The following is an 85,739-nucleotide window of genomic DNA, read 5'->3' on the forward strand; positions in this document are numbered from 1 at the left end:
ACCGCAGCGTGCCGGGTGGGCCGGCGTCGAGACGCAGACCGGTGTCTCCGGTGCGGCGCCACTGGGTGAGTGTGCGCCAGCCGAACGCGAGCAGCAGTCCGAGCAGGTAGAGCAGCAGTGCGAGCCAGGCCATGTCGTCATGCCTCCGGACCGGTACCGCAGCGGTCGGCGCAGCCCGAGGTCCGGGCGGCGGTGGTGTCGGTGACCGGCGCGGGTGCGCAGTCGGCGCAGTGCTCGCCACGCCAGGCCTGCACGCCTTCCCTGACCGCGACCCCGGCGATGACGAGCGCGGCGATCGGGTCCGCCCAGGACCAGCCCCACAGTGCGTTGAGGAGCAGGCCGACGAGCAGCACCGCGGACAGGTACGTGCACAGCAGCGTCTGGGTGGAGTCGGCCATGACCGTGGCGGAGCCGAGTTCGCGGCCGGTGCGTCGCTTGGCGGCGACGAGCAGCGGCATGACGATCAGCGAGGCGACGGCCAGGCCGATCCCGACCGGGCTGGGGTCCGCTTCACCGCCCCCCAGCAGCGCGCGGAGGGCGTCGACGCTCACCCAGGCGGCCAGGGCGAAGAAGGAGAGGCCGATCAGCCGTAGGGCGAGTCGTTCCCGATCCTCGGGCACCCGGGAGCGGAACTGCCAGATCAGCACCGCCGCGCTGGAGACCTCGACGAACGAGTCCAGGCCGAAGCCGATCAGCGCGGTGGAGGAGGCCGCCGCTCCGGCGGCGATGGCGACCAGACCCTCCAGGAGGTTGTAACCGGCGGTGGCGTAGGCGAGCCACAGGCTGCGTCGGGACAACACCGCCCGCCGCTGAGGGGCAAGTGCCGACATGCTCACGCCCGCGCCTCGGCCGGCGGTCGCTTCGGCGCACGGCCGGGCGCCGGGGTGCCGTACACCGGGCAGAGAGCGACCGCCTCGCCCGTGGCGGCCAGCAGCAGCTCCGCCGAGCGCAACAGGTCCAGCAGTTCCGGCCGGGTCAGCGCGTAGAACGACTGGCGGCCCTCGACCCGGTAGTCGACGAGGCCGCAGTCGCGCAGGCAGGCGAGATGCTTCGAGACGGTCGACTGGGCCATGCCCAACTCGCCGGTCAGGTCCACCACGCGAGCCTCGCTGACCGTGAGTCGGCGCAGGATGGCCAGCCGGGTCGGGTCGCCGAGGGAGCGGAACAGCGCCACCGCCGGGGTGAGCCCCGGCGTGCAATCAATCGTCACAGCGTGATGATAACCGAGCAGCGTGATGAATGGTGGTGTGCCCGCGCCGCCGAGTGACCCGGATCGACGATGGGTCAGTGTTCCGTGTGCTCGTTGCTCCCGGCGAGGTCGGCGAAGGGCAGGGGGCAGCAGGAGCTGCCGGCGCAGGCGACCAGGTCGTCGCAGCCGGCGGAGATGGCGGCCCGCAGGGTGTCGCGGATGACGGTCAGGTCCGCCAACTTCCGCTCGACCTCGGCGAGCTTGTTTCTGGCCCGGGCCTGCAGGCCGCTGTCCGGTCGACGGCCGTGCCGGTGGCGGCCGGCGTCGAGCAACTCGGTGACCTCGTCGAGAGTGAAGCCGAGACGCTGCGCCGTCTTGATGACCCGTAGCAGGGTGACCGTCTCGGCCGGGTAGATCCGATGCCCACCCGGTGACCGCTGCGGGGAGGCGAGCAGACCCCGGCGCTCGTAGTAGCGCAGGGTCTGTCGATTGACCCCGGCCGCATCGGCCACCTCCCCACTACGCAGCCCGTACGGAGGCGTCACCCCGGCCGCCGTACGGAGGCGACCCGGTCGGCCAGGGCGTCCAGCACGTCGACGTGCCGGGCGGGGACGCGCACGTCGAGGGTCAGGGTCGCCGGATCGGGTCGGGACAGGTCGAAGGCGAAGAACGAGCAGCACGACGACTCGCGGGCCGTCAGGTCGCGGGCCGTCTCCTCCACCTGCGGCGCGCTGTCGAGCCGCAGCCGCAGCTGCCGGGCCGACACCCGCTCCACCCCTCGCACGGCCGCGCCGAAGAACCGGTCGAACTCGGCCAGCCGCAGCGGCCGTTCCGCCGTCGGCAGGGTGCACGCGTCCGGCACCCACGCCGCTCCGGCCTCTCCGGTGGTGATGTCCTGGTCACTCATGCCTCGACGGTAAGCCTGTACCCGGGTACCGGATGCAAGCTGCGGAGTCGCGCATTGACCGCGCTTGAATGATTGGTCACATGAACGTGGATGACCCGGACCCGGTATTGGCCGCCCTGCGTGCCGTCAGCGTGGTCCTCAGCCTGGTCGTGGTCGTACTCGGCGTACGGGTCGCGGTGACCCGACGGTTTCCCGCAGTCTGGGTGCGGGCCGCCCGGCTGACCGAGAGCCAGCGGTCCCAGCCCCTCCGTCGCGGTGGCTTCCTCGCACTGCTCGGAACGAGCCTGCTCGTCCAGCAGGTGCCGCTGCTCGTCCCCGTACCCGTCATTGTCGGACTGGCCCTGTTCGCACTGGCCCTGCTGCTGCTCATGGGCGCGCTGGGATGGTTCGTCCTGCTCCGCCGCTGAGATCAACCAGCGCCGCAGCAGGCAAGATCTGCCCTCGATGGGGACCGCCCTCGATTGGTCGCCGTGGAATCCTCGTTGTCGTGACGGATCTGAGCAACCAGTTGGGGTACTGGAACTCCACGGGGACGTCGAAGACCTTTGGCCATCCAGTTGAGCCTTCATGGCTGGAAGGCATCGATCGTCGGGCACGCATCCTCGACTACGGATGCGGTTACGGCCGGCTGGCCGGGCTGCTCGTCAAGTGGGGTTTCGAGGACGTTGAGGGCGTGGATGTCGCCCCCGGTCTCATCGCCCGCGCGCGTGAGCAGCAGCCGGGCGCGCGGTTCACGGTTCTTGACAGTCCTCCTCGGCTGAACCACCACGACGGCAGTGTCGACGTGGTGCTGCTGTTCGCGGTGTTGACGTGCATGCCCGGTGACGCCGGCCAGCGGGAACTGGTGACGGAGCTGCATCGGGTTCTGCGGCACGGTGGACTTCTCTACGTAAGTGACCTGTGTCTGCAGGAAGATCAACGCAACCGTGCCCGGTATCAGCGGTTCGCTGCGAAGTACGGCACCTACGGGGTCTTCGAGACCGGTGACGGGGCGGTGTGCCGACACCACACCGTGGACTGGCTCAACGACCTGTTGGCGGATTTCGCCCTGATCGCCACCCGCGAGGTCTCCGTGGAGACCATGAACGGCCGTCCGGCCCGGGCCACCCAGCTGCTGGTGGCCAAGCCGTAGGGGGACACAAAGCAAAACGCCGACCCGCGTTTCCGCTGATCGGCGTTGCAATAGCCCGGCGAAAGGCTATGTGGCCAGGGGCGGGGTCGAACCGCCGACCTTCCGATTTTCAGTCGGACGCTCGTACCAACTGAGCTACCTGGCCGTGGTGCTCGGCTCATGCTACCCAACCCGCGGGATCGCCGCTGGGACGGGTCACATGCCCCGATACGCAGAACGCCGCGCGAGGCGCGGCGTCAGCGCTTGCGGTCCTGACGGGACTTGAACCCGCGACCTCCGCCTTGACAGGGCGGCGAGCACTCCAACTGCTCCACAGGACCTTGCTGGTGTTGCCTCCGGCCTGAGCCGGACCGTGCCCCCAACGGGATTCGAACCCGTGCTACCGCCTTGAAAGGGCGGCGTCCTGGGCCGCTAGACGATGAGGGCGGCCCCGCCATCATTGCACACTCGCAACGTTGAGCGGACTTGCTCCCATCCGGCCCCGCCGGAGGCTTCGAAAGCATACGTGATGGCGTACCGGTCGGCCAAACCGGTATGGCGGCAACCACAACGCACCGGAAAACGCCAGCTCCGGGCCGGTCTAGGCCAGCTTGGCGACGCCGTGGTCACGCTTCAGGCTGGTGATCAACTTGGGGCAGGCTGCCAGGGTCGCCGCCCGGTTCCCGCCCCCGTCATGCAGCAGGACCACCGCACCGGGACGGGCGGCCCGCTGCACCCGCTTCTCGATGGTGGCCGCGGTCGGCCGGGCCCAGTCCTTCGGGTCGACCGTCCAGTGCAACGAGCGCATGTCGAGCTGCTTGGCGACCTTCACCACCTCGGCGGTCCACCGACCACCGGGCTGCCGGTAGAAGGGCACCTCCGCGTCGGGGACCGCCCGCCGGATCTCCCGGTTCGTGCGTACCAGGTCGGCGCGGATCTCGGCGGCCGGTCGCCGGGCCAGGTCGAGATCGTGGTTCCAGCTGTGGTTGCAGAGCTGGTGCCCCTCCCGGACGATCCGCCGCAGCAGGCCCGGATGCTTGCGGACCTGGGTGCCCACCACGCAGAAGGTGGCCTTCACCTTGGCCGCCTTGAGCTGGTCGAGCACCTTCGGAGTCCAGGCCGGGTCCGGGCCGTCGTCGAAGGTGAGCGCCACCTTCTCGGTACCCGTGGTGCGGATCAGTCCGGCCGGCAGCTTCGCCGGCAGCGGCCGCAGCGGTGGCTTCGGTGGCACGGTGCGGGTCGGCGACGGGGTCGGCTCCGGCGGTAGGGCGGCCGAGGGTGGCGGGCTGGACGGTGCGGCGGCCTCCGGAGGGTTGCTGCCGCCGCAACCGGCGCCGAGCAGGAGGACCAGCCCGGTGAGGGATGCCAGCAGGGCACGGTGACGCATCGTTCGCTCCCGAGAAGGGTTCGGGGTACGCGGACCCACCGACCGTAGTTCACCCGATTTGGGTGAACCGACGGCGGGTCAGAGTGCAAGCGCTCTCCGTACGGGCACGATGACCAGCGTCGATGACTCGTCTCACGGGGCGGTGGACGCTGGTTCGCCAACGAGCGGAGGCCTCAGGAGGCGGCCGGGCGGTTCAGCGAGTCGTGCACGGTGACGGTCAGCGAGACCGCCTCGGACAGGTCGGTCGGGTGGACCACCCCGGCGGGAAGCGTCGCGGCCGGCCAGCCCGGCCCGGCCGCGAGCACCAGCAGCGGCCGGCTCGGTGCGCTGAGCAGGGCGGTGAGCTGAGCCGGGTCGGCGGTGGACCGGGTGTGCGACCAGAGCACCACGGCGGCCGGGCCGACCCGGTCGACCGCGGCGAGCAGAGCGGTCACCGGCACCCGGGCACCCAGCATCCGGTATCCGACGCCGGCCTCGGCCAGCGCTGCGGCCAGCGCCTCCAACGGCAGGCTGTGCTGTTCCTCGTCGGCGCAGGCGAGCAGGACCCGGGGTGGACCGGAAGCGGGACCGGCGGTGGCTACCGCACCCAACGCCGCCGAGACGCAGCGGGACACCAGGTGCTCGACCTCGATCAGCATGCCGGTGGCGGCGTGCCGCTCGCCGATACCGGCGAGCAGCGGGCGCAGCAGCCGGTCCCAGGTGGTGACCACACCGTCGGCGGCGATGGCGCGGGAGATCGTCTCGCTGACGGCCGCCGCGTCCAGTCGCATCGCGGCGCGGGCCAGCCCTCGGGCCGCCGGCCCGGCCCGGCCGACCGGGATGGTCGTACCGCCGCCGTCCCGTCTCTTGCGTCCGCTGCCGGAAGCGCCGACGGCGGCCAGGGTGTCAGGCGCCTGACGGGCCCAGCGGGCCGCCTCGGCGGGGCTGACCCCCTCGGCCGTGAGCCGCCGCATCACCTCCAGCCGGGCCAGGTCCGCCGGGGTGTAGCGCCGGTGGTGGCCCGGAATGTGCTGACTGGGCCCGAGGCCGTACCGCTGGTGCCAGGTGCGGAGCGTGGTCACCGCGACCCCCAGGCGCTGGGCGACCGCGCCCGCGCTCAGCGCCTCATCGGCCACCCGACCGCTCCGGCGCGTCGTCGGCCGGCTGCCCCGGCGGGTGCAGCAGCCGGTCCAGTACCCCACCCAGCCACGGCGCGTAGGCGTCGGGGTCGCGGTGGAGTGCGTCGGCAAGCTGGGCCGGCTCGACCCAGCGCAGCTCCGCGACCTCGGCCGGCTCCGGGTGCAGTGACCCATCGGTGGGGAACTCGCCGAGCAGGACGTGGTCGTACTCGACCTCGACCCGCCCGGTGACCGGGTCCTCGGCACGGTAGACGTAGACGCCGATCTCGCTCAGCGGCACCGGGCCGGCGCCCAACTCCTCCGACAGCCGCCGGTTGGCGGCCTCGGTCAGGGCCTCACCCGGTTGGGGATGGCCGCAGCAGGCGTTCGCCCAGCGCAGCGGGAATCGGGTCTTGGCCGCGGCGCGACGTTGCAGCAGCACCCGCCCGTCGGGCGCCACCAGCATCACGGAGAACGCCCGGTGCAGCTGACCGGGCGGTTGGTGGGCGGCGGCCACCGTGGCCTCCCCGACGGGCCGGCCGGTGTCGTCGACGAGTTCGACCAGGTGGCTCTCCCGGGACTGCGGCATCAGCGCCATCCTCCGTTCGTGAGCGCTGCCGCGCTCCGCACGCTCACCGGCCCTCCCCGGTGATCCGGCCGGCGGCGAGCTTCCCGGAGATCAGCACCATCGGCACCCCGACACCCGGCTGGGTGCCCGAGCCGACGAACACCACGTTGGGCAGTGCAGGGTGCAGATTCGAGGGGCGGAACGGTCCCGTCTGGAACAGGGTGTGCGCGGAGGCGAACGGCGTGCCGGCGGCCATGCCCTGGTCGGCCCACTCCGCCGGGGTGATCGCCCGCAGGACCTCCACACCCGCGCCGAAGCCCACATAGCCGCGTTCCTCGAGGGTGGCGACGAGCTGGTCGGTGTAGCGGGCGGTGAGGTCACCGCGCCAGTCGAACGGTGCCCGTTCGAGGTTGGGCACCGGAGCCAGCACGTAGTAGGTGTGCCGGCCGGCGGGCGCCACCGCGGGATCCGTCCGGCTCGGGTTGGTGACCAGCAGGGACGGGTCGGACATCAGGTGTCCGCGCCGGATGACCTCGTCGAAGGTGCCCCGCCAGGCCCGCCCGAAGTGGATGTTGTGATGGGCGATGCGGCGATATCCCTGGGTCGAGCCGACGTGCAGCACGACACAGGAGGGCGAGTAGGTGAGCCGCCGCTGCCGGGCCGGCGGCAACAGGTCGCGGTAGGCCACCGGCAGGTCGGGATTGAGCACCACGGCGTCGGCCGGGACGAACTCCCCGTCGGCGGTCACCACTCCGGTGGCCCGGCCGTTCGCGGTCTCCACCCGGGTGACCGTGGCCCCGTAGCGGATCCGTACGCCGTGCTTCTCGGCGGCGCCGGCCAGTCCTCGGGAGACCGCGTGGATGCCGCCACGCGGGAAGTAGACCCCGGCCACCGAGTCGAGGTACGCGATCACCGCGTAGATGGCCAGCGCATCGTGCGGGGCGAGGCCGGCGTACATCGCCTGGAAGGAGAAGATCCGCCGGGTGCGCGGGTCGCGGAAGAACTGGTCGATCTTGGTTTGCAGTCGCCGGAAGGCCCCAGCCGCGACGAGCTTGAGCAGGTTGCCGGTGAGCAGGTCGGTCGGCGCGTCGAGATTGCGCTCGATGAAGTCGGCCCGTTCCAGCCGCCACAGGTGCCGGGCGAAGTCGACGAACCGCAGGTAGCCGTCGGCCTCCCGGGGGCCGCAGACGCGGGAGATCTCCGCCGCCATCGCGGCGGTGTCGGTGATCACATCGAGCGTGGACCCGTCCGGGTAGTAGGCACGGTAGGCCGGGTCGAGCGGCATCAGGTCGAGCCAGTCGGTCAGCTCCTCACCGACCGCGGCGAACGCCTCGGCAATGAGATCGGGCATGGTGAGCACCGTGGGGCCGGTGTCGAACTCGTAGCCGTCGACGCTGAGCCGACCGGCCCGCCCGCCCGGCACCGCCTCTCGCTCCAGCACGGTCACCTGGCGTCCGCTGCCCGCCAGGTGCAGCGCGCAAGCCAGCCCGCCGAGGCCGGCCCCGACGACCACCACCCGATCCGTACGTCCGTCAACGGTCCGCACCGGTGACCACCTCTCTGGAAGCCTGTCGGGTGCCTCGCCCCGGGGTGCCCCGACAGGCTCTGTGTCGGGAGCCCATCATGCCCTCCGGTGGGTCGCGGCGGTCGCGAGGCCGACCAGTGCGGTACGGGCGGTCTCGTCGACGGTGACCGGGTCGAGGGCGGCGAGTGCGTCCTCGACCCGCTCGTCGATCATCCGCTCGATCCGCCCGACCGCGCCGGTGTCGACCACGATCTCGGCGAGCCGGGCGATGTCCGGTCCGTCGGCACGCCGGTCGGCGCCGTTCAGCGCCCGCAGCTGGGTAGGGGTGGCCAGCTCCCGGGCGAGCATGAGCAGTGCTGTCGGCTTGCCGGTGCGCAGGTCGTCGCCGGCCGGTTTGCCGGTGGTGGTCGGGTCGCCGAAGACACCGAGCAGGTCGTCGCAGAGCTGGAACGCCTCGCCGACGGCGAGACCGTAGCGGGTGTACGCGGCGCTCAGCCGGCTGTCCCCGCCGACGCCGGCCAGGCTGGCACCGAAGAGCAGGGGGCGCTGCACCGTGTAGCTGGCGGTCTTGTAGCGGGCCACCCGCAGTGCCCGGTCCACCGACCAGCTCTCCGGGTCGGTCTCGCCCAGGACGTCGAGATACTGCCCGGCGACCGTCTCCACCCGCATCCGGTCGTAGCCGTGCCGTACCTCGAACAAACGGTCCGCCGGCAGGTCGGTGCGGGCCAGCAGTTGGTCGGCCCAGACCATGCAGAGGTCGCCGATGAGCACCGCGACCGCCTCACCGAAGCGCTCGGAGTCGCCGTTGCGGCCGGCCGCGGCGTGCTGGGCGGCCACCGCCACGTGCGCGGTCGGTCGGCCCCGCCGGGTGGCGGAGGCGTCCATCACGTCGTCGTGCACCAGCGCGAACGTGTGCAACAGCTCCAAGGTGGCCAGTGCGGGCAGCACCGGGGTGACCGGCTCGTCGCCGCCGACCGCACCGCGCCATCCCCAGTACGCGAACGTGGGTCGGACCCGCTTTCCACCGGACAGGACACAGCCGCGGGCGGTGGCGGCGAAGCCACCCATGGCCGGGTCGATCGCGGTGAGCGCGTCGACCTCGGCGGTCAGGAACTCGGCCAGGGTCTCATCGACGGCGGTGACGATGTCCCGGGTGTAGGCGGCCAGCACGGCAGCGATCGGGTCCTCTCCACCGACCGGCTGCTCAGGCACCACGCGGAGGAGGTTACCCGTTGGTCCGTCGCTGGCCATGCCGCCGAGCGTACCCTAAGGTCTCAAGTTGCGTCGATTGGTGCGTCGAATCAGAGGAGGGGCCGGTGGACCTGGATCTCGCCGCTGCCTACGACAGATGCCGCGAGCTGCACAGACGTCATGGCCGCACCTACTATCTCGCCACCCGGTTACTACCCGCATGGAAACGGCGACATGTGTACGCCCTGTATGGATTCACCCGCTACGCGGACGAGATCGTCGATCAGACGGACGCCCTGCCTCCGGCCGAGCGCGCGGCGCGACTCGACGACTGGGGCGGACGGTTCGTCGCCGGGCTGCACGGCGAGCGGGTGATCGACCCGTTGCTTCCGGCGGTGCTGCACACCATCGCCGTCTTCGACCTCGACCGCGAGGACTTCGCCTCGTTCCTCAAGAGCATGGCGATGGACCTGACCGTCACGTCCTACCGCACCTACGAGCACCTGCTGGACTACATGGAGGGGTCGGCCGCGGTCATCGGCACGATGATGCTGCCCATCCTCGGCAGCTCCGACCCGGTGGCGGCGCGCGAGCCGGCCCGACAGCTCGGCTTCGCGTTCCAGCTGACCAACTTCATCCGGGACGTCGCCGAGGACCTGACCCGGGGGCGGACGTACCTGCCCGACGAGGACCTGGCCGCCTTCGGCGTGACGCGGGAGGACCTGTCGGCCTGCCACGCCGCCGGGCGGGCCAGCGCGCCGGTACGCGAACTGATCCGGTACGAGGTGACCCGCGCCCAGGCGCACTACGTCGCCGCCGCGCCAGGGGTGGTCCTGCTCGACGGTGCCTCGCAGGCCTGCATCCGCACGGCATACCTGCTCTACGGGGGAATCCTCGACGAGGTGGCCGCCCAGGACTACGACGTGTTCGCCCGCCGGGCGACGGTGCCACGCCGGCGCCGGCTCGGGGTGGCCGCCCGTGCTCTGCTCACTGCGGCCGGCAGCCCGATCGCCGTGCCCGGACCGCCGCTGCGGTGAGCGGACGTACCGCGGTCGTGCTGTTCACCCGCGACCTGCGGGTGCACGACCACCCGGCGCTGGCCGGCAGTTGCGCCGCCTTCGACCGGGTGGTGCCGCTGTACGTGCTGGACCCGGCACTGGCGCGGCTGTCGCCGAACCGCACCCGCTTCCTGTACCAGAGCCTCACCGCCCTTCGCGTCGCGCTGCGCGGGCTCGGCGGCGACCTGGTGCTCCGGCACGGCGACCCGGTGGCGGAGGCGATCCGGCTGGCCGGCGAGGTGGGCGCCGAAGGCGTCGCGCTCTCCGCCGACGTCTCCCGGTACGCGGCCCGTCGGGCGCAACGGCTGCGCGCCGAGTGCGACCGGCACCGGCTGCACCTGCGGTTCTTTCCCGGCCTGACCGTGGTCGAGCCGGGTGCGCTGACCCCGGGCAGTGGTGATCATTATCGGGTGTTCAGCCCGTACCACCGGGCCTGGAGCGGGCAGCGGTGGCGGGAGGAACTCGCGGCACCGACGGCCGTGGTGCTGCCGGCGGGTGTGTCGGTCGGGCGTCTCCCGGCACCGCCGGAGGGCGAATCGCCGGATGTGGTGACCGGCGGGGAGGACGAGGCGCGGCATCGGTTGGCCCGGTGGCTGCCCGAGGTCGCGCGCTACGGCGACCGTCACGACGACATGGCCGGCGACGCCACCTCACGGCTCAGCCCGTATCTGCGCTTCGGCTGCCTGTCGCCGCTGACGGCGGCCAACCGGGTCGACGATCGGGCGTCCCCGTTCGTCCGGCAACTCTGCTGGCGGGACTTCTACCACCAGGTGACCGACGCCTTTCCCGACCTGCCCCGCAAGGCGTACCGGCGTCGCGCGACCGAACACTGGCGCTATGACGAGCAGGCCCTCACCGCCTGGTCCGAGGGGCGCACGGGCGTGCCCGTCGTGGACGCCGGGATGCGCCAGCTGCGGGCTCAGGGGTGGCTGCACAACCGGGCCCGGCTGATCACCGCCGGCTACCTGACCAAGACGCTCGGGCTGGACTGGCGGGACGGGCAGGCGATCTACTTCCGGTGGTTGCTCGACGGCGACATCGCCGACAACTCGGGCAACTGGCAGTGGGTGGCCGGCACCGGCAACGACACCAGGCCGTACCGGAGTTTCAATCCGATCCGCCAGGCCGAGCGGTACGACCCGGACGGCGCGTACGTGCGGCGGTGGGTGCCCGAGCTGGCGTCGGTGGCCGGCGGCGCGGTGCACCAGCCGTGGCGGCTGCCGGACGGGCTGCGCCGCACCCTCGACTACCCGCCGCCGCTGGAGCCGCCCGGACCGCCGCCCGTCTGGCTACGCTAGTCGACCCAGACGGTGACCTTCAGCAGCAGACCGCCGTCGCCGACGACGTTGACCGCCTGCACCCAACCGGGGCGGCCGTCCGAGGTGGTGAAGCACTTCTGCTGATTGCCGCCGCCGATGTAGGCGCTCGTGGAGCCTTCCCGGGCAGCGTCCCGGTAGGTGCGGCAGCGGTTGCGGGCACCCTGCTCCGGCCCGGCGTTGTTGTCGTCGTGCAGCCGACTGTGCCGGGCACTGCCGTAGAGGATGTACCCCCAGTCCAGATAGAGGTCGACGGCGGCGTCCTGGACGTACCTGAGCTCGGCTCGGCCGCCGTCCAGGTCGACCCCGGTCTGCTTGTCCAACTGCACCACGTCGCTGAAGACGACACTTCCCTCCTCGTCGGCGGCGGTACCGCCGGGCAGCGGGCCAGACGACGGGCCGCCCACGTCCGGCGTGGTGGCGGTGGTCGGAGGTGCCTCGGTGGTCGCGGGCGTGCGGTCCCCCGCTGCTCCGGCGGTCGCGGCGTCACCGGGTAGCGCGGCGCCCGCCGGTGGCGGTTCCTCGTCGCCGCCCAGGGCCAGCAGCCCGCCGCCTCCGCCGAGGAGCAGCAGCACGGTGAGGCTCACCGCCGCTGCTCGCCAGCGTCGCCGCCGCAGCCGGTACGCCAGCAGGCCGGCGAGCGCGAGGGCACCGACCAGCACCCACAGTGGCCAGAACGGGTCGGCACGGAGTGCCTGGACCACGCCGACGAGCCCGGCCGCCGCGGTGAGGATGTCGGCGGCCAGACCGGTACGGTCCCGGAAACGGCCCGGTGCACCGGGTTCGCGGTGAGGTGCCGTCTGGTTCTCGGACGCTTCGTGCTCCACAAGGCAGGCATCTTACTGTCGGTCACCGACCGATCGCGGTGTCCAGCGCGCGGGTGGCCGGTCCGGTTTCCGTCAACGGATGGCGTGGCCGGGTGGCCGACGGGTCCGCCGTGCGCGATGCTGGCGGCATGACGGAGCCGGAACTCGTGGATGTGGTGGTGCTCGGTCTCGGCGTCGGTGGCGAGGAGGTGGCCGGGCGGCTCGCGGAGGCCGGACTGACCGTCGTCGGCATCGAGCGCAACCTGGTCGGCGGGGAGTGCCCGTACTGGGGGTGCGTGCCGAGCAAGATGATGATCCGGGCCGCGAACGCGGTCGCCGAGGCCCGCCGGGTCGACGGTCTCGGCGGCACCGCGCAGGTCACGCCGGACTGGGCGCCGGTGGCGAAGCGGATCCGCGCGGAAGCCACCGACGACTGGGACGACCGCGTCGCGGCGCAGCGCTTCACCGACAAGGGCGGACGCCTCGTGCGCGGCAGCGGCCGGCTCGACGGTCCCGGCCGGGTGAGGGTGGGCGACCAGGTCTTCCAGGCCCGCCACGGCGTCGTGCTGGGCACCGGCACCCGCCCGTCGATACCGCCGGTCGACGGGCTGGCCGACACCCCGTACTGGACCAACCGGGAAGCCGTCGAGGTCGAGGAGCTGCCCGGATCGCTGCTGGTGCTCGGCGGTGGGGCGATCGGGCTGGAGCTCTCCCAGGTGTTCGCCCGGTTCGGCGTACGGGTCACCGTGGTCGAGGCGCTCGACCGGGTACTCGCCGTCGAGGAGCCGGAGGCGTCCGAGGCGGCCGCGGCCGCATTGCGGGCCGACGGGGTGGAGATCCACACCGGGGTCAAGGCCGCCCGGGTCGAGCACGGTGCCGAGGGCTTCACCCTGCACGGCACCGACGGTGAGCAGTTCACCGCCGAGCGACTGCTGGTGGTGACCGGTCGCCGTGCCCACCTCGACGAGCTGGGGCTGGACACGGTCGGCGTCCAGGCGGGTGGGCGGTACCTGCCGGTGGACGACCGGCTGCACGTCACCGACGGGATCTGGGCGGTCGGTGACGTGACCGGCGAGGGTGCCTTCACCCATGTCGCCATGTACCAGGCGTCCATCGTGGTCGCCGACGTCCTCGACCACGTGCGGCGGGCCGAGGGTGGCGCGGACCCGAGCGGCACCGCCAGCGTGGTCGGCGGCGCGGTCGGCGCGGCCAGTTCGCTGGCCGCCACCGGGTCGAGCGGCTCGGCCGGGTCGGTGCCCCGCGCCGACTACCGGGCGCTGCCCCGGGTCACCTTCACTGATCCGGAGATCGGCGCGGTCGGCCTCACCGAGCAGCAGGCCCGCGAGCGCGGGATCAACGTGCAGGTCGGCTTCACCCGGCTGTCGTCGTCGGCGAGAGGGTGGATCCACCGGACCGACGAGTTGGGCTTCATCAAGCTGGTCGCCGACGCCGACCAGGGGGTGCTGATCGGGGCCACGTCGGCCGGCCCGGCCGGAGGCGAGGTGCTGGCAGGTCTGGTCGTCGCCGTGCACGCGGCGGTTCCGCTGGCCCAGCTCCGGCACATGATCTACGCGTACCCGACCTTCCACCGGGCGATCTCCGACGCGCTGCGCAACCTCGGCCACTGACACGTGACAGCAATTGGCGTCAGACAGCTGTTCAAATTTTGCAGCGTTCAGACGTAAGATTGCGCGGTGACGAAACGACTGACCGAGGTCGCTCGCAAAGCGGGCGTCAGCGAAGCCACCGTGAGCCGGGTGCTCAACGGCCGCGGTGGCGTGGCCGAGGCGACCCGGACGGCGGTGCTCACCGCCTTGGACGTGCTCGGCTACGAGCGGCCGAGCAAGCTGCGTGGGGAACGCGCCCGGCTGGTGGGACTGGTGCTGCCCGAACTCCAGAACCCGATCTTCCCGGCGCTCGCCGAGGTGGTCACCGGCTCGCTGGCCCAGCGTGGCTTCACCCCGGCGCTGTGTGCCCGCACCATCGGCGGCGTCTCCGAGGCCGCGTACGTCGAGATGCTGCTGGACCACCAGGTCTCCGGCGTCATCTTCGCCGGCGGGTCGTACGCGCTGGCCGACGCGTCGCACGAGCACTACCGTCGGTTGACCGACCGCGGCCTGCCGGTGGTGCTGGTCAACGCCGGTGTGGACGAGCTCGGCTTCCCCCGGGTCTCCACCGACGACGCGGTCGCGGTGGAGCAGGCGTACGGGCACCTGCGCTCGCTGGGCCACGAGCGGATCGGCCTGGTGCTCGGGCCTGAGGATCATGTGCCGTCGCGACGGAAGTTGAGTGCGATGGGTCGGGTCGCGGGTTGGGCCGAGGGGACCGAGTGGGTGGCGCGCTCCAGCTTCTCGATGGAGGGTGCCCGGGTCGCGGCGGCCAAGTTGGTCGACCGGGGGGTCACCGGGATCATCTGCGCCAGCGACGTGCTCGCCCTCGGCGCGATCCGTGCGGTACGGCGACTCGGCCGCTCCGTGCCCGACGACGTCTCGGTGGTCGGCTACGACGACTCCGCGTTCATGACCTGCACCGACCCGCCGCTGACCACCGTACGGCAGCCGATCGAGACGATGGGGCAGGCGGCGGTGGACCTGCTGGTGACCCAGATCGAGGGCGGCGGGGTGCTCGCCGACGAGCTGCTCTTCGAGCCGGAGCTGGTGGTGCGCGGCTCGACCGCGCCGACGCCGCGTACCTGAACTTCGAGGGCTTCGGCCGCCGACCGCTGCATGCGGTCGGCGGCCGTTTCGTCGTTGTCGGGGTCGAGGTGAGGACCGGTCTCGGGACCGACGGGCCCCTCGATGCACCTTCACCGCGATCTACCGCTTGAATGTCGCTTCTTTTCAAAGATTCATCCAGACCTTGCTGGGAAAGGTCGCGGCCGTTACAGTGACTCCACTCACACCTGGCCTCCGGGGGATCACGGAGGGTCAGGGCGCACTGCGGACACCGATCAATAGCAGGGCAGCGGGGCGGTGACGCCCGCCGCCGATCACCGACTTCACCCAGACACCCCGTTCCCGAAGGGATGGACAGATGTCCGTACCGCAGTACCGGAAGGCTGCGGCGTTGGCGCTCGCGGCCGGTATGGGGCTCGCCCTCACGGCCTGCTCCACCAAGAGCGACGACACCGGCGGCGACGCGAGCGGCAAGGTCACCATCACCGTCGACTGCCAGCCGGTCGGGGCCCAGAAAGAGCTGCTGCAGAACTGGAACGAGGATGTCGCCGAGTTCCAGCGGCAGAACCCCGACATCGTCATCAAGAGCGTCAGCGTCGGCGAACAGTGCAACAACCCGCCCGACTTCACCGCCCGCCTCGCCGGGGGCACCGTGACCGACGTGTTCTACGGGTACATGACCGATCTCCAGCAGGTTCTCGACTCCGGCCAGGCGATGGACATCACCGACTACGCCACCACGGAGACGATCCCCACCTGGGACAGCGTCGACCCCGCGCTCAAGGAGGTCTTCACCGACGCCGGCAGGCTGTACGCCGTTCCGGTGAAGAACTACTCGATGGGCCTGGTGTACAACAAGGTGCTGTTCCAGCAGGCCGGGCTCGACGTGAACAACCCACCCAGGACGTGGCCCGAGGTCCGGGAAGCCGCCAAGAAGATCTCCGCGCTCGGCAACGGCGTCGCCGGCTACGCCGAGTACAGCGCCGGCAACACCGGCGGATGGCACTTCACCGCCCTGCTCTACTCCCAGGGTGGCCAGGTGCTGACGGCCGACGGCAGGAAGGCCGACTTCAACAACGCCCTGGGTCGGCAGGTACTGCAGAACCTCAAGGACATGCGCTACGGCGACAACAGCATGGGCGACCGCCAGTTGCTCCAGTGGGGCGACCTGTTGACCAACGCCGGTGCCGGCAAGGTCGGCATGTTCATCGGCGCGCCGGACACCACCCAGGCGATCGTCAGCCAGTTCCAGGGCAGATTCGAGGACTGGGCGATGGGTCCGCTGCCCGGTCAGGACGGCCCCGCCAAGGGGACGCTCGGTGGTGGTGAGGGCTACTTCCTCAAGAAGGACCTCAACCCGGAGCAGGTCAGGGCCGGTCTCAAGTGGATCGCGTACCAGAAGCTGACTCCTGGCAAGGGTCAGCTCGACCATGCTCGCGCCAAGCCGCAGAACTACCCGGTCGGTCTGCCGCAGCCGCTGCTGTTCGTCAACGGCAGCGAGGCGCAGAAGCAGGAACTGGAGCTGCGCAAGGCGAACGCGAACGTCGACACGACGAACTTCGCGGTGTTCGAGGCGAACCCGGTTCCGATCAAGGGCGAGCCGCGCAACGCGCAGGCGATCTACGCGGTGCTCGACGCGGTGATGTCCGGGGTGCTGACGAACCCGAACGCCAACATCGACGCGCTGCTCAAGACCGCCGAGGAGAAGGTCAACAAGCTCCTCGCCGCCGAGAGCTGAGCGAACCGGCGGGGGCCGGCGCGCCGGCCCCCGCCACCAACCGCGCCCGTCGTCCGGTCACCCACTGACACAGGAGTTGCCTTGACGCTCACCACCGCCCCCGGTGCTGTCAGAGCAGCGCACCGCCCCGCACCGTCACCCCCGGCCGGGTCGCGGCGGGCCAGCCTCGGCCGCAAGGTCCGGGACAACCTCACCGGACACGCGTTCCTGATCGGCGCGGTGTTCTGCTTCGTGGTTTTCTCCTGGTACCCGATGGTCCGCGGCATCGTGATGAGCTTCCAGCGGACTCGACGAGGCGAGACCATCTGGGTCGGTTGGGACAACTACCTGCGGATCCTCGACGACCCCAGCTTCTGGACCGCCTGGAAGAACACCTTCTACTTCACGGTTCTCGCCCTCGTGCTCGGGTACGCCGTGCCGTTCTTCGTGGCGATTCTGCTCAACGAGTTCCGGCACGCCAGGGGGTACCTGCGGGTCCTGGTCTACCTGCCGGTGATGCTGCCGCCGGCCTCGGCACTGTTCCTCTTCAAGTTCTACGCGTACGACCCCAGTGACGCCGGGCTCTTCAACGCGATCCTCAAGGCCCTGGGCCTGCCCACGTCGCAGTGGATGCAGTCACCGGAGATGACCATGCCGGCCATGGTGATCGCATCGACCTGGATGAACATGGGCGGCGCGGTGCTGATCTACCTGGCGGCGCTGCAGAACATTCCCGGTGAGCTGTACGAGGCGGCCGAACTCGACGGTGCCGGCATCTGGCGGCGGATCCGGCACGTGACCGTTCCGCAGACCCGGCTGATCCTTCTGCTGCTGGCGATGCTTCAGATCGTCGCCACCATGCAGCTCTTCATCGAGCCGCTGATCCTCGCCAACGGTGCCGGCGCCGAAGACTCGGCGACCTCGGTCGCGTACCTCATCTACCAGCACGGCTTCTTCCAGAACGATCTCAACGGCGCTGCCGCGCTCGGCGTGATCATGCTCGTGGTGCTGGCCGGATTCTCCGCCGTCTACCTGCGGTTGACCGCGAAACAGGACTAGGAAACCGACGACATGGCACAGGACTCCGGCACCCGTACGCTCATCTCCCAGGCCCAGCTCCGGCGGGGCCCCGGCCGGACGATCTACTGGACACTGCTCGCCGTCGTGGTCGTCGGGTTCACGCTGGTCTTCCTCGGACCGCTCTACTGGATGGTCACCGGCGCCCTCAAGTCCGGCCAGGAGATCGCGCAGACCCCGCCGTCGCTGTTCCCGCAGGACCCGCAGTGGCAGAACTACGCCGACGCCTGGCACAACCTGGCGCTGGCGAAGCTGCTCTTCAACACGTTCTACTACGCGACCGGCGCGGTGCTGTTCCAGCTCGTCTTCGACACCGCCGCGGCGTACTCCCTGTCGAAGCTCCGACCGGTCTTCGGCAACGCGATTCTCGGCCTGATGCTGGCCACGCTGATGATCCCGGCGATGGTCCTCATCGTCCCGCAGTACGTGACCGTGATCGACCTGCCGATCGTGCACATCAGCCTGCTCGACTCCCCGTTCGCGATCTGGCTGCCGCTGGTCGCCAACGCGTTCAACATCTTCCTGCTGAAGCGGTTCTTCGACTCAATTCCGGAGGATCTGATGGCGGCGGCCCTGATGGACGGGGCGTCGCCGCTGCGCACCCTCTGGTCGATCATCCTCCCGATGTCGCGCCCGATCCTCGGCGTGGTCTCGATCTTCGCCGTGACCGCGGTGTGGAAGGACTTCCTCTGGCCGAAGCTGGTCATGCCGTCGCCGGAGACCCGGACGGTCAGCGTCGGCATCTACGCCTTTGCCGGCGGTACCCCGATGAACGTGGTGATCGCCGCCTCGGTGATCGCCGCGATACCGACCGTCATCATCTTCCTGATCTTCCAACGGAACATCATGGCCGGTCTGACCACCGGCGGTCTCAAGGGATGACCCGACCCAGAAAGCAGGTGCCCGTGTCCTCAGCAGACAGCGGTCCGTGGTGGCGTGGAGCGGTGATCTACCAGGTGTACCCGCGCAGTTTCGCCGACGGCGACGGTGACGGCATCGGCGACGTCGCCGGCATCCGCTCGCGGTTGGGCTACCTGGCCGCCCTCGGCATCGACGCGATCTGGTTCAGCCCCTGGTACCCGTCCCCGATGGCCGACGCCGGCTACGACGTGGCCGATCACCGCGACATCGACCCGGTCTTCGGCAGCCTCGCCGAGGTGGAAGAGTTGATCACGGAGGCGCACGCGCTCGGCATCCGCACGATCGTTGACGTAGTGCCGAACCACTGCTCCGACGCGCACCCCTGGTTCCAGGCGGCCCTGGCCGGCGGCCCGGAGGCTCCGGAGCGGGATCTGTTCTGGTTCCGTCCCGGCCGCGGCCCGACCGGTGACCAGCGTCCCACCGACTGGGTCGGTGAGTTCGGCGGACCGACCTGGACCCGGACCACCAACCCGGACGGCACCCCCGGTGACTGGTACCTGCACCTCTTCGCCCCGGAACAGCCGGACCTCAACTGGGACCATCCCCGGGTACGCGCCGAGTTCGAGGACATCCTGCGGTTCTGGTTCGACCGTGGGGTGGACGGCATCCGGATCGACTCGGCCGGCCTGCTGGTCAAGGACTCGACGCTGCCCGAGGTCCTGGACGAGCGGCCGCACCCGTTCCACGACCTCGACGGGGTGCACGAGATCTACCGGGCCTGGCGGCGGATCGCCGACGGGTACCCCGGCGACCGGGCGCTGATCGGTGAGGTGTGGCTACCCGACCGGCAGCGGTTCGCCAACTACCTGCGCCCGGACGAGCTGCACGCCGCGTTCAACTTCGACTTCCTCGGCTGCGCCTGGGACGCGGAAGCGCTGCGCGAGAGCGTCGACGGCACCCTGCGCGCGCACGCCCCGGTCGGGGCACCCGCCACCTGGGTGCTCTCCAACCACGACGTCACCCGCCACGTCACCCGGTACGGACGGACGGACACCACGTTCAGCTTCGCGGCCAAACGCGAGGGCATCCCCACCGACCTGGAACTGGGCACCCGGCGGGCTCGGGCGGCCGCGCTGCTGTCGCTGTCCCTGCCCGGCGCCACCTACGTCTACCAGGGCGAGGAGCTGGGCCTCTGGGAGGTCGAGGACATCCCGTACGAGCTGCGCCAGGACCCGATGTTCTTCCGGTCCGGCGGGGTCGACCCGGGCCGCGACGGTTGCCGGGTCCCGCTGCCGTGGTCGGGCGACACGCCACCGTTCGGTTTCAGTCCGGACGACGCGACCGGCCTGCCGTGGCTGCCCCAACCCGCCGACTGGAAGGACCGTACGGCCCGGGTCCAGGCCGGTGACCCGCATTCGATGCTGGAGCTGTACCGGGCCGCGATCGCCATCCGACGGGCCGAACCGGGCCTCGGCGACGGTGGGATGACCTGGCTGCCCAGCCCGGACGGGGTGCTGGCGTTCCAGCGTGACCCCGGGTTCACCTGCGTGGTCAACCTCTCCGGCACGGCGGTACCGCTGCCGCCGCACACCGATCGCCTGCTCGCCAGCGGGCCACTCGACGACGACCTGCTGCCGCCGGACACCGCCGTCTGGCTGCGTACCGCAGCCGCGCCCGAGTAGTCCCGCACCCGGTGCCGACGGCTCCCGTCCCGCCGCCGCACCGCCATCCGACGACTGGATGAGGGAGGTGACCGCAACACCCGGCACCGCATCCACGGGGGACCTGGCCACCTGAGGAAAGGGAGAGCACCGCTCATGGCCGACCACACCGCCCCGCACCACCGCCACCCGCCCGGAGACCGGATCCGTACGGCGCTCGCCGTACTCACCTGCGCCGCGCTCACCGCCGCCTCGATCTCGGTCCTCACCCTCGCCGGCACCGCGACCCCGGCCCGTGCCGCCGGGCTCTCCCCGTTCGACATCGCCGGCCGGGGGGCCACCGTCCCGTTCATCGAGCACGAGGCGGAGAACGCCGCGCACAACGGCACCCGGATCGGCCCGGACCGGCGCTACGGCACGCTGCCGTCGGAGGCGAGCGGCCGGGAGGCGGTCACCCTCGACGCGGTCGGGGAGTACGTCGAGTTCACCCTCACCGCACCGGCGAACGCGGTCACCTTCCGCTACAGCATCCCGGACAACGCCGCCGGCACCGGCCGGGACGCCACCATCGACCTGCGGGCCAACGGCACCCTGGTCAAGGCGGTGCCGGTGACCTCGAAGTACGGCTGGTACTACGGCGGATACCCGTTCAACAACAACCCGGGCGACATCAACCCGCACCATTTCTACGACGAGACGCGGACGCTCTTCGGCACCACCTATCCGGCGGGCACCAAGATCCGACTCCAGGTCTCCTCGACCGCCCAGTCGCCGACCTTCACCATCGACCTGGCCGACTTCGAGCTGGTCGCCGCACCGATCACCAAGCCGGCCAACGTCCTCGACGTGGTCGGCGACTTCGGCGCCGATCCGACCGGCGCCACCGACTCCACCGCCCGCTTCCAGGCCGCCGTCGACGCCGGCCGGGCCCAGGGACGTACGGTCTGGATCCCGCAGGGCACCTTCACCCTCTGGGATCACGTGGTGGTGGACGGGGTCACCCTGCGCGGTGCCGGGCCCTGGTACTCGGTGCTCGGCGGACGGCACCCCACCGACCGCAAACGGGCCGCCGGCATCTACGGGAAGTACGTCAACGGTGGCGGCTACCACGGCGAGATCCGCCCCCACGAGGCCGGCGGACCGAGCCGTAACGTGCTGCTGCGCGACTTCGCCATCATCGGCGACATCCGGGAGCGGGTCGACTCCGACCAGGTCAACGCCATCGGCGGGGCGATGTCCGACTCGGTGGTGGACAACGTCTGGATGCAGCACACCAAGGTCGGTGCCTGGATGGACGGCCCGATGAACAACTTCACCATCCGCAACAGCCGGATCCTCGACCAGACCGCCGACGGGGTGAACTTTCACTGGGGAGTCACCAACTCCACGGTGACCAACACCTTCCTCCGCAACACCGGCGACGACGCCCTCGCCATGTGGGCGGACACGGTGCCGAACGTGGGCAACTCGTTCACCCGCAACACGATCGGCGTGACCATCCTCGCCAACCACCTGGTCACCTACGGCGGGCGGGACATCCGGATCACCGACAACGTGACCGCCGACTCGGTCACCAACGGCGGCGGCATCCACGTGGCCAACCGGTACACCGGAGTGCAGGGCCCGACCGCCGTCGCCGGCACCATCACCGTCGCCCGCAACACGTTGATCCGCAACGGCAACTCCGACTACAACTGGCGGTTCGGCGTCGGCGCGATCTGGTTCTCCGCGTTGAACGAGCCGATCCGGAACGCCACGATCGTGGTCAGCGACACCGACATCCTGGACAGCTCCTACGCCGCGCTGCACTGGATCGAGGGCGCGACCAGCGGGATCAGCTTCAGCAACGTACGCATCGACGGCGCCGGCACCTACGCCCTCCAGGTGCAGGCACCCAGCCAGGTCTCCTTCACCAACGTGCGGGCCACCGGCATCGCCCAGGCCAACCCGATCCACAACTGCGTCGGTGGCGGTTTCCAGATCACCCAGGGGGCCGGCAACTCGGGCTGGTACACCTCGACGCCGTACTGCGGTCCGTGGCCGGAGCCGCGGTGGGACGGCGGACCGACCACCCCGCCGCCCACCTCACCCCCGCCCAGCACCCCGCCGCCGACCACCCCGCCCCCCACCACTCCGCCGCCGACCAGCCCGCCACCGGGCGGGAACCTGGCCCAGGGCCGGCCGGTCGTCGCCACCAGCCACAACCAGAGCTATGTCGCGGGCAACGCGGTGGACGGCAACCCGGGCAGCTACTGGGAGAGCGCCAACAACGTCTTCCCGCAGACCCTCACCGTCGACCTGGGCAGCGCGCGACCGGTCGACCGGGTGGTGCTCAAGCTGCCGGCCGGGTGGGAGCGGCGCACGCAGACGCTGTCGGTGCTCGGCTCGACCGACGGCAGCTCGTGGAGCACGCTCGCCGGGGCCGCGGGACGCGTCTTCGACCCGGCCGCCGGCAACAGCGTGTCGATCGACCTGCCGGCCGGTGAGCGCCGGTTCGTCCGGCTCAGCGTCGCCGGCAACACCGGTTGGCCAGCGGCCCAGGTCGCCGAGTTCGAGGTATACGGCGGCGGCAGCACCCCGCCGCCGACCACCCCGCCGGCCGGGAACCTGGCGCTCGGCCGGCCGGTGGTGGCGACCAGCCACGCCGACGTGTACGTGGCCGGCAACGCGGTCGACGGCAACCCGAACACCTACTGGGAGAGCGCCAGCAACGCCTTCCCCCAGACCCTCACCGTCGACTTGGGCACCGCCCGGCAGGTGGGTCGGGTCGTGTTGAAGCTGCCACCGTCGTCGGCCTGGCAGACCCGTACCCAGACGCTGTCGGTGCTCGGTTCCGCCGACGGCAACTCCTGGAGCACCCTCGCCGGACCGGCCGGACGCACCTTCGACCCGGGCACCGGCAACAGCGTGTCGATCAGCCTGCCCGTCGGTGAGCGCCGCTTCCTGCGGCTCAACGTCACCGGCAACACCGGCTGGCCGGCGGCTCAGCTCGCCGAGTTCGAGGTGCACGCCTCCTGACCCGTGGGTGGGTCCCGGACGTCGACCGGGGCCCACCCGCGTCGCAAGAGCACCACCCCCGCAACGCCTCTCCACGTCCCGGAAGAAGGTGTCGATCCTCCATGTCCAGAATGCGTACCCGGTTGACCGCCGTGCTCGCCGCGGTCGGCCTCGCCCTCACCGCGGCACCCGCACCGCCGGCCGCCGCGGCCGGCGGCCCTAACCTCGCGGCCGGTCGTACCGCCACCGCCAGCAGCGTCAACGGTCCCTACGCCGCGACCAACGTCACCGACGGCAACGCCGGCAGCTACTGGGAGAGCAGCGGTGCCCTCCCGCAGTGGGTCCAGGTCGACCTGGGCACCAGCCACTCCATCGACCAGATCAAGCTCAGGTTGCCGGCCGGCTGGGAGGCCCGCACCCAGACGCTCTCGGTGCAGGGCAGCACGAACGGCAGCGCCTTCAGCACCATCGTCGGCTCGGCGGGTCGCACGTTCAGCCCGGCCGGGGGCAACACCGTCACCCTCGACTTTCCGGCCACCACGACCCGGTACGTCCGGATCTCGATCAGCGCCAACACCGGCTGGCCCGCCGCTCAACTAGCCGAGTTGGAGGCGTACGGCGTGGCGAGTTCGTCGACCAATCTGGCGGCCGGTCGGAGCATGTCCGCCAGCGGCCACGCCGACGTCCACGTCGCCGCCAACGCCAACGACGGCAACCAGGGCAGTTACTGGGAAAGCCCGAACAACACCTTCCCGCAGTGGATCCAGGTGGACCTCGGTGCCACGGTCACCGTTGACCGGCTGGTGCTCAAGCTGCCCGGCGGGTGGGGCGCGCGCACCCAGACGCTCACCGTGCAGGGCAGCACCAACGGATCGACCTTCAGCACCCTGGTCGCCTCCGCCGGGTACGCCTTCAACCCGACCGCCAACAACACGGTGACCATCGCCGTCGGCTCGGTGTCCACCCGCCACGTCCGGCTGCTGATCACCGCGAACACCGCCTGGCCCGCCGGGCAGCTCTCCGAACTGGAGGTGTACGGCGGCCCGGCCACCGGCGACACCCAGGCACCGAGCGCCCCGACGAACTTGGCGTTCACCGAGCCGGGTAGCGGGCAGATCCGGTTGACCTGGTCGGCGTCGACGGACAACGTCGGGGTGGCCGGTTACGACGTGTACGCCAACGGTTCGTTGCGGGCGAGCGTTTCGGGTACGACGCTGACGTACACGGACACGCAACCGGCGAGCGCCACCGTGTCGTACCACGTGCGGGCGCGCGACGCGGCCGGGAACGTCTCGGCGAACAGCAACACCGTCACCCGTACCGGCAGCACCCCGAGCGGGACCAACCTCGCCGCCGGCAAGCCGGCCACCGCCTCCTCGACGGTGCACGTCTTCACCGCGGCGAACGCCGTCGACGACGACGTCACCACCTACTGGGAGGGCGCGCCGGGCGCGTACCCGAGCACGCTGACCGTGGCGCTGGGTGCCAACGCGAGCGTCAGCGCGGTCGTGGTGAAGCTGAACCCGGACCCGGCCTGGGGTCCGCGTACCCAGACCTTCTCGATCCTCGGGCGGGCGCAGTCCGCCTCCGGGTTCAGCACGCTGGTCGGCTCGACGAACCACTCGTTCAGCCCGGCGAGCAGCAACACGGTGACCATTCCGGTCTCGGCGACCGTCGCCGACGTGCGGCTCCAGTTCACCGCCAACACCGGGTCGCCCAACGGGCAGGTCGCCGAGTTCCAGGTGATCGGCACCCCGGCGCCGAACCCGGACCTCACCGTCACCAACCTGGCCTTCGCCCCCGCCGCACCGGTGGAGACCGACCAGCTCACCCTCACCGCCACCGTGCGTAACGCCGGCACCCTGGGCTCCGGCGCGACCACCGTCGACTTCGCCCTCGACGGTACGAAGGTGGGCCAGGCTCCGGTGGGTGCCCTCGCCGCCGGCGCCTCGACCACCGTGTCGACGACCATCGCCGCCCGCAACGCCGGCAGCTATCAGCTCAGCGCCACGGTCGACCCGGCGAACGCGGTCATCGAACAGGACGAGTCCAACAACGGCCGGACCAACCCCGCCCCGCTGGTGGTCAGCCCGGTGGCCAGTTCCGACCTGGTCGCCTCGGCGATCACCTGGTCACCGGGCACACCGACCGCGGGTGCCACCGTCGGGTTCTCGGTGACCCTGCGCAACCAGGGCACGATCGCCTCGGCGAGCGGGGCGCACGGCGTCACGCTCACCGTGCTCAACGACTCCGGCACCACCGTGCGTACGCTCACCGGCTCGTACACCGGCACCATCGGGGCCGGCGCCACGGCGGGCCCGGTCAGCCTGGGCACCTGGACGGCGGCCAACGGTCGGTACACCGTCCGGGTCGTCATCGCCGCCGACGCCAACGAACTGCCGGTGAAGCGGGCCAACAACACCAGCGAGCGGCCGCTGTTCGTGGGTCGCGGCGCCAACCTGCCGTACGACATGTACGAGGCCGAGGAGGGCTCGATCGGCGGCGGGGCGCAGGTCGTCGGGCCGAACCGGACCATCGGCGACCTCGCCGGCGAGGCGTCCGGCCGGCGAGCGGTGACCCTGAACACCACCGGCGCGTACGTCGAGTGGACCACCAGGGCACCCGCCAACGCCCTGGTCACCCGCTTCTCCATTCCCGACGCCCCGAACGGCGGCGGAATCAACTCGACGTTGAACATCTACGTAAACGGCGCACTGCACAAGCCCGTCAGCCTCACCTCGAAGCACATCTGGCTGTACGGCGCGGAGGCCAGCCCGAGCGACTCACCGAGCGCCGGGCCGCCCCGGCACATCTACGACGAGGCGAACGTGCTGCTCAACTCGACCATCCCGGCGGGTAGCCGAATCCGGTTGCAGAAGGACCCGGCCAACTCCACCACGTACGCCATCGACTTCATCAACCTGGAGCAGGTGACGCCCCGGGCCAACCCGGACCCGGCGCGGTACCGGGTCCCCAACGGGTTCAGTCACGCCGACGTGCAGAGCGCGCTCGACGCGGTGCGGATGGACACCACCGGAAACCTGGTCGGCGTGTACCTGCCCGCCGGCAGCTACGAGACCGCCCAGAAGTTCCAGGTGTACGGCAAGCCGGTGAAGGTGGTCGGCGCCGGAATGTGGTTCACCCGGTTCCAGACGCCACCGTCGCAGCAGAACACCGACGCCGGGTTCCGGGTCGAGCCCAGCGCCAGCGGTTCGTCCTTCGAACACCTCGCCTTCTTCGGCAACTACACCGTCCGTCAGGACGGGCCGGGCAAGGTCTGGGGTGAGCTGAAGGACGTCGACAACCTGACCCTCGACAACGTCTGGGTCGAGCACACCGTCTGCGCGTACTGGGGGGTGAGCGTCAGTGGACTGAAGATCACCAACAGCCGGTTCCGGAACACCTTCGCCGACGCGGTGAACCTGACCAACGGCAGCACCAACAACCTGGTCAGCAACTCGGAGGGCCGGTCCAACGGCGACGACGCGTTCGCCCTCTTCTCCGCCACCGACCAGGGCGCGTCCACCGGCAACCACGGCAACGTCTTCGAGAACCTGACCGCCACGCTGACCTGGCGGGCGGCCGGGGTCGCGGTGTACGGCGGCTACGACAACGTGTTCCGCAACCTCTACATCGCGGACCAGTTGACGTACTCCGGCATCACGATCAGTTCGCTCGACTTCGGTTACCCGTTCGTCGGGTTCGGAGCCAGCCCACCGACCCGGTTCGAGAACATCTCGCTGATCCGGTCCGGCGGCCACTTCTGGGGCGCGCAGACCTTCCCGGCGATCTGGGTGTTCTCCGCGTCCAAGGAGTTCCGCGGCATCCGCGTCAGTGACGTGGACATCGTGGACCCGACGTACTCGGGCATCATGTTCCAGACCAAGTACACCGGCGGTCAGCCGGAGAACCCGATCACCGACACGGTCTTCACCAACGTGTCCATCTCCGGGGCGCAGCGGAGCGGCGACGCCTTCGACGCCAAGTCCGGCTTCGCCATCTGGGCCAACGAGATGCCCGAGCCAGGCCAGGGCCCCGCCGTGGGCTCCGTCACCTTCACCAACCTCCGCCTGACCAACAACCACCAGGACATCCGCAACACGACCCCCACCTTCACCATCACCCGCAACTAACCCACCCACCGCCCTTCACCCCCGCGCTCTTGCACTTTCCGTCCCCCCATTACGGGACATAAGCCGCATCTCGGCGACCAAAAGTGCAAGATCGCGGGGAGGGTGGGGTCAGGGGGCGGGGGTGCCGTGACGGCCGGCGCCGGCGGTGAAGCGGGCGGCGCCAGCGGTCGCGTCGGTGGCGAGGGAGTGCAGGCCGTAGGTGAGTTCGGTGGCCAGGGCCTCAGGTTCCGGTTGGGTGGCGGTGGCCAGCACCGAGGCGCGGTCGTTGCGCAGGCAGGTCTGCGGAAGTCTGGCGATCTCGGCGGCCAGTTGCTCGGCCGCCGCCCGGGACTCGCCCGGGTCGACCAGCCGGTTGACCAACCCCATCGCGTACGCCTCCTCGGCCGGCACCGCACGCCCGGTGAGGATCAGGTCCATCGCCCGGCTCTCGCCGATCAGCCGGGGCAGTCGAACGGTCCCACCGTCGATCAGCGGCACCCCCCACCGCCGGCAGAAGACCCCGAGCACCGCGTCCGACTCGGCGACCCGCAGATCGCACCAGAGCGCCAGTTCCAGCCCGCCGGCCACCGCGTACCCGGAGATCGCGGCGATCACCGGTTTGCCGAGGATCATCCGGGTGGAACCCATCGGACCGTCGCCGTCCGCCTCGACCCGGTTGCCGCTCGGCGTACCGATGGCCTTCAGGTCGGCACCCGCGCAGAACGTGCCCCCGGCACCCCAGAGCACCGCCACCGCCGCCGTCGGGTCCGCCTCGAAGGCCCGGAACGCGTCGGCGAGCGCCCGGGCGGTCGGCCCGTCGACCGCGTTGCGGACCGCCGGCCGGTCCAGGATCACGGTCGTCACCGGTCCGGCCCGCTCCACCCGTACCGTCATTCCGTCAGCATGCCCTGCCGTCGCCCGGCTGGCTATTCGTCCCCGACGACCGGTTTGCGGCGACGTACGGCGGGAAGTCGTTACCCGTGCGAGCGTTGTTGACGAAGATCGAGCAAGCCTCCGGTCTCGACCGGTTCGGTGACCGGTTGCAGCAGGTGGTGCAGGGTGTACTGCGCCCGCAGCGGGTCCGTGACCTGCTGCACGGGGTGTGGCTGGGCCACCCGCTGCACCCGGCGATGGTGCAGGTGCCGGTCGGCGCGTGGATCAGCGCGGCCGTGCTGGACGTGATGCCCGGCCAGCGGAGAGCGGCCACCACCCTGACGGCGATCGGCACGCTGAGTGCCCTGCCGGCGGCGGTCGCCGGGCTCAACGACTGGGCCGGGCTCTCCCGTGACCAGCGTCGGATCGGCCTGGTGCACGCCGCGTCGAACTCCGTCGGGCTGGCGCTGTACGGCGCCTCGCTCGCCGCGCGGCTGTCCGGCCGGCACGGGCTCGGGCGTACCCTCGGCTGGCTCGGGCTGAGCGCCGCCGGTGCCGGTGCCTACCTCGGCGGGCACCTGGCGTACAAGCAGGGTGCTCAGGTCAACGTGAGCGTCTCCGACCTGCACCTGATCAGCGAGGGCTGGCACCCGGTGGCGGAGATGACCAGCCTGCCGCAGCGGGAACTGGTCACCCGGAAGGTCGACGACGTGTCGGTGATCCTCTACCGGCACGGCGACGACGTGACCGTCATGCTGGAGCGCTGCCCGCACCAGAGCGGCCCGCTCGGCGAGGGCGAGGTACGCGAGATCGACGGGCACGCGTGCGTGGTGTGCCCGTGGCACGGCAGCACCTTCCGACTCAACGGCGGCGAGGTGGTGCACGGCCCGTCCCCGAACGACCAGCAGGTGCTACCGACCCGGATCGTCGACGGCCGCCTCGAGGCCCGGTTGCCCTGATCACGGATCCAGGGCGGACGTCTCTCGGCATTGCGGCGTTCCCGGCTTCGTGCCGTCGCACGTCCGGGCCGGTCGGCAGGCCGGGGTGCGCTGAGCTTGCTGTCGAGCTCAACCGTTTGTGCTCTCACTCGACAGCCTGATTCGTTTGTGCCGGGTCAGTCCTTGCGGTGCCGGCCCACGGGCAGCTCGCGAGGAATGCTGACGGGCGGGTGGTGGCGGGTGCCGGCGCGGGAGGTTGCCGGCCGGCGGCGCAGACCCAGCACCGCACCGATCTGCGCGCCGATGATGCTGGCCACGGCCAGTACGGCGGAGACAGCGAGCGGACGGTTCACCCGGTCGGGCTCGCCGGCCCGGGCCGCACCCACAGTCACCACCGGTGGGTGGGTGTCCGGCGCCTCGCCGCGCGGCGGATCCGGTTGCCGTTCATCGGTCGCGGCCGGAGCGGGCGTGGCCGAACCCGGCCGCTCCGCTCCGCCACCAGGGAACTCCACCGCTTCGCCGGGCCGTTCCGTCGAGCCCCCTGGCTTGGCTGGTGCCGGACGCGTGTCCTCGGTGCGCTCCGGCGCGGCCGGCTCGGGGGCGGGGCGGGGCTTCGCGGCCACCAACCGCCCGGTGGCGTGCGGTCGGGAGCCCTGGTCGCGTGCCTCCGCGGGCAGCTTGATCAGCTGGCCGGGACGGATCCGGTCGGGGTCCCGCAGCTTGTTCAGTGCCGCCAACCGGCGGTAGTCGTCGAAGTCGTCGAGGTAGCGATCGGCGACCCCGCCCAGGTAATCGCCCTTGGCGACCCGGTACACCGGTGCGTCGGCGGAGGGGGCCGCCCCGTCCGCCCGCGCGGCTGCCGCCGAAGACGCCGCTGGAGCCGCCGCCATCGTCGCTGGTCCGGCCGTCGTGGTGGCGGCCGTGGCGGCGGGGCTGGCGGCGAGGATCAGCGCGACCGACCCGACCAGCGCGGCGGCGGCCCGCTGCTGCCGGCCCATGCCGGGCAGCCGGGGTGCCGGCCGGTCCAGCGTCTGCGCGCCCAGCTCCACGAGCACCGACAGGGCGAAGGTGGCCCAGCCGAACCAGCCGACGATCGCCAACGCCCGCAGGAAGAGTTGCCCGTCGTCGCGGCTGGTCAGCGTGGTGCCGATCTCCGAGAGTGTGGGCACGTGGTCGGGGAGTGGGTTGCCGGCGAAGGCCAGCAGCGCGATCGGTCCGCCGACCAGCAGGCCGACCAGCACGACCAGCGCACCGAACCCGGTCAGCATCCGACCGACCCGCCGTACGGCGGTGCCACCCGATGCGGCCATGGCTACCTTCCTTCCCTAGGGAGCCCCGGTCAGCGCCCGCGCGGTCGCCTCACCGGAGACGGTGACGGTGTTGGAGAAGCCGAACAGGCCGAGCATCGCCCGGTCGTAGGTCACCTGGACGCGTACCCGGATCAGGGTCTCGCCGTTGACCACGGGGAAGGTCACGGTGTGACCGCTGGCCCCGGCGGCGGCCAGATAGTCCCGGACGGCGCGGCGGGCCTGCGGTTGGTTGATCCGCTTGGGTCCGCCCTCGATGGCGGTCGCCCGGTCGATGGCCTGGCCACCGGCGCGGGCCGCCTCGGCGGCCAGGTTCTCGGCGCGTTGCAGCGTGCGTAGCTGACCGGCGCCGTCGAAGGCCATGCCGATGATGGCGAGTACCCCGATCAGGGCCACGGCGAGGAAGATGCTCACCCGCCCGGCGTCGCCCCGCCCGGCCGTCATCCCCGGCTCCGGTAGCGGTCCAATGGCGAGGTGAACGAGGCGGTGAGCCGTTGCCCGTTCGGCATCGTCATCGCCGGCAGCCTGATGTCGGAGTAGGAGACGGTGCAGGCGATCTCGACGGTGACCGTCGCCTCCTGCCCGACGGCGCTGTTGAACGCCTGGTTGAAGGTGGTGGAGCGCCCCCCGACCGAGCCGCGGAAGGTCACCTGGGGGGCAGCGGTGCAGGCCACACCCCGCCAGTCGAGCTGCTGGCGGACCGCCTCCCGGGCCTCGGCGCGGGCGGTGGAGGCGTTGCGGGAGATCGAGGCGGCCCGGGCCGCGTCGTGCGCGGCGGCCTCCAGCGCCGCGCTGGCCACCGCGGTACGCCCGGCGACCCCGCCGAGCACCATCATCGCCACGAAGGCCGGCGCCAGCACCGCCACCTCGATCGACACGGAGCCCCGGCTCATCACGGCTCGGTCCATCGTTCGACCGTCCCGTGTGCCGTCTGCCGGACGGAGAAGCTGACCCCCGGCACCACCGACAGCGCCTTTCCGCTCACCGTGCAGGTCACATCGGTGGCGGTGACGGCGCAGCTCGGCCCGGGTTCGTCCCAGTCGACCAGCCAGTCCCCGGCGGCCCGGAGGAACCTGGCGGCGCGGTCCTCACCGGCACCCGCCGGGGCGTCGAGGAGCCGCGCCGCGTTGACCCCGCTCTGCGCCGCGTTCAACGCGGTCGAGCGGGCCACGAAGACGGCGGCGACCTGGATCGAGGCGAACAACATCAGCAGGACGGCCGGCATCGCCACCGCCAACTCGACCGGGTTACCACCCCGTTCGCCGTCACCTGGCGGCCGGTGGTGCCCAGAGGTCAGGGACCTCCGGCACCACCGGTCGGACAGGAACCGGCGCATGGTCACGGCGCCGACGGTCCAGGGATGGCGCTCATCCAGTTGTTGGCTGCGGCGAGGGCGGCGGCGGTCACGGCCAGGGCCACCGCCACCAGGCCAAAGATGATCACTGCGGTGGGCACCGGGCTGTCGCCACGGTCGCCGGACAGCTCGGCCAACCGCGCACGTAGCGCGACGTGCAGGTAGGTGAACACGGACATCGGGGGCTCCTTCACTCGGGGTCGGCCTAGAGGCGGGCCAGAAACGGGTAGATGGCGAAGCCGAGCAGGACGAAGACCAGCAGCGCACCGGGGATGTCGAGGCGGCTGGTCACCCCCTCGGCGCGGGCCAGGTTGTCGGTGCGGATCTGGTCGCGTAGCGAGTCGGCCCGGCTGCGCAGGGTCTCGTGCACCTGCGCGCCCTCGCTGCCGGAGGACCGCATGATGGCCCCGACGTCGCCCAGCTCCGGAATGCCGATCCGCTCGGCAAGATCCCGCAGCTCGTCCCAGGGCGAGTGCATCTGCATCTGGGCCATCCGCAGGGCCTCGGAGATCCGCTCGAAGACCCAGCCCTCGCAGATGGCGGCGGCCCGCTCCAGCGACTGCACCGGCCCGTGCGCCGCGGAGAGCTGCAACGCGACCAGGTCGAGGTAGGTGCAGACGGCCTGACGGAACTCGTCCCGCGCGGCGTCCGCCTTGGCCAGCACCGAGCGGTGCGCCACCAGGGCGCAGAGCAACGCCAGGCCGAGGCTGCCCAGGACCGGCACGGCCAGCGGCAACGAGACGCCGACGGTGAACAGCGTGACGCTGAGCAGGGCCGGCGCGGACAACCCGATCAGCGCCGACAGCAGCAGCGAGAGCGCGTACTGCTCGGGTGTGCGGTCGAGCAGGGCCAGTTGCCGGTGCGGTGGGCGCAGCCAGCGGGCCAACCCGGTGAGCCAGTCCAGGCGTCGGTCGGCGGGACCGGTGCGGGCGGTCCCCGGCGGCTGGTGCAGCCGGCGCAGCGCCGGGCCGAGCGCGGGCGTCGCCGGCACAAGTTCGCGGACGACCAGGAACACGCCCAGTCCGACACTGGCACCGGCGGCCACCGCGAGCGTGAGCTGCAGGTTCACGCCACCACCTCGCTCGGATCCGGTGCCGGCAGGAAACGGGCCGGTCGGGGTGGTTGGCTCATCGATCGCACCCAGGCCAGCAGGGCCACGAAGGCGGCACCGAGCACCGCCATCACGACCTGCCCGAACGGCGTGTCGTACGGCTGGACGTACTCGCGGTTGAGCAACCCGTACGCGATGGTGGCCAACGTCATCCCGGTGAGGAAGCGGACCGCGAACCGGGGCTGGGTGCGCTTGGCCTCGATCTCGCGCCGGGTCGCGACCTCCGCCGCGGCGGCCGAGGCGATGGAGCCGAGCACGTCGCCGAGGCGCTCGCCCCGGTCGGTCAGGTGCAGGATGAGCGCCGCGACCACCTGGTCGCAGACCGGGTCGCCGATCTCGTCGGCGAAGGCCAGCAGGGCGGAGCGGGCCAGCCAACCGGCCTGGAGCCGGGCGGCGAGCAGGCGTACCTCCTCCTGGATCTCCTCCGGCGCGGTGGTGACCGTACCGATGATCGCCTGCTGGAGCCCCTGCCCGGTGGCGGAGACGTCCTTGAGTCGGCGGGTCCACTCGCCGACCGCCTCGATCCGGGCGATGGCCCGCTGCTCGGCCCGACCGACCGAGAAGAGCCACGGGGTGCCGGGCACCGCCACCGCGACCAGCAGGCCCACCACGGGCAGGCCGGTGAGCAGGAAGGCCAGCGCCCCGGCGACCACCGCGCCGACCAGCAGCGTCTGGTGGGCGCGTCGTTCGCGTGCCGTGGTGCCGGAGCCGTGCCAGAGCCGCCCGAGCCCCGGACCCGCCCCGGGTGCCGGGCCGGGCGGGCGGCGGGTGCCGACGAGCGCGACGACCGCCAGTACCAGGCCGGCCACGCAGGCCGCCCCGGAGACCAGGGCGATCAGCTCGATGTTCGTACGCACCGGGTCACCGCCGGCCGAGTCGGGTCTGCCGGGGTCGACGCCAGGCGCCCTGGCCCGCCTCGATCCAGCGACTCAGCAGCCGGGCGTCGTAGCCCACCCGCAACAGCTGGTCCCGGACCCGCTCCGGCAGATGCCGGGGCACCGCCCGACCGTCCGGGCCGGGACCGAACACCTGCGTGGTGGTGATCCGGCTGCCCTCACCGACGCCGAGCACCTCCTCGACGTGCGAGACGAAACGGTGCTTGCGCCCGCCGATGCCGGTCTCGTCGTCGACGGTGACGTAGACGATCAGATCGAGCGCGTTGCCGGCCATCCGGCGGGCCTGGTCGACGGTCATCTCGCGGCCGTGCGCCAGCGCCAACTCGATGATCCGCTCGCTCACCCCCGCCGGGGTACGCGCGTGGATCGTGCACATCGACCCCCGGCTCGTGGTCATCGCCTGGAGCATCGGCACGATCTCCCGGGACCGCACCTCGCCGACGATGATCCGCAGCACGCCCATCCGCAGCGAGACCGGGATCAGGTCGGCGATGCTCACCTCGCCGGCGGGGCGGCCGTCCGGCCCGCGCTCGCCGTGCCCCTCCCGGGCCTCGAAGCTCATCACCGCCCGGTGCCGTTCGCCCCGTCGGGCGGGGAGCAGCTCGCGGCTCTCCTCCAGCAGCACGTACGGCTCGTCGGGCGGGATCTCGCTCATCAGCGCCCGGATCACGGTGGTCTTGCCGGCGCCGGCCAGCCCGGCGACCATGATGTTCAGCCCGGCCCGCATCGACGCCCGGAGGAAATCCCGCAGCAGCGGGTCGATCATCTCGTCCAGGTCGCCCCGGCTGCCGGCCAGGTCGTCCAGGGTGACGTCGAGGGTGTTGTGCTTGCGGATCACCGCGTACGGGCGGTGGCTGACCAGGAACACCGCCGCCAACCGGCTGCCGTCGGGCAGTTGCAGGTCGAGGGTGGGCTTCGAGGTGGACAGGGAGCGTTCCGTCGCGCCGGCCCGCCGGGCCGCCGCCTGGAGGATCTCCACCAGCTCGTCGTCGCTGTCGGCGATCGGGTCGGCCCAGTCGACCCCGCCACCGTGCCGGGTGATGCGCACCTGGTCGCAGCCGAGGATGTGCACCTCCTCGATGGTCTCGTCGACCAGCAGCGTCTGGAGTCGACCAAGGCCGGCCAGCTCGGCGGTCACCTGGTCGAGCAGCAGCCGTTCCTCACCGGCGGCCATCGGCGTGCCGGCGCGGCGTACCGCGTCGGCGTACTCGGCGACCAGTTCGACCGCGAGCCGGGCCCGCTCGGTGTCCTCCTCGGCGACGGTGAACTCCCGGCCACGCTGCCACCTGGTGAGCCGCTCGCTCAGCTGTCGGCGCAACTCGCGTACCACCTGGAAGTCCACCCGGGGCCGGGGCGGCGCGGGCGGCGGCGCGGAGACCGGGACCGGCACCGGTGGCGGCTGGTGGTGCCAACCGTTGACGGGGGACAGGGGCGGTGCGGTGGAGGTGGCGCCCGGTGGTTGCCGGCGCGGGTCGGACGAGACCGGCTCAAATCGCATCCGGCACCCCCTGGGAGACGGGCCACGCCAACCGGGCCCGCCGCCGTTCCAGCAGCCCGCCGATCGGTACCTCCAGCCCACGGGCCGCGCGCAGCAGCGGCCGGGTGGCCCGCACGGTCCCGCCGAGGGTCAACACCTCGGCGGTACGCGGGTCGTGCGGCAGCCGGGCGATCACCGGCAACTGGAGGGCCTTGCTGACCTCGCTCCGGCTGTGACCGCCGCCGACCAGCAGCAGGCGCAGGGTGCCCGGCGGCACCCGGTGCTCGGCGAAGTCCCGCTCGATGGCCTGGAGCATGGCCCGGGTACCGGAGAGGTCGGGCAGTTGCGCCCGGGTCACCACCAGCACCACCGACGCGGCGCGCAGCAGCGGCCAGGGCGGGCCGAGGACGTGCAGGCGGCCACAGTCGACGATCACGTCGTACGGCGGGTCGCCGCGCTCCAGGCCGGTGAAGAAGTCGGCGAAGCGCTGCCAGAGCGGGGTGACGCTGCCCGCCTGGGCGGGGTCGACCACTCCCGGCAGCAGCAGCCGCTCGCGGCGGGGCGCGTCGAGGTCGACCAGTTGCGACCAGAACGCGGTCTCCAGGTTGCCGTCCCGCAGCTCCCCGACGGCCAGTTCGCCGAGGCCGCGTGGCCCGTCGAGCGTGCCACCGAGGTAGCCGGCGAGGATGGAGCCGCCGGCCGGGTCGCACTCGGCGAGGATCAGTCGCCGGTGCCAGCTCAACGCGCAGGCCAGTGCCGTGGTGGTGACCCCCGGCGAGCCCTTGGCCGAGACCAGCGCGATGATCGCCATGCTCAGGCCGCCTTGGTCAGCACGACCGCGATCCGGTCCTGGGCGGCCAGCGCCACCACGGCCGGCACGTCCCGGACGGCGAGCGCCAGGTAGACGACGACCTCGTCCCGCCCGTCGGTGGAGACGGCGTCGGTGACGGTCGCGGTGAACCGGGTGGCACCGGAGGACGAACCGCCACCGCTGTCGTTGCTCGGGGTGCTGACCAGCAGCACCTGGTCGCCGGGGCGCAGCTTCGGCGCGGGCACCTGGGCCGCGCGCAGCCCGAGGGCGAGTTGCTGCTGCCCGGGGCCGAGCAGCGGGTCGTCGGTGAGCTGGGCCATGGTCAGCAGCGTGCCCGGGGCGAGGGAGACGGCGGCGCGCATTCCGATCACGTCGGCGAGCCGGGAGGCGGGCACCGGTTCGAGCCCCTGACCGCCGGCCACCTGCACCGACACCAGGTCGTCGGCGCTCACCACGCCGCCCACCTCGACCGCCCGGGCCACCGCCAGGTAGCTGCCGGTCGCCCGGACCGAGGTGACCGCGAACGCCGAGCCGAGTCCGCCGAGCGCGATCAGCAGGACGGCGAGGCCGAGCAGGCCGGGCCGGACCCGGCGTTGGCGGACCACCCGGGGAGGGGCGACCGGCGCGTCCACCGGGGAGGTTCCGTTGCGGGTCGCCACGCTCATCGGGTCCAACCTTCCGTTCGCGACTGCGTGGCTCGCGGGACCGGCTCACTCACCGCGCCACCACCTGTAGCTCGTTGATCTGGATGACGACCGGGCCGGTGGTGCGGGTGACACCGCCGATGCTCCCGCTGTCGCTGCGGTTGCTGGTCCACGTCACCGACCAGTGCGTGGTCGCCTGGACCGTGTACGTCCGGGCCTCGGCGTAGCCGTCGTGGTAGCCGCAGTCGGGGGAGCGCCGCCCGGCGTGCGGGCCCCGACGCTCGTACGCGGTGCCGGGGCCGGTGCAGGTGACGGTGTCGCCGTTGCCCATGTCCCAGACCACCCGGTTCACCTCGGCCTGGATCGTCACCCTCAGGCCCCGGTCCTCGGCGGAGGCGCTCAGCGGGCCGAACTGGTTGGGACCCGATTCGGCCCACATCCAGACCGGCAGACCGACCAGCCCGGGCCCGACGGACTTGCGCGGCGCGACCGACGCCCGGGGCGCGAGCAGGGTGATCGAGGCGAACGCCCGGCGGGCCAGTTCCTCCGGGTCCGGCGGCGCGCCGAAGCCCGGCGGCGGCGAGTCCAGCGGTACGAGGCTCTGGTCGCCGAGTGCGCCGCCGTAGCAGGTGCGCAGATACCACTGCCGGCCCGGCGGGGGCTCCGTGGGCGGCGACTCGGCGAGCTTGTAGTAGCAGCCGTCGCCGCTGTTGAACCAGCCCAGCACGTCGTCGTAGCAGGGAATGGTGCGGCCCTGCCACTGGCAGACGCCGCCACCGCCGCCACCGTTGTTGCCGCCGCTGCCGTTGTCGCCGCCGTTGCCGCCGCCACCGGGGGTGCCCGGGTCGTCGTCCCAGACGTTGCAGTTCGGCTGCGCCGGTGGGCATGAGGCTCCGGGGTCGGCCGCGGTCGCCGGAACCGCTCCGCCGGTCGCCAGCAGCACCGCCAGCGCTGCGCCGAGCAGCGCCCGCCGGACGACGGCGGCCGGCCTGCCGCGACCGTCGTGCCGCCCGGTCAGCACGGCTGGTCCTGGTGGGCCGCACCAGCGCTGATCCGCCAGCGGCCGTCGGGATAACGGGTGGCGGTGGCGGTGGCCAGGTGGCGGGAGCCGCGAGTACCGGGGACGACCTTGTCGTCGGCGAGGTAGATCAGCCGGTAGTTGCTGGCGTCGACGCAGTCCTGGATCTCGACCGTGGGCGGTTTGGCGTCGAGATCCATCGAGATGACGGTGGGGCCTTCGGAACGCAACGTGCCGGCGCTGACCGCGCCGTTGTCGCGGGCCTGGCGCAGGCTGAACCGGACCCGGGTCAGCAGCGGATCGGCGAGGTACCGGCTCAGCTCCGGCTCCTGGGGATCGCTGCGCCGGCTCGCCGTACGGGACGCGGTGAGATATCCGGAGTAGGCCGCCAGGGCCGCCTTCTCCGCTGCCGCCTCCTCGGCCGCCCGCTCGGTGCCGGCGGGTCGCTGCCGTTCGGATGCGGTGGTGGTGGACCCGTCCTGGGGGCCGCCGCAGGCGGTGGTCGTGCCGACCGTGGCCACCGCGACCAGGCCGGCCGTCCAGCGGCCCAACTGCCGTGCTCGCACCCTCGTGCCCTCCTCGGTGCCGACCCGACGAGCGCCCTCGCCGGCGTCTCCGGGCGTGCGGCGGCGCGACCGGAAGGGTTGCCTCCGGCCCTGCTCCAAACGCAGCCGCATTTACCGCTGTGGATACCTACAAATGCACTGCCCTGGCTGGTCGTGGGTTGTGGACGTGGGTTGCGTCACATCCAAGGGGCGAGCATAGGCTGACGCTAGCCAATGCAACAGAGGCAATTCATTCGAACACTCTGAGTCATGAAGGGTGGTGGCGTGGCATGGTTACCGGAAGGTTGCGAACGTCGGTCCGCCGGGTGTGGGGGTCGGTCGGGCGCGGACGGCCGGGCGGGCGATTGCGTCGTCCGGTGGGTCGACAACCAGGCGGTCGCAATGGGACGGGAAATGGCAATCGGTCCGATCCGTCCCCGGCAAATCGGCCGCTAATTGGCCGTCAATTGCCTTCGGTGGGAATTCCATCTGATCGTTCCGGGCATTCCGACCGACGCCCGGGCCGCGACCCGGCCGCACCGGCCGGACGTTCGTATCGCCACCCGAACCGACCGGGCACACTACCGTCCGTGACGGGGTGGTCGGCGTGAACCGGCCAGCCGTCCCGCAGGCGCCAGCGGACCGGACCCCCGCGCCGGGCGAACCACCGTCGGCAAGCGTGCGCCGCGCGCCTCGGGCGTGGCCGAGGGCATCGGCGGTGCTCGCGGTCACCCCGTTGCTGAGGTACGCCGTCGCCCGGCACGCCGTACCCCCGGGAACCGACCGCCGGACCGGCTGCGATGCCTGCGGCGCGCCGGTCGGCCCGCACCACCCGTGGCCGGCGCTCGGCCCGACCGCCCGCTGCGGCGGCTGCGGTACGCGGGTCGGTGCCCCGCCGGCCACCGTCGAACTGGCCGCCGTGGCCGCCGTGGTCGCGGTGCTGCTGACCCGCCCGCCCGTGATCGAACTGCTCGCCGCCGGATGGTGGCTGGCCTTCGCGCTGCCGCTGCTCTTCATCGACGTCGCCGTGCACCGGTTGCCCGACCGGCTGACCTGGCCGGCTGCCGCGGGCACCTGGCTGCTGCTCGGGCTGGCCGCACTGACCGGTGCCGGCGTGACACCGTGGCTGCGCGCCACCGCCGCCGGGCTCGGGCTGGCGTGCTTCTTCGCCGCCACCACCCTGCTGCTGGGTGCGCGGGGCTTCGGTATCGGCGACGCCAAGCTGGCGCTGAGCGCGGGGGCACTGCTGGGTTGGTACGGCTGGAGCATGCCCGTACTCGGGCTGCTGCTCGCGCTGACGCTCTCCGGCCTGGTCGCCCTGGGCCTGCTGGTAAGCGGCCGGGCACGCTGGTCGAGTCACCTGCCGTTCGGTCCCTATCTGGTGCTCGGCACCCTCGGTGCCCTGCTGCTGGTGTGGTGAACCGACCCACGGGGAATTGTCAGCCGGCAGGGATCGTCTGACCGCCTGGAGGCGCTGTGCACCCCGACCCCGATCGGTCGTTCCCGGAGACCGACGAGCCGCAGCCCGACGAGTGTTGGCGTATTCGGCGAACCCAGGACGACCTGGACCGGCTCGGCGAGACCGAGTCGGTCTTCGCGTTGAGCAACGGCTGGCTGGGCTGGCGCGGCACGCTCGACGAGGGCGAGCCGGTCGACATGCCCGGCAGCTACCTCAACGGGTTGCACGAACGCCGAGCGCTGACCTACCCCGAGGACGGCTACGCCTTCCCGCAGCTCAGCGACACGGTCATCAGCCCGCCGAACGCCACGCTCGTGCGGCTATGGGTCGGCGACGAGCCGCTCGACCTGCGGACCGGCACGGTGCTCACTCACGAGCAGGTGCTCGACCTGCGGACCGGCGTGGTCGAACGACGCACCGAGTGGATCTCGCCGGCCGGGCACGGGGTGCGGGTACGCAGCACCCGGCTGGTGTCGCTGTCCCGCCGCCGGGTCGCCGCCGTCGACTGGACCGTGGAGCCGTTGGACGGGTCGGTGGAGGTGCGGGTCTGCGCGGACCTGCTGGCCAACGAGCGGGTACCGGAACGCGCCGACGACCCCCGCGCCGCCTCGCTGATCCACGAGCCGCTGAACGCCGAACTGCACCGCGTCGACGGTGTCGACGCGCTGCTGGTGCACCGCACCGAGCACAGCGGGCAGCGGGTCGCGGTCGCCGTGGCGCACCGGCCGGCGGTACCGGAGCACGTCGCGATCGACGCCGACGCCGACGCCGCCCCGGACCGGATCCGGCTCAGCCTCGTCGGAGCGCTACGCCCCGGCGAGCGGGTCCGGCTGACCAAGTTCGCGGCGTACGAGTGGGCGTCCGTCGCCGACGCCGCCGTCGAGGAACTGGCCGCACGGGTGACGGCCGATGCCGACGCCGCACGTACCGAAGGCTTCGACGCTCTGCTCGCCGAGCAGCGGACCACCTTCGACAACGCCTGGCGCACCGCCGACGTGCTGCTCGACGGCGACGAGGAGTTGCAGCTGGCGATCCGGTTCGCGATGTTCCACCTCATCCAGGCGGGGCGGCCGGACGGCGACCGGGCCATCCCCGCCAAGGGGTTGACCGGCAACGGTTACGACGGGCACGTGCTCTGGGACACCGAGGGGTATGTGCTGCCGGTGCTCACCTACATCGCGCCGGAGGTGGCCCGGTCGGCGCTGCGCTGGCGGCACGCGCACCTGCCGGAGGCGTTCGACCGCGCGAAGGAGCTGCGGCTCACCGGCGCGACCTTCCCGTGGCGGACCATCAGCGGCCGCGAGTGCTCCGGCTACTGGCCGGCCGGCACCGCCGGCCTGCACGTCAACGCCGACATCGCCGACGCGGTCCTGCGCTACGTCGCGGCCACCGGCGACGAGGACTTCCGGTCCGGCCCAGGGCTGGACCTGCTGGTGGCCACCGCCCGCTTGTGGCACGGCTTCGGGCACTTCACCGACGACGGCAGCTTCCACATCGTCGGTGTCACGGGCCCGGACGAGTACGCCGCGCTGGTCGACGACAACCTCTTCACCAACCTGATGGCACGGCGGAATCTGCGTGGTGCGGCCGACGCCGCCGAGGCGTACCCGGAGGCGGCCGGCCGGCTGGGCGTGGACCCGACCGAGGTGGCCGGCTGGCGGGCCGCCGCCGAGGCGATGACCGTGCCGTACGACCCCAAGCGCGGGGTGCACCAGCAGGCCGCCGGGTTCACCGACCGGCCGGAGTGGGACTTCGCCAACACCGGTGACGACGACTATCCGCTGTTGCTGCACTTCCCCTACCTGGAGCTGTACCGGCACCAGGTGGTCAAGCAGGCCGACCTGGTGCTGGCCATGCTGCGCTGTCCCGGCGAGTTCACCGCCGAGGAGAAGACCGCCAATTTCGCCTACTACGAGGCGCGGACCGTCCGCGACTCGTCGCTCTCCGCCGCCCCGCAGGGGGTGCTTGCCGCCGAGCTCGGACACCTCGATCTGGCGTACGACCTCTTCGCCGAGTCGGTGCTCCAGGACCTGGAGGATCTCGGCGACAAGACCGGCGACGGGCTGCACCTGGCCTCGTTGGGCGGGGCGTGGCTGGCGCTGGTGCAGGGCTTCGGCGGCCTGCGTGACGACCGGGAGCTGCTGTCGTTCGACCCACGGCTGCCCGACCGGGTCGACCGGCTCGCGTTCAGCCTGCTCTGGCACGGGCACCGGCTGCACGTCACGCTGACCGCCGACGAGGCCCGCTACGAGCTGCCGGACGCCGACGCCGACATCACCATCGAGCTGTGGCACCACGGTGAGCGGCTACGGGTGACCGCCGGCCGGCCGACGGTCCGTCCGATGCCTGCGCTACCCGACCCCGGCCCCGAGCCGCCCTCCCCGCCCGGCCGCCGCCCCGCCCGCCGCTGAGGTCTGCGGACGGGCCGGTCGTCGGGGCCGGGACCGCCGCAGTCCGACGATGATCGACAGGACACGGCGTAGGCTGCGCGGATGCCCGAACTGGAACGGCTCGCCGCCGAGCACGCCGACGCGCTGCTGGCGTTCGAGCGGCAGAACCGTGAGTGGTTCGCGCGCTCAGTGCCGGACCGGGGCGACGACTACTTCGCCGCGTTCGCCGAGCGGCACGCCGCGCTCCTCGCCGAGCAGGCCGTCGGCCGGTGTCACTTCCATCTGCTGGTCGACGACGGGGAGGTGCTGGGCCGGTTCAATCTGGTCGACGTCGCGGGCGGCGAGGCCGAGCTGGGCTACCGGGTGGCGCGGCGGGCCGCCGGGCGCGGGCTCGCCACCGACGGCGTACGGCGGGTGGTCACGCTCGCCCGTGAGGCGTACGGTCTGCGCCGGCTGACCGCCGCCACCACCCTGGACAACGCCGCCTCGCTGGCGGTACTGCGGCGCGTCGGGTTCACGCCCGTCGGCGAGGTGTCACTGGACGGCCGCCCCGGGCTGCGGCACGTGCTCACCCTGGTCGCCGAGGACTGAGCCGCCGGACATCCGCTGCCGCACCGCCTCCAGCTCCTCGAACGCGTACGCCCAGTTGTGGCACTTGAAGCTGCGTAGCCCGTCGATCGGCGACCGGCAGTCGGCGCAGCGTACGCCGGGGATGGCGGCCGGCAGGCCGGTGTTGACGTAGCGGCGGTCGCCCAGGATCACGGTCGCGATCGTCATCGGGTTGTGCACGCCCTTGAGCGCCGAGGAGACGATGTCGTACCAGCTGATCCGGCGCCCACACTTCGGACAGTCCGGCTGGTCACCGCTGACCCACAGGGGCGCGCCGATGGTGCGTGGCGGCATGTTGAGCAGCTTCTCGATCCGCCGCACGTCGGCCTCCGGGGTGGTCCAGCGGTGCCGGCCCGGCAGCGAGGCGGGCGAGTCGTAGACGGCTTGGAACAGAGCGGGTTCGACCTCGACGGTCTCGCGTTCGCTGGTCATCGGCGTCCTTCCCGGACTTCTCGGCGTCCCAACCGTGGTCACCGGCGGGTGACGGGTGCAACCGGATCAACGACACGAGGCGGCGACCGGCCCCGGTCCGGGCGTACCCTCCGGGTGGGAGGGCGACCCGATCCGGGGCCGGCGCGGTCGTCAAGCGGGTGACCCGGCGGTGAGCGGCGGGGTGGGCGTCGCGGGCGGGGTCTCGGTGAGCGCCCGCCTCCGGACGCCGAAGATGATCAGGTAGCCGAGGATCCAGAACTCACCCACGGTGGCGGGGACCACCAGCAGGTCACCGACGACCCCGGCGCCGGGTGCGAGGTATCCGACGAACGTCATGAGTACGTAGCCGACACCACCGGCGACGAGGATCCAGCCGAGGGCCTGGGGCAGCCAACCCGAACGCAGCACGCACCACCCCATCGGGACCAGCCAGAGGCCGAAGAAGATGCCGCCCACCGACCACAGGTTCTCGCTGATCAGGTAGAGCAGCTGGACGGTGTCGCCGGCTCCGCCGGTCCCGCCGGTGGCCACCGCGACGGCCGTACCGAGCATGGCGGCACTGCCGAGGATCACGACGGCGTTGACCAGGCCGAAGGCGGCGATGCTGCCCGCCGCGGTGCTGTCGACGGCGCGGAACAGGCGGTGGAACCAGACGGCGGCGAGCGTCTGGGTGAGGGCGATGAGCAGTTCGAGAGCCACCCCGAGTCGGGCCAGCGACTCGTGGGCCACCAGGTTGGCGAGGGTCGCGTCGGCGTCACCGGCGTCGAAGAGCATCGGGCGGATGGTGAGGAATCCCAGTACGCCGGCGATGCCGAGCCCGAGATAGAACAGTCCGGTCGTACGGGCGGTGCGGATCAGCGGATGCATGGTGACTCCTTCGGTCGCGGCGGTTCGGTGTCGGGCCAGCCTTACGTCGTAAGGCAACCATACGTTGTAAGGTCAAGGAAGATGGAGAGCCGAATGGGAGCGAAGAAACCTCGGGAGCCGCTGAGCCGTGAGCGGGCACTGACCACCGCCATCGCGCTGGTGGACACCGAGGGCATGGCGGCGCTGACGATGCGCCGACTCGCCGCCGAACTCGGTGTCGAGGCGATGTCGCTCTACCATCACCTGCCCGGCAAGGAGGGACTGCTGGCCGGCCTCGTCGACGCCGTCATCGCCGAGATCGCCGCGGCCGCCGACCGGGCCGAGGCCGACGCGGCGGGTGGTGACTGGCGCACCCGGCTGCGTCTGCGTTTCCTCGCCGCCCGCGCGGTCATGCTGCGGCACCCCTGGGCACCCGCGCTGCTCAGCTCCCGACAAACCATCCCGGCCGGCGTGTACGGCTACTACGAGGGCACCCTCGCGATCCTGATCGACGGCGGTTTCTCGTACCGGATCGCCCACCGGGCGTTGCACGCCTTCGGCAGCCTGGCGCTCGGATTCGCCCAGGAGGTCTTCCGGCCCGCCCCGGACGAGGAGATCGACGCCGACGCCGCAGCGGCGGAGCTGGCCGCGCTGGCCGAGCAACTGCCCCACCTGGGGGCGATGGTCGCGGCCGAGATGCACGACGCCGCCGATCCCACTCTCGGCTGGTGCGACAGCCAGACCGAGTTCGAGTTCACCCTCGACCTGCTCTTCGACGGCCTGGAAAAGGCACGGGCCTGACGCGTCCCGGCGTCGCGTGTCCAGGCGTCGCAGGCATGTGACGAAAGGGCAGCTCAAGGCGCTGAGACCGGTATGAGACTACTGCGCCGCACCCTCGCCGCGATCGTCGTGTCGACGTTCGCGTTGATCGCCACGGCCACACCCGCGGCCGCCATCACCGGCGGCGAACCCGACGGTGACCGCCACCCCAACGTCGGCCTGATCCTTTTCTACGACGAGACCGGCCGCTACCGCTGCTCGGCGACGCTGATCTCGCCGACCATTCTCCTCACGGCCGCGCACTGCACCCTCGGCACGCTCGGCAAGACCCTGGTCACCTTCGACTCGGTCATCGCCGAAGCGCCGCCGAACCCGCTTCCGGTGGCCGCCGACCCGAGCGTCGGCTACACGGCCGAGGAGCTGGCGGCGGCCGGTCACCTCGCCGGCACGGCGCTCACCCACCCGCAGTACTCGGACTTCACCGACCTGGACAACTGGAACGACGTCGGCGTCGTGGTGCTGGACGAGCCGGTCACCGGGATCGCCCCGGCGACGGTGGCGCCCGCCAACTACCTCGACCAGTTCGCCCAGCCCAGGCTCAACAAGACCGTCTTCGACCTGGTCGGGTACGGCACCGAGGTCCGTAAGCCGGAGTCGGGTGCGCAGAAGCCGCAGCCGATGAGCTACCCCCTGCTGCGTCGCTACACGACCTCCCCCGGACAGAAGCTCACCCCGCAGGTACTGCAATTGAACGGCAACCCGAACGACGTCCGTGCCGGTGGCGGCACCTGCTTCGGTGACTCGGGCGGCCCGACCTTCCTGAACGGGCACCTGGTGGCGGTCACCAGCTACGGCTACACCAGCAACTGCCGCTACCTGGGCGGCTACCAGCGGGTCGACATCCCCGTGGTGCAGGACTGGCTCGCCACCATCGGGTGACGCGCCGGCCCCGCTGGCGGGTGCCACTCGGCCGGCACCCGCCAGCGGGGCGTTTCCCACGGCGCGACCGGCACCGATCCGCCGCGCCTCCTGGCCGGCGACGCCATCGAGATCGGTCCCGAGGTCGCGCCGCCGTCGCCGCCTTCGGAGCGGAGGGCCCGGCTGCTACCCGCACATCGGTCAACCCGACTGGCCGTAACCTGGGGCCATGACCCTTACAGCCAAGCTCATCGCTGCGGCGGCGGGTGCCCTCGCGGGCGCGGCGGTCGTCAAGGAGCTGAAGAAGCCGTCGGAGCGGCGCACGTGGCACGGCGACGTGACCGGCGTGCCCTACGACTTCCGCCCGCCCACCGTCCAAAAGCTGCGTAGGACGGCCTGGGATCCGGACGACCCCCGGGTTCTTGTGCCGCACGCCTTCGGAGTCGGCTGGAGCCTCAACTTCGCCCGGCTCGCCGAACTGGTCCAACAGGTGGGTCGCCGGGAGGACGGATGGTCGAGCGGGAGACGCTGACGGGCGGGGGGCGTCAACGAGGTCGTCCGGATCGGTGACACGGTCCGCCGCCCCACCGGCCCTGGTCGATCCGCGTCCACGAACTGCTGCGGCACCTGGCCACGCAGGGCTTCGCGGCAGCCCCTCGGGTACGCGACACCAGTGAGCCCGGGTTCGAGATCCTCGACTTCCTGCCCGGCGAGGTGTCGAATTATCCGCCCACCGCCCCGGCGCGCTCGGCCGAGGCGCTGGAGAGCGCGGCTTCGCTGCTCGGGCGGTAGCTGTGTGCACCGTCTCCTGCGCCGGCACTCGTCCGGCCGGGAGGGCGCTCCTACCGTCAGATGATGCGTGACATCGACGACGTGGCGGACGCGTTCCGCACCGCGCGCGGATTCGACAGCTCGCCGCTGTACCGCCGGCTGCTCACCGTCGTCGCGGAAGACGAGGCGTTGCTCGGCCTGGCCGCGTTCACCCGTCACGGGCAGCAACCCACGTTCGCGCTCTTCGGCGCCGTCCACCACCTGCTGCTGGCCGGCGTACCCGACCCGCTGGCGGAGTACTACCCCTCGGTCGTCGGCGACCGCGCCCGCCCGGTCGACGCCGGGACCGGTGCCGCCTTCACCCGCTTCTGTCTGGCGCACGCCCGTGAGATCACGTCGATCCTCGGTTCGCGCCTGGTACAGACCAATCACGTGCAGCGAGCGGTGGTGCTCCGACTCGGCCTGGCGCTACTGCGCCGCGCGACATCGGCACCGGTCTGCGTCGTCGAGGTGGGTTGCAGCGCGGGGCTGAACCTCCGTGCCGACCGCTACGCCTACAGCGCTGGTGGTACGACCTTCGGCGACCGCAGCTCGAAGGTCCACATCGACGTCCAGGTGCCGGACGCTGGCCTGCTGCCCGACCTAAATCACCTGCCGGAGATCGCCGAAGCGGTCGGGATCGACCTGGCGCCACCCGACCTCACCGACCCCGACGACCGGGCATGGTTGCGCGCGCTCGTGTGGCCGGAGAATTCGCACCAGGCCGAACAGTTGCGGGCGGCCATCGCCGTGGTGGCCGCCGATCCGCCGCGCATCCTGGCCGGCGACGTCATCGAGGTAGGCCCCGAGGTCGCGGCCGTGCTTCCGCCGGGGCTGCCCCGACTCGTCGTGCACACCGCGACCCGGATCCACGTACCCGCCGACCGACGTCCCGCCTTCGACGCCGCCGTCGCCGCCTTCGGAGCGGACGGCCCGCTGCTGCACCTCGCCCTGGAGGACGAGCAGCTCGTCGCGCCCTCGGGCCGGCCCGGCTGTGGCCTCACCGCCACCGACGCGACCGGCAGCCGGACCATCGCCGTCGCCGACGGCCACCTTGGCTGGCTGGAGCTACTTCCCGCACTGGACGACCTGCACCTGACCGCCGGCTAGCGGCGCCAAGCCGGATTCCTGGGCGGCGCATCGCGCCGGGGCCGGGCGGGAACCAGTGCGGCTCCGCCCGCCTCGGCGTCCGACGTGAACTTGATGGTGAAGGTGCCGGTCGTCTGTCGGCAGCGGAAGCGGTCCACGGACAGGCCCTGCTCACCGACCGGCTGTGCGTTGCGGTGCGGTGTCCGGACTTCTGTCGTAGCCGCCTGAGAGGGTCCATACATGGAGATGGCATGGCAGCTGGTGATCGACTGCGCCGATCCTCGCCGACTGGTCCCCTTCTGGGCGGAAGCGTTGGGATACGTGCCTGAGGCGCCACCGGGCGGCCACGAGACGTGGCGCGACTACTGGTTCGACATGGGCGTGCCCGAGGACGAGTTGCCACCGGGTGCCGGGGACGTGCCGGAGTCTATCGTCGATCCCGCTGGACGCGGTCCGCGGATCTGGTTCCAGCAGGTGCCGGAGCCGAAGGCCGGCAAGAACCGCCTGCATCTCGACTTGAAGGTCGGCGGCGGGCGCGACGTGCCGCTGGCGCTTCGCACCCAGCGGGTCAACGCGACAGTCGAGCGGTTGACGAGGGCCGGGGCCGACGTGCTTCGCGTCAAGGATGAGCCGGACATGGCGTTCTACGCGGTGGTGTTGCAGGATCCGGAGGGCAACGAGTTCTGCGTCGTATAGTGCCTGGCCCACCGAAAGCGTGCGTCGTACGGTCATGGTCCGGTCCCGGCCAGTGGTCGGACGTGGATGCGGCGGGGGTGGGTGGATGGTCGAGCGGGAGACGCTGACGGGCGGGGGCGTCAACGAGGTCGTCCGGATCGGTGACACGGTCCGCCGCCCCACCGGTCCCTGGTCGATCCGCGTCCACGAACTGCTGCGGCACCTGGCCGCGCAGGGCTTCGCGGCGACGCCACGGGTACGCGACACCAGTGAGCCGGGCTTCGAGATCCTCGACTTCCTGCCCGGCGAGGTGTCGAACTATCCGCCCACCGCAGCGGCGCGCTCGGCCGAGGCGCTGGAGAGCGCGGCTGCGCTGCTCAGGGCGTACCACGACGCGACGGTCGAGTACGCCCGGCGGGCGCCACGCGCCGGTTGGCAGGTCGCGCCGACCGAGCCCGTCGAGGTCATCTGCCACGGCGACTACGCACCGCACAACTGCGTGCTCGACGGTGACCGGGTCGTCGGCATCATCGACTTCGACCACGCCCAACCCGGCCCCCGGATCTGGGATGTCGCCTACGCGGCGTACCGGTGGGTGCCGATGACCGCGCCGGGAAACGCCGACGGTTTCGGCAGCACCGAGGAGCAGGCCGCGCGGTTGCGGACGTTCTGCGACCGCTACGGGCTGGACGACCGGGCACGGGCGGCGTTGGTCGACGTCACCGTCGCGCGGCTGCACGCGCTGGTCGACTTCATGCACGCCCAGGCGGCCGCCGGCAGCGCCGCCTTCGCCGGCCACCTCGCCGACGGACACCACATCCAGTACCTCAACGACGCTGCGTACATCCTCGCCCGGCGGGCGGTCTTCGAACGTGGCCTCAGCGTGGCGTCATCGGGCCGCTGACCGGCCGGGCTCCGACCGCGAGCGGCACGCCCGGCTGCGCTCGGCTCAGACGATGAGCGTACGCAGGATGCGGGCCAGCTCGGCCCGGTCGGCGGCATCGAGATGGCCGAAGAAGCGGTCCGCCTCGTCCCGGCGGGCCGTCCGGATGGCGGCGCTGACCTGGCGGCCCTCCTCGGTGAGCGCGACCAGGGTGGCCCGCCGGTCGGCCGGGTCGGGTCGGCGGCTGACCAGCCCACGGGCCTGAAGGTCGTCGACGACCTCGGTGGCCGAGCGGGGTGCGATGCGCAGGTGCTCGGCCAGCGTGCCCGGGCGTACCTCGCCGTGCCTCGCCAGCACCCCGAGCGCCCGGGACTGGCTCGGGGTGACGTCCCATGGCGCGAGCGACTCCCGGATCTGCCGCCGCAGTCGGGACTCCACCGCCCAGAACGTCTCCGCCAGGCTCTCGTCGCCAGCGCCGTCGGCGATGTGTTCGGTCACGGGAATACCGTACCAGTCAGTGCGGTTGTTACCTCATGATGAGGTAACCTCAGCATGTCTCCGATCCCCGACCGAAAGGCAGTGCCACTTGGAACCCATCCCGTTGGGCCGCGAGCGCGGCCACCGCACCCTCACCGCCGAAGAGAAGACGCAGGCCCGCCAGGTGTCGCTGCGCCGCATCGGTCGCCTCTTCACGCCCCACCGGCCCGCCCTGGCCGCCGTCACCGCGATCATCGTGGTCTCCTCGGTCATCGCGATGGCCAACCCGTTCCTGCTGCGCACGGTGATCGACCGTGCCCTGCCGCAGGGCGACGTGACCCTGCTGGTCTGGCTGGTCCTCGGCATGGTCGCCGTGGCCGCCGTGACCGCCGCCCTCGGCGTCGTGCAGACCTGGATCTCCACCCAGGTCGGGCAGCGGGTCATGCACCGGCTGCGTACCGACGTCTTCCGCCATCTCCAGCGGCAGTCACTCGGCTTCTTCACCCGTACCCGCACCGGCGAGGTGCAGTCCCGCATCACCAACGACATCGGTGGCATGCAGACGGTGGTCACCTCCACCGCCACCGCCGTCGCGTCCAACCTCACCACCGTGGTCGCGACCGCGGTCGCCATGCTGGCCCTCTCCTGGCAACTCTCGCTGGTCTCGTTGGTCGTGCTGCCGCCGGCGATCTGGCTGACCCGCCGCGTCGCCCGGATGCGGCGCGAGATCACCGCCCAACGCCAGCGCGAACTCGCCGACCTCAACGTCACCGTCGAGGAGGGGCTGTCGATCAGTGGCGTGCAGCTCGCCAAGACGCTGGGCACCGGACCGGCACTGGTCGACCGGTTCACCGCCTCGTCGGCCCGGCTGGTCGACCTGGAGCTGCGCAGCGAACTGGCCGGCCGCTGGCGGATGGCCTCGATGAGCATCATCTTCGCCGCCGTACCGGCGGTCATCTACCTCGCCGCCGGCCTGCCCGGCACCGCCGGCACGCTGAGCATCGGCACCCTGGTCGCGTTCACCGCCCTCCAGAGTGGCCTGTTCCGGCCGCTGATGGGGCTGCTCAACGTGGGTGTCTCACTCGCCGCGTCGCTGGCGCTGTTCGCCCGGATCTTCGAATACCTCGATCTGCCGGTCGACGTGGCCGACCCCGCCGAACCGGTCCGGCTCGACCCCGCCCGGGTACGCGGACACCTGCGCCTGGACGACGTGACCTTCACCTACCCGGGCAACGACACCGCCGCGCTCGCCGGGATCACCCTCGACGTGCCCGCCGGCACCAGCCTCGCTCTGGTCGGCGAGACCGGCTCCGGCAAGAGCACCCTCGCCGGGCTGGTCAGCCGGCTGTACGACCCGACCGCGGGCCGCGTCACCATCGACGGCGTCGACCTGCGGGACCTGCGCCTGGCCGACCTGGCCACGATCGTCGGCGTGGTCAGCCAGGAGACGTACCTGCTGCACACCACCGTCCGGGAGAACCTCCGCTACGCCCGCCCGGACGCGACCGACGCGGAGATCGAGGACGCCGCCCGCGCCGCGCAGATCCACGACCTGATCGCCGGGCTCCCCGACGGGTACGACACCATGGTCGGCTCGCGCGGCCACCGGTTCTCCGGCGGCGAGAAGCAGCGGCTGGCCATCGCGCGTACGCTGCTGCGCGACCCGCGCATCCTGGTCCTCGACGAGGCCACCAGCGCGCTGGACACCGAGACCGAACGGGCCGTGCAGCGGGCGTTCGACGTGCTCGCCGAGGGGCGTACCACGGTCACCATCGCGCACCGGCTCTCCACCGTCCGCGACGCGGACCAGATCGCGGTGCTCGACCACGGCCGGGTCGTCGAGGCCGGCGACCACCACAGCCTGCTGGACCGCAACGGCCGCTACGCCAACCTGGCCGGCTGAGCGCCGCTCAACACCGACGCCGGCTCAGTGGCCGGACGGGCGTGGGCGTAGGCCGTCGAGGGCGGTGGTGACGACGCGGTCGGTGTACTCGACGGTGAGCGGCCCCGCACGGTGCAGCCACCGGTTGAGCACCGGTCCCCAGATCATCTCCACGGCCACGTCGAGGTCGAGATCCTCGGCGAGCTGCCCGGCCCGTTGTGCGCTGCGCAGCCGTTGCCGCTTGGCCTCCTTCAATGGCCCGTCGAGCCGTTCGGCGTAGGCGGCCGCCAGCTCGGGGTCGTGCGCGATCTCGGTGGCCAGCGCGCGCATCGGCTGGTCGTACCGGGGATCGTTCAACTCGTCGACCGTGGCGCGCAGCACCGCCGTCAGGTCGGCGGCCAGGTCGCCGGTGTCGGGCAGCGCCGGGGGCGCACCCTCCGCACCCTCACTGAGCATGAGGAAGGCGTCGAAGATGACCGCCCCCTTGGACGGCCACCAGCGGTAGATGGTCTGCTTGCCGACGCCGGCACGCGCGGCGATGCCCTCGATGCTGAGCTTGGCGTACCCGACCTCCTGGAGCAGATCGAACGCCGCGGTGAGGATCGCCCGTCGCGAGGCCTCGTTTCGGCGTGCCGTGCTGGGCGTCGCGCCGCGCTGTGCCGTCATACGCCCAGCCTACCAAGGTGAGACGGACCGTCTCGTCTTGACGGGTGAGTGGAGGAGGTCTAGCCTCTGGATCGAAGCGAGACGGACCGTTCCGTCTCGCAGCTATTGAGGGGTCATACATGCGTAGCTCCGCCAGCACCACTCCGCGTACCTGGTTCATCACCGGCGCCAGCCGTGGCCTGGGCCGGGCGTTCGTTGTCGCGGCGCTCGAACGTGGCGACCAGGTGGTCGCGGCCGCGCGGACCGTCACCCGGGACGACTTCGATGAGCGGTACGGCGACCGGCTGCTCGCCCTACCGCTCGACGTCACCGACCGGGCGGCGGTCCTCGCCGCCGTGAGCACCGCGGTCGAGCACTTCGGCCACCTCGACATCGTCGTCAACAACGCCGGCACCATGTCCATGGGAATGATCGAAGAGTTCACCGAGGCTGAGGCGCGCCGCCAGTTCGAGGTCAACGTCTTCGGGGCGCTCTGGGTCAGCCAGGCCGTGCTGCCGCACCTGCGCGCCCGACGCGCCGGCCACATCGTGCAGATCTCCAGCATCGCCGCACTCGGCGGCTTCCCGAGCACCGGCATGTACAGCGCCAGCAAGTTCGCTCTCGAAGGCATGAGCGAGGCCCTGGCGATGGAGGCGGCGGCCTTCGGCGTCAAGGTCAGCATCGTGCAGCCCGGCGGCTACTGGACCGACCTGTACACCAGCATGACCTCCACCAGTCCCATCGACGCCTACGGGCCGTTGCGCGCCGAACTGGAGCGACAGTGGGCGGAAGGCTCGATCGACAGTGAGCCCCGGCTGGCCGCCGAGGCGCTGCTCAAACTGGTCGACAGCGACGACCCGCCGCTGCGGCTCCTGCTCGGGAGCATGGTCTACGACCTCGCGTTCGACATCTCGCGCCGGCGGATGGAGACCTGGGCGGGCTGGGAGCAGGTCAGCCGGGCCGCCGAGCATGCCGTCCCGGCCCCCGGCGGGGCGCACTGATGGCCCACACGTAGCGGCGATGCGAACGCCAACGGTCGGAAAGGTGATTCAGGAGCCGGTCTCCTGGTATCGGCGGAGCGCGGCTTCGGCGAGCTGGGTGAGGTGTCTGTCGCCGCCGGGTTTGTTGCCCTGCTCCTGAACGACCACCAAAGTGGTTCCGATCCGGACAAGTATGCTGCCGCATTCCAGCGTCCCAGAACCGGACGTCCTACGGCAGCCGAGGCGAATGCTGTCGTCGCCGAGCCGCGGCCCTGGCGTCATGCCAAAGCGGTACCTGTCGCCGGCACCAGGGCCGGACGACACGACGACGGTGGGGCAACGGCGGATGATGGTTCGCAGGTCGGCCAGGGCTTGTTGCGCACCGTCACCAGCGTAGGTCCTGATGACTTCGTTCCCCACCCAGAGGCCGTCGGGGCCCGCGTCATAGCTGACCGTTGCGGCGGCCATCGCTGACGGAGTCACGGTCAGCTGTGTGGCCGACAGCAGCGGGATCATGCTGTCCGAGCAGGACGTGTCGACGCGTGGGCGTTGCTGTCCGGCCTCCGGCGGCATGACGGTCGCGATGTCCACAGTGAAGCCGGACGGCACCGAGTCCGTGGACAGCAGGCGGGCGGACAGCGTGGCCGAGTAGCCGGGCCCACCGGTCGCCGGCACCTCCGGGGAAACCGGCTCCGCGGGCGTGGCCGAGCTCGTCGCCTGGGTTGTGGAGGGTTTCGTTTCGCCCGCTGACCGATCGGCTGTACGGGCCGTCGAAGAACCGCACCCTGTCACCATGAGTACGGTCGCCGCCGCAACCGACCTACGCAGCCCCATCCAGTTCACCGGGCAGACCCCACCTCTCGCTACGAAACACGTCAGGCTACTAACGCTCGGCGCTTCCGTCGGTCCTCCTGGCTAGCGACCGCAAGGCCGCCGCGTTCGCCGAATTCTTCCGGGTCCTGCGGCCGGGCGGACGACTCTCCATCTTCGAGTCCATCAACCGCTTTCCCCTACAGCACCGCCCCAACGAGCTGTTCGGCCGGTACGGCTCGCCGGTGACGACTTGCTCGCCAAAGTTCGCGACGTGTAGCGGGCCGGCACCGAGGAAGCCGTGCGGCCGATGGTCGACTTCGACGAACGCGACCTCATCGGCTGGGCGGTGGCTGCGGGCTTCGGGGCCGTGGAGCTGGACTACCGCGCCCAACTCGACGTGCCGGCCGAGCCGATCGCCGACTGGCAGGCGCTCAAGCACGTCGCGCCCAACCCTCTGGCACCCACATACGGCGAGGCGATCGCTGCCGCGCTGACGGACCTACGGACTCGGTCGGACGGCCGACGCTCCCGCTTCCAGCCGGTCCGCTATCGGTCGCCGTAGTGGTATCGGCAGGCGACGATCTCGACGTCGTCCTTGGTGATCCGGTAGACGAGCCGGTGTTCGCGATCGATTCGGCGGGACCAGAAGCCGGACAACTCTCCCCGCAAGGGCTCCGGCTTGCCGATGCCCTCGTACCCGTTGCGCATCACGTCCGCGATCAGGTCGTTGATGCGCTTGACCAGCTTGCGATCGGTGTGGCTGAGGTACTGGCTCCATGCTGTCGCGGTGAAGACCAGCCTCACGCAGCGTCCCGCCCGGCGTCCGGGTCGATCAGCTCCCGCTCGGCCGTGTCGCCCTGCTCAAGCTCCGCGATCGATCGGCGAAGGGCAGCGGCGTTGCTCGGGCTGCGCAGGAGGTATTCGGTTTCCTTCATCGACTCGTACTCGGCGAGCGACACGATCACCACCGGCTCGTGGCCAGACCGGGTCACCACCACTTCCTCGGCGTCGTCGATGACGCTGTCGAGTTCGGCGGCCAGGTTCTGGCGTAGCTGGGTGAAGTTCACGGTCCGCATGACCACCTCCAGGGCAAGTACAGAAAACTGTACCTCAGAGTCTCTGCCTTGCTCCTGGTTGATGCCGTACTTCGCTGCTGTACGAGCCGTGCTGACAAGGACAGCGACCCCATAAAGGGCCGCTGAGCTGCAAGAGAGTGGGCCGCCAGGGACTCGAACCCTGAACCTATGGATTAAAAGTCCACAGCTCTGCCATTGAGCTAGCGGCCCGCGCGCTCAGGTTACCGGACACCGGCGGGAGCGGCCTCGCGGCTTCCGGGGGTCGGCGTCGATGCCTGGGCGGCGGGTCCGGGCAGGGGTGGACGTCGGCTGGCAGGATCGGTCGGGTCCGATGCCGTCTGGAGGTTCGCATGCCGGAATCCGTCCTCGTCGCCGTCCTGGCCGGGGCGACGCTGACCACCGGGCTGGTGGCGGGGCTGTTCTTCGCGTACGCCTGCTCGGTGATGCCGGGTCTGGCCGCGACCGACGCTCGGACGCTGATCGGCACGATGCAGTCGATCAATCGGAAGATCATCAACGGCTGGTTCCTGTCGGCGTTTCTCGGTGGGCCGCTGCTCGTGGTGGTGGCCGTCGTCGGGCATTTTGGCACCGGCGGCGCGGTGCTCGGCTGGCTCCTCGCGGCGCTGGTCGGTCATTTGATCATGCTCGGGGTTACGGGGCGGTGCAACGTGCCGCTCAACAACCGGTTGGAGGCCGCCGGGCCGGTCGACGGGATCACCGACCTGTCGGCGGTACGGGGGTGGTTCGAGGTGCCCTGGGTGCGCTGGAACATGGTCCGGACGGTCAGCTCGGTCACCGCCTTCGCCTGCCTGATCGGTGCGCTGCTCGCCCGGTGAGGAGGGCCTGGCCGCCGCGCTTGGAAAGCGGCTGACCGGGTACGGACCGGGCATGCGGATCGTGGTCGTGGGAGCGAGCGGGAACGTCGGTTCGGCGCTGCTGCGCCGGTTGCGGCGCGAGCGCGACGTGGAGATCGTCGGGGTGGCGCGACGGTTGCCGCCGGAGGGGGCGGGTGAGCCGTACGACGCGGTGCGGTGGCACTCCTGCGACATCGGCCTGGCGGGCGCGGCGGACGAGCTTGCCGGCATCTTCGCCGGTGCCGACGTGGTGGTGCACCTGGCCTGGCAGATCCAGCCCAGCCACGACCAGCACGTGTTGCGCCGGACCAACGTCGGGGGCAGTCGGGCGGTGATCGACGCGGTGCTGCGGGCCGGGGTGCCGGCGTTGGTGTACGCCTCGTCGGTCGGTACCTACGCGCCCGGTCCGAAGGACTCGCCGATCAGCGAGCGCTGGCCGGCCACCGGGGTGCCCGGGTCGTCGTACAGCCGGGACAAGGCGACGGTGGAGGAGATGCTCGACGGCATCGAGCGGAGCCATCCGGAGTTGCGACTGGTGCGGATGCGACCCGGGTTGATCTTCCAGCGGGAGGCCGGCACCGAGATCAGCCGCTACTTCCTCGGCCCGCTGGCGCCGGTGCGGCTGCTGCGGTTCGGTCGGCTGCCGCTGGTGCCGACGAACCGGCGGCTACGGATGCAGGTGGTGCACGCCGACGATGTGGCTGACGCGTACGCCCGGGCGATCATGGGTGACGCCCGCGGCGCCTTCAACGTCGCCGCGGACCCGGTGCTGACTCCCGAGCTGGTGGCCCGGCACTTCCATGGCTGGACGGTGCCGGTGGCCGCCCCGGTGCTGCGGGCGGCGGCGGCGCTGACCTGGCGGGCCCGGCTGCAACCGGTCGACGCCGGCTGGGTGGAGCTGGCGCTCAACGCGCCGCTGATGTCCAGCGAACGGGCCGAGACCGAGCTGCGTTGGCGTCCGAGCGTCGACGCGGTCAGCGCGCTGCGGGAACTCTTCATCGGCATGGCCGAGCGCGCCGGTACCATCAGCCCGCCACTGTCCATCGCACCCACCTTCCCGGCCGGCGAGGGCAACCCCTACTGACCCCCACCCTTGTTGACCAAGAGGTCTCGGTCGGGAAACCGCCCCCGACGATGACGCAAACTTCTTGATCAACCAGGACAGGGTGCGCAACAGGGTCAGCGGATGGTGGAGGCGGTGAAGGTGGGCTTGCCGGAGCCCTGGAAGAAGATGCCGGGGTGGGTCTGGAAGCCGTGGCTGGGGTTGCGGCGCAGGGTCGAGTTCTCGATGCGCAGGGTGCCGGTGCGGTTGTTGCTGACGAAGAAGATCGCGCCACCGCCCTCCTTCGCGTCGTTGCCCTCGATGGTCGTGCCGGCGATGCGTACCGAGAACTCGTTGCCGTCGCAGTAGATCGCCCCGCCGCTGCCGCCGCCAGGCGTGCCGGAACGGGCCGGGTTGGCGCCCTCGCCGACCGCCGCGTTGTCGCGCAGCACGCTGTTGAGCACCACCCACGAGACGCCGATGCTGCTCAGCGCGCCGCCGTTCGCGCAGGAGCCGCCGGTGAAGGTGCTGTTGACGACGTACACCGGCTGGTCGTCGTGCTGGTCGAGGACCCGGATCGCGGCCCCGCCCAGGTCCGGGCCGGTACGGTCGCAGCGGTTGCCGACGAAGCGCGAGTTGACCACCTTGAACCGGCCGCCCCGCACGAAGATCGCGCCACCGCCGCCGCCCTCGGTGCGCTGGCCGGTGGCGTCGCCGTCGGCGAAGGTCAGGTTCTGCACGGTCAGCTGGGGGTGATCCTGGTTGTCGCAGTGCGAGGTGGTCCAGCCCTGCAGGGCGTCGCAGGTGTTCATGTAGAGGATGCGCCGCTTGCCCTGCCCGCTGAGGGTGACCTTGCCGCCGCCGTCGAGCACCACCTTCGGTCCGTTGGCGTTGCGCACCTTGGCGGTCGCGGTCATCCGGATGGTCACCGGGTCGGGCCCGCAGTCGAAGGTGATGATTCCGCCGGCCGCGACGGCCCGGACGACGGCGGCGGAGGTGCAGCTGGCGGCGGTGCCGTTGCCGACGGTACGGGTCGGCTTCGACGTGTCGACCGCCCGCGCCGCCGCCGGTACGGCGACCTGGCCGGTCGGGTTGCCGGCGTCGGGTACGCCCTGGGAGGTGCCGGGCCGGGTGGAGCTGCCATCGCCCTCGGGGCTGCTGCCCAGGCCGGTGCGGGCCGGGGCGGTGGCCTGCCCGTCCGGTCCCTGCTCGACCCCACCCGGCGGTGCGGAGGCCGCCGGGTCTCCGGCCGGTTCCGAGGCGGCCGGATCGGTACCGCTGTAGGGTGCCTGGCCGCTACGCGGGTCGGCGCGCGGCACCGACGGACTGCACGCGGTCAGGACGGCGACGGCGACGCCGGCTGCGACCACGGCGGTGAGGGATCTGAGGCGCACCCCGTGATGCTAGGTCCTCTGTCAAAGATCCCAACCTGCCGTGGGCGGCGAATCTTGGGATCAGGCGATCGGTATGTGGTGCAGGTGCCGTCGGCGGCGCAGTCGGACCCCGAAGACACCCGCCACCGTCACGATCAGCAGCACGGTGACCACCAGCCCGTGCAGGATGCCCCGGGTGAGGTAGCCGTCGTCGGTGTGGTCCACCGCCCAGGTGCCGATCTCCCGGCTGGACCAGAACGGGGTCAGCTTCGCGCCCGCGTCGGCCGGATCGAGCAGCATCTGCATCGCCACCACGGTGAGCAGCAGCAGGGTGCCCTCCAGTTCGCGGGGGAGCAGGGCACCGATCAGCATGCCGAACGGCGCGGCCACGGCCACACAGCAGAGCATCGCCACGGCGATCCCGCCGTACCGCAGATTGTTCGCGTCCACGACGGTGAGCAGGAAGAACGGCACCGCGATGGCCAGCCCCAGCGCCCACAGGCCGAGCATCCGTCCGACGTAGAGGTGGTACGGCCGGTAGCCGGCCAGCCGGAGGCGGGGCTCCAGTTCGCGGGCCGCGCTGGTGGCGAAGAGCGCCGCGGTGCTGACCGCCCAGCTGATGCCGAGCAGCAGCGCGCGTACCGACTGCCCGACGTAGGAGTCGCGCCGGATCAGCCAGAAGGTCAACGGCATCAACAGCAGCAGCAGGAGTACGCCCCGACGGCGCGCCAGCTCCCGCAGCGTCATCTCGGCGACGGTGACCAGCCGGTTCACGATCGGCCTCCCTGATGGGCGGGGGTCAGGTCGAGCACCATGTCGACCCGGTCGAGCTGGTTGAGCAGGTGGGTCACCACGACAATGGCCCGGCCCTCGTCGCGCAGCCGGGTCAACTGGTCCCACAGGTTGACGTAGCTGCCCTGGTCGAAGCCCTGGTACGGCTCGTCGAGCAGCAGCACGTCCGGCTCGGTCAGGGTGGACATGGTGAGGTTCAGCTTCTGCCGCGTGCCGCCGGAGAGGTGCCGGGCGAGTACGCCGTTCTCGGCGTCCCAGCCGAGGTGTCGGGCCGCCGCGCGGCCAGCCTGCCGGGCCGGTCCCCGTGTCAGCCCCTGACCGGCACCCACCAGCACGAAGTGCTCGTCGGGCAGCAGGAAGTCGGCCGTGCCGCCCTGCTGCGGACAGTAGCCGAGCCGACCCGAGACGGTCACCTCACCGGCGTCCGGTGAGACCAGGCCGGCGCAGATCCGCAGGAAGGTGCTCTTGCCACAGCCGTTCGCGCCGACCACTGCGGCGATCTGTCCGGCCCGTACGGTCAGCGACGCGTCACGCAGCACGACGCGCCGGCCGTACCGCTTGGTGATGCCCGCGGCGTGCAGCCGGACGGGGCCGGGACGCGGGCCGGGCGCGATGCCTACGCTCTCCACGATCGCGGCGGCGTACGCCTGCGGCGAGCCGAAGACCAGCCACGGATCGCCGCCGCCCTCGCGCAGGTGGGTGGCCGCCTCGGCGACGACGTGTCGGGCGGTGTCGACGCCCACCCGGCGCTGGTGCAGCTCGGCCGCGAACGCCCGCAGCCAGTCGTCGACATTCACCCGTCGACCCCCTTCGTGACGATGCCGGTCACCGGGGCCACGAACGCCAACCAGGCGTTGCCGCCGTGCTGCAGCGCCGCTCGCCCCTCGTCGGTGAGTTGGTAGTACTTGCGGGCCGGACCGGAGCCGCCCTCCCGCCACCGCGCGGTGACCAGCCCGGTGCGTTGCAGCCGCAGCAGCACCGGGTAGAGCGTGCCGCCCTGGATCGGCCCGACGCCCGCGGCGTCGAGCGACTGGGCGAGCTGGTAGCCGTAGGACTCGCCGTCGCGCAGCAGGGCGAGGACGCAGAGGTCGAGCACCCCGCGCAGCCACTGCCCCCGACGGTCGGAATCCACCCGCCGAACCCTAGTGTCGCTATCTAGATAGCACAACTACCTAGTACGGCGACCTGGCCGCACCGCGCCGTGCACCGAGCACGGGCGGTGGGCCGGCAGATCGACGCCGGTGCGGCTCAGCCGGCGACGACGTCGGAGATCACGACGGTCACGTTGTCCGGCGCGCCGGCCTGGTGGGCGAGCTTCACCAACTGCTCGCCGCACTGGTGGCGGTCGGCGTGCAGCCCCAGAGTGGCGGCGATCGCATCGTCGGCCACGTAGTCGGAGAGCCCGTCGCTGCACAGCAGCAGCCGGTCTCCGGCGGCCACGGTCACCGCGCCCATCGTCGGCGGCGCGTCGGCGCCCTGCACCGCCCGGGTCACCAGCGAGCGCTGTGGGTGGTGGCGAGCCTGGTCGGGGGTGAGGGCGCCCTGGTCGACCAGCGCCTGCACGAACGTGTCGTCCCGGGTCAGCTGGCGCAGTTGGCCGTCCCGGAGCAGATAGCAGCGGGAGTCACCAACCTGGGCCAGCACCAGCGTGTCCCCGGCGAGCAGGGCGGCGGTCAGCGTCGTACCCATGCCGTCGCGCGCGGGATCGGCGGTGATCGCCGAGTGGATGCGCTGGTTGGCGGTGCTCACCACGGCGCGCAGCGCCTCGGCGGCGGCATCCGGTGTGGTCGGCGGGACCAGCTCGTCGAGGATCCGGATGACGATCTCACTGGCCACCTCGCCGGCGGGCAGCCCACCCATGCCGTCGGCCACCGCGACGAGGCGCTCGCCGGCGAGGGCGGAGTCCTCGTTGTTGGTCCGGACCAGACCGATGTCGTTGAGGATGGCCGAGCGGAGGATCAGCGTCATGGGGTCAAGCTTGCCAAGAAGACCCTTCCCGCGTCTCTACGCACTACTGCGTAGGGTTGAGGAATGTTGCCGGTGTCCATGGTCGGGCGCGCCGGTGAGCTGGCTGAGCTGGACCGGGCCTGGTCCAGCGTGGTCGTGGGCCGCCGCCGCTCGCCGGCCGTCGCGGTCGTCACCGGAGGGCCCGGGGTGGGCAAGAGTCTGCTGGTCGCCGCCGCGCTGGACGGCTTCACCCCGCGACCGGAGGTGGTGCTCAGCGGGACCGCCCGGGTGCACAGCCCCGCCCCGTACGACTGGTTGGCGGCGGTGCTGAGCGGACGCGACACCACCGGGCTCGACCTGCCGGCCGACGCACTGGCCTGGCTCGCCCAGCAACCCACCGCGCCCCGCGAGCGCTACGCCCCCGGGACCCTGCTCCGGCTGGCCGTGCGTACCGTCCGGGTACTGGTCGGTGCCGGTCCGGCGGTGCTCGTGGTGGAGGACCTGCACGCCCTCGACCCGGCCAGCCTCAACCTGGTCGGTGAACTGGCCACCGCCGACGGGCTGCCGGCCCTGTTGGTGGTGGCGACCAGGCCCGCCGCGCGCGCGGTCTCACCGGAACTCGCGGGCCGCACCCTGGCTCGCCTCTGCGGGGTACGCGGCGTGGTGCGCCAGCACCTCGGGCCGCTGCGTCCGGCCGAGGTCGCCGAGGTGCTGACCCAGGTGTACGCGGACCGGAGCGTGCACCCCGAGCTGGTGCACCAGGTCTGGCAGCGCACCGGCGGCAACCCGTACGCGCTCACCGAGCTGCTCGCCGCCCACGCCGGCCAGGAGCTCGACGCGCTGCTCACCCTGGCGTCGCCCGCACCGGGTTCGTGGGCCCCGTCGGGCCCGTCCGTCCAGCCCGTGCCCGCGCCCGTGTCCCGTCCGGCCCTGCCCCCGTCCCGTCCGGCCGTGCCCGTCTCCCGTGCCGCCGGTCCGGAATCCCGGCCTTCGAGTTGCCTGACGGGCCGGGAGGCGGAGGTTCTCGAATGCCTGGTCGCCGGAATGTCCAACAAGCAGGTGGCCCGCGCGCTGGGCATCTCGGTGCGGACCGTCACCGTGCACGTCTCCAACCTGCTCCGCAAGACCGGCACCGCTTCGCGTACCGAGGCCGCGCTCTGGGCGGTCCGCCAACAACCCGTGCCCCAGCGCGTCGATCATGAAGTCGTTGCCCCGGCAAGCGCTTCCCCGCAGCAATAACCTCATGATCAACACGGGTGGGTGAGTGGGTGGGTGGGGGCGGGTCAGTCTTCGGGGGGGAGGTTGGTGGCTGTGGTGTTGAGGGTGACGCTGGTGGGGGAGACCGTGGAGATCTGGTCCGCCAGGACGTAGACGGCGCCGGTGGGTACCAGGTCGGTGGAGACCTTCAGGTAGCCGGTGCGCAGCAGTCGCGCGGCCAGGTCCGCCGGCACGTCCGGTTCCTCCACGGTCGCGGATTCGATCAGTTCGTCGAGGCTGCTGCCGGGATCGGTGGTCGGCGCCTGCACGGTCACCGCGTTCGGATCGCCGCGCTGGACGAGGTCCACGGTGCCCACGTCGACGCCGGTCGAGTCGACCACCCGCATGCCGGTGGTGACCCGCGAAAGGGTTGCCCGCTGATCGATGCCCTGCTGCTCCATGCTCGCGCGGTTCCCGCCCCCCGCTCTCCCTAAACACCTCCCCACCGCCCCGCCAGCATCGTCGATCAAGAAGTTCTGGTCGGGAATTCGCGCGTACGGCGACCAGAACTTCTTGATCAACATGGGTGTGGTCAGGGGGTTGGCGGGCGGGGGGTGAGTTCGCGCCAGGTGTCGGGGCCGTGGAGCAGCGCGCGGATGGTGTCCTCGGCCTCATCGACGGTGTCGTACTCGTAGAACCGGGAAATGCCCTCCGCGCCGCCGGCCCGCTGCTCGACGAACCACCGGTCGGCGTCCGTTCGGAGGAAGACGTCCCGCCGGGCCAGCCGCCCCCATTTCCCGTTCCACCAGTGCTTTCGCTGCTCCATGGCGGGACTCTATCGAACATTTGTTCGACAGGAAGCGGCCCCCACGGGATTCCCGCAGGGGCCGATGTGCAGCTGCCGGATTCAGCGCGCGGCGGGCGGTTCGTCCCGGCGACCGAGCACGTCGTCCAGAGCACCGCGCTGCTGGACCGAGGTGGTCCGGCCGGCGGCCACGAGCGCGTCCCGGATCTCGGTCAGCAGCTTGACCTCCTCGCTCGGCGCGGACGGCGGCGGCTCCTCGCCCCGCTTGCGCCGCTCGGCCAGCCGGTTCATCGGGAAGATCACCAGGAAGTACAGCGCGGCGGCGGTGAGCAGAAACGTGATCAACGCGTTGATGAAGCTGACCCAGTCGAACGGGACCTTGTTCACCGTCCACGGAGTTCCCTCCAGGCCCTGGTCGCTGCCGGTCACCGTCACCGAGACGAGAGCGATCAGCGGCTTGAGGAACGAGTCAGTGAGCTGGGTGACCACGCCGGTGAAGGCGGCACCGATGACGATGCCGACCGCGAGGTCGACGACGTTGCCGCGCATGATGAAGTCCTTGAAGCCCTTGAGCATCCGTACTCCCGAGGTGTCCGGTTTTCCGTCGGGGACAACCTATGCCCCGGGTGAGGGCTCCAGAAAAGCGCCGGCTTCCCGCGCGGCAAGCTCCGGATCGCCGGCCCGGATCGCGGCCACCAGCCGGGCGTGGTCGACGTGCCGGTCCGGCGTCAGCGCGTCACCCATGGCCTGAGCGAGGGTGCTGCGCATCGCGGCGCCGACCGAGGCGTACAGCTCGGCGAGCATGGCGTTGTGCGCCGCCGCGACCACCGCGGTGTGCAGCGCGGCGTCGGCCGCCACGAACTCCGCCACCCGGCCGCCGCGCCAGGCCGCCTCGCGGGCGGCCAGGGCCTCGTCGAGGGCGGCCAGGTCCTCGGGGGTACGCCGTCGAGCGGCGAGCCGCGCGGCCTCCACCTCGAAGGCGCGGCGTACCTCGATCACCTCGTTCATCCGGTCGTCGGTGAGTCGGCGGGCCACCACCGGGGCGAGTTCGTCGGTGGAGAGCACGTAGGTGCCGGAGCCCTGGCGGCACTCCAGCACTCCGGCGTGGGCCAGGGCCCGGACCGCCTCGCGCACCGTGTTGCGTCCCACGCCGAGCGCCTCGACCAGTTGCGGCTCGGTCGGGATCCGGCCGCCCACCGGCCACTCGCCGGCCAGGATCCGCTGGCGGAGCTGGGCGATCGTCTCCCGTACCCGTCGGCCGCGCGGCGGGACCGGGGTGGAGTCGACGGACGGTGGCACTGGTTACAACCTCTCGCCGAAATTCATCCCATGATTGTAGGTTCGAGGTCATGCCGCCGTCACCCCCCGGCCCCGCCGCCCCGATCTCCGCCGCTGAAGGGCAGCGCACTCCGAGCGCCGGGACCGTGACGGGTCAGGCCGGCGCCGCATCCGTCCCGCGTGCCGGCGGCGGGTGGCTGGTGCTGGCCGGGATGCTGCTGGTGGCACTCAACCTGCGGGCCGCCGTCACCAGCCTCGGCGCACTGCTCGACGAGGTACGCGTCGGCCTGGCCCTGTCCGGGACGATGGCCGGCTTCGTCACCACCCTGCCCACCATCGCGTTCGCCGCGCTCGGTGCGGCCACGCCGTGGCTGGTCCGCCGGCTCTCTCCGGCCCGGCTGCTGGTGCTGGCGATGTTGGCCCTCACCGTCGGGCAGGTGCTGCGGGCGGTCACCGGATCCGCCGTGGTGTTCCTGTTCACCAGCGCCCTGGCGCTGGCCGGGATCGCGGTGGCCAACATCCTCCTGCCGATGCTGGTCAAACAGCACTTCCCGCACCGCACCGGGCTGGTCACCGGGGCGTACACGATGGCGCTGACGGTGGGCACGACGGTGGCCGCCGCGTCCGCGGTGCCGGTCGCGCACGCCTTCGGCAGCTGGCGGGCCGGGCTGGGCGTCTGGGCCGGGCTGGCGGCGGTGGCCGTACTCCCCTGGCTGCCGGCGGCACTGCGCAGCCGCACCGCCGCACGGCGGACCACCCGGGGTGGGGCCGCGTCCCGGTCGGGCGTGCGGCCGGCCCGTACCCGGCTCGGCTGGGCGATGGCGGTCTACTTCGGGGCGCAGTCGCTGAGCGGGTACGCGATCATGGGCTGGTTGGCCCAGTTGTTCCGGGAGGCGGGTTTCCACCCGCAGGACGCCGGGCTGCTGCTGGCCGGGGTGACCGCGCTCGGGGTGCCGATCGCGCTACTGATGCCGGCGCTGGCCGGCCGGCTGGGCAGCCTACGGCCGCTGATCTTCGCACTGACCGCCGCCTCCAGCCTGGCGTACCTGGGTCTGGCGTTCGCCCCGCGCGGCGGTGCGGTGCTGTGGGTGGTGCTGCTGGCGTTCGGACAGGGCGCGTTTCCGCTCATCCTGACCACCATCGGCCTGCGGGCCCGCACCGCCGACGGTACGGTCGCGCTGTCGGCCTTCGCGCAGAGCACCGGTTACGTCATCGCGGCGCTGGGTCCGCTACTGGTCGGCATCCTCCACGAGGCGACCGGGGGATGGCTGGCACCGATCGGCTTCCTGCTGGCCGCCCTCGCCGTGCAGACCTGCGCCGGCATGCTGATCGCTCGTCCCCGCTACATCGAGGACGAGCGGTGAGCCGCCGCAGTCAGGACGAGGCCGGCGTCGGATCGCCGGCGACCGCCTGGTCGACGGTGGGGTACGTGTGCAGCACCTCGACCAGGCCGCTCACCTCCAGGATCCGCAGCACGCCCCGCTGCGGCGCGGCGAGCCGGACCACTCCGCCGGCCTCGTCGCAGCTGTTCTTCGCACGGACGAACACCGACAGACCGGTGGAGTCGCAGAACGATACGTCCGACAGGTCGAACACGAGGCGACTACGCCCCTTGTCGAGCAGGTCGGTGATCTGGTCCTGCAACTGCGGTGCGGTGGCCATGTCCAGCTCGCCAGCGACCGACACGACGACCACGTCACCGCGCTGTTCCGTGTGCACCGTCAAGGACATTCGCCAGACCTCCTGTTTATCGGTGGAACGGTATCCCACCCGAGCCGTGGTACGCAGAACGGGAGCAGGATCAGGTGTCCACCGTCATTCCGTTGCTCTGCGACAAGTAGTTGACGGGTTCCCGGTGATAGAGTCCGGCCGGTCCAGGTCTAGGGGGTATTGCCATGGCGCTCAGCGCTGACGAGAGCGGCCGGATGGGTGAGCTGCTGACCAGCCGGGCGGAGCAGGTCACCCAGCGGTGGACCGAGATCATCGCCGGGCAGCTGCGTGGCCGGCTCAGCCAGGCGGAGCTGGTCCGGCAGGTGCAGGAGCTGCACCGGGCCCTGGTCGACGCGCTCGGCAAGGGCGCGGTCGACCTGAACGCGGAGGAGGCCACCGAGCTTCGTGCCGTGCTCGCCGAGCTGTCCCGTGGGCAGGCCCGGCAGGGCTTCTCCGCCACCGAGACCGCGACCAGCGTGTTCGCCCTCAAGGAGGTGCTGCTCGCCGCGCTGGAGGCAGACCAGAGCGCCGCGACGCTGCGTGACTACGTCTCCTTCTCCACGTTGGTCGACCAGATGGGCCTGTACACCTTCGAGACCTTCGTCCGCACCCGCGAGAGCCTGATCGCGGACCAGGCCGAGCAACTGCTGGAGCTCTCCACCCCGGTGGTCAAGCTCTGGGAGGGTGTGGTGGCGGTGCCGCTGGTCGGCACGCTCGACTCGGCCCGCGCCCAGGTGGTGATGGAACGGCTGTTGCAGACCCTGGTCGACACCGGGTCGCCGTACGCGATCATCGACATCACCGGCGTTCCCGCGGTGGACACCCAGGTCGCCCAGCACATCCTGAAGACCGTGGTGGCCGCCCGACTGATGGGCGCCGACTGCATCATCTCCGGTATCCGGCCGCAGATCGCGCAGACCATCGTCGCGCTCGGCATCGAGTTCGGCGACATCGCCACCAAGGCGAGCCTCGCCGACGCGCTGCGACACGTCCTGCGGCTCACCGGTGTCGAGACCTCCCGTCGCCAGCCGCGTCGGGAGGCGTGATGGAGCGGGTGCCGATCCTCAAGATCGGCGACATCCTGCTGGTTTCCATCCAGGTCGACATGTCCGACCAGACGGCGGTGGCGCTCCAGGAGGACCTGGCCGAGCGCATCGTCGAGACCGGCTGCCATGGCGTGATCATCGACATCACGGCCTTGGACATCGTCGACTCCTTCGTCGGGCGGATGCTCTCCACCATCGCCTCGATCTCCCGCGTGCTCGACGCGGAGACAGTGGTCGTGGGAATGCGTCCGGCGGTGGCGATCACGCTGGTCGAGCTGGGGTTGTCGCTCAACGGCATCCGTACCGCGCTGAACGTCGAGCGGGGGATGGAACTCATCGCGATCGACCGGGTGTACGACGACCACGACGAGGAACGGGACGACGGTCCGGTCCCAGAGCCGACGGCCTCACCGTGACGAGCGGGGTCGACCTGGGCCGCACCCAGGCGCAGACGGTTGGCAGTGACGAGGACGTCGTCCGCGTCCGCCAGCTGGTGCGTACCGTGGCTGTGGCGGTCAGGCTCTCCCTGGTCGACCAGACCAAGGTGGTCACCGCGGCCAGCGAACTCGCGCGCAACACGCTCGTCTACGGCGGCGGCGGGACGGTCGAGGTGACCGCGGTCGACAACGGCCGCCGACCCGGCATCAGGATCGTGTTCGCCGATTCCGGCCCCGGCATCGCCGATCTGGACCTCGCACTGACCGACGGGTACACCACCGGTGGTGGTCTCGGTCTCGGCCTCAGCGGGGCCCGGCGACTGGTCGACGAGTTCGAGGTGCAGACCGCACCAGGTCAGGGCACCCGGATCACCATCACCAAGTGGTCCCGGTGACCGCCGAGCCGGTCACCGACCGGGGCACCTGGTTCCGGGTGGAGAACGGCAGCGCCGGCAGCGCCGTGCGGCGGGCCGCCGAGCGGCTGGGCAACCAGTTGGGGCTACCCGACGGACGCGTCGCGGACCTGGCCATCGTCGCCGCCGAGTTGACCAGCAACCTGATCAAGCACGCCGACGACGGGTTGTTGCTGCTCCGGCCGGTACGCCGCGAGGTGGACGCCGGCGTGGAGATGATCGCGATCGACACCGGTCCGGGAATGGTCGACCTCGCCGACTCCGCCCGCGACGGGCACTCCACCGCCGGCACCCTCGGTATCGGTCTCGGCGCGATCGTCCGGCAGGCGAGCTGGTTCGACGCGTACTCGCGCCCGGGCCGGGGGACGGTCATCGCCGCCCGGGTCTTCGCCGCTCCGAACACCGGAGCCTCCTGGGTCGGTGGGCTGACCCGGCCGTTGAGCGGCGAGACGGTCAGCGGGGACGGCCACGCCGCCCGAATCGTGGGCGACCGCCGTCAGGTGCTGGTCACCGACGGGCTGGGGCACGGGCCGTTGGCCGCCGCGGCGACCGAGGCCGCGCTCAGCGCGTTCCGGGACGCCCCGGCGGCGTCGCCGGCGGAGGTGGTCGGGTACCTGCACCGCTCGATGTCACACACCCGCGGTGCGGCCCTCGCGGTGGCCGAACCGGACCCGACGACCGGGATGCTGCGCTACGCCGGGCTGGGCAACATCGCCGGCGCGGTGGTCGCCGGCGACGGCCGGCGGCGGGGCCTGGTCTCGCTGCCGGGCATCGCCGGGCACCAGCGACCGGTGATTCGGCAGTACGACTACCCCTTCGAGGCCGGCAGCCTGCTGGTCATGCACACCGACGGCGTGGTCGACCGGTGGCAGCTCGCCGACTACCCGGGTCTGGCCGGGAGGTCTCCCATGGTGGTGGCCGCCACCCTGCTGCGGGACGCCGGGATCCGACGCGACGACGCCGGGGTGCTGGTGGCAAGGTCCTGGTCATGACCACGACACCGCTGCTGAAGATGGCACTGCGGGTGGAGCAGGACATCTTCGTGGTCCGCCAGCGCGGGCGGGAGGTCGCCGTCGCGGTCGGACTGGAGCATCAGGACCAGGTCCGGCTCGCCACCGCGTTGAGCGAGGTCGCCCGGGACCTGCTGCGGGCGGTCGGTGGGGCCGACGTCGTGTTCGCCGTCGTCGACTCCCCGGACGGACGTTGCCACCTGCGTATCGATCTCACCCCGGTGACGTCCCTGCCCGGCGGACGGTACGAGCCGGAGTCCGGCGCGGTGGCACGCCTCGTGGACACATTGAGCGTGCTGACGGTGCAGCGGGATACGGTCGTCAGGATGTCCCGACGGATCCCGGCCACCGCCCAGGCGTTCACCACCGAACGCCTGGCCGAGCTGCGTGCCCAGCTCGGCGAGAGCGCCCCGGGCACCGCCGAGGAGGAACTCGCCACCCAGAACCTGCAACTGATCAACGCCCTGGACGAGGTACGCAGCCAGCGCGACGAACTGGCCCGGCTCAACGAGGAGCTGGAAGCGACCAATCGCGGTGTGATGGCGCTCTACCAGCAGCTCACCGACGAGCTGGAGGCGACCAACCAGGGCGTGGTGGCCCTCTACGCGGAGCTGGACGAGAAGTCGGCGCAGCTGCGGGCGGCGAGCGAGTCGAAGAGCCGTTTCCTGGCCAACGTCAGTCACGAGCTGCGGGCGCCGGTGACCGCGATCATCGGGCTGGCCCGGCTGCTGGGCGATTCCGCCTCCGACCCGCTGACCACCGAGCAGGAACGCCAGGTCGGGCTGATCCGCTCCTCGGCGTCGGACCTGCTCACGTTGGTCAACGAACTGCTCGACCTGGCCAAGGCCGAGTCGGGCCGGATCGAGCCGGAGTGGGCCGAGGTGGATCTGCGGGCCGTCTTCGGCCAGTTGCGCGGCACGCTGCGCGCGCTGCCCGCCGCCGAGGGCGTCGAACTGGTGGTGGAGGAGCCCGCGTCGCCGGCCACGGTCCGTTCCGACGAGGTGCTGCTCGCCCAGGTGCTGCGCAACCTGCTGCACAACGGGCTCAAGTTCACCACCCGGGGCGAGGTCCGGTTGCGGGCCGAGCGGCACGGCGACGGGTGGCGGTTGACCGTCTCCGACACCGGTCCGGGCATTCCGCCGGAGCTGCACAGCCGGGTGTTCGAGGAGTTCTACCAGGCACCCGGTCCAGCCCGGATCGGCGGCACCGGCCTCGGCCTGCCGTACGCCCGGCGGCTGGTGTCCCTGCTGGGCGGCAGCCTCGACCTGGCCAGCGAACCGGGTCGGGGCAGCACCTTCACGGTCTGGTTGCCAGCGGACGGGACGTGACGTGGACGGTGCGGCGACAGTGCTGGTGGTCGACGACAGTCGGACCAAGCGCTACCTCCTGGTGAGCTGGCTGACCCGGGCCGGCTTCACCGTGTTGGAGGCGGAGACGGGTGCCGAGGCGCTGGACCGGGTCGGGGTGGATCCGATCGACCTCGTGGTGCTCGACGTCCGACTACCGGACCTGAGCGGCTTCGAGGTGTGCGAGCGGATCAAGTCCGAGCACCCGGCGCTGCCGGTGATCCACGTGTCCGCGCACGCCGTCGACACGACCGACCGGACCCAGGGCCTGACCCGGGGGGCGGACGCCTACCTGGCCGAGCCGATCGAGCCGGAGGAGTTGGTCGCCACCGCCCAGTCGGTGCTGCGGTACTACCAGGCCCGGCAACGGGCCGAGCTGCTCGCCGAGCGGCTCACCGGCCTGGCGGACACCACCGTCGCGGTGCACGCCGCACCGAGCTTCACCCGGTTGCTCCAGGTGGCGGCGGCCGGCGCCGCGGAGATCTTCAAGAGCCCCGCCGCGGTGGTCGCCGAGACCTTCGACGGCGACTGCCTGGCCGGCGTCTGCGCCGGCCCCGGCGCCGAGGCCCGGGTCGTGCCGTGGATCGTGGACGACAGCGGGGTGCCGGTCGGCGCGACCGTCCGGGTGCAGGACCCGGCCGGTTGGGCGCTGGTCGACTGGCCCGCCGGTGACACCGTCACCGCCGCCGCCGCCCGGCTGCGCGAGGACCGCGCGCCGCTCTACGTGGTGGTGCCCACCGCCACCCAGACCGCTCGTACCCCGGTGCTGGTCCAACTGGCCCAGGCGGTGGCCTCCGCCGTCGAGGCGCAACGCTCCTTCGACGAGGAGCACCGCATCGCGGTGACGCTGCAACGCAGCCTGCTGCCGCGTCGCATCCCGCAGATCGCCGGCCTCGACCTGGCCGTGCGCTACGAGCCGGCCAGCGCCCGTACCGAGGTGGGCGGCGACTTCTACGAGCTGGTGATGCTCGACGGTCATCTGCTGCTGGCCATCGGTGACGTGGCCGGGCACTCCCTGCACGCCGCCACCGTGATGGCCGAGCTGCGGCACGCGCTGCGGGCGTACGCGGTGGAGGGGCACCAGCCGGGTGAGATCCTGCACCGGGTCAACGAGCTGATGCGGACGCTGCTGCCCACCGAGCTGGCGACGGTCTGCGTCCTGCTGCTGGAGCCGGCCACCGGACGGGTCCGGCTGGCCAGCGCCGGTCATCTGCCCGCGTTGATCAGCCAGGACGGCAAGGCGGAGTATGTGCACCATCCCGCGCCACTGCTCGGGGTGCGCGCACCCCGCCCCGCCGACCTGGAGTTCGTGCTGCCGGCCGGGGCGACGATGATCTTCTACACCGACGGTCTGATCGAACGGCGGGACGCCTCCATCGACGAGGGGCTGGCCGCCCTCGCGGCGTCCGCCGCCCGGGTCGACGACAATCTCGATCGCTTCTGCGAGCGACTGCTGGTCGAACTGGCCCCGGAGGAGATCCAGGACGACGTCGCCGTCGTCGCTCTCCGCCGTCGTTGACCGGCGACGACAGCGACCCGGCTCAGCGCCGGCCGGGGCGAGCGTACGCGGCGGGGGAGACGCCGGTCACCGTGGTGAAGTCGCGGACCAGATGGGCCTGGTCGCTGTAGCCGAGTTCGGCGGCGAGCCCGGCCCAGTCGGGGGGTCCGCCCGCCGCCCGCTCGATCGCCTCGTGCAGCCGGTAGCGGCGGATCACCCACTTCGGGCCGACCCCGACATGGGCGAGGAAGAGTCGCTGCAACCGCCGGACGGAGACGCCTTGCTCCCGGGCGAACGCGTCGACCCGGCGTACGTTCCGGTCGGTCCGGATCGCCTCGACCAACGCCATCACCTCGTCGTTGACCGGATCCGGCCGAGGTGCCCAACCGGACAGCAGTGCGTTCAGCGCCCGGCAGCGTTCGGCGTCCGTACCCGCGCAGATCGCGCCGTCCGGGGTGACACCGGTGAGCGGCTGTCTCCGGCCGGTCAGCTCGGCGACCGACCGCCGCCAGAACGGGTGGAAACCGCCAGGCCGGAACTGCACGCCGCTGACCCGTCCGGTGCCGCTCAGCGTGATCGAGAAGAGTTCCTGGCCGACGCCGGCCAGCTCCGCGCGCTCCGGGCCGTCGCCGTCGCGCTGGAACACGACGTTGACTGCCGGGTGCGGGACGATCCGCTGCTCGAACGGTTCGGTGAGGTCCCAGTCGATCAGCCAGTAGTGCTCCACCCAGCGGCGCAGCGCGATCGCCGGCAGGTGTCGTCGGAACCGCACCCGCCGCATCAGCCGGGCCGGGTCGAGGATGCCCCGGCTGTCTCCGCGCGGCTGTCGCATTTCTTCAAGACCACCCTCATACGCTGGCCCTATGGCCACACAGACTAGCGACCTGCTGGCGGCGGCGGCGCCGCGAACCGTGGCGGTGGTCCGGCAGATCGCCGACGACCAGCTCGACCTGCCGACCCCCTGCCAGGACTTTCGCGTCCGCGACCTGCTCAACCACCTGTACGAGGTGGTGGTCAACTTCCAGGTCCTCGCCGAGCGCGCGCCGGTGACCTGGTCCGACAAGCCCGACCACCTGACCGACGGCTGGCGGGACCGGTTCGAGGACGAGACCCGCCGGCTGGTCGCGGCGTGGTCGGATCCGGCCAGCGAGCAGGGGGTCTCACCGGGGATGGGGATGCCGCAGTCGGTGGTGGGCGGCATGGCGCTGCTCGACCTCACCGTGCACGGCTGGGACCTGGCGGTCGCTACCGGGCAGGCGTACGAGCCGGCACCCGAGGTGCTGCCCGCGCTGCACGAGCTGGCCGGTCAGCTCGGGCCGACGGCCCGGCAGATGGGCGTGTTCGCCGAGGCGGTGCCGGTCGACGCCGCCCTGCCGGACCTGTCCCGGCTGCTCGGCGTGACCGGCCGCGACCCGGGCTGGTCGCCCACGCGCTGAGCGGGACTTCCGCCGGATCCTTGACGGCCACTATTCACTGAGTGAATAGTGGCCTGGTGTCCACACCGCACCTGCTGCTGGGGCTGCTCGCCACCGGCACCATGCACGGGTACGAGCTGAAGCGGGCCCACGACGAGCGGTTACCGCAGGCCCGCCCCCTGGCGTTCGGGCAGGTCTACGCCACGCTGGGCCGGCTGCTGCGGGACGGTCTGGTGGCGTCGACCGGGCAGGAGCGCCTCGCCGGCCCGGATCGGACGGCGTACGTGCTCACCGAGCAGGGACGGGCCACGCTGGACCGGTGGCTGAGCAGCGTCGAGCCGCCGATGCCGTACGTGAACAGCCCGCTGTTCGCGAAGGTCGTGGTGGCGCTGCTGGTGGCCGACGCGCAGCGGGCCCGTGACTACCTCGTGGCCCAGCGCCGGGCGCACACCGAGCGGCTGCGTGAGCTGACCGCATTGAAGACGGCCCCGTCAGCCACCGTCGACGACGTCGTCGCGGCCGACTACGCCATCGCCCACCTCGACGCTGACCTGCGGTGGTTGCACACCACCCTGGACCGGGTCGCCGACTGGCACCGGGAGGTGCACTCGTGACGCAACTACAGGCTCGCGGTCTGGTGAAGTCGTACGGATCCACACCCGCACTGCGCGGCATCACCCTCGACATCGGCGAGGGGGAGATCGTCGCGGTGACCGGGCCGAGCGGCTGCGGCAAGTCCACCCTGCTGCACTGCATCGCCGGCATCCTGCGTCCCGACGCCGGTGAGGTGAGCTGGCGTGGGCACCGGCTCGACACCTGGTCCGAGTCGGCCCGGTCCCGCTTGCGGCGTACCGAGTTCGGGGTGCTGTTCCAGTTCGGTCAGCTCGTCGCCGAGCTGACCGCGGCGGAGAACGTCGCCCTTCCGCTGTTGCTCGCCGGCACGGGGCGGCGAGCGGCGCGGACGGCGGCGCTGACCTGGCTGGAGCGGCTCGGCGTGGCGGACTGCGCCGACGTGCGCCCCGGTGAGATGTCCGGCGGTCAGCAGCAGCGCTGCGCCACGGCCCGGGCCCTGGTCACCGAGCCGCGGGTGCTCTTCGCCGACGAGCCGACCGGTGCGCTGGACACCCTCACCGGGGAGCAGGTGCTGACGCAGCTGGTCCGGCTCACCCGGGAGCAGCGCACCAGCGTCGTCCTGGTCACCCACGAGCCACGGATCGCCGCGTACGCCGATCGTGAGGTCGTGCTGCGCGACGGCGTGATCGACCACACCGGCCTGGGCCTCGACGCGCCGCTCGCCGGCGGCTCCTGGTGAGCCCCGCCACCCTGACCAGGCTGGCCCTCGCCGGTAACCGCACCGACGCCGCCCGGGTGGCCCTGACCGCGCTGAGCGCGATGCTGGCCACCCTGGCCGGGCTCGCGGCCCTGACGGTGCTGGCCATCCGGAAACCGCCGGGCGACGCGTGGCAACAGTCCGAGCAGTACGTCAGCGGGCTGCTCCGCGAACCGGGGCTGCGCGGGGGCACGGCGTTCGCGCTGGCGCTGCTGGCCATTCCGGTGCTCGCCCTGGCCGGGCAGAGTGCCCGGCTCGGCGCACCGGCCCGGGATCGCCGGCTCGCCGCGCTGCGGCTGGCCGGCGCCACTCCCGGCCAGGTGACCCGGGTGGCGATGCTGGAGACCGGGTTCGCCAGCCTGGTCGGCACCACGGTCGGGCTGGCCACGTACCTCGTCGGTCGGGAGTTGCTGCACCGTCCGGACGCCAACGGCCAGTTGGCCCTGCCCACGGACGTGCTGCCGCCGGTGCCGGCGATGGCCGCGCTGGTGCTCGGGCTTCCGGTCCTCGCCGCGGTGGCCACCGCCCTCCTGCTCCGCCGGGTCGCCGCCACACCGCTCGGGGTGGTCCGACGTGCCGGCCGTACCGGCTCACCCCGACCGTGGCCGGCGCTGCTGATCGGGCTCGGCCTCCTCGCGGCGGTGATGGTCGAGCCGATCCAGTGGGCCCTCCAGGGTGCCAGCCTCCAATGGATCACCCTCGCCGTCCTGCTCGGCATCTTCGGCGCGGTGCTGGGAGTGATCTTCGGAGCTGGTTGGATCTCGCATCTGGCCGGGCGGGCACTGCACCGCTTCGCCCGGCGCCCGGCCGCCCTGCTGGCCGCGCGACGGCTGACCGACGACCCGTGGGCCAGCAGCCGCACCTTCTCCGCCCTGCTGGCCGCCCTGATCATCGGAGGCGGCGCGGCGGCCTTCCGAGCCGCCTTCCGCCTCCAGGCCGAACTCGAACAGGAGCAGAACCGGCAGGCCGGCTACGGTGACATGCCCCACGACTCCTTCTACCTCGACACCATGGATCTGATCGACCTGGCGGTGTCCGTGGCGGTGGTCATCGCCGCCACCGGCCTGCTCGTCACGCTGGTGGAAGGGATCGTCTCCCGCCGCCGGGCGTACGCCGCGCTCGTGGCGACCGGCGTGCCGCGGGCCACCATCGGCACCTCGATCGTGTGGCAGGTGCTGGTCCCCGTGGTACCCGCCGTGGTGATCGCGCTCGGCGTCGGGTACCTCATCGGCCGCCTGCTCACCGGCGATGTCACCGGAGACGGCCGCACCGCGGGCGTACCGCTGGCGCAGTTGGCGCTGCTGGGGGCCGGCGCGATCGCCGCGGTGCTGTGCGTGGTGGGGCTGGGTTTGCTGTTCCTCCGCTCCAACACGGCGGTGGAGGAGCTGCGCGCGACCTGAGCCGTGGCGGCGCTCAGGCGGGGTTGGCCCGCAGGTAGGTCAGGGTCGCCAGCACCCGCCGGTTGGTGTCGTCGTCCGGTGGCAGGCCGAGTTTCGCCAGGATGTTGCCGATGTGCTTGCCGACCGCCGCCTCGGTGATGTGCAGGCGTCCGGCGATCGCCGCGTTGGACCGTCCCTCAGCGACCAGCACCAGCACCTCCCGCTCGCGGGCGGAGAGAGCGGCGAGCGGATCGCGCGGGCGGTGCAGCAGCCGGCGTACCACGTCGGGATCGACCACCGTGCCGCCGGTGACGACGGTACGCAGGTTGTCGACGAAATCGGTGACCTCGGCGACCCGGTCCTTGAGCAGGTAGCCGACCCGCCGGCCGTCGGCGCTGGCGAGCAGCGCTGAGGCGTACTCGGACTGCACGTGCTGACTGAGCACCACCACGGCCAGCGCGGGTTGCTCGGCGCGCAACTCCACCGCCGCGCGCAGCCCGTCGTCGCGGTACCCGGGCGGCATCCGGATGTCGGTCACCACCAGGTCCGGCCGGTGCGTCCGGACGGCGTCCACCAGCGCCGGGGCGGTGCCGACGGCGTCGAGCACCTCGAAGCCGAAGCGGGCGAGCAGGGCCACCAACCCTTCCCGCAGCAGCACCTCGTCCTCGGCGAGTACGACCCGGGTCACCCGTTGCACGGTAGCTCCACCCGCACGACCGTGGGGCCGCCCGGCGGGCTGGCCAGCAGCAACCGTCCCTCGGCGGCGGCCACCCGGTCGGCCAGCCCGGTCAGTCCGCTGCCTCGCGCCGGGTCCGCTCCGCCCCGGCCGTCATCGCTGATCTCGACGACCAGCCCGGTGCCGCTGTCGCTGAGCCGGACCTGGGCGCGGGTCGCCTCCGCGTGCCGGGCGACGTTGCTGAGCGCCTCCGACACCACGAAGTACGCCGTGGTCTCGACCGCCTCGGGTACCGGCCGTCGGAGTTCGGTGTGCACCTCGACGGGGATGGTCGCCTCGTCGGCAAGTTCCCGGACCGCGCCGGCCAGCCCCAGGTCGGTGAGACTCTGCGGGCGGATGCCCCGCACGATCTGCCGAAGCAGCTCCATCAGTCCCTTCGCCTGCTCGTGCGCCACGGCGAGGGGACGGGCCGCCGGTGAGTCCTCCGGCACGTCCAGCCGGGCCAGGCCGAGCTGGAGGCTGAGGCTGGTCAGCCGGGGCTGCGCGCCGTCGTGCAGGTCACGTTCGATGCGTCGGCGCTCGGCCTCGTACGCGTCGACCAACCGGGCCCGCGACCGGGTCACCTCGCGCAATGCGGTCCCGTCCGCACCCCACAGCAGCCACCGCGTCACCGCGCCCTGGGCCGCCGCGAGCGCGCCGGCCGCGTACCACAGCAGCGGTGCGAGCAGCACACCGATGATCGCGTACGGTACCGCCTCGATCACGGTGTCCGCGGTGGTCCAGAGCAGCACCACCTCCTCGCCGTGACCGACCACGAACGGGCTGACGATCAGCACGGCGTCCAGCAGCACCAACATGGTGAAGAGCCAGTAGACGGCGGGGACGACGCCGCCGAGGAAGAACAGGTGGGCCACCTCCCGCCAGGCCGCACCCGTGGTGTACCGGGCGGCGAGGCCGCGCCAGGACGTGCCGGGCACCGGCCGGTCGTCGACCAGGCCGAGCCGGTAGCGCTCGAATGCCGCCACCGGCACGCTCAACAGCGGCGCCAGCGCCAGAATGATCAGCGCACCGACGGCCAGGAAGACGCCGAGCGCCAGCGACAGAGGCCGGCCCTGGCGTGCCGCGTTCATGGCGGCGACCAGCGGCGCCAGCACGACGAGCAGCCCGACCGAGAGCACGCCGGCCAGCGGCACGCTGGTGAGCAGGTACGCCAGGGCGCGCCAGGGCCAGCCGGTCAGCGGGTAGCGGGCTCGCCGCAGGGCCTGGGCGAGATGGGTCGGTGCGGCCGATGTCATGCCGCCGACGCTAGTGAGACCGCGAGTCCGTCCACAGCCGGCTGGGCCCACTTTCGCGGGTATACCCAGCCCTACCCCGAGCCGCCGCGCGCGGCTCGCGGCATGCGGTATGTCGGGCTCTCCCCGGTCCGGGACGCCGCGAGACATCGCATGCCGCGAGCGGCGGCCGGTCAGGCGCGGCCGAGGCGGTCCAGGGTCCAGGCGTTGACGAACGCCTCCTCGCGCCAGGCGTTGTAGCGCCCGCTCGGGCCGCCGTGACCCGCCTCCATCTCGGTCTTGAGCAGGTAGTCGCCCTGCGGTGCGACCGCCCGCAGCCGCGCGATCCACTTCGCCGGCTCGTGGTAGAGCACCCGCGTGTCGTTGAGGCTGGTCATCGCCAGAATCGCGGGATAGTCGAGGGCGGCCACGTTCTCGTACGGGGTGTACGACTTCATGTAGGCGTACACCTCGGGGTCGGCCAGCGGGTTGCCCCACTCCTCCCACTCGGTGACGGTCAGCGGCAGCGACGGGTCCAGGATCGTGTTGAGCGCGTCCACGAACGGCACCTGCGCGACGATCCCGGCGAAGGCGTCCGGTGCCAGGTTGGCCACCGCGCCCATCAGCAGCCCGCCGGCCGAGCCGCCCCGGGCGACCAGCCGGTCCGGTGCCGTCCAGCCCGCCTTGGCCAGGTGCCGGGCGCAGGCCACGAAGTCGGTGAAGGTGTTCTTCTTGGCGAGCATCTTGCCCTGGTCGTACCAGCGGCGTCCCAGCTCCCCACCACCCCGGATGTGGGCCACCGCGAAGATGACACCACGGTCCAGCAGGGACAGACGGCCGACCGAGAACCACGGGTCCATGCTGGCCTCGTACGAGCCGTAGCCGTAGATGACGCAGGGCGCCGAGCCGTCCCGGGGGGTACCCCGCCGGTAGACCAGGGAGATCGGAACCTTCGTGCCGTCGTCGGCCAGTGCCCAGTCGCGCTCCTGCTCGTAGTCCTCCGGCCGGTACACCTGACCGTCCGGCCCGGGCAGCACCGGCCGCTGGCGCAGCAGCGTCATCTCGCGGGTGACCAGGTCGTAGTCGTACACGGAGTCGGGCGTGACCAGCGAGGTGTACCGCAGCCGCAGCCGGCCGGTGCGGTACTCGGGGTTGGCGTCCAGACCGACGGTGTGCAACGGCTCCGGGAACTCGATGTCGTGGGCGTCGCCGCCGCCGACGGGCAGCACCCGCAGCCCGGTCAGGCCGTTGCTGCGTACGGTGACGACCAGGTGGTCGGCGAAGGCGTCGACCGACTCCAGCCGGGTGCCCGGGGAGTGCTCGATCAGCGGCACCCAGTCGCCCGGGGCGTCCGCCGAGGTGTACGCGAGGGCGAAGTCCTCGGCGTCGTCGTTGTGCAGGATCAGGAACCGGTGACCGTGGTGCTCCACCGAGTACTCGACGCCCTGCCGGCGGGGTGCGATCACCGCCGGCTCGCCCGTCGGGTTGCCGGCCGGGATCACCCGTACCTCGCTGGTGAGCTTGCTGGCGATGTCGATGAGGATGAACCGCTCGGAACGGGTCAGCTCGACCCCGACCCAGAACCGCTCGTCGTCCTCGGCGTGCACCACCACGTCCTCGGCGGCGGCGGTGCCGATCACGTGTCGCCAGACCCGGTGGGGCCGCCATGCCTCGTCCACGGTGACGTAGAACAGCACCGAAGCGTCGGCGGACCAGGCGGTGCCGTAGAAGGTGCCCGGGATCTCGTCGGGCAGCAGCTCACCGGTGCTGAGGTCCTTGACCCGCAGGGTGAACCGCTCGTCGCCGGAGTAGTCCGTGGAGTAGGCCAGGTAGCGCCCGTCGGGACTCACGTCGAAGGCGCCCAGGGCGAAGAAGTCGTGCCCCTCGGCCAGCAGGTTGCCATCGAGCAGCACCTGCTCGCCGTCCAACGGCGCGCCGTCATCGCTCATCGGCGGGGTGGTCTCGCCGGGGCGGACCGCCCGGCGGCAGTGCACGCCGTACTGCTGTCCCTCGACGGTGCGGGTGTAGTACCAGTGCTCGCCCTTGCGGGTCGGCACGGACAGATCGGTCTCCTGGGTCCGTCGCCGGATCTCCTCGAACAGCTCCGTACGCAGCCCGGAAAGGTGCGCCGTCCGCGCCTCGGTCCACGCGTTCTCGGCGTTCAGATAGTTGATCGTCTCCGGATCGTCCTTGGTGGCGAGCCAGGCGTACTCGTCGACGACGGTGTCGCCATGGTGGACGCGTTCGGTCGGCACTCGCTTGGCCGCGGGAACAGGGGTCTCGGTGGTCACGGCGTCACGTTACCGGCCGTACGGGCCCATGGTGCGGAGCAATTCTCCACCCGATCGTTCGAACACATGTACGATCGCCGGCATGGTGCCAGTCCGTTCCACCGGCGCGTCCGGTGCCCGCGACATCGCTCATCGACTGACCGAGATCTGCGGTCCACGCTTCGCCCGCCTCGCCGGTCCCGCCGACGAGGTGGCCGGGCGTACGGCGCGCTGGGTGGCGGTGCCGGGTGGCCCGCACGCCGCCGCGCAGGTGTTGCGGCTGGCCGCCCGGCACGATCTGACCGTGGTGCCCAGAGGGGCGGGCACCAAGATCGATTGGGGTGCCTCACCCGAACGGGTCGACATCATGCTCGACACCGGACGGCTGGCCGGCATCGGTCACCGGTCGCCCGCCCGGGGCACGGCGGAGATCGGCGCTGGCACGCCGTTGCGCGCGGTGCAGGCCACGCTGGAGCGCACCGGCCAGCGGCTCGCACTGGACGCTCCCTCGCCCGGCGCCACCCTCGGCGGGGTGCTCGCGGCCGACGAGGCCGGTCCGCTGCGGCACCGGCACGGCACCGCCTGTGACCAGCTCGTCGGCCTGCGCTACCTGGCCGCCGACGGTGAGCTGGCCGAGTCCGGTGGTGGGGCGGCCGGGCTGGCCGAGGCGCGGCTGCTGTGCGGCTCGGAGGGGGCGCTCGGCGTGCTGGTCAGCGCGACCCTGCGGGTGCAGGCGGTGCCCGCCGCGCGGGTGTGGGTGACCCGACCGGTGTGGACCCCGCTGGAGGTGCACGATCTGATCCAGGCGGTGCTCGCGGCCCGGCTCGACCCGGCCGCGATCGAACTCGACCTGCCGGTCGCCACCGGCTGCCGGCCCCGACGTGACCGCCGGGCCGAGTCGATGGCGCTGCACCCGTCGATGGCCGGCCGCGCGACCACCGGCCCGATCGGCTCCGGTTCCCTCGTGGTGTTGCTGGAGGGGGGACCCGCCGAGGTGGCGGAGCGTACCGATCGGCTGGTCAACCTCTTCGGGCCCCGCGCGTCGGTCGGTCGGACGGCGCCGCTCTGGTGGCGCAACTACCCCTTCGCGCCGGGTGACACGGCGCTGCGGCTGGAGGTGCCGATCACCGACCTGCACGCCGCCGTGTACGCCCTGCGCGACGCCGCTGGCGGGCCGGTGCCGGTTCGCGGGTCGGCCGGGCTGGGGGTGGTGCACGCCGCCCTGCCCGGGACGATGGCACCGGACCGGGTGGCCTCGATCCTGGCCGCGGTCCGTGGGGTGCTCCTCGCCCGACAGGGCCGATGCGTGGTGCTCGCCGCCCCGCCGGCCGTACGCCGCGCCGTCGACCTGTGGGGCGAGCGGGCCGACCTCGCCCAGCTACGCGCCGTCAAGCAGCACCTCGACCCCACCCACCGCCTGGCCCCCGGCCGCCTCCCCGGCGGCCTCTGACCCACCCCAGCCCCCGCCACCGCAGCCCTGCGCCAATCTTGCACTTTGGGTCGCCGAAACGCGGCTTGTGCCGGGTATGCCGCGACCCAAAATGCAAGATCGCGGGGCGGGAGGGCGGGAGGGCGGGTTTAGACGGCGTCGTTGCGGAGGACGAGGATGGCGATGTCGTCGCGGGGCGCCTCGACCGAGAAGTTGATCGCGGTGGCGCGCAGCCGTGCCGCCACCACGTCCGCCGAGTAGCCGGCCAGCGGCGTGGCGGCGTCGCGCAGCCGCCCCGTGCCGAACAGCTCCCGACCCCGGCGGCGCTCGGTCACCCCGTCGGTGTAGAAGATCAGGCAGTCACCCGGGTCGAGGGCGAGTTGCGCGGTGGGTGATGCGATCGTGTCGAGCAGCCCGAGGGCGGTGCCACCGGTGCCGACGAAGGCGGCCGGTCCGCCGCTCGACCGCAGCAGTACCGGCCGGTCGTGCCCGGCCAGGTGCAGTCCGACGTCGAGCTGATCGCCATCACCCGGCCCGACCGCCGCCAGCGCCAGCGTGCAGTAGCGGCCGGCACCCCGCTCCACCAGCGTCTCGTTGAGCCGGGCCAGCACCTCGGGCAGTGGTTTGCCGTCCCCGGCCAGCACCCGGATCACGTCGCGGACCAGCCCGGTGACGGCCGCGGCCTGTACTCCCTTGCCGGAGACGTCGCCGATCACGACCAGCCAGCGCCCGTCCGGCAGCGGCACCACGTCGTAGAAGTCGCCACCGACGTCGACGTCCCCGCCGGTCGGCACGTACTCGGCGGCGAAGCCGATGCCCTCCACCACCGGCAGGACCGGCGGCAGCAGGGACTGCTGCAACGTCTGCGCCACCCGGCGGCGTTCGGCGTGGATCCGAGCGTTCTCGATCGCCAACGCGGACCGTCGGGCCACGTCCTCCACCACCGCGATCTCGTCCGGATCCTGCCGGTGCCGCTGGTGCCGCCCCACGGCCAGCGTGCCGAGGCGCTGCCCCCGGGCGATCAGTGGCACGGCGAAGCCCTCCATCGGCGCGCCCAGCGGGGTCCGGGTGCCGTTGCGGCTGGCCTCGCGCAGCCGGGCCTGGATCGAGTCGGGACCGGCCTCGCGGAGGGTGGCGTGCAACTGCGGCAGCATCGATTCGTCGGCGTGGCTGGCGGCCGCGAGCCGGAGCCGACCCCACTCGTCGGTGGTGTGCACCGCGCACCACTGACCGAGCCGGGGCACCACCAACTGCGGGATGAGCGCCATGGTCAGTTCCACGTCCAGCGACTGGGCGAGCAGCTCACTGGCCTCGGCGAGGAAGGTCAGCCACGCCTGCCGGCGTACGTCCGCACGGCGCAGCCGGTCGTTCTCCAGGTGCAGCGAGAGCCGCTCGGCGGTCAGCACCGCCAACGGCTGGGCGTACGCCGTGGGCGCGGCGTCCAGTTCCAGTTCCCCGGCGTACGGACGGTGCACGGCCAGTGGCACCCGGATCAGGTCGTTGCCGGCCCGGGGCTGCCGGCCGTACCGGGCGAGGATCTGAAAGCCCTGGCCGTCGCCGCGGTCCAGCCGCACCACGCCACCGGCGGCACCGACCATCTCCGCAACCCGGGTGAGCAGGCCGGCGGCGAAGTCCGGAAGCGGGTCCTCGGCGTACGGGTCGGGGTTGATCTGCATCAACGCGTTCATCGCACCGGCGCTCGGCACCGCGGTCTGTCCCGTACCGTCCGGTTCGACGCTCGCCGGTGGCACGGCCATCGCCGTCCCCATGCTCCTGTGGTCCGGTCGATCCAGCCGGAACCAGACGCCCTTGCCGGTACGCAGGTACGTGGTGCCCCACCGGCTGGCGAAGTGGTCGACCAGGAGCAGCCCTCGTCCCCGTTCGGCGACCTCGGCGATGTCGGTGGCCAGGTTGCGTACGCCGACGGTCAGCTCGTCGACCGGGCCGGCGGCGAAGTCGGAGACCGTCACGGTCAGCCCCGCCTGGTCGGCGGTGACCTCGATGTCCAGTTCGGTGCGGGCGTGCTCGACCGCGTTGGTGGACAGCTCCGTGGTCAGCAGCAGTGCCTCGTTGAGCAGCTCGTCCAGGTCGGCCTCGGCGAGCACGGACCGGACGACCGCGCGCGCGGCGGCGGGCGTACGGCGGTCGGCGGGAAGCCGGACCCGCCGCACGTGCTCGTCTGCGCCCGCCTTCGCCGCGGGCCCCGCCTCCGCTGACACCCTCGTATCCTCCACCGACACCCGGCCACTGCCAAGCCGATCAACACCGGCTCTTTGCCGATGGGCGGTGGCGCGCCGTGGCGGTTTCGAGGTCACGGGGACAATGATGGGGTGGCCGGTGGGAGCCGGTGTACCCCCGAGGTGAGCGAGGAATGATGACCACGGCGAAACAGTCGGTGAGCGCGGAGCTCTCCGCCGCCGACCACGAGGCGGTCCTCACCGAGCTGGCGGAGGCGTTGCGGCGGGTCCGTCGCGGCGACCTCAAGGTGCGGCTGCCCCGGCGATCGGGCGCGGCCGGCGAGGTGGCGGACGTCTTCAACGACGTGGTGTCGCTCCAGGAGCGGCAGCATCTGGACCTGCGCCGGATCAGTCGGATCGTCGGTCGTGACGGCCGACTGACCGAGCGCCTGGACGAGGAGGGCCTGGACGGCTCGTGGGCCGAGGGCCAGCGGGCGGTCAACTCGTTGATCGACGATCTGGGCCGGCCCACCACCGAGATCGCCCGGGTCATCGTGGCGGTCGCCGACGGTGACCTCACCCAGCACATGGCGTTGGAGATCGACGGCCGACCACTGCGCGGCGAGTACCTGCGCATCGGTCGCACCGTGAACACCATGGTCGACCAGCTCTCGTCCTTCTCCAACGAGGTGACCCGGGTGGCCCGGGAGGTGGGCACCGAGGGCAAGTTGGGCGGCCAGGCCGACGTGCGTGGCGTCGCCGGCACCTGGAAGGACCTCACCGACTCAGTGAACACCATGGCGTCGAACCTGACCGGCCAGGTGCGGTCGATCTCCCAGGTGGCGACCGCGGTGGCCAAGGGTGACCTCTCCCAGAAGATCACCGTTGGCGCTCGCGGCGAGGTCGCCGAGCTGGCCGACACGATGAACTCCCTCACCGACACGCTGCGCCTCTTCGCCGAGCAGGTCACGCGGGTGGCCCGTGAGGTGGGTACCGAGGGCAAGCTGGGCGGTCAGGCGGAGGTCCCGGGTGTCGCGGGCACCTGGAAGGACCTGACCGACAGCGTCAACTCGATGGCGTCGAACCTGACCGCGCAGGTGCGCAACATCGCGCAGGTCTCGACGGCGGTCGCCCGGGGCGACCTGTCGCAGAAGATCACCGTTGCCGCGCAGGGCGAGATCCTGGAGCTCAAGGACACCGTCAACACGATGGTGGACCAGTTGTCGTCGTTCGCCGACGAGGTGACCCGGGTGGCCCGTGAGGTGGGTACCGAGGGCAAGCTGGGCGGCCAGGCCCAGGTGCGCGGCGTCTCCGGCACCTGGCGGGACCTCACCGAGAACGTCAACCAGCTCGCCGGCAACCTGACCAGCCAGGTTCGCAACATCTCCCAGGTCTCCACCGCGGTCGCCAAGGGCGACCTGAGCCAGAAGATTACGGTCGACGCCCGGGGCGAGATCCTGGAGCTGAAGAACACCGTCAACACGATGGTGGACCAGTTGTCGTCGTTCGCCGACGAGGTGACCCGGGTGGCCCGTGAGGTGGGTACCGAGGGCAAGCTGGGCGGCCAGGCCCAGGTGAAGGGCGTTTCCGGCACCTGGCGGGACCTGACCGACAACGTGAACTCGATGGCGTCGAACCTGACCAGCCAGGTGCGGAACATCGCCTCGGTCACCACGGCGGTGGCGAAGGGTGACCTGTCGCAGAAGATCACGGTGGATGCCCGGGGTGAGATCCTGGAGTTGAAGTCGACGGTGAACACGATGGTGGATCAGCTGTCGTCGTTCGCCGACGAGGTGACCCGGGTGGCCCGTGAGGTGGGTACCGAGGGCAACCTCGGCGGCCAGGCCCAGGTGAAGGGCGTTTCCGGCACCTGGCGCGATCTCACCGACAACGTGAACTCGATGGCGTCGAACCTGACCGCGCAGGTGCGCAACATCGCGCAGGTCTCCACCGCGGTGGCGAAGGGTGACCTGTCGCAGAAGATCACGGTGGATGCCCGGGGTGAGATCCTGGAGTTGAAGTCGACGGTGAACACGATGGTGGATCAGCTG

General features: G+C 71.8%; 87 protein-coding genes and 4 tRNA genes (1 of these 91 only partly in view). 41 read left to right on the plus strand and 50 right to left on the minus strand.

Annotated elements, in window-relative coordinates; all coding sequences use genetic code 11:
- The 5 genes from SM447_RS05110 to SM447_RS05130 all read right to left on the minus strand — a co-directional run.
- A protein-coding gene (locus SM447_RS05110) for a methyltransferase family protein (RefSeq protein WP_474571547.1) crosses the window boundary here: on the minus strand, window positions 1-133 show its 5' portion. It extends 473 nt beyond the left edge of the window; only the first 133 of its 606 coding nucleotides appear in the window; its start codon is at window positions 131-133; its stop codon lies off the left edge, out of view.
- 4 nt (window positions 134-137) lie between these two features.
- Window positions 138-836, minus strand: a complete 699-nt coding sequence (locus SM447_RS05115) for a cation efflux transmembrane domain-containing protein (protein WP_474571548.1) — start codon at window positions 834-836, stop codon at window positions 138-140.
- Window positions 833-1,210, minus strand: coding sequence for an ArsR/SmtB family transcription factor (locus SM447_RS05120; RefSeq protein WP_474571549.1), 378 nt, complete (start codon window positions 1,208-1,210; stop codon window positions 833-835). Before SM447_RS05120 ends, SM447_RS05115 begins: the two co-directional genes overlap by 4 nt.
- Window positions 1,211-1,284: 74 nt before the next feature.
- Window positions 1,285-1,734, minus strand: a complete 450-nt coding sequence (locus tag SM447_RS05125; protein ID WP_474571550.1) for a MerR family transcriptional regulator — start codon at window positions 1,732-1,734, stop codon at window positions 1,285-1,287.
- Window positions 1,731-2,096 carry a hypothetical protein gene (locus SM447_RS05130; RefSeq protein WP_474571551.1) on the minus strand — a complete coding sequence of 122 codons (366 nt, stop codon included), beginning with the start codon at window positions 2,094-2,096 and terminating at the stop codon, window positions 1,731-1,733. The genes SM447_RS05125 and SM447_RS05130 overlap by 4 nt, the downstream gene beginning before the upstream one ends.
- A gap of 80 nt (window positions 2,097-2,176) precedes the next feature.
- Here SM447_RS05130 and SM447_RS05135 point away from each other — a divergent pair, with 80 nt between their 5' ends.
- Both SM447_RS05135 and SM447_RS05140 read left to right on the plus strand, forming a co-directional pair.
- Window positions 2,177-2,503 (plus strand): hypothetical protein, encoded by a 327-nt coding sequence (locus tag SM447_RS05135; protein ID WP_474571552.1) that lies wholly within the window; start codon window positions 2,177-2,179, stop codon window positions 2,501-2,503.
- An 80-nt stretch (window positions 2,504-2,583) separates the two neighbouring features.
- Entirely contained in the window at window positions 2,584-3,228 is a 645-nt protein-coding gene (locus SM447_RS05140; protein ID WP_474571553.1) for a class I SAM-dependent methyltransferase, read from the plus strand.
- Between the two features lie 71 nt (window positions 3,229-3,299).
- Here SM447_RS05140 and SM447_RS05145 read toward each other — a convergent pair.
- The 8 genes from SM447_RS05145 to SM447_RS05180 form a co-directional block, all read right to left on the minus strand.
- A tRNA-Phe gene (locus SM447_RS05145) sits at window positions 3,300-3,373 on the minus strand.
- Between the two features lie 101 nt (window positions 3,374-3,474).
- A tRNA-Asp gene (locus SM447_RS05150) sits at window positions 3,475-3,548 on the minus strand.
- A gap of 33 nt (window positions 3,549-3,581) precedes the next feature.
- Window positions 3,582-3,654: transfer RNA gene (locus SM447_RS05155), tRNA-Glu, on the minus strand.
- Between the two features lie 154 nt (window positions 3,655-3,808).
- Window positions 3,809-4,594, minus strand: coding sequence for a polysaccharide deacetylase family protein (locus SM447_RS05160; RefSeq protein WP_474571554.1), 786 nt, complete (start codon window positions 4,592-4,594; stop codon window positions 3,809-3,811).
- A 173-nt stretch (window positions 4,595-4,767) separates the two neighbouring features.
- Complete coding sequence (locus tag SM447_RS05165; protein WP_474571555.1) at window positions 4,768-5,709, minus strand: MerR family transcriptional regulator; 942 nt, start codon at window positions 5,707-5,709, stop codon at window positions 4,768-4,770.
- Window positions 5,699-6,280, minus strand: coding sequence for an isopentenyl-diphosphate Delta-isomerase (gene idi, locus SM447_RS05170; RefSeq protein WP_474571556.1), 582 nt, complete (start codon window positions 6,278-6,280; stop codon window positions 5,699-5,701). The genes SM447_RS05165 and idi overlap by 11 nt, the downstream gene beginning before the upstream one ends.
- Before the next feature lie 43 nt (window positions 6,281-6,323).
- The gene (gene crtI / locus SM447_RS05175; protein WP_474571557.1) at window positions 6,324-7,805 is read right to left on the minus strand and encodes a phytoene desaturase family protein; all 1,482 of its coding nucleotides are present in this window, start codon (window positions 7,803-7,805) and stop codon (window positions 6,324-6,326) included.
- Window positions 7,806-7,880: 75 nt separating this feature from the next.
- The gene (locus SM447_RS05180; RefSeq protein WP_474571558.1) at window positions 7,881-9,035 is read right to left on the minus strand and encodes a polyprenyl synthetase family protein; all 1,155 of its coding nucleotides are present in this window, start codon (window positions 9,033-9,035) and stop codon (window positions 7,881-7,883) included.
- A 65-nt stretch (window positions 9,036-9,100) separates the two neighbouring features.
- Between SM447_RS05180 and SM447_RS05185 the strand changes: the two genes are divergently transcribed.
- Both SM447_RS05185 and SM447_RS05190 read left to right on the plus strand, forming a co-directional pair.
- On the plus strand, window positions 9,101-10,012 hold the full coding sequence (locus SM447_RS05185; protein WP_474571559.1) for a phytoene/squalene synthase family protein: 912 nt from the start codon (window positions 9,101-9,103) through the stop codon (window positions 10,010-10,012).
- Window positions 10,009-11,331 (plus strand): cryptochrome/photolyase family protein, encoded by a 1,323-nt coding sequence (locus SM447_RS05190; protein WP_474571560.1) that lies wholly within the window; start codon window positions 10,009-10,011, stop codon window positions 11,329-11,331. Before SM447_RS05185 ends, SM447_RS05190 begins: the two co-directional genes overlap by 4 nt.
- Here the strand turns inward: SM447_RS05190 and SM447_RS05195 are convergent.
- A complete protein-coding gene (locus SM447_RS05195; RefSeq protein WP_474571561.1) occupies window positions 11,328-12,176 on the minus strand; it encodes a hypothetical protein in 849 nt (282 codons plus the stop codon). The genes SM447_RS05190 and SM447_RS05195 overlap by 4 nt on opposite strands.
- 128 nt (window positions 12,177-12,304) lie before the next feature.
- Between SM447_RS05195 and SM447_RS05200 the strand changes: the two genes are divergently transcribed.
- The 8 genes from SM447_RS05200 to SM447_RS05235 all read left to right on the plus strand — a co-directional run bounded on the left by SM447_RS05200 (window position 12,305) and on the right by SM447_RS05235 (window position 27,276).
- Window positions 12,305-13,783 (plus strand): dihydrolipoyl dehydrogenase family protein, encoded by a 1,479-nt coding sequence (locus SM447_RS05200; RefSeq protein ID WP_474571562.1) that lies wholly within the window; start codon window positions 12,305-12,307, stop codon window positions 13,781-13,783.
- A gap of 66 nt (window positions 13,784-13,849) precedes the next feature.
- Window positions 13,850-14,851, plus strand: a complete 1,002-nt coding sequence (locus SM447_RS05205; RefSeq protein ID WP_474571563.1) for a LacI family DNA-binding transcriptional regulator — start codon at window positions 13,850-13,852, stop codon at window positions 14,849-14,851.
- Window positions 14,852-15,188: 337 nt separating this feature from the next.
- Window positions 15,189-16,568: an ABC transporter substrate-binding protein gene (locus SM447_RS05210; RefSeq protein WP_474571564.1), complete on the plus strand. Its 1,380-nt coding sequence runs from the start codon at window positions 15,189-15,191 to the stop codon at window positions 16,566-16,568.
- Between the two features lie 81 nt (window positions 16,569-16,649).
- Window positions 16,650-17,606: a carbohydrate ABC transporter permease gene (locus tag SM447_RS05215; RefSeq protein WP_474571565.1), complete on the plus strand. Its 957-nt coding sequence runs from the start codon at window positions 16,650-16,652 to the stop codon at window positions 17,604-17,606.
- A gap of 12 nt (window positions 17,607-17,618) precedes the next feature.
- Complete coding sequence (locus tag SM447_RS05220; RefSeq protein WP_474571566.1) at window positions 17,619-18,506, plus strand: carbohydrate ABC transporter permease; 888 nt, start codon at window positions 17,619-17,621, stop codon at window positions 18,504-18,506.
- Entirely contained in the window at window positions 18,503-20,167 is a 1,665-nt protein-coding gene (locus SM447_RS05225) for a glycoside hydrolase family 13 protein (RefSeq protein ID WP_474571567.1), read from the plus strand. The genes SM447_RS05220 and SM447_RS05225 overlap by 4 nt, the downstream gene beginning before the upstream one ends.
- A 135-nt stretch (window positions 20,168-20,302) precedes the next feature.
- The gene (locus SM447_RS05230) at window positions 20,303-23,164 is read left to right on the plus strand and encodes a discoidin domain-containing protein (RefSeq protein WP_474571568.1); all 2,862 of its coding nucleotides are present in this window, start codon (window positions 20,303-20,305) and stop codon (window positions 23,162-23,164) included.
- Between the two features lie 101 nt (window positions 23,165-23,265).
- Window positions 23,266-27,276, plus strand: a complete 4,011-nt coding sequence (locus SM447_RS05235) for a galactose-binding domain-containing protein (protein WP_474571569.1) — start codon at window positions 23,266-23,268, stop codon at window positions 27,274-27,276.
- Window positions 27,277-27,384: 108 nt separating this feature from the next.
- On the opposite strand, the gene SM447_RS05240 is transcribed toward SM447_RS05235, so the two are convergent.
- A complete protein-coding gene (locus SM447_RS05240; protein WP_474571570.1) occupies window positions 27,385-28,149 on the minus strand; it encodes a crotonase/enoyl-CoA hydratase family protein in 765 nt (254 codons plus the stop codon).
- 86 nt (window positions 28,150-28,235) lie between these two features.
- Here SM447_RS05240 and SM447_RS05245 point away from each other — a divergent pair, with 86 nt between their 5' ends.
- Window positions 28,236-29,087, plus strand: coding sequence for a Rieske (2Fe-2S) protein (locus SM447_RS05245; RefSeq protein WP_474571571.1), 852 nt, complete (start codon window positions 28,236-28,238; stop codon window positions 29,085-29,087).
- Window positions 29,088-29,242: 155 nt separating this feature from the next.
- Here the strand turns inward: SM447_RS05245 and SM447_RS05250 are convergent, their stop codons facing one another.
- From SM447_RS05250 to SM447_RS05305, 12 genes are read right to left on the minus strand one after another with little or no spacing between them, the layout of a single operon-like run.
- On the minus strand, window positions 29,243-30,376 hold the full coding sequence (locus SM447_RS05250; protein ID WP_474571572.1) for a LysM peptidoglycan-binding domain-containing protein: 1,134 nt from the start codon (window positions 30,374-30,376) through the stop codon (window positions 29,243-29,245).
- A 15-nt stretch (window positions 30,377-30,391) separates the two neighbouring features.
- Complete coding sequence (locus SM447_RS05255) at window positions 30,392-30,817, minus strand: pilus assembly protein TadG-related protein (RefSeq protein ID WP_474571573.1); 426 nt, start codon at window positions 30,815-30,817, stop codon at window positions 30,392-30,394.
- Window positions 30,814-31,281 carry a TadE/TadG family type IV pilus assembly protein gene (locus SM447_RS05260; RefSeq protein ID WP_474571574.1) on the minus strand — a complete coding sequence of 156 codons (468 nt, stop codon included), beginning with the start codon at window positions 31,279-31,281 and terminating at the stop codon, window positions 30,814-30,816. The genes SM447_RS05255 and SM447_RS05260 overlap by 4 nt, the downstream gene beginning before the upstream one ends.
- On the minus strand, window positions 31,266-31,709 hold the full coding sequence (locus SM447_RS05265; RefSeq protein WP_474571892.1) for a TadE/TadG family type IV pilus assembly protein: 444 nt from the start codon (window positions 31,707-31,709) through the stop codon (window positions 31,266-31,268). Before SM447_RS05265 ends, SM447_RS05260 begins: the two co-directional genes overlap by 16 nt.
- 2 nt (window positions 31,710-31,711) lie before the next feature.
- Window positions 31,712-31,906, minus strand: coding sequence for a hypothetical protein (locus tag SM447_RS05270; RefSeq protein ID WP_474571575.1), 195 nt, complete (start codon window positions 31,904-31,906; stop codon window positions 31,712-31,714).
- 26 nt (window positions 31,907-31,932) lie between these two features.
- The gene (locus tag SM447_RS05275) at window positions 31,933-32,796 is read right to left on the minus strand and encodes a type II secretion system F family protein (protein WP_474571576.1); all 864 of its coding nucleotides are present in this window, start codon (window positions 32,794-32,796) and stop codon (window positions 31,933-31,935) included.
- Complete coding sequence (locus SM447_RS05280; protein ID WP_474571577.1) at window positions 32,793-33,695, minus strand: type II secretion system F family protein; 903 nt, start codon at window positions 33,693-33,695, stop codon at window positions 32,793-32,795. Before SM447_RS05280 ends, SM447_RS05275 begins: the two co-directional genes overlap by 4 nt.
- A 4-nt stretch (window positions 33,696-33,699) precedes the next feature.
- Complete coding sequence (locus SM447_RS05285; protein WP_474571578.1) at window positions 33,700-35,232, minus strand: CpaF family protein; 1,533 nt, start codon at window positions 35,230-35,232, stop codon at window positions 33,700-33,702.
- Window positions 35,222-36,022 carry a CpaE/TadZ family protein gene (locus tag SM447_RS05290; protein WP_474571579.1) on the minus strand — a complete coding sequence of 267 codons (801 nt, stop codon included), beginning with the start codon at window positions 36,020-36,022 and terminating at the stop codon, window positions 35,222-35,224. The genes SM447_RS05285 and SM447_RS05290 overlap by 11 nt, the downstream gene beginning before the upstream one ends.
- A 2-nt stretch (window positions 36,023-36,024) precedes the next feature.
- Window positions 36,025-36,687, minus strand: coding sequence for an SAF domain-containing protein (locus SM447_RS05295; protein ID WP_474571580.1), 663 nt, complete (start codon window positions 36,685-36,687; stop codon window positions 36,025-36,027).
- 49 nt (window positions 36,688-36,736) lie between these two features.
- Complete coding sequence (locus tag SM447_RS05300; protein WP_474571893.1) at window positions 36,737-37,684, minus strand: hypothetical protein; 948 nt, start codon at window positions 37,682-37,684, stop codon at window positions 36,737-36,739.
- On the minus strand, window positions 37,681-38,250 hold the full coding sequence (locus SM447_RS05305; protein ID WP_474571581.1) for a hypothetical protein: 570 nt from the start codon (window positions 38,248-38,250) through the stop codon (window positions 37,681-37,683). Before SM447_RS05305 ends, SM447_RS05300 begins: the two co-directional genes overlap by 4 nt.
- A 658-nt stretch (window positions 38,251-38,908) precedes the next feature.
- Between SM447_RS05305 and SM447_RS05310 the strand changes: the two genes are divergently transcribed.
- The 3 genes from SM447_RS05310 (at window position 38,909) to SM447_RS05320 (ending at window position 42,669) form a co-directional block, all read left to right on the plus strand.
- A complete protein-coding gene (locus tag SM447_RS05310) occupies window positions 38,909-39,649 on the plus strand; it encodes a prepilin peptidase (protein WP_474571582.1) in 741 nt (246 codons plus the stop codon).
- 56 nt (window positions 39,650-39,705) lie between these two features.
- Window positions 39,706-42,099, plus strand: a complete 2,394-nt coding sequence (locus tag SM447_RS05315; RefSeq protein WP_474571583.1) for a glycoside hydrolase family 65 protein — start codon at window positions 39,706-39,708, stop codon at window positions 42,097-42,099.
- Window positions 42,100-42,180: 81 nt separating this feature from the next.
- Window positions 42,181-42,669 carry a GNAT family N-acetyltransferase gene (locus SM447_RS05320; RefSeq protein ID WP_474571584.1) on the plus strand — a complete coding sequence of 163 codons (489 nt, stop codon included), beginning with the start codon at window positions 42,181-42,183 and terminating at the stop codon, window positions 42,667-42,669.
- On the opposite strand, the gene SM447_RS05325 is transcribed toward SM447_RS05320, so the two are convergent.
- Both SM447_RS05325 and SM447_RS05330 read right to left on the minus strand, forming a co-directional pair.
- Entirely contained in the window at window positions 42,613-43,119 is a 507-nt protein-coding gene (locus SM447_RS05325; RefSeq protein WP_474571585.1) for a hypothetical protein, read from the minus strand. The genes SM447_RS05320 and SM447_RS05325 overlap by 57 nt on opposite strands.
- Before the next feature lie 150 nt (window positions 43,120-43,269).
- Window positions 43,270-43,986, minus strand: a complete 717-nt coding sequence (locus SM447_RS05330; RefSeq protein ID WP_474571586.1) for a DUF4386 domain-containing protein — start codon at window positions 43,984-43,986, stop codon at window positions 43,270-43,272.
- A gap of 81 nt (window positions 43,987-44,067) precedes the next feature.
- Between SM447_RS05330 and SM447_RS05335 the strand changes: the two genes are divergently transcribed.
- The 6 genes from SM447_RS05335 (at window position 44,068) to SM447_RS05360 (ending at window position 49,141) form a co-directional block, all read left to right on the plus strand.
- The gene (locus SM447_RS05335; protein ID WP_474571587.1) at window positions 44,068-44,766 is read left to right on the plus strand and encodes a TetR/AcrR family transcriptional regulator; all 699 of its coding nucleotides are present in this window, start codon (window positions 44,068-44,070) and stop codon (window positions 44,764-44,766) included.
- A gap of 72 nt (window positions 44,767-44,838) precedes the next feature.
- Window positions 44,839-45,684 (plus strand): trypsin-like serine protease, encoded by an 846-nt coding sequence (locus SM447_RS05340; protein WP_474571588.1) that lies wholly within the window; start codon window positions 44,839-44,841, stop codon window positions 45,682-45,684.
- Between the two features lie 208 nt (window positions 45,685-45,892).
- Window positions 45,893-46,195 (plus strand): DUF5808 domain-containing protein, encoded by a 303-nt coding sequence (locus tag SM447_RS05345; RefSeq protein WP_474571589.1) that lies wholly within the window; start codon window positions 45,893-45,895, stop codon window positions 46,193-46,195.
- 323 nt (window positions 46,196-46,518) lie between these two features.
- Window positions 46,519-47,583, plus strand: a complete 1,065-nt coding sequence (locus SM447_RS05350; protein WP_474571590.1) for a DUF2332 domain-containing protein — start codon at window positions 46,519-46,521, stop codon at window positions 47,581-47,583.
- Window positions 47,584-47,802: 219 nt separating this feature from the next.
- On the plus strand, window positions 47,803-48,258 hold the full coding sequence (locus SM447_RS05355; protein WP_474571591.1) for a VOC family protein: 456 nt from the start codon (window positions 47,803-47,805) through the stop codon (window positions 48,256-48,258).
- 85 nt (window positions 48,259-48,343) lie between these two features.
- The gene (locus SM447_RS05360; protein WP_474571592.1) at window positions 48,344-49,141 is read left to right on the plus strand and encodes an aminoglycoside phosphotransferase family protein; all 798 of its coding nucleotides are present in this window, start codon (window positions 48,344-48,346) and stop codon (window positions 49,139-49,141) included.
- Between the two features lie 45 nt (window positions 49,142-49,186).
- Here SM447_RS05360 and SM447_RS05365 read toward each other — a convergent pair whose 3' ends face one another.
- Window positions 49,187-49,618: a MarR family winged helix-turn-helix transcriptional regulator gene (locus SM447_RS05365; protein WP_474571593.1), complete on the minus strand. Its 432-nt coding sequence runs from the start codon at window positions 49,616-49,618 to the stop codon at window positions 49,187-49,189.
- 88 nt (window positions 49,619-49,706) lie between these two features.
- On the opposite strand from SM447_RS05365, the gene SM447_RS05370 reads away from it, so the two are divergent.
- Entirely contained in the window at window positions 49,707-51,500 is a 1,794-nt protein-coding gene (locus tag SM447_RS05370; protein WP_474571594.1) for an ABC transporter ATP-binding protein, read from the plus strand.
- Between the two features lie 24 nt (window positions 51,501-51,524).
- Here SM447_RS05370 and SM447_RS05375 read toward each other — a convergent pair whose 3' ends face one another.
- On the minus strand, window positions 51,525-52,145 hold the full coding sequence (locus SM447_RS05375) for a TetR/AcrR family transcriptional regulator (protein ID WP_474571595.1): 621 nt from the start codon (window positions 52,143-52,145) through the stop codon (window positions 51,525-51,527).
- Between the two features lie 119 nt (window positions 52,146-52,264).
- On the opposite strand from SM447_RS05375, the gene SM447_RS05380 reads away from it, so the two are divergent.
- The gene (locus SM447_RS05380; RefSeq protein ID WP_474571596.1) at window positions 52,265-53,125 is read left to right on the plus strand and encodes an SDR family oxidoreductase; all 861 of its coding nucleotides are present in this window, start codon (window positions 52,265-52,267) and stop codon (window positions 53,123-53,125) included.
- A gap of 48 nt (window positions 53,126-53,173) precedes the next feature.
- Here SM447_RS05380 and SM447_RS05385 read toward each other — a convergent pair whose 3' ends face one another.
- Window positions 53,174-53,947: a hypothetical protein gene (locus tag SM447_RS05385; RefSeq protein WP_474571597.1), complete on the minus strand. Its 774-nt coding sequence runs from the start codon at window positions 53,945-53,947 to the stop codon at window positions 53,174-53,176.
- Window positions 53,948-54,224: 277 nt separating this feature from the next.
- Here SM447_RS05385 and SM447_RS05390 point away from each other — a divergent pair, with 277 nt between their 5' ends.
- On the plus strand, window positions 54,225-54,479 hold the full coding sequence (locus SM447_RS05390) for a hypothetical protein (protein WP_474571598.1): 255 nt from the start codon (window positions 54,225-54,227) through the stop codon (window positions 54,477-54,479).
- Here the strand turns inward: SM447_RS05390 and SM447_RS05395 are convergent.
- The 3 genes from SM447_RS05395 to SM447_RS05405 all read right to left on the minus strand — a co-directional run bounded on the left by SM447_RS05395 (window position 54,464) and on the right by SM447_RS05405 (window position 55,203).
- Window positions 54,464-54,721, minus strand: coding sequence for a Txe/YoeB family addiction module toxin (locus SM447_RS05395; RefSeq protein ID WP_474571599.1), 258 nt, complete (start codon window positions 54,719-54,721; stop codon window positions 54,464-54,466). The genes SM447_RS05390 and SM447_RS05395 overlap by 16 nt on opposite strands.
- Window positions 54,718-54,993 (minus strand): type II toxin-antitoxin system Phd/YefM family antitoxin, encoded by a 276-nt coding sequence (locus SM447_RS05400; protein ID WP_474571600.1) that lies wholly within the window; start codon window positions 54,991-54,993, stop codon window positions 54,718-54,720. The genes SM447_RS05395 and SM447_RS05400 overlap by 4 nt, the downstream gene beginning before the upstream one ends.
- 138 nt (window positions 54,994-55,131) lie before the next feature.
- Window positions 55,132-55,203: transfer RNA gene (locus tag SM447_RS05405), tRNA-Lys, on the minus strand.
- Window positions 55,204-55,343: 140 nt separating this feature from the next.
- Here SM447_RS05405 and SM447_RS05410 point away from each other — a divergent pair.
- Both SM447_RS05410 and SM447_RS05415 read left to right on the plus strand, forming a co-directional pair.
- Complete coding sequence (locus tag SM447_RS05410; RefSeq protein WP_474571601.1) at window positions 55,344-55,829, plus strand: anthrone oxygenase family protein; 486 nt, start codon at window positions 55,344-55,346, stop codon at window positions 55,827-55,829.
- 52 nt (window positions 55,830-55,881) lie between these two features.
- The gene (locus SM447_RS05415; protein WP_474571602.1) at window positions 55,882-56,931 is read left to right on the plus strand and encodes an NAD-dependent epimerase/dehydratase family protein; all 1,050 of its coding nucleotides are present in this window, start codon (window positions 55,882-55,884) and stop codon (window positions 56,929-56,931) included.
- Between the two features lie 95 nt (window positions 56,932-57,026).
- On the opposite strand, the gene SM447_RS05420 is transcribed toward SM447_RS05415, so the two are convergent.
- From SM447_RS05420 to SM447_RS05440, 5 genes are all read right to left on the minus strand, one after another.
- Window positions 57,027-58,283, minus strand: coding sequence for a hypothetical protein (locus SM447_RS05420; RefSeq protein ID WP_474571603.1), 1,257 nt, complete (start codon window positions 58,281-58,283; stop codon window positions 57,027-57,029).
- Window positions 58,284-58,343: 60 nt separating this feature from the next.
- Complete coding sequence (locus SM447_RS05425; protein ID WP_474571604.1) at window positions 58,344-59,036, minus strand: ABC transporter permease; 693 nt, start codon at window positions 59,034-59,036, stop codon at window positions 58,344-58,346.
- Window positions 59,033-59,851 carry an ATP-binding cassette domain-containing protein gene (locus SM447_RS05430; RefSeq protein WP_474571605.1) on the minus strand — a complete coding sequence of 273 codons (819 nt, stop codon included), beginning with the start codon at window positions 59,849-59,851 and terminating at the stop codon, window positions 59,033-59,035. The genes SM447_RS05425 and SM447_RS05430 overlap by 4 nt, the downstream gene beginning before the upstream one ends.
- A complete protein-coding gene (locus tag SM447_RS05435) occupies window positions 59,848-60,186 on the minus strand; it encodes a PadR family transcriptional regulator (RefSeq protein WP_474571606.1) in 339 nt (112 codons plus the stop codon). Before SM447_RS05435 ends, SM447_RS05430 begins: the two co-directional genes overlap by 4 nt.
- A 116-nt stretch (window positions 60,187-60,302) precedes the next feature.
- Window positions 60,303-61,022: a PP2C family protein-serine/threonine phosphatase gene (locus SM447_RS05440; RefSeq protein WP_474571607.1), complete on the minus strand. Its 720-nt coding sequence runs from the start codon at window positions 61,020-61,022 to the stop codon at window positions 60,303-60,305.
- A 63-nt stretch (window positions 61,023-61,085) separates the two neighbouring features.
- On the opposite strand from SM447_RS05440, the gene SM447_RS05445 reads away from it, so the two are divergent.
- On the plus strand, window positions 61,086-62,240 hold the full coding sequence (locus SM447_RS05445; protein ID WP_474571608.1) for a helix-turn-helix domain-containing protein: 1,155 nt from the start codon (window positions 61,086-61,088) through the stop codon (window positions 62,238-62,240).
- Between the two features lie 44 nt (window positions 62,241-62,284).
- Here SM447_RS05445 and SM447_RS05450 read toward each other — a convergent pair whose 3' ends face one another.
- The 4 genes from SM447_RS05450 to SM447_RS05465 all read right to left on the minus strand — a co-directional run bounded on the left by SM447_RS05450 (window position 62,285) and on the right by SM447_RS05465 (window position 64,302).
- A complete protein-coding gene (locus tag SM447_RS05450) occupies window positions 62,285-62,644 on the minus strand; it encodes a hypothetical protein (RefSeq protein ID WP_474571894.1) in 360 nt (119 codons plus the stop codon).
- A 146-nt stretch (window positions 62,645-62,790) separates the two neighbouring features.
- Window positions 62,791-63,024 (minus strand): hypothetical protein, encoded by a 234-nt coding sequence (locus SM447_RS05455; protein WP_474571609.1) that lies wholly within the window; start codon window positions 63,022-63,024, stop codon window positions 62,791-62,793.
- Between the two features lie 81 nt (window positions 63,025-63,105).
- On the minus strand, window positions 63,106-63,579 hold the full coding sequence (mscL, locus tag SM447_RS05460; RefSeq protein WP_474571610.1) for a large conductance mechanosensitive channel protein MscL: 474 nt from the start codon (window positions 63,577-63,579) through the stop codon (window positions 63,106-63,108).
- A 39-nt stretch (window positions 63,580-63,618) separates the two neighbouring features.
- Window positions 63,619-64,302 (minus strand): FadR/GntR family transcriptional regulator, encoded by a 684-nt coding sequence (locus SM447_RS05465; protein ID WP_474571611.1) that lies wholly within the window; start codon window positions 64,300-64,302, stop codon window positions 63,619-63,621.
- A 50-nt stretch (window positions 64,303-64,352) separates the two neighbouring features.
- Here SM447_RS05465 and SM447_RS05470 point away from each other — a divergent pair, with 50 nt between their 5' ends.
- On the plus strand, window positions 64,353-65,645 hold the full coding sequence (locus tag SM447_RS05470) for an MFS transporter (RefSeq protein WP_474571612.1): 1,293 nt from the start codon (window positions 64,353-64,355) through the stop codon (window positions 65,643-65,645).
- Window positions 65,646-65,655: 10 nt separating this feature from the next.
- Here SM447_RS05470 and SM447_RS05475 read toward each other — a convergent pair whose 3' ends face one another.
- Window positions 65,656-66,012: an STAS domain-containing protein gene (locus tag SM447_RS05475; RefSeq protein WP_278178281.1), complete on the minus strand. Its 357-nt coding sequence runs from the start codon at window positions 66,010-66,012 to the stop codon at window positions 65,656-65,658.
- 164 nt (window positions 66,013-66,176) lie between these two features.
- Between SM447_RS05475 and SM447_RS05480 the strand changes: the two genes are divergently transcribed.
- From SM447_RS05480 to SM447_RS05505, 6 genes are read left to right on the plus strand one after another with little or no spacing between them, the layout of a single operon-like run.
- Window positions 66,177-67,037 (plus strand): STAS domain-containing protein, encoded by an 861-nt coding sequence (locus tag SM447_RS05480; protein WP_474571613.1) that lies wholly within the window; start codon window positions 66,177-66,179, stop codon window positions 67,035-67,037.
- Window positions 67,037-67,453 (plus strand): STAS domain-containing protein, encoded by a 417-nt coding sequence (locus SM447_RS05485; RefSeq protein WP_474571614.1) that lies wholly within the window; start codon window positions 67,037-67,039, stop codon window positions 67,451-67,453. The genes SM447_RS05480 and SM447_RS05485 overlap by 1 nt, the downstream gene beginning before the upstream one ends.
- The gene (locus SM447_RS05490) at window positions 67,450-67,869 is read left to right on the plus strand and encodes an ATP-binding protein (protein WP_474571615.1); all 420 of its coding nucleotides are present in this window, start codon (window positions 67,450-67,452) and stop codon (window positions 67,867-67,869) included. Before SM447_RS05485 ends, SM447_RS05490 begins: the two co-directional genes overlap by 4 nt.
- Window positions 67,857-68,879, plus strand: coding sequence for a SpoIIE family protein phosphatase (locus SM447_RS05495; protein ID WP_474571616.1), 1,023 nt, complete (start codon window positions 67,857-67,859; stop codon window positions 68,877-68,879). Before SM447_RS05490 ends, SM447_RS05495 begins: the two co-directional genes overlap by 13 nt.
- Complete coding sequence (locus tag SM447_RS05500) at window positions 68,876-70,225, plus strand: sensor histidine kinase (RefSeq protein ID WP_474571617.1); 1,350 nt, start codon at window positions 68,876-68,878, stop codon at window positions 70,223-70,225. The genes SM447_RS05495 and SM447_RS05500 overlap by 4 nt, the downstream gene beginning before the upstream one ends.
- A 1-nt stretch (window position 70,226) precedes the next feature.
- Window positions 70,227-71,762, plus strand: coding sequence for a SpoIIE family protein phosphatase (locus SM447_RS05505; RefSeq protein WP_474571618.1), 1,536 nt, complete (start codon window positions 70,227-70,229; stop codon window positions 71,760-71,762).
- A 22-nt stretch (window positions 71,763-71,784) separates the two neighbouring features.
- Here SM447_RS05505 and SM447_RS05510 read toward each other — a convergent pair whose 3' ends face one another.
- A complete protein-coding gene (locus SM447_RS05510; RefSeq protein ID WP_474571619.1) occupies window positions 71,785-72,573 on the minus strand; it encodes a DUF6597 domain-containing transcriptional factor in 789 nt (262 codons plus the stop codon).
- 31 nt (window positions 72,574-72,604) lie between these two features.
- Between SM447_RS05510 and SM447_RS05515 the strand changes: the two genes are divergently transcribed.
- Genes SM447_RS05515 through SM447_RS05530 form a run of 4 tightly spaced genes read left to right on the plus strand, consistent with a single transcriptional unit; the run spans window position 72,605 to window position 75,886 of the window.
- The gene (locus SM447_RS05515) at window positions 72,605-73,177 is read left to right on the plus strand and encodes a TIGR03086 family metal-binding protein (RefSeq protein ID WP_474571620.1); all 573 of its coding nucleotides are present in this window, start codon (window positions 72,605-72,607) and stop codon (window positions 73,175-73,177) included.
- 56 nt (window positions 73,178-73,233) lie between these two features.
- Window positions 73,234-73,770, plus strand: coding sequence for a PadR family transcriptional regulator (locus tag SM447_RS05520; protein WP_474571621.1), 537 nt, complete (start codon window positions 73,234-73,236; stop codon window positions 73,768-73,770).
- Window positions 73,767-74,468: an ABC transporter ATP-binding protein gene (locus SM447_RS05525; protein WP_474571622.1), complete on the plus strand. Its 702-nt coding sequence runs from the start codon at window positions 73,767-73,769 to the stop codon at window positions 74,466-74,468. The genes SM447_RS05520 and SM447_RS05525 overlap by 4 nt, the downstream gene beginning before the upstream one ends.
- The gene (locus SM447_RS05530) at window positions 74,465-75,886 is read left to right on the plus strand and encodes an FtsX-like permease family protein (protein WP_474571623.1); all 1,422 of its coding nucleotides are present in this window, start codon (window positions 74,465-74,467) and stop codon (window positions 75,884-75,886) included. The genes SM447_RS05525 and SM447_RS05530 overlap by 4 nt, the downstream gene beginning before the upstream one ends.
- Window positions 75,887-75,899: 13 nt before the next feature.
- On the opposite strand, the gene SM447_RS05535 is transcribed toward SM447_RS05530, so the two are convergent.
- The 3 genes from SM447_RS05535 to SM447_RS05545 form a co-directional block, all read right to left on the minus strand.
- Window positions 75,900-76,562, minus strand: a complete 663-nt coding sequence (locus SM447_RS05535; protein ID WP_474571624.1) for a response regulator transcription factor — start codon at window positions 76,560-76,562, stop codon at window positions 75,900-75,902.
- Window positions 76,550-77,836, minus strand: a complete 1,287-nt coding sequence (locus SM447_RS05540; RefSeq protein ID WP_474571625.1) for a sensor histidine kinase — start codon at window positions 77,834-77,836, stop codon at window positions 76,550-76,552. Before SM447_RS05540 ends, SM447_RS05535 begins: the two co-directional genes overlap by 13 nt.
- Before the next feature lie 170 nt (window positions 77,837-78,006).
- Window positions 78,007-80,103 carry a S9 family peptidase gene (locus SM447_RS05545; RefSeq protein ID WP_474571626.1) on the minus strand — a complete coding sequence of 699 codons (2,097 nt, stop codon included), beginning with the start codon at window positions 80,101-80,103 and terminating at the stop codon, window positions 78,007-78,009.
- 82 nt (window positions 80,104-80,185) lie between these two features.
- Here SM447_RS05545 and SM447_RS05550 point away from each other — a divergent pair, with 82 nt between their 5' ends.
- Window positions 80,186-81,532, plus strand: a complete 1,347-nt coding sequence (locus SM447_RS05550) for an FAD-binding oxidoreductase (protein ID WP_474571627.1) — start codon at window positions 80,186-80,188, stop codon at window positions 81,530-81,532.
- Between the two features lie 128 nt (window positions 81,533-81,660).
- Here the strand turns inward: SM447_RS05550 and SM447_RS05555 are convergent, their stop codons facing one another.
- Window positions 81,661-83,730 carry a SpoIIE family protein phosphatase gene (locus tag SM447_RS05555; protein ID WP_474571628.1) on the minus strand — a complete coding sequence of 690 codons (2,070 nt, stop codon included), beginning with the start codon at window positions 83,728-83,730 and terminating at the stop codon, window positions 81,661-81,663.
- Between the two features lie 155 nt (window positions 83,731-83,885).
- Here SM447_RS05555 and SM447_RS05560 point away from each other — a divergent pair.
- Window positions 83,886-85,739 (plus strand): HAMP domain-containing protein (locus SM447_RS05560; protein ID WP_474571895.1); only part of this gene is annotated, 1,854 nt, incomplete at its 3' end.

This window comes from Micromonospora aridisoli (assembly GCF_056150025.1).

Bases quoted from the DNA above. Each gene is read 5' to 3' on its own strand.
- SM447_RS05295 (WP_474571580.1), bottom strand. From the start codon at position 36,687: ATGAGCGTGGCGACCCGCAACGGAACCTCCCCGGTGGACGCGCCGGTC.
- SM447_RS05220 (WP_474571566.1), top strand. From the start codon at position 17,619: ATGGCACAGGACTCCGGCACCCGTACGCTCATCTCCCAGGCCCAGCTC.
- SM447_RS05320 (WP_474571584.1), top strand. From the start codon at position 42,181: ATGCCCGAACTGGAACGGCTCGCCGCCGAGCACGCCGACGCGCTGCTG.
- SM447_RS05180 (WP_474571558.1), bottom strand. From the start codon at position 9,035: ATGGCCAGCGACGGACCAACGGGTAACCTCCTCCGCGTGGTGCCTGAG.
- SM447_RS05350 (WP_474571590.1), top strand. From the start codon at position 46,519: ATGCGTGACATCGACGACGTGGCGGACGCGTTCCGCACCGCGCGCGGA.
- SM447_RS05400 (WP_474571600.1), bottom strand. From the start codon at position 54,993: ATGCGGACCGTGAACTTCACCCAGCTACGCCAGAACCTGGCCGCCGAA.
- SM447_RS05265 (WP_474571892.1), bottom strand. From the start codon at position 31,709: ATGCGCCGGTTCCTGTCCGACCGGTGGTGCCGGAGGTCCCTGACCTCT.
- SM447_RS05475 (WP_278178281.1), bottom strand. From the start codon at position 66,012: ATGTCCTTGACGGTGCACACGGAACAGCGCGGTGACGTGGTCGTCGTG.
- SM447_RS05255 (WP_474571573.1), bottom strand. From the start codon at position 30,817: ATGACGGCCGGGCGGGGCGACGCCGGGCGGGTGAGCATCTTCCTCGCC.
- SM447_RS05455 (WP_474571609.1), bottom strand. From the start codon at position 63,024: ATGGAGCAGCGAAAGCACTGGTGGAACGGGAAATGGGGGCGGCTGGCC.
- SM447_RS05290 (WP_474571579.1), bottom strand. From the start codon at position 36,022: ATGGCGATCATCGCGCTGGTCTCGGCCAAGGGCTCGCCGGGGGTCACC.
- SM447_RS05440 (WP_474571607.1), bottom strand. From the start codon at position 61,022: ATGACGCTGATCCTCCGCTCGGCCATCCTCAACGACATCGGTCTGGTC.
- SM447_RS05330 (WP_474571586.1), bottom strand. From the start codon at position 43,986: ATGCATCCGCTGATCCGCACCGCCCGTACGACCGGACTGTTCTATCTC.
- SM447_RS05225 (WP_474571567.1), top strand. From the start codon at position 18,503: ATGACCCGACCCAGAAAGCAGGTGCCCGTGTCCTCAGCAGACAGCGGT.
- SM447_RS05500 (WP_474571617.1), top strand. From the start codon at position 68,876: ATGACCACGACACCGCTGCTGAAGATGGCACTGCGGGTGGAGCAGGAC.
- SM447_RS05325 (WP_474571585.1), bottom strand. From the start codon at position 43,119: ATGACCAGCGAACGCGAGACCGTCGAGGTCGAACCCGCTCTGTTCCAA.
- SM447_RS05250 (WP_474571572.1), bottom strand. From the start codon at position 30,376: ATGGCCGCATCGGGTGGCACCGCCGTACGGCGGGTCGGTCGGATGCTG.
- SM447_RS05470 (WP_474571612.1), top strand. From the start codon at position 64,353: ATGCCGCCGTCACCCCCCGGCCCCGCCGCCCCGATCTCCGCCGCTGAA.
- SM447_RS05210 (WP_474571564.1), top strand. From the start codon at position 15,189: ATGTCCGTACCGCAGTACCGGAAGGCTGCGGCGTTGGCGCTCGCGGCC.
- SM447_RS05345 (WP_474571589.1), top strand. From the start codon at position 45,893: ATGACCCTTACAGCCAAGCTCATCGCTGCGGCGGCGGGTGCCCTCGCG.
- SM447_RS05235 (WP_474571569.1), top strand. From the start codon at position 23,266: ATGTCCAGAATGCGTACCCGGTTGACCGCCGTGCTCGCCGCGGTCGGC.
- SM447_RS05445 (WP_474571608.1), top strand. From the start codon at position 61,086: ATGTTGCCGGTGTCCATGGTCGGGCGCGCCGGTGAGCTGGCTGAGCTG.
- SM447_RS05540 (WP_474571625.1), bottom strand. From the start codon at position 77,836: ATGACATCGGCCGCACCGACCCATCTCGCCCAGGCCCTGCGGCGAGCC.
- SM447_RS05355 (WP_474571591.1), top strand. From the start codon at position 47,803: ATGGAGATGGCATGGCAGCTGGTGATCGACTGCGCCGATCCTCGCCGA.
- SM447_RS05380 (WP_474571596.1), top strand. From the start codon at position 52,265: ATGCGTAGCTCCGCCAGCACCACTCCGCGTACCTGGTTCATCACCGGC.
- SM447_RS05360 (WP_474571592.1), top strand. From the start codon at position 48,344: ATGGTCGAGCGGGAGACGCTGACGGGCGGGGGCGTCAACGAGGTCGTC.
- SM447_RS05285 (WP_474571578.1), bottom strand. From the start codon at position 35,232: ATGCGATTTGAGCCGGTCTCGTCCGACCCGCGCCGGCAACCACCGGGC.
- SM447_RS05480 (WP_474571613.1), top strand. From the start codon at position 66,177: ATGGCGCTCAGCGCTGACGAGAGCGGCCGGATGGGTGAGCTGCTGACC.
- SM447_RS05390 (WP_474571598.1), top strand. From the start codon at position 54,225: ATGGTCGACTTCGACGAACGCGACCTCATCGGCTGGGCGGTGGCTGCG.
- mscL (WP_474571610.1), bottom strand. From the start codon at position 63,579: ATGCTCAAGGGCTTCAAGGACTTCATCATGCGCGGCAACGTCGTCGAC.
- SM447_RS05410 (WP_474571601.1), top strand. From the start codon at position 55,344: ATGCCGGAATCCGTCCTCGTCGCCGTCCTGGCCGGGGCGACGCTGACC.
- SM447_RS05130 (WP_474571551.1), bottom strand. From the start codon at position 2,096: ATGAGTGACCAGGACATCACCACCGGAGAGGCCGGAGCGGCGTGGGTG.
- SM447_RS05270 (WP_474571575.1), bottom strand. From the start codon at position 31,906: ATGTCCGTGTTCACCTACCTGCACGTCGCGCTACGTGCGCGGTTGGCC.
- SM447_RS05375 (WP_474571595.1), bottom strand. From the start codon at position 52,145: ATGACGGCACAGCGCGGCGCGACGCCCAGCACGGCACGCCGAAACGAG.
- SM447_RS05340 (WP_474571588.1), top strand. From the start codon at position 44,839: ATGAGACTACTGCGCCGCACCCTCGCCGCGATCGTCGTGTCGACGTTC.
- SM447_RS05485 (WP_474571614.1), top strand. From the start codon at position 67,037: ATGGAGCGGGTGCCGATCCTCAAGATCGGCGACATCCTGCTGGTTTCC.
- SM447_RS05550 (WP_474571627.1), top strand. From the start codon at position 80,186: ATGGTGCCAGTCCGTTCCACCGGCGCGTCCGGTGCCCGCGACATCGCT.
- SM447_RS05200 (WP_474571562.1), top strand. From the start codon at position 12,305: ATGACGGAGCCGGAACTCGTGGATGTGGTGGTGCTCGGTCTCGGCGTC.
- SM447_RS05160 (WP_474571554.1), bottom strand. From the start codon at position 4,594: ATGCGTCACCGTGCCCTGCTGGCATCCCTCACCGGGCTGGTCCTCCTG.
- SM447_RS05240 (WP_474571570.1), bottom strand. From the start codon at position 28,149: ATGACGGTACGGGTGGAGCGGGCCGGACCGGTGACGACCGTGATCCTG.
- SM447_RS05260 (WP_474571574.1), bottom strand. From the start codon at position 31,281: ATGGACCGAGCCGTGATGAGCCGGGGCTCCGTGTCGATCGAGGTGGCG.
- idi (WP_474571556.1), bottom strand. From the start codon at position 6,280: ATGCCGCAGTCCCGGGAGAGCCACCTGGTCGAACTCGTCGACGACACC.
- SM447_RS05135 (WP_474571552.1), top strand. From the start codon at position 2,177: ATGAACGTGGATGACCCGGACCCGGTATTGGCCGCCCTGCGTGCCGTC.
- SM447_RS05230 (WP_474571568.1), top strand. From the start codon at position 20,303: ATGGCCGACCACACCGCCCCGCACCACCGCCACCCGCCCGGAGACCGG.
- SM447_RS05515 (WP_474571620.1), top strand. From the start codon at position 72,605: ATGGCCACACAGACTAGCGACCTGCTGGCGGCGGCGGCGCCGCGAACC.
- SM447_RS05335 (WP_474571587.1), top strand. From the start codon at position 44,068: ATGGAGAGCCGAATGGGAGCGAAGAAACCTCGGGAGCCGCTGAGCCGT.
- SM447_RS05510 (WP_474571619.1), bottom strand. From the start codon at position 72,573: ATGCGACAGCCGCGCGGAGACAGCCGGGGCATCCTCGACCCGGCCCGG.
- SM447_RS05415 (WP_474571602.1), top strand. From the start codon at position 55,882: ATGCGGATCGTGGTCGTGGGAGCGAGCGGGAACGTCGGTTCGGCGCTG.